General features: G+C 69.9%; 110 protein-coding genes, 2 tRNA genes and 1 riboswitch (1 of these 113 running past the window's edge). Of the genes, 56 read left to right on the top strand and 56 right to left on the bottom strand.

Going from position 1 to position 114,464, the window contains the following annotated elements; all coding sequences use genetic code 11:
* The 4 genes in view from OJ997_RS06685 to OJ997_RS06670 are tightly spaced (at most 57 nt apart) and all read right to left on the bottom strand, a layout consistent with a single transcriptional unit that may run on beyond the window.
* Positions 1–3,875, bottom strand: partial view of a calcium-binding protein gene (locus tag OJ997_RS06685; RefSeq protein ID WP_270024287.1) — the 5' portion only. Its footprint begins 784 nt before the window's first position; the window shows 3,875 of its 4,659 coding nt (coding positions 1–3,875); its start codon is at positions 3,873–3,875; the stop codon falls past the left edge of the window.
* Between the two features lie 57 nt (positions 3,876–3,932).
* Positions 3,933–4,364: a MarR family winged helix-turn-helix transcriptional regulator gene (locus tag OJ997_RS06680; RefSeq protein WP_270024286.1), complete on the bottom strand. Its 432-nt coding sequence runs from the start codon at positions 4,362–4,364 to the stop codon at positions 3,933–3,935.
* On the bottom strand, positions 4,345–5,361 hold the full coding sequence (locus OJ997_RS06675) for an LLM class flavin-dependent oxidoreductase (RefSeq protein ID WP_270024285.1): 1,017 nt from the start codon (positions 5,359–5,361) through the stop codon (positions 4,345–4,347). The genes OJ997_RS06680 and OJ997_RS06675 overlap by 20 nt, the downstream gene beginning before the upstream one ends.
* 28 nt (positions 5,362–5,389) lie before the next feature.
* Positions 5,390–5,935, bottom strand: a complete 546-nt coding sequence (locus tag OJ997_RS06670) for a hypothetical protein (protein ID WP_270024284.1) — start codon at positions 5,933–5,935, stop codon at positions 5,390–5,392.
* Between the two features lie 25 nt (positions 5,936–5,960).
* Here OJ997_RS06670 and OJ997_RS06665 point away from each other — a divergent pair, with 25 nt between their 5' ends.
* The 3 genes from OJ997_RS06665 to pgeF are packed head-to-tail and all read left to right on the top strand — an operon-like array spanning position 5,961 to position 9,286.
* Entirely contained in the window at positions 5,961–7,292 is a 1,332-nt protein-coding gene (locus OJ997_RS06665) for a MurL-like N-terminal domain-containing (RefSeq protein WP_270024283.1), read from the top strand.
* Positions 7,273–8,577 carry a UDP-N-acetylmuramoyl-L-alanine--D-glutamate ligase gene (gene murD / locus OJ997_RS06660; RefSeq protein ID WP_270024282.1) on the top strand — a complete coding sequence of 435 codons (1,305 nt, stop codon included), beginning with the start codon at positions 7,273–7,275 and terminating at the stop codon, positions 8,575–8,577. The genes OJ997_RS06665 and murD overlap by 20 nt, the downstream gene beginning before the upstream one ends.
* A complete protein-coding gene (gene pgeF / locus OJ997_RS06655) occupies positions 8,567–9,286 on the top strand; it encodes a peptidoglycan editing factor PgeF (protein ID WP_270024281.1) in 720 nt (239 codons plus the stop codon). The genes murD and pgeF overlap by 11 nt, the downstream gene beginning before the upstream one ends.
* Here the strand turns inward: pgeF and OJ997_RS06650 are convergent, their stop codons facing one another.
* Entirely contained in the window at positions 9,287–10,264 is a 978-nt protein-coding gene (locus OJ997_RS06650; protein ID WP_270024280.1) for an aldo/keto reductase, read from the bottom strand.
* A gap of 9 nt (positions 10,265–10,273) precedes the next feature.
* On the bottom strand, positions 10,274–11,191 hold the full coding sequence (locus OJ997_RS06645; protein ID WP_270024279.1) for a methyltransferase domain-containing protein: 918 nt from the start codon (positions 11,189–11,191) through the stop codon (positions 10,274–10,276).
* Positions 11,192–11,321: 130 nt separating this feature from the next.
* Between OJ997_RS06645 and OJ997_RS06640 the strand changes: the two genes are divergently transcribed.
* Positions 11,322–14,228 (top strand): amidase, encoded by a 2,907-nt coding sequence (locus OJ997_RS06640; protein ID WP_270024277.1) that lies wholly within the window; start codon positions 11,322–11,324, stop codon positions 14,226–14,228.
* 58 nt (positions 14,229–14,286) lie between these two features.
* On the opposite strand, the gene OJ997_RS06635 is transcribed toward OJ997_RS06640, so the two are convergent.
* From OJ997_RS06635 to OJ997_RS06620, 4 genes are all read right to left on the bottom strand, one after another.
* The gene (locus OJ997_RS06635; protein ID WP_270024276.1) at positions 14,287–14,709 is read right to left on the bottom strand and encodes a hypothetical protein; all 423 of its coding nucleotides are present in this window, start codon (positions 14,707–14,709) and stop codon (positions 14,287–14,289) included.
* Positions 14,706–17,819: an AAA family ATPase gene (locus tag OJ997_RS06630; RefSeq protein ID WP_270024275.1), complete on the bottom strand. Its 3,114-nt coding sequence runs from the start codon at positions 17,817–17,819 to the stop codon at positions 14,706–14,708. Before OJ997_RS06630 ends, OJ997_RS06635 begins: the two co-directional genes overlap by 4 nt.
* Before the next feature lie 9 nt (positions 17,820–17,828).
* On the bottom strand, positions 17,829–18,560 hold the full coding sequence (locus tag OJ997_RS06625; RefSeq protein WP_270024274.1) for a DedA family protein: 732 nt from the start codon (positions 18,558–18,560) through the stop codon (positions 17,829–17,831).
* Positions 18,561–18,658: 98 nt separating this feature from the next.
* A complete protein-coding gene (locus OJ997_RS06620; RefSeq protein ID WP_270024273.1) occupies positions 18,659–18,973 on the bottom strand; it encodes an SRPBCC family protein in 315 nt (104 codons plus the stop codon).
* Between the two features lie 52 nt (positions 18,974–19,025).
* Between OJ997_RS06620 and OJ997_RS06615 the strand changes: the two genes are divergently transcribed.
* From OJ997_RS06615 to OJ997_RS06605, 3 genes are all read left to right on the top strand, one after another.
* Positions 19,026–19,430, top strand: coding sequence for a MarR family winged helix-turn-helix transcriptional regulator (locus OJ997_RS06615; RefSeq protein ID WP_270024272.1), 405 nt, complete (start codon positions 19,026–19,028; stop codon positions 19,428–19,430).
* A gap of 44 nt (positions 19,431–19,474) precedes the next feature.
* Positions 19,475–20,488 (top strand): hypothetical protein, encoded by a 1,014-nt coding sequence (locus tag OJ997_RS06610; RefSeq protein ID WP_270024271.1) that lies wholly within the window; start codon positions 19,475–19,477, stop codon positions 20,486–20,488.
* 79 nt (positions 20,489–20,567) lie between these two features.
* Positions 20,568–21,542: an ABC transporter permease gene (locus OJ997_RS06605; protein ID WP_270024270.1), complete on the top strand. Its 975-nt coding sequence runs from the start codon at positions 20,568–20,570 to the stop codon at positions 21,540–21,542.
* A gap of 7 nt (positions 21,543–21,549) precedes the next feature.
* Here the strand turns inward: OJ997_RS06605 and OJ997_RS06600 are convergent, their stop codons facing one another.
* The 8 genes from OJ997_RS06600 to OJ997_RS06565 all read right to left on the bottom strand — a co-directional run bounded on the left by OJ997_RS06600 (position 21,550) and on the right by OJ997_RS06565 (position 28,435).
* A complete protein-coding gene (locus OJ997_RS06600; protein WP_270024269.1) occupies positions 21,550–22,176 on the bottom strand; it encodes an MBL fold metallo-hydrolase in 627 nt (208 codons plus the stop codon).
* Positions 22,173–22,745: a dihydrofolate reductase family protein gene (locus OJ997_RS06595; protein ID WP_270024268.1), complete on the bottom strand. Its 573-nt coding sequence runs from the start codon at positions 22,743–22,745 to the stop codon at positions 22,173–22,175. The genes OJ997_RS06600 and OJ997_RS06595 overlap by 4 nt, the downstream gene beginning before the upstream one ends.
* A 57-nt stretch (positions 22,746–22,802) precedes the next feature.
* A complete protein-coding gene (locus OJ997_RS06590) occupies positions 22,803–23,351 on the bottom strand; it encodes a hypothetical protein (protein ID WP_270024267.1) in 549 nt (182 codons plus the stop codon).
* Between the two features lie 84 nt (positions 23,352–23,435).
* Positions 23,436–23,711, bottom strand: a complete 276-nt coding sequence (locus OJ997_RS06585; protein WP_270024266.1) for a hypothetical protein — start codon at positions 23,709–23,711, stop codon at positions 23,436–23,438.
* A 122-nt stretch (positions 23,712–23,833) separates the two neighbouring features.
* Positions 23,834–24,868, bottom strand: a complete 1,035-nt coding sequence (locus OJ997_RS06580) for a beta propeller repeat protein (RefSeq protein ID WP_270024265.1) — start codon at positions 24,866–24,868, stop codon at positions 23,834–23,836.
* 13 nt (positions 24,869–24,881) lie between these two features.
* Positions 24,882–26,435 carry an FAD-binding protein gene (locus OJ997_RS06575; RefSeq protein WP_270024264.1) on the bottom strand — a complete coding sequence of 518 codons (1,554 nt, stop codon included), beginning with the start codon at positions 26,433–26,435 and terminating at the stop codon, positions 24,882–24,884.
* A gap of 100 nt (positions 26,436–26,535) precedes the next feature.
* On the bottom strand, positions 26,536–27,864 hold the full coding sequence (locus OJ997_RS06570) for a phosphoheptose isomerase family protein (protein ID WP_270024263.1): 1,329 nt from the start codon (positions 27,862–27,864) through the stop codon (positions 26,536–26,538).
* Positions 27,865–28,249: 385 nt separating this feature from the next.
* The gene (locus tag OJ997_RS06565) at positions 28,250–28,435 is read right to left on the bottom strand and encodes a hypothetical protein (RefSeq protein WP_270024262.1); all 186 of its coding nucleotides are present in this window, start codon (positions 28,433–28,435) and stop codon (positions 28,250–28,252) included.
* Positions 28,436–28,604: 169 nt separating this feature from the next.
* Between OJ997_RS06565 and OJ997_RS38080 the strand changes: the two genes are divergently transcribed.
* Positions 28,605–29,057, top strand: coding sequence for a GmrSD restriction endonuclease domain-containing protein (locus OJ997_RS38080; RefSeq protein WP_372517874.1), 453 nt, complete (start codon positions 28,605–28,607; stop codon positions 29,055–29,057).
* A gap of 111 nt (positions 29,058–29,168) precedes the next feature.
* On the opposite strand, the gene OJ997_RS06560 is transcribed toward OJ997_RS38080, so the two are convergent.
* The 4 genes from OJ997_RS06560 to OJ997_RS06545 all read right to left on the bottom strand — a co-directional run bounded on the left by OJ997_RS06560 (position 29,169) and on the right by OJ997_RS06545 (position 32,518).
* Positions 29,169–29,636, bottom strand: coding sequence for a DUF3800 domain-containing protein (locus OJ997_RS06560; RefSeq protein WP_270024261.1), 468 nt, complete (start codon positions 29,634–29,636; stop codon positions 29,169–29,171).
* A gap of 19 nt (positions 29,637–29,655) precedes the next feature.
* Positions 29,656–30,195, bottom strand: coding sequence for a hypothetical protein (locus tag OJ997_RS06555; RefSeq protein ID WP_270024260.1), 540 nt, complete (start codon positions 30,193–30,195; stop codon positions 29,656–29,658).
* On the bottom strand, positions 30,176–31,297 hold the full coding sequence (locus OJ997_RS06550; RefSeq protein ID WP_270024259.1) for a PIN domain-containing protein: 1,122 nt from the start codon (positions 31,295–31,297) through the stop codon (positions 30,176–30,178). The genes OJ997_RS06555 and OJ997_RS06550 overlap by 20 nt, the downstream gene beginning before the upstream one ends.
* A gap of 63 nt (positions 31,298–31,360) precedes the next feature.
* The gene (locus tag OJ997_RS06545; RefSeq protein WP_270024258.1) at positions 31,361–32,518 is read right to left on the bottom strand and encodes a pentapeptide repeat-containing protein; all 1,158 of its coding nucleotides are present in this window, start codon (positions 32,516–32,518) and stop codon (positions 31,361–31,363) included.
* A gap of 1,005 nt (positions 32,519–33,523) precedes the next feature.
* Here OJ997_RS06545 and OJ997_RS06540 point away from each other — a divergent pair.
* The 9 genes from OJ997_RS06540 to OJ997_RS06500 all read left to right on the top strand — a co-directional run bounded on the left by OJ997_RS06540 (position 33,524) and on the right by OJ997_RS06500 (position 42,227).
* The gene (locus OJ997_RS06540; RefSeq protein ID WP_270024257.1) at positions 33,524–34,333 is read left to right on the top strand and encodes a hypothetical protein; all 810 of its coding nucleotides are present in this window, start codon (positions 33,524–33,526) and stop codon (positions 34,331–34,333) included.
* A 599-nt stretch (positions 34,334–34,932) separates the two neighbouring features.
* Entirely contained in the window at positions 34,933–35,721 is a 789-nt protein-coding gene (locus OJ997_RS06535) for a hypothetical protein (protein WP_270024256.1), read from the top strand.
* Positions 35,722–36,092: 371 nt separating this feature from the next.
* The gene (locus OJ997_RS06530) at positions 36,093–36,803 is read left to right on the top strand and encodes a hypothetical protein (RefSeq protein ID WP_270024255.1); all 711 of its coding nucleotides are present in this window, start codon (positions 36,093–36,095) and stop codon (positions 36,801–36,803) included.
* A 31-nt stretch (positions 36,804–36,834) separates the two neighbouring features.
* A complete protein-coding gene (locus tag OJ997_RS06525; RefSeq protein WP_270024254.1) occupies positions 36,835–37,599 on the top strand; it encodes a hypothetical protein in 765 nt (254 codons plus the stop codon).
* Between the two features lie 105 nt (positions 37,600–37,704).
* Positions 37,705–38,415, top strand: a complete 711-nt coding sequence (locus OJ997_RS06520) for a hypothetical protein (RefSeq protein ID WP_270024253.1) — start codon at positions 37,705–37,707, stop codon at positions 38,413–38,415.
* A gap of 30 nt (positions 38,416–38,445) precedes the next feature.
* The gene (locus tag OJ997_RS06515; RefSeq protein WP_270024252.1) at positions 38,446–38,763 is read left to right on the top strand and encodes a hypothetical protein; all 318 of its coding nucleotides are present in this window, start codon (positions 38,446–38,448) and stop codon (positions 38,761–38,763) included.
* Positions 38,764–39,352: 589 nt separating this feature from the next.
* Positions 39,353–40,240, top strand: a complete 888-nt coding sequence (locus OJ997_RS06510; protein WP_270024251.1) for an ABC-three component system protein — start codon at positions 39,353–39,355, stop codon at positions 40,238–40,240.
* Positions 40,237–40,464, top strand: coding sequence for an ABC-three component system middle component 6 (locus OJ997_RS06505; protein WP_270024250.1), 228 nt, complete (start codon positions 40,237–40,239; stop codon positions 40,462–40,464). The genes OJ997_RS06510 and OJ997_RS06505 overlap by 4 nt, the downstream gene beginning before the upstream one ends.
* The gene (locus tag OJ997_RS06500; protein WP_270024249.1) at positions 40,461–42,227 is read left to right on the top strand and encodes an ABC-three component system protein; all 1,767 of its coding nucleotides are present in this window, start codon (positions 40,461–40,463) and stop codon (positions 42,225–42,227) included. Before OJ997_RS06505 ends, OJ997_RS06500 begins: the two co-directional genes overlap by 4 nt.
* 240 nt (positions 42,228–42,467) lie before the next feature.
* On the opposite strand, the gene OJ997_RS06495 is transcribed toward OJ997_RS06500, so the two are convergent.
* Both OJ997_RS06495 and OJ997_RS06490 read right to left on the bottom strand, forming a co-directional pair.
* Positions 42,468–43,568: a DUF262 domain-containing protein gene (locus OJ997_RS06495; RefSeq protein ID WP_270024248.1), complete on the bottom strand. Its 1,101-nt coding sequence runs from the start codon at positions 43,566–43,568 to the stop codon at positions 42,468–42,470.
* Positions 43,568–44,380 carry an FRG domain-containing protein gene (locus OJ997_RS06490; protein WP_270024247.1) on the bottom strand — a complete coding sequence of 271 codons (813 nt, stop codon included), beginning with the start codon at positions 44,378–44,380 and terminating at the stop codon, positions 43,568–43,570. The genes OJ997_RS06495 and OJ997_RS06490 overlap by 1 nt, the downstream gene beginning before the upstream one ends.
* Before the next feature lie 608 nt (positions 44,381–44,988).
* Between OJ997_RS06490 and OJ997_RS06485 the strand changes: the two genes are divergently transcribed.
* The gene (locus OJ997_RS06485; RefSeq protein WP_270024246.1) at positions 44,989–49,095 is read left to right on the top strand and encodes a protein NO VEIN domain-containing protein; all 4,107 of its coding nucleotides are present in this window, start codon (positions 44,989–44,991) and stop codon (positions 49,093–49,095) included.
* A gap of 53 nt (positions 49,096–49,148) precedes the next feature.
* On the opposite strand, the gene OJ997_RS06480 is transcribed toward OJ997_RS06485, so the two are convergent.
* The 9 genes from OJ997_RS06480 to OJ997_RS06440 form a co-directional block, all read right to left on the bottom strand.
* Positions 49,149–50,147, bottom strand: a complete 999-nt coding sequence (locus OJ997_RS06480) for a hypothetical protein (protein WP_270024245.1) — start codon at positions 50,145–50,147, stop codon at positions 49,149–49,151.
* Between the two features lie 740 nt (positions 50,148–50,887).
* Positions 50,888–52,054 carry a tyrosine-type recombinase/integrase gene (locus OJ997_RS06475; protein ID WP_270024244.1) on the bottom strand — a complete coding sequence of 389 codons (1,167 nt, stop codon included), beginning with the start codon at positions 52,052–52,054 and terminating at the stop codon, positions 50,888–50,890.
* A gap of 101 nt (positions 52,055–52,155) precedes the next feature.
* Positions 52,156–52,229 (bottom strand) — tRNA-Arg (locus tag OJ997_RS06470).
* Positions 52,230–52,270: 41 nt separating this feature from the next.
* Positions 52,271–53,911 carry an Ig-like domain-containing protein gene (locus OJ997_RS06465; protein WP_270024243.1) on the bottom strand — a complete coding sequence of 547 codons (1,641 nt, stop codon included), beginning with the start codon at positions 53,909–53,911 and terminating at the stop codon, positions 52,271–52,273.
* A gap of 84 nt (positions 53,912–53,995) precedes the next feature.
* Positions 53,996–54,655: an NUDIX hydrolase gene (locus OJ997_RS06460; RefSeq protein ID WP_270024242.1), complete on the bottom strand. Its 660-nt coding sequence runs from the start codon at positions 54,653–54,655 to the stop codon at positions 53,996–53,998.
* Positions 54,652–55,677 (bottom strand): threonine aldolase family protein, encoded by a 1,026-nt coding sequence (locus OJ997_RS38075; protein WP_272599445.1) that lies wholly within the window; start codon positions 55,675–55,677, stop codon positions 54,652–54,654. The genes OJ997_RS06460 and OJ997_RS38075 overlap by 4 nt, the downstream gene beginning before the upstream one ends.
* Positions 55,678–56,237: 560 nt before the next feature.
* Complete coding sequence (locus tag OJ997_RS06450; RefSeq protein WP_270024240.1) at positions 56,238–56,594, bottom strand: hypothetical protein; 357 nt, start codon at positions 56,592–56,594, stop codon at positions 56,238–56,240.
* A complete protein-coding gene (locus OJ997_RS06445; protein WP_270024239.1) occupies positions 56,591–57,544 on the bottom strand; it encodes a methyltransferase in 954 nt (317 codons plus the stop codon). The genes OJ997_RS06450 and OJ997_RS06445 overlap by 4 nt, the downstream gene beginning before the upstream one ends.
* Positions 57,512–57,586: transfer RNA gene (locus OJ997_RS06440), tRNA-Pro, on the bottom strand. Before OJ997_RS06440 ends, OJ997_RS06445 begins: the two co-directional genes overlap by 33 nt.
* A gap of 77 nt (positions 57,587–57,663) precedes the next feature.
* Positions 57,664–57,738: riboswitch (cyclic di-GMP riboswitch) on the top strand.
* A 71-nt stretch (positions 57,739–57,809) separates the two neighbouring features.
* On the opposite strand from OJ997_RS06440, the gene OJ997_RS37395 reads away from it, so the two are divergent.
* Genes OJ997_RS37395 through OJ997_RS06420 form a run of 4 tightly spaced genes read left to right on the top strand, consistent with a single transcriptional unit; the run spans position 57,810 to position 60,754 of the window.
* Positions 57,810–58,496: a CAP domain-containing protein gene (locus tag OJ997_RS37395; RefSeq protein ID WP_270024238.1), complete on the top strand. Its 687-nt coding sequence runs from the start codon at positions 57,810–57,812 to the stop codon at positions 58,494–58,496.
* Between the two features lie 27 nt (positions 58,497–58,523).
* Entirely contained in the window at positions 58,524–59,726 is a 1,203-nt protein-coding gene (locus OJ997_RS06430; protein ID WP_270024237.1) for a DUF1015 domain-containing protein, read from the top strand.
* A complete protein-coding gene (locus tag OJ997_RS06425) occupies positions 59,727–60,161 on the top strand; it encodes an OsmC family protein (protein WP_270024236.1) in 435 nt (144 codons plus the stop codon).
* Between the two features lie 53 nt (positions 60,162–60,214).
* Positions 60,215–60,754 (top strand): NUDIX hydrolase, encoded by a 540-nt coding sequence (locus OJ997_RS06420; protein WP_270024235.1) that lies wholly within the window; start codon positions 60,215–60,217, stop codon positions 60,752–60,754.
* Here the strand turns inward: OJ997_RS06420 and OJ997_RS06415 are convergent.
* Both OJ997_RS06415 and OJ997_RS06410 read right to left on the bottom strand, forming a co-directional pair.
* Positions 60,702–61,112: an SDR family oxidoreductase gene (locus tag OJ997_RS06415; protein ID WP_270024234.1), complete on the bottom strand. Its 411-nt coding sequence runs from the start codon at positions 61,110–61,112 to the stop codon at positions 60,702–60,704. The genes OJ997_RS06420 and OJ997_RS06415 overlap by 53 nt on opposite strands.
* Positions 61,097–61,303, bottom strand: coding sequence for a hypothetical protein (locus OJ997_RS06410; protein ID WP_270024233.1), 207 nt, complete (start codon positions 61,301–61,303; stop codon positions 61,097–61,099). Before OJ997_RS06410 ends, OJ997_RS06415 begins: the two co-directional genes overlap by 16 nt.
* A gap of 103 nt (positions 61,304–61,406) precedes the next feature.
* On the opposite strand from OJ997_RS06410, the gene OJ997_RS06405 reads away from it, so the two are divergent.
* A complete protein-coding gene (locus OJ997_RS06405; protein WP_270024232.1) occupies positions 61,407–63,047 on the top strand; it encodes a S8 family peptidase in 1,641 nt (546 codons plus the stop codon).
* Positions 63,048–63,069: 22 nt separating this feature from the next.
* Positions 63,070–64,524 (top strand): PLL family lectin, encoded by a 1,455-nt coding sequence (locus OJ997_RS06400; RefSeq protein WP_270024231.1) that lies wholly within the window; start codon positions 63,070–63,072, stop codon positions 64,522–64,524.
* Here OJ997_RS06400 and OJ997_RS06395 read toward each other — a convergent pair whose 3' ends face one another.
* The 5 genes from OJ997_RS06395 to OJ997_RS06375 form a co-directional block, all read right to left on the bottom strand.
* Positions 64,525–65,004, bottom strand: a complete 480-nt coding sequence (locus OJ997_RS06395) for a YbhB/YbcL family Raf kinase inhibitor-like protein (protein WP_270024230.1) — start codon at positions 65,002–65,004, stop codon at positions 64,525–64,527.
* A gap of 56 nt (positions 65,005–65,060) precedes the next feature.
* Positions 65,061–66,074 carry a thioredoxin-disulfide reductase gene (gene trxB, locus OJ997_RS06390; protein ID WP_270024229.1) on the bottom strand — a complete coding sequence of 338 codons (1,014 nt, stop codon included), beginning with the start codon at positions 66,072–66,074 and terminating at the stop codon, positions 65,061–65,063.
* Between the two features lie 16 nt (positions 66,075–66,090).
* Entirely contained in the window at positions 66,091–67,203 is a 1,113-nt protein-coding gene (locus OJ997_RS06385) for a lysylphosphatidylglycerol synthase transmembrane domain-containing protein (RefSeq protein ID WP_270024228.1), read from the bottom strand.
* Complete coding sequence (locus OJ997_RS06380; protein ID WP_270024227.1) at positions 67,200–68,132, bottom strand: phosphatase PAP2 family protein; 933 nt, start codon at positions 68,130–68,132, stop codon at positions 67,200–67,202. Before OJ997_RS06380 ends, OJ997_RS06385 begins: the two co-directional genes overlap by 4 nt.
* A 596-nt stretch (positions 68,133–68,728) precedes the next feature.
* Positions 68,729–69,463, bottom strand: a complete 735-nt coding sequence (locus OJ997_RS06375; protein WP_270024226.1) for a gamma-glutamyl-gamma-aminobutyrate hydrolase family protein — start codon at positions 69,461–69,463, stop codon at positions 68,729–68,731.
* 40 nt (positions 69,464–69,503) lie between these two features.
* Between OJ997_RS06375 and OJ997_RS06370 the strand changes: the two genes are divergently transcribed.
* From OJ997_RS06370 to nhaA, 16 genes are all read left to right on the top strand, one after another.
* Positions 69,504–70,286: an enoyl-CoA hydratase-related protein gene (locus tag OJ997_RS06370; protein ID WP_270024225.1), complete on the top strand. Its 783-nt coding sequence runs from the start codon at positions 69,504–69,506 to the stop codon at positions 70,284–70,286.
* Positions 70,287–70,400: 114 nt separating this feature from the next.
* Positions 70,401–71,252, top strand: a complete 852-nt coding sequence (coxB, locus tag OJ997_RS06365) for a cytochrome c oxidase subunit II (protein WP_270024224.1) — start codon at positions 70,401–70,403, stop codon at positions 71,250–71,252.
* Positions 71,249–72,937, top strand: a complete 1,689-nt coding sequence (gene ctaD / locus OJ997_RS06360) for a cytochrome c oxidase subunit I (protein ID WP_270024223.1) — start codon at positions 71,249–71,251, stop codon at positions 72,935–72,937. Before coxB (OJ997_RS06365) ends, ctaD (OJ997_RS06360) begins: the two co-directional genes overlap by 4 nt.
* Positions 72,938–73,834: a heme o synthase gene (locus tag OJ997_RS06355; RefSeq protein ID WP_270024222.1), complete on the top strand. Its 897-nt coding sequence runs from the start codon at positions 72,938–72,940 to the stop codon at positions 73,832–73,834.
* Positions 73,835–73,956: 122 nt separating this feature from the next.
* Entirely contained in the window at positions 73,957–74,217 is a 261-nt protein-coding gene (locus tag OJ997_RS06350; protein WP_270024221.1) for a hypothetical protein, read from the top strand.
* A gap of 51 nt (positions 74,218–74,268) precedes the next feature.
* Positions 74,269–75,699: a PP2C family protein-serine/threonine phosphatase gene (locus OJ997_RS06345; RefSeq protein ID WP_270024220.1), complete on the top strand. Its 1,431-nt coding sequence runs from the start codon at positions 74,269–74,271 to the stop codon at positions 75,697–75,699.
* Positions 75,692–76,591, top strand: coding sequence for an STAS domain-containing protein (locus OJ997_RS06340; RefSeq protein ID WP_270024219.1), 900 nt, complete (start codon positions 75,692–75,694; stop codon positions 76,589–76,591). Before OJ997_RS06345 ends, OJ997_RS06340 begins: the two co-directional genes overlap by 8 nt.
* Complete coding sequence (locus OJ997_RS06335; protein ID WP_270024218.1) at positions 76,591–76,950, top strand: STAS domain-containing protein; 360 nt, start codon at positions 76,591–76,593, stop codon at positions 76,948–76,950. Before OJ997_RS06340 ends, OJ997_RS06335 begins: the two co-directional genes overlap by 1 nt.
* Entirely contained in the window at positions 76,940–77,356 is a 417-nt protein-coding gene (locus OJ997_RS06330; protein WP_270024217.1) for an ATP-binding protein, read from the top strand. The genes OJ997_RS06335 and OJ997_RS06330 overlap by 11 nt, the downstream gene beginning before the upstream one ends.
* Positions 77,349–77,957: a SpoIIE family protein phosphatase gene (locus OJ997_RS06325; protein ID WP_270024216.1), complete on the top strand. Its 609-nt coding sequence runs from the start codon at positions 77,349–77,351 to the stop codon at positions 77,955–77,957. Before OJ997_RS06330 ends, OJ997_RS06325 begins: the two co-directional genes overlap by 8 nt.
* Positions 77,958–78,078: 121 nt before the next feature.
* Positions 78,079–78,468 carry a helix-turn-helix transcriptional regulator gene (locus OJ997_RS06320; RefSeq protein ID WP_270024215.1) on the top strand — a complete coding sequence of 130 codons (390 nt, stop codon included), beginning with the start codon at positions 78,079–78,081 and terminating at the stop codon, positions 78,466–78,468.
* A gap of 166 nt (positions 78,469–78,634) precedes the next feature.
* Entirely contained in the window at positions 78,635–79,627 is a 993-nt protein-coding gene (gene coxB / locus OJ997_RS06315) for a cytochrome c oxidase subunit II (RefSeq protein ID WP_270024214.1), read from the top strand.
* Positions 79,627–81,549 carry a cytochrome c oxidase subunit I gene (gene ctaD / locus OJ997_RS06310; protein ID WP_270024213.1) on the top strand — a complete coding sequence of 641 codons (1,923 nt, stop codon included), beginning with the start codon at positions 79,627–79,629 and terminating at the stop codon, positions 81,547–81,549. The genes coxB (OJ997_RS06315) and ctaD (OJ997_RS06310) overlap by 1 nt, the downstream gene beginning before the upstream one ends.
* A gap of 2 nt (positions 81,550–81,551) precedes the next feature.
* On the top strand, positions 81,552–82,382 hold the full coding sequence (locus OJ997_RS06305; RefSeq protein WP_270024212.1) for a hypothetical protein: 831 nt from the start codon (positions 81,552–81,554) through the stop codon (positions 82,380–82,382).
* Positions 82,383–83,000: a cytochrome c oxidase subunit 3 gene (locus tag OJ997_RS06300; protein WP_270024211.1), complete on the top strand. Its 618-nt coding sequence runs from the start codon at positions 82,383–82,385 to the stop codon at positions 82,998–83,000.
* A gap of 188 nt (positions 83,001–83,188) precedes the next feature.
* Positions 83,189–85,561 carry a Na+/H+ antiporter NhaA gene (nhaA, locus tag OJ997_RS06295; protein ID WP_270024210.1) on the top strand — a complete coding sequence of 791 codons (2,373 nt, stop codon included), beginning with the start codon at positions 83,189–83,191 and terminating at the stop codon, positions 85,559–85,561.
* Here nhaA and OJ997_RS06290 read toward each other — a convergent pair.
* Positions 85,554–86,291 (bottom strand): c-type cytochrome, encoded by a 738-nt coding sequence (locus OJ997_RS06290; protein WP_270024209.1) that lies wholly within the window; start codon positions 86,289–86,291, stop codon positions 85,554–85,556. The two genes, nhaA and OJ997_RS06290, sit on opposite strands and share 8 nt — an antisense overlap.
* Positions 86,292–86,348: 57 nt before the next feature.
* Here OJ997_RS06290 and OJ997_RS06285 point away from each other — a divergent pair, with 57 nt between their 5' ends.
* Positions 86,349–87,617 carry an MFS transporter gene (locus tag OJ997_RS06285; RefSeq protein ID WP_270024208.1) on the top strand — a complete coding sequence of 423 codons (1,269 nt, stop codon included), beginning with the start codon at positions 86,349–86,351 and terminating at the stop codon, positions 87,615–87,617.
* Here OJ997_RS06285 and OJ997_RS06280 read toward each other — a convergent pair.
* Positions 87,568–89,133, bottom strand: a complete 1,566-nt coding sequence (locus OJ997_RS06280; RefSeq protein ID WP_270024207.1) for a glycosyltransferase — start codon at positions 89,131–89,133, stop codon at positions 87,568–87,570. The two genes, OJ997_RS06285 and OJ997_RS06280, sit on opposite strands and share 50 nt — an antisense overlap.
* A gap of 54 nt (positions 89,134–89,187) precedes the next feature.
* Here OJ997_RS06280 and OJ997_RS06275 point away from each other — a divergent pair, with 54 nt between their 5' ends.
* The 3 genes from OJ997_RS06275 (at position 89,188) to OJ997_RS06265 (ending at position 92,108) form a co-directional block, all read left to right on the top strand.
* On the top strand, positions 89,188–89,457 hold the full coding sequence (locus OJ997_RS06275) for a hypothetical protein (protein ID WP_270024206.1): 270 nt from the start codon (positions 89,188–89,190) through the stop codon (positions 89,455–89,457).
* Between the two features lie 14 nt (positions 89,458–89,471).
* The gene (locus OJ997_RS06270) at positions 89,472–89,861 is read left to right on the top strand and encodes a hypothetical protein (RefSeq protein WP_270024205.1); all 390 of its coding nucleotides are present in this window, start codon (positions 89,472–89,474) and stop codon (positions 89,859–89,861) included.
* A gap of 210 nt (positions 89,862–90,071) precedes the next feature.
* Complete coding sequence (locus OJ997_RS06265; protein WP_505011399.1) at positions 90,072–92,108, top strand: diguanylate cyclase; 2,037 nt, start codon at positions 90,072–90,074, stop codon at positions 92,106–92,108.
* On the opposite strand, the gene OJ997_RS06260 is transcribed toward OJ997_RS06265, so the two are convergent.
* The 12 genes from OJ997_RS06260 to OJ997_RS06205 form a co-directional block, all read right to left on the bottom strand.
* Entirely contained in the window at positions 92,059–92,742 is a 684-nt protein-coding gene (locus OJ997_RS06260) for a hypothetical protein (RefSeq protein ID WP_270024203.1), read from the bottom strand. The genes OJ997_RS06265 and OJ997_RS06260 overlap by 50 nt on opposite strands.
* A gap of 82 nt (positions 92,743–92,824) precedes the next feature.
* Positions 92,825–93,028, bottom strand: coding sequence for a cold-shock protein (locus OJ997_RS06255; protein ID WP_202958008.1), 204 nt, complete (start codon positions 93,026–93,028; stop codon positions 92,825–92,827).
* 147 nt (positions 93,029–93,175) lie between these two features.
* Positions 93,176–93,589 (bottom strand): HIT family protein, encoded by a 414-nt coding sequence (locus OJ997_RS06250; RefSeq protein ID WP_270024201.1) that lies wholly within the window; start codon positions 93,587–93,589, stop codon positions 93,176–93,178.
* A 13-nt stretch (positions 93,590–93,602) separates the two neighbouring features.
* Positions 93,603–95,282, bottom strand: a complete 1,680-nt coding sequence (locus tag OJ997_RS06245) for a DEAD/DEAH box helicase (RefSeq protein WP_270024200.1) — start codon at positions 95,280–95,282, stop codon at positions 93,603–93,605.
* Between the two features lie 172 nt (positions 95,283–95,454).
* A complete protein-coding gene (locus tag OJ997_RS06240) occupies positions 95,455–96,345 on the bottom strand; it encodes an aminoglycoside phosphotransferase family protein (RefSeq protein ID WP_270024199.1) in 891 nt (296 codons plus the stop codon).
* 30 nt (positions 96,346–96,375) lie between these two features.
* Complete coding sequence (locus tag OJ997_RS06235; RefSeq protein ID WP_270024198.1) at positions 96,376–96,744, bottom strand: DUF2934 domain-containing protein; 369 nt, start codon at positions 96,742–96,744, stop codon at positions 96,376–96,378.
* 74 nt (positions 96,745–96,818) lie between these two features.
* Positions 96,819–96,989: a hypothetical protein gene (locus OJ997_RS06230; RefSeq protein ID WP_270024197.1), complete on the bottom strand. Its 171-nt coding sequence runs from the start codon at positions 96,987–96,989 to the stop codon at positions 96,819–96,821.
* A gap of 18 nt (positions 96,990–97,007) precedes the next feature.
* The gene (locus OJ997_RS06225; protein WP_270024196.1) at positions 97,008–97,709 is read right to left on the bottom strand and encodes a hypothetical protein; all 702 of its coding nucleotides are present in this window, start codon (positions 97,707–97,709) and stop codon (positions 97,008–97,010) included.
* Positions 97,706–98,239 carry an RNA polymerase sigma factor gene (locus OJ997_RS06220; protein WP_270024195.1) on the bottom strand — a complete coding sequence of 178 codons (534 nt, stop codon included), beginning with the start codon at positions 98,237–98,239 and terminating at the stop codon, positions 97,706–97,708. Before OJ997_RS06220 ends, OJ997_RS06225 begins: the two co-directional genes overlap by 4 nt.
* A gap of 46 nt (positions 98,240–98,285) precedes the next feature.
* Entirely contained in the window at positions 98,286–98,663 is a 378-nt protein-coding gene (locus OJ997_RS06215) for an SRPBCC family protein (RefSeq protein ID WP_270024194.1), read from the bottom strand.
* Positions 98,660–99,340 (bottom strand): type 1 glutamine amidotransferase, encoded by a 681-nt coding sequence (locus OJ997_RS06210; RefSeq protein WP_270024192.1) that lies wholly within the window; start codon positions 99,338–99,340, stop codon positions 98,660–98,662. Before OJ997_RS06210 ends, OJ997_RS06215 begins: the two co-directional genes overlap by 4 nt.
* Positions 99,337–100,611, bottom strand: coding sequence for a sulfatase family protein (locus tag OJ997_RS06205; protein WP_270024191.1), 1,275 nt, complete (start codon positions 100,609–100,611; stop codon positions 99,337–99,339). Before OJ997_RS06205 ends, OJ997_RS06210 begins: the two co-directional genes overlap by 4 nt.
* Positions 100,612–100,632: 21 nt before the next feature.
* Here OJ997_RS06205 and OJ997_RS06200 point away from each other — a divergent pair, with 21 nt between their 5' ends.
* From OJ997_RS06200 to OJ997_RS06185, 4 genes are read left to right on the top strand one after another with little or no spacing between them, the layout of a single operon-like run.
* The gene (locus tag OJ997_RS06200) at positions 100,633–101,343 is read left to right on the top strand and encodes a Stf0 family sulfotransferase (protein ID WP_270024190.1); all 711 of its coding nucleotides are present in this window, start codon (positions 100,633–100,635) and stop codon (positions 101,341–101,343) included.
* Positions 101,340–102,230 (top strand): sulfate adenylyltransferase subunit CysD, encoded by an 891-nt coding sequence (gene cysD / locus OJ997_RS06195; protein ID WP_270024189.1) that lies wholly within the window; start codon positions 101,340–101,342, stop codon positions 102,228–102,230. The genes OJ997_RS06200 and cysD overlap by 4 nt, the downstream gene beginning before the upstream one ends.
* Positions 102,231–104,042, top strand: a complete 1,812-nt coding sequence (gene cysC, locus OJ997_RS06190; protein ID WP_270024188.1) for an adenylyl-sulfate kinase — start codon at positions 102,231–102,233, stop codon at positions 104,040–104,042.
* 9 nt (positions 104,043–104,051) lie between these two features.
* On the top strand, positions 104,052–104,999 hold the full coding sequence (locus OJ997_RS06185; RefSeq protein WP_270024187.1) for an aldo/keto reductase family protein: 948 nt from the start codon (positions 104,052–104,054) through the stop codon (positions 104,997–104,999).
* Here OJ997_RS06185 and OJ997_RS06180 read toward each other — a convergent pair.
* Entirely contained in the window at positions 104,977–105,426 is a 450-nt protein-coding gene (locus tag OJ997_RS06180) for an AAA family ATPase (RefSeq protein WP_270024186.1), read from the bottom strand. The two genes, OJ997_RS06185 and OJ997_RS06180, sit on opposite strands and share 23 nt — an antisense overlap.
* 24 nt (positions 105,427–105,450) lie before the next feature.
* Here OJ997_RS06180 and OJ997_RS06175 point away from each other — a divergent pair, with 24 nt between their 5' ends.
* Together OJ997_RS06175 and OJ997_RS06170 are read left to right on the top strand one after the other, a co-directional pair.
* Entirely contained in the window at positions 105,451–106,350 is a 900-nt protein-coding gene (locus OJ997_RS06175; protein ID WP_270024185.1) for a hypothetical protein, read from the top strand.
* Entirely contained in the window at positions 106,350–108,248 is a 1,899-nt protein-coding gene (locus tag OJ997_RS06170; protein ID WP_270024184.1) for an alpha-amylase family protein, read from the top strand. Before OJ997_RS06175 ends, OJ997_RS06170 begins: the two co-directional genes overlap by 1 nt.
* On the opposite strand, the gene OJ997_RS06165 is transcribed toward OJ997_RS06170, so the two are convergent.
* Positions 108,238–110,499, bottom strand: coding sequence for a S8 family serine peptidase (locus tag OJ997_RS06165; RefSeq protein WP_270024183.1), 2,262 nt, complete (start codon positions 110,497–110,499; stop codon positions 108,238–108,240). The two genes, OJ997_RS06170 and OJ997_RS06165, sit on opposite strands and share 11 nt — an antisense overlap.
* An 85-nt stretch (positions 110,500–110,584) precedes the next feature.
* Between OJ997_RS06165 and OJ997_RS06160 the strand changes: the two genes are divergently transcribed.
* The 6 genes from OJ997_RS06160 to OJ997_RS06135 form a co-directional block, all read left to right on the top strand.
* The gene (locus OJ997_RS06160) at positions 110,585–111,352 is read left to right on the top strand and encodes an ABC transporter ATP-binding protein (RefSeq protein ID WP_270024182.1); all 768 of its coding nucleotides are present in this window, start codon (positions 110,585–110,587) and stop codon (positions 111,350–111,352) included.
* Entirely contained in the window at positions 111,349–112,173 is an 825-nt protein-coding gene (locus tag OJ997_RS06155; protein ID WP_270024181.1) for an ABC transporter permease, read from the top strand. Before OJ997_RS06160 ends, OJ997_RS06155 begins: the two co-directional genes overlap by 4 nt.
* The gene (locus OJ997_RS06150; protein WP_270024180.1) at positions 112,173–113,180 is read left to right on the top strand and encodes a nucleotidyltransferase family protein; all 1,008 of its coding nucleotides are present in this window, start codon (positions 112,173–112,175) and stop codon (positions 113,178–113,180) included. The genes OJ997_RS06155 and OJ997_RS06150 overlap by 1 nt, the downstream gene beginning before the upstream one ends.
* Positions 113,177–113,437: a PqqD family protein gene (locus tag OJ997_RS06145; RefSeq protein WP_270024179.1), complete on the top strand. Its 261-nt coding sequence runs from the start codon at positions 113,177–113,179 to the stop codon at positions 113,435–113,437. Before OJ997_RS06150 ends, OJ997_RS06145 begins: the two co-directional genes overlap by 4 nt.
* Complete coding sequence (locus tag OJ997_RS06140; protein WP_270024178.1) at positions 113,437–113,796, top strand: lasso peptide biosynthesis B2 protein; 360 nt, start codon at positions 113,437–113,439, stop codon at positions 113,794–113,796. The genes OJ997_RS06145 and OJ997_RS06140 overlap by 1 nt, the downstream gene beginning before the upstream one ends.
* Positions 113,793–114,464, top strand: a 672-nt coding sequence (locus OJ997_RS06135; protein ID WP_270024177.1) for an asparagine synthase-related protein, incomplete at its 3' end; no start/stop codon positions are given. The genes OJ997_RS06140 and OJ997_RS06135, both read left to right, overlap by 4 nt.

Below are 114,464 nucleotides of genomic sequence, written 5' to 3'. Positions count from 1 at the left end.
TCCTCACCGCCGGGCGTGATGTACGGCCGCTCGACGACCGTCTCGGGCGCCGGGATCACCGGCACCTGGCCCGCCACGACCTTCGTCGCCTCCATCACCATGTCGGTGCCGACGAGCGTCATCAGCCCCTCGGCGAGGCGGCTCTTGCGCGAGTCGAAGTACGCCGCGCGGCGCGTGCCGTCGGGCCCATAGGCGAGCAGCGCGCGGCCCTTGCCGTTCGCGAGGTCGAAGTCGAAGAGGTACTTCGCGCGCTCGGCGGCGTTGTCCCAGGTCAGCGACTCCGGGTGCTGGAAGCCCATCGTCGCCAGGTCCTTGTAGACCTCCAGGCGCCGCTCCAGCGAGAGGATCTGACCGTTCTCGTCGAGCACCGCGATCGGGTCCATGTCGCCCGTCATCGCGCGGTAGCGACCGTTCTCCTTCACGCGCGGCTGGAAGGCGGGCAGGCCGTCCGTCGTCATGTCCAGGTCGCCCTTGCCGACGACCGTGAGCTCGAACTCGGCGTCCGTCCACACGCCGTCGGCCGCGGGCAGCCCGTTCTCCGTCGGGTTGACGCCGTACTTGGTCGACGGCTTCGGGATCTTCCCCGACTGGCCGTAGCCGAGCATCGCCTCGAGGTCCTTGCCCTCCCACTCCTTCTTGCGCTGCTTCCAGCGCTCCTCGACCATCCGCCGCACGTCGGCACTCTTGCCCGCGAGCTTGGCCTCGACCACGGACCACTCCGGCATCTGCTTGAGCATCGCCGTGTCCAGGTGGTTCGGGTGAAAGCCGAGGAAGTCGACGTCGAGCGAGGAGACGTTCTTGGCCTTGACCTTCTCCCACTTGGGGAGCATGCCCTCGGCCAGGCGGCGGATCGAGCCGGGCGAGCGCTCGCGCACCGCGATCACGACCTTCTTGGCCTTGGCGTACGCGATCAGCTGCGAGTCGATGATGCCGTCGATCCCCCACAGCTTGCGGGCCAGCAGCGAGGAGATCTCGTCCCCCGGGACGAGGCCTTCCAACCCCTTCGCGAGCAGGCGGCCGGCCCGCGTCTCGCCGAGCTTGGCCGCCTTGCGCAGCATCGCCGGCTTGCCGCCGTACTTGAGCAGCTTGCACGCGGCGAGCGCGGGCATCGCGGCTTCGAGCGCGATGTCGGGAGCGAGCGTGCCGAGCAGCGTGCCGGTGGTGCGCGACATGTCCTGCCAGGTGGCGTTGTCCCACGCCTCGCTGGTCTTGATCATGCCGGTCGTGAGCGCCTGGTCGGAGACCCGCAGCGCCTCCTCGGCGCTCAGGCCGGCCATCTCCTGCAGCGTGTAGGCGATCTCGCTGCGCGTGCGCGCGACGGCCTCCGGGACCTCCTCGTGGATGAACGCGATGACCCGCTGCAGGTACAGCGACTTCGGCGTCTCCGCGAACGTCTGGGCCGAGGCCAGCGCCGCCGCCGCGCTCTCGTACGCCCCGGTCACCCGCGCGCCGAACGCGCGCGCCGCGCTGTCGGTCATCAGCCAGCCCGCCTCGCTGAGCGAGAACGGGTCGTTGACGGGCTGGGTGAGGTCGATGCTCGCCGTGCGCTGGTCGGCGCCGGGCGCGATGACGATGTCGCCCGTCGCGAGCTTGCGGTTGCCCGCGGACTCGTGGACCTCGCCGACGATCCCGATCTCGATGCTGCCGCGCGTGCCGCCGTCGGCGGTGGAGCCCATTGAGGCCTGCACGTCGATCCGCTCGCCCGGCTCCAGGCGCTTGTACACGCCGCACGTGCACTGGCCGGGCTCGAGCAGCGACGACAGCTGGCCGTCGACGACGTTCTCCTTGCGCTTGGCGAACACGAAGACGGTGACGTCGGTGTCCGGGCTGAGGTTCTCGACGTGGCCGGTGTAGCTCCAACGCTGGCCGGCCTTGATCGACACGTGGGACACGTCCTCGGCGGTGAGCGCGACCAGCTTGGGCTGGTCGATCCGGACGGCACCCGCGCCGTTGCCGGAGATCTCGCGTCGCGGGAGCGAGCCGGCCTCGACGGCCACGCCGCGGGCGACGGCCGTGACGTCGACGATGGCCTTGTTCGCCGCGTCGGCCATGAAGGTGAGGTCGGTGGCCTCGCCGGCAGCCAGGTTGCGCACCGGCAGGTCGTGCGCCGTGGCGTTGGTGAGCGGCGTCTCGGGCGGGCCGACGGCCTTGGTGAGCTGCAGCGGGAACGGCGCGGACGGGTTGTAGCCCGTGGCGGTGCGCAGCGCGGGCGACAGGTTGAGCTTGAGCGACTCGGCCGCCTGGCCGGAGACGTTGCGCACGCGCACGGTCAGCGTGACGGGCTGCTTGATCGGCTTGCCCTTGCTGTCGACCTCGAGCTTGAGCTCGGCCGGCGCGGCGGTGACCGTGACCTGCAGGTCCTGGCCCGTGCGGACCAGGTAGGAGCCGGTGTCCGCGGCGGCGCCCCCGGCCGCGTCCTTGCCGGTGACCGCCGACGTGAGCGCCAGCTCCCCGCGCGTGCGGGCCCTCACGCGCACGTCGAAGTCGACGTGCTTGCCGGGCGCGAGCGTGAACGCCGTCGGGTTCGCGGGCAGCTCGAGATCGACCTGCGCGTCACCGCCCGCCTTCAGGAGCTGCCCGCCCGTGAAGGTGATGCTCGACAGGTCGCCGACGCCCTCGTCGCCGGTCGAGGAGACGCGCACCTTGGCGTTGACCCAGGTGTCGAGCGGCATCCGCCCGCCGGACAGCGCGCCTTCGTCGATCGAGACGCCGACGTCGAGCGCCGGCGCCGGGATCTCCAGCGTCTTCGTCTTGCGGTACGGCGTGTTGTTGATGTCGAGCGCGCGGTGGACGACGGAGTACGTGCCGGGCTTTTCGTAGGTCGTGCGGCCGATCGTGAAGTCGCCGTCGGTCTTGCCGTTGCCGTAGTCCCAGCTCAGCCGCAGCGGCTGGACGGCGGGCTCGGCCACGATCCGCGAGTGGAACGTGTACTCGCCGCGGCCGACGCGGGTGATGTCGAACTCGGCCGGGAGCACCTGCTCGCAGTCGGCGGTGATCGTGTCGCCCTCGGTGGGGGTGAAGTCGGTGACGAGATCGACACCCTCGCGGCAGTTGAACTTGTCCGCGCCGGGGCCGCCCGTGAGGACGTCGTCCAGCTGACCGCCGGAAATCTGGTCGTTCCCGCTCCCGCCGTCGATGACGGCCTTGTCGAAGACGCCCGCCACGAGGTAGTCGTCGCCGCCGCGGCCGAAGATCGTCTGCACTCCGCCCCGGCCGCCGTAGACCGTGTTCGGGCCCTCCGTGCCGTAGACCGTGTGCGTGCCGCCCGGCGCCCCGAGGCTGGTGTCAAGCTCGACCCATTCGAAGTTCTTGGCCGAGTACGAGGTGCCGGGCGCGCCGTTGGCGGTGACCGTGCCCGCGGCGAGGTCGATCGTCCAGCCGCCACCGCTCGCGAGGTACGTGAAGTGCGGGGCGATCATGTCGGTGCCCTCGCCGCCGTCGATCGGCCCGCGCGAGCCGTACCCGCCGACCCGCACGTTGTCGTTGCCGCCGCCCGTGTTGATCGAGGTGACGTTGACGCCCCCCGACGCCGGCGAGCCGATGTAGATCGTGTCGGGGCCGGTCCCGCCGCTGAACGTCACCGAGGACGGCGGCGTGAGGCACGACACCCGCCCCGTGCCGCCGGACTCGCACGGATCGCCGTCCAGGATCGACCCGATCACGCTGGACGGACCGAAGTTCGGCGCGCGCGTGAAGGTGTAGAAGGACGGGCCGTTGTAGTAGCCGCCGCCCGTCACGCTCACACCGCCGCCGTTGGGGCCCGAAGAGGCGGTCAGCGCTGCCCCGACCCCCGACATCGAGAGCGTGGTCTGCGCCTCGGCGCTGGCAGGCACGGCGAGGAGCAGGGCCGCGAGCGCGGCGACCAGGGAGCGCATGGGCGCGAGCCTAAATGGACCTCGCGGTCCGGCCCTCCCCCCAAAGGATGAGGTTCCTCACTCTTTAGTCAGAAATCTGAGCGCGTCGCGCACGGTCTCCAGCTCTTCGGGCGCAAGCGCGTCGAGCTTGGCGCCCAGCCACGCGCGGTCCTCGCAGCAGCGCAGCGCGAGCGCCTTGCCGGCCTCGGTCGCGGCGATCAGCTTCACGCGCCCGTCACTCGGGTCCGGGCGCCGCTCCACCAGCTCGCGCTCGACGAGCCGGTCCACGAGCACCGAGATGTTGGACGGGTCGCAGCCGAAGCGGGCGGCGAGCTGGCGCTGCGACAGCGGCTCGCACGCCGCGAATCCGAGCACGCGGGCCTGCGTGAGCGTCAGCCCGTGCGCGGCGGCGGCGCGGTCGTAGTCCGCGAGGAAACGCCCGACGAGCTCGTGCAGCGCCCCGCGGATCTCGGCGTGCTCGGCCGCCGGCTCAAGCGCGTACGGCGGCATCCGTCAGGGTGGCGAGCGCCTCGAGCGAGTCCAGGCGCGCCTGCTGGTCGAAGGTCGACGTGGCCACGATCAGCTCGTCCGGGGCGTGCTCGCCCACGAAGTCGGCGATCTGCTGGTGCACGGTCTCGGACGAGCCGACGAACGAGCAGCTCAGCATGCCTTCCAGCTGCGCCTTCTCCTGCGGCGTCCAGTAGTCGTCGATCGAGTCGATCGGCGGCTGCAGCAGCGTGCGCTGGCGGCGGAACGCGCCGTCGATGAACGACTTCTGCTGGGACGTCGCGAGGCGCGTGGCGGTCGCGTCGTCGTCGGCGATGATCACGTTCGCGGCGAGCATCGCGTACGGGCGATCCAGCTGAGCGGACGGCTGGAAGCGCTCGCGGTAGACCTGCAACGCGGGCACGAGCGCGGCGGGCGCGAAGTGCGAGGCGAACGCGTACGGGAGGCCGAGCGCCGCGGCGAGCTGGGCGCCGAACAGGCTCGAGCCGAGGATCCACAGCGGGATGTGCGAGCCCTGGCCGGGGACGGCCTGGATGTGCTGGCCGGGCGCGGGGTCGCCGAGCAGCGCCTGCAGCTCCTGGACGTCCTGCGGGAACGTGTCCGCGCTCGTGAAGTCCCGGCGCAGCGCGCGCATCGTCGGCTGGTCGGTGCCGGGCGCACGGCCGAGGCCGAGGTCGATCCGGCCCGGGTAGAGCGCGTCCAGCGTGCCGAACTGCTCCGCGATGACCAGCGGCGCGTGGTTGGGCAGCATGACCCCGCCGGCGCCGACGCGGATCGTGCTCGTGCCCTCGGCGACGAAGCCGATCGCCACCGACGTCGCCGCGCTCGCGATCCCCGCCATGTTGTGGTGCTCGGCCAGCCAGAAGCGGTTGTAGCCGAGGCGCTCGGCGTGCTGGGCGAGCTCACGCGAGCGGTGGAGGGCGGTCTGCGCGTTCCCACCCTCGGGGATCTGCGCGAGATCGAGGATCGAGAGCGGCACCGAGATCGGTGAAGAAGTCATCGAATTCGATGATAGCTTCACGTATCTGTCAGCAGTTGTCCCCGCGCCGGATGTGGATCGGCGTGACCAGCGGCAGCGTCTGCCGACGGTTGAACACGAAGGCTTTGAAGCGCACGTCGAAGTGGTCGAGGACGAGCGACGAGTTCGGCGCGAGGTTGCCGCACGTCGGCATCTTCAGGTCGATCACGTAGATCGCCTCCTCGCCGGGCTCGAGCTTCAGCGGCGCGAACGGCTTGTACTGGACGTCCGGGACGCCCACGTTGAACATCCGGCGCACGCGCACCTGCTCCAGCAGGCCGGGGAGGTTCGGCTCGTCGGACCCGATGCCGGTGATCTCGACCGTCCGCCCGCCGTCGTTGCGGACGGTGACGGTGTAGTCGGTGGTCCGGCCCGGTCGCAGGGGCTTCTCGGCGATCTCGCCGTCGAGGTCGTCCCCGATGAGCTCGGCGTCCGACCCGACGCCGGACGTGGAGCCGTGCGCGAGGTCGTCGTAGGTCCAGGCGCCGATCACCCACCACAGGCCGACGCCGATGGCGAGCACCGCCACACCGATCGGGATCCACTTCGCGCGCACGAGGGGCGGATACCCTACCGGCGGTTTGTTCGACCCCTCGAAGTACCGCACGTTCCGCTTCACGGAGCGCTCGCTCTCCCCCGAAGGCGCGGTGCGCCTGGTGTACGCGCTCGACGACGAGCACGAGTTCGTCGAGGAGTTCGACGTGCCCGTGCCCGAGGGTGCGGATCTGGCCGCCGTAGAGCCGATCCTGGACCTGCTGCACTGGGTCGCGGGCGTCAGCTACTACAAGACCGCGGCGCCGCCGAAGGTCGCCTGCGAGACGGGCACGCCCGGCCCGGCGACCGCGGCGTTCCTGGAGGCCCTGTACTCGGAGGGCCTCGGCGAGTTCGCGGTCGTCAACCAGCTCGGCGCGTTGCCGCGGCCGCGCTTCCCGCGGGGCCCGGCGCGCGACGTCGCGGTGGAGCGGCGCGCCCCGCAGCGTGTGCTCGTGCCGGTCGGCGGCGGCAAGGACTCGGTCGTGGCGCTGGAGATCGTGCGCCACTCGGGCCTGGACTTCACGCTGTTCTCCGTCCGCGACGACCCGGCCATGCAGCGCACCGCCGCGGTCGCGGGCGTGGAGCGGCTGATCGCCCAGCGGCGGCTGCCGCTGAAGCAACTCGGCGAGCTGAATCGCTCCGGCGCGCTCAACGGCCACGTGCCGATCACGGCGATCGTCTCCTGCGTGGCGCTGCTGACCGCGGCGCTGAACGGCTACGACACGGTGACGCTGGCCAACGAGCGTTCCGCGTCCGCCGGCAACGTCGTCTACGACGGCGTCGAGGTCAACCACCAGTTCTCCAAGAGCGCGCGCGCCGAGGCGCTGCTGCGCGGCGCGATCGGTGAGACGGGCGCGCCCGTGGACCTGTTCTCGCTCCTGCGGCCGGCGTCGGAGCTCGGCATCGCGCGCACCTTCGCCGGGCTGCCGCAGTACCACGCGGCGTTCACGAGCTGCAACGCGATCTTCCGCCTGGATCCGGAGCTGCGGCTGGCGTCCTGGTGCGGGAACTGCCCCAAGTGCCGGTTCGTGTTCCTCGTGCTCGCCCCGTTCATGGAGCCGGACGCGCTGCGCGACATCTTCGGCAAGGCGATGCTCGACGACCTCGACCAGTACGAGGGCTTCGCGCTGCTGACCGCGACCGGCGGGCACAAGCCGTTCGAGTGCGTCGGCGAGGAGGAGGAGTCGCTCGCCGCGATCTCGCTGCTGGCCGCCGACCCGCGCTGGAAGCACCGCCCGGTGGTCGCCAAGCTCGTGGCCGAGGTGCTGTCGGTGCGCGGGGACGATCCCGCGCGCGTGTCGTCGGCGCTCGCGCTCAGCGCGGCGCACAACGTGCCCGACGAGCTGATCGACCACGTGGATGCGCTTCTCCGCGCTTGACGGGCTGACGATCGGCGTCTGGGGCGCCGGCCTCGAGACGCGCTCGTTCGCGCGCCACGTGGCGGAGCGGCTGCCGCGGGCGCGGGTCGCGGTCGTCGTGCTGGAGGAGCCGGCGGACGCGCCCGAGCTGACGGACGGCGCGCTCGTGGTCGACGCCGCGGGGGCGCCGGACGCGTTGCGCTCCTGCGACGTCGTGGTGCGCTCACCCGGCGTCTCGATCTACCGGCCCGAGCTGCGCGGGCTGCGCACGACCACGCCGACCGCGCTGTGGATGGCCGAGCGCGAGGGCCGCGACGTGATCGGCGTGACCGCGACCAAGGGCAAGTCGACGACGTCGAAGCTGATCGCGCACCTGGTCGCGGCGGCCGGCGTGCCGGTGGAGCTGGGAGGCAACATCGGGGCGCCCGCGCTGGACCTGCTGGACTCCGAGGCGCTGGCGGTGATCGAGCTCTCGAGCTACCAGATCGCCGATCTGGCGACCGGGCCCGAGACCGCCGTGGTGAGCAACGTCTACGCCGAGCACGTGAACTGGCACGGGAGCGTCGAGGCCTACCGGGCCGACAAGCTGCGGCTGCTGACGCTGCCGGGCGTACGGCGGTGCGTGCTCAACGCGACCGCGCCGCTGGTGATGGCCGCGCCGCGGGTGGCTGACGCGGACGTGCTCACGTTCGGCGCCGAGCCTGGCTGGCACGTGCGCGAGGACGGCGCCGTCGCCCGCGGGCATCAAGCGATCGCCGCGCTGCCGCTGATCGGTCGTCACAACGCGCTGAACGTCTGCGGGGCTTTGACGGCCTTGGAGGCCGTGGGCGTGTCGCTGGAAGACCCGGCGGCCGCGCTGGCGGACTTCGTCGGCCTCGACCACCGGCTCCAGATCGTCCACGAGGCCGGCGGCGTGCGCTGGGTCGACGACAGCATCTCCACCGAGCCGGAGGCCGCGAAGTTCGCGATCGAGAGCTTCCCGGACGCCGACATCGTGCTGATCGGCGGCGGCTTCGACCGCGCGCAGGACTACGCGGCGCTCGGCGTGACGCTGGCCGCGCGCGGCGCCCGCGTGCTCGCGCTGCCCGACACCGGCGCGCGACTGGTCGACGCGGCGTGGGCGGCGGGCGTCCCGCACGACCGGGCGACGCTCGTCAGCGATCTGGAAGCCGCCGTGGCCGCGGCGCGTGCCGTCGCGCGGCCCGGCACCGTCGTCCTGCTCTCCCCCGCCGCTCCGAGCTTCAACACGCACAAGAACTTCGCCGTGCGCGGCGACCACTTCGCGGAGCTCGCCCGTGCGTCCTGACGAGCGCGACGGGCTGCGCGTCTACCGCTTCGAGTCGCTGCCGTCAGGGGTGGACGCGCTGGTCACGACCCGCGTCGGCGGCATCGACCTGAGCCGCGCCGCCCGCGCCGAGCACGCGCCGCGGTTGTTCGCCGCCTACGACCTGCCCGAGGCGGCCGTCTGGTGCGTCCAGGTCCACAGCGACGTCGTCGCCGCGGTCGACGCGCCCCAGGTCGTCGAAGGCGCCGACGCCCTGATCACCGACACGCCCGGCCTCCCGCTGTGCGTGATCATGGCCGACTGCGTGCCCGTGCTCGTGTACGACCCCGAGCAGCACGCGCTCGGGCTCGCTCACGCGGGCTGGCAGGGCACGGTCGCGCGCATCGCGTCCGCCACCGTGCACGCCATGGTCGACCGCTTCGGCTCGGACCCGGCGTCGCTCGTCGCCGCGATCGGCCCGTCGATCGGCCCCGACGAGTACGAGGTCGGCCCCGACGTGATCGAGGCGGCGCGTGCCGCGTACGACGACGCGCCGATCCTGCGCGACGCGGGCGTCGACGGCAAAGCCCTGTTCGACCTGTGGGCCGCGAACGCGTACGACCTGCGCTCCGCCGGCGTCACCCGGATCGAGGTCGCGGGCGTCTCCACCGCCCGCCACCTCGACGAGTTCTACTCCTGGCGCGTCGCGAAGGACACGGGCCGCTTCGCGACGATCGCGATGCTGCGCTGACTACCAGCGCTGGTGCACGTACGGCGCGATCTGCTCGTCGTACACCGCGCGCACCCGGTCCATCGTCTCCGCGTCGAGCGCCGGCAGCTCCGCGGCCGCCGCGTTGCCCGTCGCCTGCTCGGGTGAGCGCGCGCCGGGGATGACCGTCGACACGGCGTCGTGCATGAGGATCCAGCGCAGCGCGAACTGCGCGAGGGTCGCGTCGCCGCCCACGAGCGGCCGCAGCGCCTCGACGGCGTCCAGGCCGGCCTCGAACGGAACGCCGGCGAACGTCTCCCCCACGTCGAACGCCTCGCCCTGGCGGTTGTACGTGCGGTGGTCGTCGGCCGCGAACGTCGTGTCGCGCGTGTACTTGCCGGTCAGTAGACCCGACGCGAGCGGCACGCGCACGATCACGCCGACGCCACGGCGGGCCGCCTCCGCGAAGAACAGACCGGCCGGCCGCTGGCGGAACGGGTTGAAGATGATCTGGACCGTCGCGACGCCCGGGTACTCGATCGCCTTCAGCGCCTCCTCGACGCGCTCGACGCTCACGCCGTAGGCGGCGATCCGGCCCTCCTCCACCATCCGGTCGAGGTCCTCGAACACCTCCGGGTGGTAGTACAGGTCGGTCGGCGGGCAGTGGAGCTGGACGAGGTCGAGCGTCTCCACGCCGAGGTTCTCGCGCGAGCGATCGTTCCAGGCGCGGAAGTGCTCGGGCGAGTAGTTCTCGACGGTCTGGTCGAGCCGCCGGCCCATCTTCGTCGCGACGACGAGCCCTTCACGTTCCCGCGCCAGCCGGCCGACGAGCCGCTCCGAGCGGCCGTCGCCGTACACGTCGGCGGTGTCGAAGAAGGTCACGCCGGCGTCCGCCGCTGCGTGCAGCGTGCGGAGCGCCGTCTCCTCGTCAACGTCGCCCCAGTCCGCGCCGACCTGCCAGGCGCCGAACCCGATCTCCGAGATCTCGTGTCCGGTCGGCCCCAGTGTCCGTGTCTGCATCCGGAGGCTCTACCCAGCCGTGAGATCCTCGGCGAACGAGCTCGCGACGATGCCGTTCTGCGGCGAGAGCACCGGGATGCCGTCGACGAGCGGGTAGACGAGGCCGTCGGCCGCGCAGAACAGCGCGCCCTTGAGCGCCTGCAGCTCGCCGCGGCAGCGCGGGCACGCGTGCCAGTCGGCGGACGAGGCCGCGGGCGCGTGCGGCTTGCGCAGGACGAGCACCTGGGTCTCGTTGACCGGGCTCGCGGTCTCCGGCAGCAGCTCGTGGCGGACGACCTCCAGGCCGAGCGCCTCCGCCGTCGCCGGGAGGCCGCGCACGTAGCCGTGCTCCTCGATGTGCTCGCGCGTGCCGGCGCTGCCGAGCTCGTAGCTGGGCTCGAACAGGACGATCCACTCACGCGCTACCCGGGCGAGCTCGGTCAGCGCCTCCCGTTCACGGCCGCCGTTGGGCTCGAGCGCGTGCGAGGTCCAGACGAGGTCGAAAGCGCCGTCGCGAACCGGCATCGCGAACAGGTCGCCGACGAACAGCTCGGGCGTCGGCACGTCGAACTCGTGGGCGTGGGCGCGGGCGTGGGCGATCCGGGACCAGGCGAGGTCGAAGGCCGCGACCCGCGCGGGCGGCGCGTCCAGGCGTGACAGGACCGGGAGCAGCGTGGTCGCCTCGCCACAGCCGGCCTCGAGCATCGAGTCGGTCGCGTAGTCGTTCAGGACGCGGGCGACGCCACCCCAGTAGCGCTCCACGCGCTCGCGGTGCTCGGGATCCTCGAGCGCCTGCCGATAGCTCCCGCTCTGCAGGTCATACGAGATCAGGACCGCGTCCGAGCTGTTGCGGGCGGCCGGGTCACGGTCGCGGAACAGGCGCATCACGTTGCGGCCCTCCGCGTAGGCGGAGCGCGCCTCGCGCAGCGCGTCGAGCTCTTCGGTCATGCGCGGCATTGTGCCCAATCGCCTACGCGGTCGACCCGCGGTCGAATCTCTTTCACCCGCCGGTCGGATTCCGTTCACGTCCCGTTCACGGAGACTCGGGGGTGGTCATTTCCACGGATAGGAAGTTCTCTTGTCAAGTCGTACCTCGCTGAGCGCGCTCGCGCTGCTGACGGTCGCCGCTGCGGCGACCGTCGCCGCGCCCGCCCAAGCGATCAACTACATCCCGTCCGCGAACGGGATCACCTGGGACGTCAACGACGCGGCGATGCCGGGCCTGGACACGGGCAGCATCCGCGCGACGACCGACAACTCGGTGCTGAGCGTCGCGGGCCTGCGCGTGAACGTCGACGGCGTTCCGAAGCACCGCATGGACGGCGAGCTGCTGCGCGGGTTCGGGCTCACGTTCGACGGCGTCGACGAGTTCACGACCACCAAGGCGGTGAACCTGAGCGGGATCGAGATCAGCCGGCACCTGAAGTTCGCCCGCACCGCGAACTGGGGCCGCTGGGTCGACTCGTTCAAGAACACGACGACGAGCCCGAAGTACGTCCGGATCAGCTTCGGCGGCATCTTCGGCCAGAACAACGGCGAGAACCAGTCCGAGGTCGTCGACTCCTCCAGCGGTGACACCGGCGTGACGCCCGCGGACAGCTGGGTCGAGCACGCCACGCCCAACGCGTCCGCCACGACGCCCACGTCCGGCCCGACGCAGAACGGCCCGTCGGCGGTCGTGCTCGGCACGCCGGGCACGCGCGGCGCGCTCGCCTGGACCGGCATCTTCAACTCGCGCAACCCGTTCGGCTCGTCGATCCCCACCGAGGGGATGGAGGCCAACCTGCGCGGCTACGTCCGCACGCTCACGATCAAGCCGGGCGAGACCGTCTCGCTCGTGCACTTCGTCGTGATCGGCCGCAACGAGACGGGTGGCGGACGCGCCGCGGGCACGCAGATCGCGGCCGTGCGGACCGCCGCCGCCTCGCTCGCCTCCACCCCGGTCCTGGACGACCTGAGCGTCGGCCAGAAGTGCACGATCGTCAACTTCACGATCGCCGGGCTCGACTGCTCGACGGTCGCCACGCCGCAGCCGGAGCACGACTCGCCCACCGTCAGTGACGAGCCCGTCACGACGTCCGAGTACGACGTCGTCGGCAAGACGCTCACGCAGCTCCAGGACGACATGACGGCCGGCAAGACGACCTCGCAGGAGATCGTCCGCGCCTACCTGGACCGGATCGCCGCCTACGACACGGGCCAGTTCGGCCTGCACTCGTTCATCAAGGTCGCCGACGACGCGATGGCGCAGGCCAAGGCCGCTGACGAGGCCCGTGCGGCCGGCAAGAAGAGCGACCTGCTCGGCATCCCGGTCGCCGTCAAGGACCTCTACGACACCAAGGACATGCCGATGACGCATGGCTCGCTGGTGTTCGAGGGCTTCCGCCCGGAGAAGGACGCGTTCCAGGTCGCGAAGATGCGGGCCGCGGGCGCGATCGTCATCGGCAAGACGAACATGTCCGAGTTCGCGAACTCGGGCCGCCACAGCGAGTCGCCGTGGGGCCAGGTGTGGAACGCGATCCAGCCGTCCTCCACCGCCCAGGGCTCGTCCGGCGGCTCCGGCGCCTCGGTCGCCGCGTCGTTCGCGACGTTCTCCATGGGCTCCCAGACGGGCGTCTCGCTGTACGCGCCGAGCGCGGCCGGCGGCCTCGTCTCCCTGCGCGGCACGGACGGCCTGAGCTCCGGCGCGGGCGTCGCGCCGCTGACGTTCCTCCAGGACTACGCGGGCCCGCTCGCGCGCACGGTCACCGACCTGGCGAAGATCCTCAACGTCACCACCGGCACCGACCCCGAGGACATCGGGACCGTGCAGGCCGACGCCGACAGCAAGCGCCCGGCCGACTGGACGACCGTGCTCAAGGCCGACGCGCTCAAGGGCGCGAAGATCGGCCTCGTCCCGGGCCAGTTCACCACGCCGAGCTACGGCACGCAGGGCTCGATCGACCGCTACAACGCGATCCTCGACCAGCTGCGCGCGGCGGGCGTCGAGTTCGTCGACATGACCGGCAGCGTCGCGGCGCCGCCGAACGTGCCCGGCAACCTCGGCAACGAGGGCTGGTTCGAGTGGATCCGCACGCACCCGAACTCGCCGTACGCGCATCCGAACGAGATCATCGCGTCGCCCAAGAAGCTGCCGTACAACCGGAGCACCTCGGCGAACGCGACCGACATGACCGACGCGCAGGTGCAGGCCGCGCGTGACCGGCGCACGGCGTACAAGGCCAACTGGAAGACCTACCTGGACGCCAACGGCGTCGACGCGGTCCTCTACCCGGGCAACACGTCGGACTTCGCCGACAACGACACGGCGGCGCTCGGCGCGTCCTTCGGCTCGCCGCCTACGTCGAACATCGGCATCCCGGGCATGGTCGTCCCGGTCGGCATCAACGACCACGGCCACCCGCTCTCGATGCAGTTCGTCGGGCGCGCGTGGGACGACGCGAAGATGGTCGGCTTCGGCTACGCGCTCGAGCAGCTCGCCTCGACGCCGATCACGGCCACCGAGCTCCCGAAGCTCCGCTACGACGCGACGGCCACCCCGGTGGACGTCGAGATCGAGAAGGTCCCGGAGCCCCAGACGGAGGCGCCGACCACCGCGCCGTCGACCAACGGCACCCAGCCGACGGTCCCGCCGACCGTCTCCGGCGCGACCGCCAAGGCACCGTCGCTGGCCCGTCGCTTCAGCACCCGCACGACGCGGATCGGCAAGCGGACGCTGCGCACCACCGGCACCGTCCTGCTGCCCACCGGCACGACCCGCGCGGTCGCCTGCAGCGGCAAGGTCCAGGTCGTGGTGAAGGCGGGCAAGCGCACGCTCTCCACCAAGCAGTCGGCGCTCGGCGCGAAGTGCACGTTCGCGTCGCGGGTGACGCTGCGGGCCGCGTCGCTGCGCGGCGCCGCCACGGTCACCGTGCAGGTGCGCTTCCTCGGCAACGCGGCGCTCAAGCCCGAGTCGGCTTCGAGCGTGCGCATGACGGTGCGCTGAGCAACTGAGCAAGGCCGCGCCGGGGTTGGTCGCCCCGGCGCGGCACCGACGTCCGCGTCTACGACGCCGACTGGGCTGGAGGTGGCTCGACGCTCAGGTCGACGACCTCCCACCACCAGACCTCGAGCACCATGCCCGGGATCTCGCCGTCCGGCTTGTCCCGCATGATGATCGTGGCCTCGGCGCGGGCCTTGTCCGTCTTGAACTCGCCCGCGGCGCAGACGACGTCGGCGGTCCACTCGGTCACGCGTTCCGAGCCTCCCTGGCGGGCGGCGTCGGGCGCGGGAGCCAGGTCCTTCGTGCCCTGCCCGAACGCGACCACGCCCTTGGCGTGGGCCGACTTGTCCCACGGCTGGACGATCTTGACCCACACGTCCACCATCTCCTCGTCCCCCGAGAGGTCGATCGCGCCCTTCGCCTCCACGACCTGCATGCCGTCGTGCGTGACGACGTCCAGCACCTTCGCGAACTGCGGTTTCATCGCCGACACTGCGGAACACCTCCTGTTGGTTGGGGTGCTGCCGGCACGAGCCGCGCACGTGCGCGCTCGGCCATGACCACATCGCCCTTGCGCTCGAAGTGGTCGAGCGAAGCCCTGGTCGCCGTCTCGGCCGCGTCGGCGTCCGAGCACACGCGCAGCACGTCCGCGCGGACGAGCAGCGCGTCGGCCAGGTCGTGCAACCAGTCCGTGTCGCCGAGGATGGCGACGGCCTCCGCGGACAGGCGGTCGGCGTCCTCGAGCTCGCCGCGGTGCGCGAGCACGGGCGCGCGGGCGACACGCCACGCGATCTGCGCCGACCGGTCGTCGCCGGCCGCGCCGAGCTCGGCGTCGCGGGTGAGCGCGAGCGCCTCGTCCGGCCGGCCCTGCTCGAACACGGCGCGGCTGAGCGCCGCCGCCGTGTCGGCACGCAGCGCGGTTTCGCCCATCGCGTCCAGCCGGTCGTGGCCGGCGCGCAGGGTCGCCTCCGCACGATCGGGCTCGCCCGCGAGCATGTCGATGAACGCCTCGTGGTAGGCGACCGCGGTCTGCAGGTTCGGGGTCAGGTCGGCGAGCATCGCGTGGCTCGCGCCGATCAGCTCGCGCGCCGCGCCGAGCTCCCCGCGCATCGCGTGCAGCGCGGCCAGTGGCTGGAGCACGAACGCCCGCGCGCGCCGGAGGTCGCCGAGCGCCTGCTGGATGAGCTCGCAGCGCACGATCCCCTCCTCGGCGGGCGCCGGCCCCGCGAACGTCGAGGAGGCCAGCCAGCAGAAGGCGTCGGCGTACCCCTGCGTGTCGCCGGCGCGGCGGGCGTGATCGACCGCGAGCTCCCACGCCTCGTCGGCCTCGGCGGAGTGCGCGTCGATCCAGTGCATGAGCGCGCGCAGGCGCCAGAGCCGGGCGAGGCCGAGCTCGTCGCCGGCCGCCTCGAAGATCGTCCGCAGCGCCGGGAAGCGGCGACGGATCTCCGGTGCCGCGGACCCCGTCTGCAGGTAGACGCCGAGCAGCGCCACGCGCGCGTGCGCCTCGTCGACGGCGCTGCCACGCGCCGCCGCCCGGCGCGCGGCGTCGCGAAGCACCGCCTTCGCGCGCGGCAGCTGCCCGCCGTGCGTGAGCGCGACGCCGAGCTCGGGCGCGAGCACGCCGAGCGCGGGATCGTCGTAGCGCTCCAGCAGGCCGACCGCGCGCTCGAGCAGCCCGGCCGCCGCCGACAGCTCGTCGCGCCCGAGCGCCGCGCGCCCCGCCGCGCCGAGGTGCGTCGCGGCGGCGTTCGCGATCCGCGCCTGCCCCGGGTCGCCGCGCGGGTGCAGCCCCGTGCCGAACGCGTGCGCCTGCTCGTAGTGGTAGCCGACGATGTCGTCGTGCGCGGCCTCCGCGACGAGCGCGTCGGCGACCCGGTGGTGCAGCTCGGCACGGCGCGTCTTGGCGACGAGCTCGTACACCTCGTCGCGCAGCAGGATGTGCGAGAAGCGGAACGCGTCGCCGTCGGGGCGGAGCATGTCACGGGCGATCAGCGCGTGGAGCGAGGCGTCGACGCGGTCGCGGTGGCGGGGCGTCAGGAGCGAGGCGACGAGCGCGCGGTCGAAGGTCCGGCCGACGACCGCCGCGCAGTCGACGACCTCGCGCTCGGCGGGCGTGAGCGCGTCGACGCGCTCGCCGAGCACGGCCTGGACCGTCGCCGGCAGGGCCGTGGACGCGGCGCCGGTCTCCGCCGCGAGCGCGACGAGCTGCTCCAGGAACAGCGGGTTGCCCTCGGCCGCGTGCAGGACGCCCGTTCGCTGCTCGGCCGTCAGCGCGTCCTCGGGCGCCAGCAGTCGCTCGGCCTCGTGCGCGGACAGCGGACCGAGCGGGAGCGTGACCTCGCCGGTGATGCGGTCGGCGCGCTCGCGCCACTCCGGGCGCGCGAGGCCGACGATCAGCAGCGGCACCTCGCGCGCGGTCGCGGCCACGTGGTCCAGCAGCTCGACCAGCGTCGGCGCCGCCCAGTGGACATCCTCGACGACGACCACCAGCGGCCGCTCGCGGGCGGCGGCCTCGAGCAGGCGCCGCGCCGCCCACACGATCTCGTCGAACGGCACCGGACCCTCCGTGAACCCGACGCCGAGTGAGATCCGGGCAGCGACGCGCCGCGCGTCCTCGTCGTCGCCCAGCACGGCGGCGATCGTCCGCCGGTCCGTGCCGCCCGCGAGCCGCTCGACGATCTCCGCCAGCGGCCGCAGCGTCACGCCCTCTCCGTACGGCAGGCAGCGGCCGAAGACCGCCCGGCCGCGCGGCTCCACCTCGTCCATGAAGCGCCGCACGAGGCTCGACTTGCCGATCCCCGCCGGGCCGACCACGGTCCGCACCGTCGCGCGCCGCCGCTCGCACGCGTGGTCGAGGGCGGCATGGAGCGCCGCGAGCTCGGTCGCGCGGCCGACGAGCGCGCGCGGCGCGGCCTCGTGCGCGTCGTCGTCGTGATCGATGAGTCCGCGCAGCCGGCACGCGAGCACCGGCGCCGACTTGCCCTTGAGCCGCAGCGGCTCCGCGGGGCCGAGGACGGCGTGCCCGTCGAGCAGGCTCGCGGTGCGCGCGTCGACGAGCACCTGATCCAGCGGCGCCGCGGTCTCCAGTCGGCTGGCCACGTTGACGGGGTCGCCGAGCGCGAAGAACCGCTGCCCGTCGACCGACCCGACCGCGACCTCACCCGTCGCGATCCCGTACCGGGCGCGCAGCGTCACGCCCCACTGCGCGCCGAGCTCGACGTTGAGCTTCGTCAAGGCCTCCCGCATCGCGAGCGCGCAGCGGGCGGCCCGCAGCGCGTCGTCCTCGTGCAGCTGCGGCACGCCGAACAGCGCCTGGATCGCGTCCCCGATGTACTTCTGCGGCCGCCCTCCGTGCGCCTGGATGACGGGCCGCAGCGCGTCGTAGTAGCGGCCGATGACCTGCAGCTGCGTCTCCGGGTCGAAGCGCTCGCCGAAGCTCGTGAACCCTTCGAGGTCGCAGAACAGGATCGTGATCGTCTTGCGACCGGGCGCGGCCGCGTCCGGCGCGAGCGCGGTCCCACAGCGCGGGCAGAACCGGTGGTCCGGCTCGATCGCTCGGTCACACGTCAAGCACGCCTGGCGGCCCGACATGAACCGACACTACTGCGGATGTGCATCTCGCTGGTGAAACGTTTCCTGAAGCACCGGCGTCGGCTGCGCGCGCGTGAGCTTCGACCGGAGCGTGAGCACCGCCACCACGAGCAGGATCGCCGCGGCGCCGGCGCGCATGGCGATCGCGCCCGCGTCCGCGAACTCCCCCGCGAGCGCGTAGCCGATGACGGTGAAGGTCGCGGTCCACACGAGGCCGCTCGCGACGCTGAACGGGAGCAGCCGGCGGAGGGTGACGCCGCCCGAGCTGCCCACCACGAACGGCATCGTCGAGCGCAGGAACCCGGTGAAGCGGCCGAGGAACAGGGCCTTGGCGCCGTGGCGGGCGAAGAACCCGTCGATGCGGGCGAGACGCTCCGGGCCGAGCTTCAGGCGCGCGCCGCGGCGCTCGATGAACGGTCGGCCCAGGGTGCGCCCGAGCTGCAGGCTGGCCATGTCGCCGGCGACCGCCGCGAGCCACGCGACGGCGATCATCACGACGAGCGACGCGTCACCCCGTGCCGCGGCCGCGCCGCCCAGCATCAGCAGCAGCTCCCCGTGGATCAGGAACCCGAGCAGCACCGTGGTCTCGAGGAACACGAACGCGCCGACGCCCAGGTACACCCAAGCGCCCAGCGGGGTCGTGGCGTCCTCGACGAGCGCGGCGATGTTCGGCACCTCGATCGCCCCGAAGGCGATGGCCACGGCCAGCCCCGCCGCGATCAACGCCAGAGCGCCACGCATCGGAGAACCTTCTCACACGGCGGGCGCCTCGGTGAGCCGCCGGACGGTCTCCAGCTCCCCCTCGACCACCTCGACCTGACGGCGCACGTCCTCCTCGCTCACCGAGTCGGGAAGAACTGCGTGAACAGGTACTCGCAGCCGTCGCCGTTCGCGAGCACCCGCGTGAACACGCCGCGCCCGGGCTGCTCCGCGGACACGATGTCGACGGTGCCGCGCTCCCGCGAGACGCGCAGGTCGATCAGCGCCTCGCCCGCGCCCGTGTCGACGAGCCAGTGCGCTCCCGCCTCGCGCACCCCGCGCGCGAACCCGGGCGCCCAGCGCGGCAGCGCGTGCGCGTCACCGACGAGATCCAGCACCGCCTCCGGCTTCGCCTGGATCGAGATCGACCGTGTGACGGACAAATTCGTAGGCATACGTAGATCATAAGCAGACGCATACGATTTGTCTACGCGTACCATCCGGGCGGTGGACCGTCCGGATCTGGGAGAGCTGCTCGCACGTGCCGCCCGCCGCGTCATCGACGCCGAGCGCCCGCTGCTCGAAGCGCACGGCGTGAGCATGTGGGCGTACGTGGCGCTGAGCTTGCTGGCGCGCGGGTCCACCCCGACCCAGCTCGCGCTCGCCGAGTCCATGGGCTACGACAAGACGCGCCTGATCAAGATCCTCGACGGCCTCGAGGCCGACGGGCTCGTCGCGCGTGAGCCCGACCCGTCGGATCGCCGCGCGCGGGTCGTCTCCCTCACGGCGGCGGGCCGCGCGAAGCACGCGGCGATCCAGGCGGACATCCACGCGATGGAGGACGAGGTCCTCGCGAGCCTGAGCGCCACCGAGCGCGCGACGCTCTACGCGGTGCTGCCGCGGCTCGCCTGATCACGTCCTGTATCTCCCGGCGCGCGGACCGGGTCACAGGGAGCATGGCCGCTCCATCCGAACCCCGCCCACCCCGCCGCAGCACGTTCCAGACGACGGTGATGTTCATCGGCGCCGTCTCGGCGCTGCTCGCCATCGGCGGCTTCGTCGCCAACGCGTGCCGGGGCGGCGTGCTGGCGGAGGAGCTCAAGCCGCACCTGACGATGCTCCAGTCCGCCAACACGAGCCTCACCGGCGCGCTCAACGAGCTGGGCACCGAGGGGTGGGTGGAGATCAGCCGCTCGCGCCGCGAGCTGGCGCTCGACAAGACCCGCGAGCTGCGGACGTTCATGCAGTCGGCCGAGGTCGACGGAGAGCAGGAGCAGGAGATCGAACGCGACGTGCACGCGGTGGTGATCGCCGAGGTCAGCTACCTCCGGGCGGTGCGCGCGTTCCTGGACCGCGAACCGAGCCTGGCCCAGAAGCAGCAGCTCCGGAACCTGTCCGAGACGCTGCGCAACCAGCTGGTCGACCTCGGCGCGCGGGCCGGCGTCGTCACCCCGGAGGCGGTCGGCGGCGCGATCGTGCTCAGCGCGTGGTTCGCCGGCCAGAAGGGCGGCGACAGCGTGGCGATCAAGACGTTCGCCCCGCAGCAGCGCAGTGCCGCCCGTGACCGGGTGAAGGAGAACGCTGAGACGCCGCAGTGCGGCAACCATCGCGATGACGATGGCGACGGCAAGGTCGACTACGACCCCGACGGCACCGGCGACCCGCACTGCCAGAACGCGCGGGACGATGACGAGAGCGGACCGGAGACCGTCAAGACGCAATGCGCGAACGGCGGCGATGACGACGGCGACGGCAAGGCCGACTTCGGCTTCGATCCCGGCTGCGCCGACGCCGCCGACAACGACGAGACCGATCCGCCGGTCGAGCCCGACGAGACCGAACCGCCGATCGAGCCCGACGAGACCGTTCCGCCGATCGAACCCAACTGCACCGAGACCCCCGAGGCCGAGGGGTGCACAGGCACCCCCGACGAGCGGGAGGTGACGCCCCCGACCGAGCTGCAGCCCTGAGCTGTCCGCTCGCGAACCACCACGTGGGTCCGAGCCACCCGCGGAGACACATTCGGGCGGGACCGGACATAAGGACCACGTGTTCCAGTTCCTCGCTCGCCGGTCGGTGGCGCTCGTCCTGACCGCGTTGCTGGCCCTCGCGGCCGGCCACGTGCTGTTCAACGCGAACACCGGCGTGAAGTCGATGGGCTGGGGGGCGGCCATCGCGGACACGCCCGCGCACATGGTCGACCTCGTCACGGGCGAGCTCGGCGACACCACCGGCGAGGGCTGCAACCCCGGGCGCAAGCGCAAGCCGGACTACATCGAGCTGTGCACCGGCTGGGGCGCGGGGTCCGTCGCGGCGATGATGCGCGATCGCGTCCCGGTCGACCTGCAGCTGATCATCGGCGGGATGCTGCTCGGCACGCTGCTCGGCATCGCCGCCGGCCGCTGGTGTGCCGCGCACCCGGGCACGTGGCTCACGCGCGCGCTGCACGTCGCGATGGCGTTCCTGCTCTCCTGTCCGCCGTACTTCCTCGCGTTCGTGGTCCTCGTCTACTTCTCTTGGAGCAGCGGCGAGTACAAGCTCCCGTTCGTCTCCGGCCAGGGCGACTACCGGCCGTTCAGCGACGACCCGATGGCGTTCCTCAAGGCCATGTGGGTGCCGTGGGTGTGCTGTGCCCTCCCGCTCGCCGCCGTCGTCGCCCGGATCGCGGAGGCGAGCATGCGCGACGCCCTCGGCGAGGACTTCATCCGCACCGCCCAGGCCAAGGGCGTCCCCACGCGGCGGGTGATCAACCACCACGCCCTGCCGGTCGCCCTCCCGCCGATCACCGCGATGACCGGCGTGAACATCTCGACCATGCTGATCTCGGTCGCGGCGATCGAGTTCGGCTTCGGCATCCCCGGGATGTTCCTGACGATCCGCGGCGCGATCTACAGCCGCGACGTCCCCGTGCTGGAGGCGCTGGTCCTCGAAGCCGTCGTCCTCGTCGTGGTCGCCAACTTCCTGGTCGACGCCTACCAGGCCCACCTGGACCCGCGCGTTCGCGACGGCGGCAGCGGCTTCTGAGTCCGCCTCAGCCGTGGCCGGGTCGCCACGCCTCGCGCTCGTGCGTGAGCCAGACCCGCTCCGGCTCGAGCGCCCGCACCCGCAGCTGACCTTCGCTCTCCGGCTCGTCGAGCTCACCGAACCACACCGCCACATCGCCGCCCACGACGACCGGACGTCCGCCCGTCTCGACGACCACCACCTGCATGCCCTGCGTGTGTCCCGGCGCCGGAACGAGCCGGAGCCCGGGCAGCAGCTCATGCTCCCCGTCGACCGGGAGGTACTCCACCCCGGGCGGATCGACCCACTCGCGGATGGTGTAGTCGTCCTCGGTGCGCGCGTCCTCGAGCTCCCGTCGCTGCACGTAGATCGGCTTGCCGGCGAACAGGTGGTTCCCGCCGCAGTGGTCGAAGTGCAGGTGCGTGTTGACGACGATGTCGATGCTGTCGACGTCGAAGTCCTCCTGCGTGTGCAGCGGCTTGATGCGCGGGTCCATGTCGGCCGCCGCCGGGTGCAGCTCTGTGAGGCCCGTGTCGACGAGCACCCGTCCGTCGGGATGATCGATGACGTGCACGTAGACCGGCATCCGCGCATCCTCGGCGACCAGCAGGTCGGCCACGAAGATCGGCGTGATGCTGATGGCGATCTGAGTCATGACTGCCCCTTCTTGGTTGACGCGCGGTAGCGCAGGTACACGACGCGCGAGCTGAACGTGCGCGTCTCCACCAGCTCCAGGTCGACGCGGTGATCGCGCGGGAAGAACGGCACGCCGCCGCCGACCGCGACCGGATGCACGAACAACCGGTACTCGTCGAGCAGACCTTCTCGCGCCGCCTCGGCCGCGAGCTCGGGCCCGCCGATGGCGATGTCTCCGGTGGCCTGTTGTTGCAGCGAGGCCACCTCAGTGCGCAGAGTGTCGTGCGCGAGCGTCGTCTTGGCCCCCTCGACCGAGTCCAGCGTCCGCGAGAACACGACCTTCGGCAGCGCCTGCCAGATCAGCGCGAACTGTCGCTCGACCTCCGGGCCATGGTTGTCCGCCGTCTCCCAGTAGACCATCGTCTCGTACAGCCGCCGGCCCAGCAGATGCCCGCCGAGCCCGCGCACCTGCTCGTTGTGAAACCGGTGCAGCTCCTCGTCGGGCGCCGTCCAGTCGAACTTCCCGTCCGGCCCGACGACGTAGCCGTCGGCCGAGACCCCACCCATCGAGTAGATCACCTTCGGCACCGCGTTCCTCCTCGTCCAGGGACCGTCAGCCGGTATGACTCCGAGGGGTCGAAAAATTCATCGCGTTTCCCGTTCGTGGTCGCGCAGGGCGCCGACCACCTGGCTGCGAACGGTGAGCGACGGGCCGCCGACGAGCTCCCATGCTCGAGCGATCCCGATGAAGAAGCACACGACGACCAGCACGCAGACACCGCGAAGCGCACCCACGTCCGTGTCGTCGGCGACCAGGCGCAAGCCGTACCAGAGCTGCAGAGCGAAGACCACCGCGGTCCCGGCCAGAAAGCCGACCTCCCGCAGCCCGCGTTGCCCACGCGGCACGCGGAGCAGTGACGTGATCGAGCCGACGATGAACAGCAGACCCATCACGGCGACGATCGCCGCCGCTCCGCCCGCCCCGATCCCGGGAATGAGCGCGAACAGCGAGACCGTCAGCGCGTTGATGAACACCGTCAACGCCGTCGACGCCCGCACCCGGTGCGACTGGGGCGTGCCGCTGTCGACGAGCCGTTCCGGAGCGACGGAGATGGCCACGAACAGCAAGCCGATCAGCGCACCGGCGACGCCCGCCGACGCGAGCAGGAAGTCGTGGAACCCGTCTTCGATCACCCGCGCAGTGTCGTCCCACGTTCGGACGGCGCCCGCGCGACGTCTCGGCGCGCGGGACGCCACTCGAACTTCACTGGACGCTGCTCATCGCCTGTCCCACTTCCTGGACCCGACGGCCCAGCGGATCGCGGTGACCACGGCGATGATCCCCACGAGCGCGGCCATCACGGCAGGCTCCGGGCGAAGGAGGGCAATGACGGCGCCCACGAGCACGACGTTGACGACGGTCACGAAGGTCTCCCGTGAGCGGTTCGGCGCCGGGCCAAGACGGAGGACGTCCTGGAGCAACTCGTCGGGGCGCGCCTTGCTGAAGGTGGCAGCGCGACGCGCTGGCTGACTGCGATGCGGATCCTTTTCCATGCCTCCAGCTTCGCTCCGCGCCACCGTCGCCAGTAGTGGCGCAAGTCACTGGTTAGCGGGACTTTTCCACGGCCTGGCGATGACAAACGTCATCAAGGCAGGAGCGGGGGCGTGCGCCGCTATCAGAGCTTGACGCGGTGCCAGCGGGCGCCCGCGTCGGGGCTGCGCCAGAGGCCTTGGACGCCGAGCGCAAGGTAGCGGACCTTGCCGTCGACCTGCAGAACCGAGCCGCCACCGTCGAGCTGGACGGGCAGGCTGCGGAGCCCGCGCCACCGGCGGCCGCCGTCGCGCGTGACGGAGAATCCGTAGCCCGAGCTCATGAACGCTCGCCGATCCGAGACGGGGCTGAAGCCCTTGTAGTGGCCGCGCACGGCGAGCTGGCCGACCGACCGCCCGGTGCCCGGGAGCGGCGCGCTCGACCGCAGGGCAAAGCTGCGGCCGGCGTCGATGCTGGTGTGGACCTCGACGGCTTCGGCGCCGGCGCCACCCGGACCGGTGCAGACGAGCCACAGCGTGCCGGAGACAAGCCAGCGCACGTCAGGGGCGGCCTTGGAGTTGAACGTGCCGCAGGGTGAGCGGCGCTCAGTCCAGGTCCGGCCGCCGTTGTGCGTGACCAGCAGAAACGGCTTGTCTTTAGGGCGCAGACCGGAGATCACGCCGTCAGCAGCGTCGGCGAAGTCGATGTCCACCGCCGGGCTCTCGAACCCGCCGACCCGCAGCGAGCGCGTCGTCCAGCTCCGGCCGCCGTCGTCGCTGCGCGTGAGCCACACCCGCCGCCCCTTGGACCGCAGCGCCCACGCACTGGTCGAGGTCGCGGCGACCTTGAAGACGCCGCGCACCCCGGTTCGCCTCCACGTCCGACCACCGTCCACCGTGCGCCAGAGCCGGCCAGACCCCACCCGGGCGTACCCGAGCCCGTTGGCCAACACCGTTCCGTACACGTCCAGCTCGCCGCGGACCCGCAACCGCTCGAACGTTCGCCCACCGTCGCGCGTGATCCACTGCCGCAGCTCGGACCGGCCGGTGGAGGCGGTCACGGTGCCGAACCCGTCGACCACGTGAACGTCGCTCACGAACGGCGCGGCCCGGGACTCCGACGGCACCGTCGCCGCGGCGATGAGCACGAAGGCGATGAGGGCGAGCGGACCAATGCGCATGCGCGAGACTGTTTCACTCTACTGGAAGCGACTGCGCGTGACGGAACACGTTCGCCTGGTCCCAACGGCGCTTCACGGCCACCAGGTTCCGGGGGTTGTTACGAAAGTTGTCGAGGAAGTACAGCCACAGCGCGTCACCGACGTCGCCCGTGTCGTGTGTGCCGAGAACGCTGTCCGGATAGTTGAAGTATGCGCCCGCGACCGTTCCGCTCGGATCATTCGCCGGGTCGGGAGTCCCGCCGTACTCGGCGTAGACCTCTCGGTAAAAGTCGTTGATCCATGCCAGATGGGCGGCCGCTTGAGCGTCGTAGGGGGCCTGGCATCCCTGGCCGGGACCCGAGGCATTGAGCCAGTAGGTCTGATACTGCAACTTCATGATCGCGTCGCGCTGGGGAACAGCAGTCGCGCTGGGAGCAACTCGGTTGACGGCTCCCCCGTAACTGTCGACCTGCAAGAGACTCTGACTCATATCCGACTCGAGGACGCCCTTCGGGGTCGTGTTGAGCCAGCGATAGATCGCCGCCACTTGATCCGGCGGGAAGGCCTTGTTCATGTATGCGGACTTGTACTTGCCGAACTGGTTGGGGCCCGAACCGTTCAGCGTCTGCAGCGCTTCGAGATAGGTGACGTGTTGCACGCTCTCGTTGCCTACGGGGACCGCTGCCCAACCCGGATGGCCGCCGAGCGGGGTTCGCAACGGCGCATGGTCTGCGACCGCGGCGAAGCGCGATCGCGCGTCGGTGTACCGTCGCTCGACCTCGGTCACGTGGTCGAGGCGAGACGTGCCTGGCGGGGACACGGCTTGAACGATCATGCCGAGCTGCCCGGACGATACATGCGTGAGCTTCAGCAAGCTGAACTCGGTCTCGGGCATGTCACTCACGAACTCGGCGTATGCCGCCAGCAAGTCCGCGAAGGAACTTGAGTCGATCGAGGTCCAGTCCCAGGAGAGGGTGTAGATCGAAGCGAACTCCGGCGCCTCGGGCAGCTCATCGAAGTAGTAGCGCAGGATGACACCGAAATTGCCACATCCGGCCCCCTGCAAGGCCCAGAAGAGGTCTTGTTCGTCGCTCGAGGCGCTGGTCGCCGATACGTGGTGCAGCTCAGCGCAGTTCGACGCCGCGTTCCAGGTGACGATGTCGACCGCGCTGAGGTGGTCGACGGTCAACCCGTGCAATCGTGACAGCAGCCCGTACCCACCGCCGGTGATGTGACCCCCAGCCCCAACCGAGTAGCAGCTTCCCGCAGGCAGCGTCCTGTTGAACCCGTTGAGCAGGGATCGGTAGACGGACCAGTTCTCACAACCCGCCTCGACGAAATACCCGCCTCTTCGTTCATCCCAGCCGACACGGTTCATCGACGACATGTCGACGATGGCCTTGGTCGTGTCGTTGTAGGTGAAGTTCTCGTAGCCATGACGCCCGGACGCGACTTTGACGTCATGCCCGTAACGGGAGACGGCCTCGCCGACTTGTGTAACCGCCTCGGCGTCGTCCCGAGGGAGATACACCGCCTCGAGGCGAGAGGCAAACCAGCGTCGGTCGAATCCTTGTCGGTCGCTGAGCACAACTGGACGCGAACCGATGTTCGCTGACGGGGTAGACACGTTCAGGACTCCATGATCGAGAATGAGCGGCGTGTGGTTGGTGAGCCGAGCTGCGATCGCGCTAGTAGCCGCGCTCGAGAAAGCTCGCCTGGGCCTGATCGTCGTATTCGATCGCCCCGACTTCCCAGTAGTTCTGCCAGTAGTGAGGTGTCTGGTTGCGTTGGACCATGTGGTAGGTCCATTGAGCAGTCAGCAGCCAGAGCACCAGGTTCCCCGAAAGCCCGCTGATCGGACAGACCGGCTCGTCAAAGCCCGAGATGTCGAGCACGCCCGCACCGTCGCGGCTATGCGTATCAATGGCGACATCCACGTAGTCGCTGAGTGTGCCGGCACCCGTGTTCCCTTCGAAGGGACCGAAGGCCACAACCATCGCGCCGATCTGCTTGGCGTACTGAGCGACCTGGATCTCGTCGCTGTTGTCGGCGCTGATCGCGCCGATGAGCACCATGTCGCTGGCCTTGAGCTGCGTCCTGTACAAGTCGAAGGGCTGCATGATCATGCTGCCGGCAGCCGTCTCATATGCGTCATTGACAAACATGTTCTGAGTGCCCTCGTAAGGCGCTCCGGCCTGTGCGTGCCCATACACGAGCAGGCGAGGGGGATCTGCCGACCCCGCGAACAGCAGCACACGGTCGGTCCAGGCCCGCGCAACGCGATCGATCAGCTCGAATTCGTGCTCGCGGATGCGCTCAAAGCTGCTCAAGGCAATGTCGAGGTACTCGCGGGCCGCGCCGGCGCCGTCGTCTGACCCCTCGGTGCTGACCTGCGTGGACAGAGCGGCGGTGCAGGCCCAATAGACCAGGAACTGCGAGAGCCCACTGGACGAGATGATCTTGAACTCGGGGATCTCCGGTGTCGAGATCACGCCACAACTCCACGTGCACCCGCTGTCGAGCACGCGGTCGCAGATCTGCTCGAGCGAGGTGCCCATCTTGACCGGCAGCAACGCCCCGATCGGCGTCTTGTAGAAGCGGACATAGCTGCAGGTGATGCCGACGGTGTACGCGCCTCGGGCGCGAGCTTCGTCCGGCCCTACATCGGGAATGGTCCCCTTGTCGGGGTTGACGAGCGACGCGCCATTCGTGAGCAGAAAGTCACCCGGCTTCATCTGGCCGTAATCTGCCGAGATGTCCCGGTCGGCACGCTGTGGCAACACCGAGGGCTGTCCAGGAATGCCAGGGCTTGCCGCGAACATGGCGAAGTGTCCCACCAGGACATGCGAGAAGATCCGGCCGCCGGAGGCCTGACACTCGTAGGCGACCCTCATCGCTTCGCAGATCCCCGTGACCTGTGTCTCGCGAATGTGCCGACCGATCCGCTCGATCTCCCTGTAGAAGAGCTCCATGTACGACGTGCCGGCGAGAGGGGGCCCAACGGAAAGGTCGGTCATGCGTCGCTCCTTTCAGCCTTCGCGGATGACCTCGTGGCCGGATACTGCTTGCACCGGTATCTAGTCATCGAGCACTTGACATGGTTCGAACGCTTCAAAGAACTCGCTCACCGCGTGAGCATCGCACGATTCGAGGCGAGGGCGCAAGACCCCGAGCGCATGGGAAGTCGGACATGGAAAGCAGCAGTCGAGGCCGCGGTGGTCTCGCGATCGATTCCAGGCGGAAGCAGCGCTGGCGGTACGGTCGCCTCGCCGTCGGCCGACGCTCAACATCTCGGCGAGCGTGGCCGAGGTCGGCGCCTCAGCCGGGCCGTCGCGTCTGCCGACGGGGGCCCGGCCGCTCGCCCACATCGTCGGAGTTGGCGATTTCCTGGTGGACGCGGTGTCAGGGGAGGAGCGCGCGGGGGTCAGTCTGACCGCGTGACACCACCCGGATGCCGTGGACGATCTGCCCATCCGCACCCTCGTCTCGCTCCTTGCGCGCGAAGTCCTCGGCGTCGGCGGGGCTCTCGAATACGGCGATCTCCGCTTCGCGGCGCGCGACGGTGAGCACTGCAACGCTGACTTCCATCTACTACCTCCAACGTGACTGTGGTTCAGTGCGGCCGACCCCAGATCACCTCGTCGGGGCCGTCCTGCGCCGGCAGGCAGGTTCCCGCCGCGCCGTGATCGCAACTTAACCGGTCCTCCGACGAGGCCGCCGTCCCCCGCGTGGTAACTCGGCGAGGCCTAACACGGGTATAGCTGCTGGTAGGTCACACTCGCCCAGCCGCGGCTCTGACGCTCAGCGCGCACCGGCTAGCGTTCGCGTCGAGATTGAGAACGATGGTGCGCCCACGGGACCACCAGCGGTCCGCGAGCTGGCTTTCGGCGGGTCCGAGGGCCCGCCCTCGGCAAGGGACCCCACGGAGCGTGAGAACGACTGGTACTCGTGGGGCGGCCTGCGGTATCTGTTCTACGAGTACGAGCGATACCGGACCGGCAACGAGGACCTCGCAGTTGCTTGGGCCGAACTGCAGGCCGCAGATCGACCAAAGACCATCGAACACATCCTGCCGCAGACTCCGACCGCCATTCGGGAGGACGCCTTTGACGACGAGGAACGCGCGCGTCTGACGCACGATCTCGCGTCTCGCGATGGTCGCGATGACTCTAATGCACCTGGCACGGTGGCCCCTACCCTCGTCGCCTAAATCTGGGTGCCGGACCGATGAGCTCCACCGGTCGTACGTGGCCACACGGCGCGGTTGCCCGCGGCCGGTCGTCCGATGACTCGCTCGCAACGGTGGAGATCCTCTTGCTCGCTAGCGCTGCGGCAGCAGCAGTCGTTCCGGCCACACCCACCAGTCGATCAGCTGAAGCGTGCCCGCACCCTCAATGGCATCGAGCAACTCGGGGCGCTCGCCATGACCGCCGCGCGCGTTCAACCACGCACGGCACGCTCCGGCGACGACGTCGGCGATCTGCACGGCGGGTGACTCCCGCGAATCGACGGGCACCAGATCATCAAGTTTGATCCGCCGCATCTGAGCGCTCGGCGTGATGGCCAGCTCACGTACCCGCTTCGGGTCCGCGAGCGCGAGCAGCTGGTCCCTCCACAGTTCGAGGATGTCCGAGCGGTCGTGTTCTATCACGTGCCAGCCGAGACGCTGCGACCAGTGCATTGACTGCTCATAGACGGCGGAGAGCATGAGGTCCAGCAGCGGCGGGGTTCCGTCCGCGGGCGCGAGGCGCCGCAACGCCTCGTCGCGATCGGGTAACACCCGCAGCACCTGCCCGAGCGCATTTTCGTCACAGCGGTAGCGACAGCGCGCGAGGGCGCGGCGGTAGTGCGCGAAGGAATCGGGCCCGCCTTTTCCACAGGAGCTCCATCGCCGCGAGCATGAACGAGTCCCACGCGTCCGCACCGCACGCTTTTGGCCCGTGCGCCAAGACGAATTCAGTGAGGTTGACATTCGCCTGCTCCGCGTAGAGGTCGTGACCGAGGGCGGCGAGGATCGGCTCGAGTAGCCAGTCGACTGTCTTGGCGGCGAGCGCAGTCGGCTTGTGACAGACGCTCACACGGCACGCCGCGGTGGTCAGGCGCTGGTCCCCCAGCAGCCGAGCGATGTCGGCGCGCCCCGCGGGGCTCTGGCGCAGCGAGACGAAATGCAGCTCACGCCGGCCGTCGCGGAGATACGGTGCAATTATTTCGTGCGCGACCTCGGCCTCAAGGTGGACGGCGCAAAGCGCAAACGTGGGCTGGTCAGCGTCGAGCAAGCGCTCGCCGGTACTCCCGGTCTCGTCAATCGAGACGACCGGCAGCGGCCGGTCAGAACGGCGGTACTTCATCGTCCGATTGGTCGTTCGGCCGGTCGAGTAGCTCGGTCAGCTCAGGCTCCTCAAGCGTCCGGTGCTCGGGGTCGAAAACCGCGGCGAGCCGTACAGCAACCTCGTTGTCGGTCGTACCGGCCCAGTAGCTCTCGGACTGATCGTAGAAATCGACGTTGGAGCCGCGCTCCACCAGCCATTCGCCTGCGGTGGGGGTGAAGACGTGACTAAAGCGGACCTCGGCCTCCGCCGTGAACTCAACCACAACTTGGCCTTCGTCATCGAGCTCCCACGCGTGGTCGGCCTCTGGCGTCGTCAGAAAGACGAAGTCGTCGACGTCGGTGGAGTCGGACGATTCCTCGCCCATCATCGACGGACCCTCGGCCTCGACCAGCGTTAGACCGACGTGGTACGGCCACTGTGACGTGTCGCTCACTGCTCTCGAGATCGTAGTCTCGACCTCGTCTCGGAACGTCGCGTCGTTTTCGATCAGTCGCTTGACCTGGGCTAGGACCCGCTCGCTAGTCGGGACGTGGGCGTCGACGAACGCCTCCAATGAAGTGAACAGCGCAACGGCGCCGGCTCGGTCCATCCGGGACAGGTCCTCACAAAGATGTGGGTGTAGCCCCGCATGCGCGGCGTCGGCGAAGTCCTGGAGGTCGTTCGTGACCAGTACGACCCTCTCGCTGCGGGCCGCTTCGAGCATCTCGAACCAGAAGAGCGTGTCGCGGTAGCCCTTATCGCTGGCACGAAAAGGCTTGCGGGCGGCGATCGATCGTTCTACAAGCACTGCGTGGTCGACTTGTCGGAGTCCGGGCAGATCCACTCGGTGACCGAGCAAGCGGCGGCGAAGCGCGCGCTCGAACTCGCCAACGAGCACGTCTGCGGACGGCGCAGAACTGCCGGCGAGCCCGAGACGGCCGAGCCCCGTGTTGCCCGCGGTGATCCGACTCACGTCTCGTTCGATGCGCTGGCGGGCGTGATTGCGCACCTCGGCAAGAATGACTTCCGGGATGCTGACGTCGAAACTGCCCGCGCGGCACTGGCCGAGGATCAGCTGCGAGCGCGCTCCGAGCATCGCGAGGTCGGCGAACAGGACCGAGGTATCGAGGAAGACGCGCACCGGTATACGGTAGCGGTGAGAGCGCTCACAACCGCTACTCTGACGCGGGGGTGTCCCGGCGTCCTAGTGGGGTCGGGCCCCCTTTTTCTTCGCAGCACTGCTTAGTTGCTCGAGCTTCTCGCGGACAGTAGCGTCAAAACGCGCCTCGCGCCAGTGCACTGCGCCGCCCGCGATGCTGGCAAGCGCCGAGTCGTCGAACGTCGCTCCCTCGAAGTATGCGTTATTGAGGTTGGCCTGCTCGAAGCGCGCACCTCGCAGGTCGGCGTCCTCGAAGTGCGCCTCCTGCAGCTGGGCTTGTAGGAAATGCGCACCGCGCGCATCGGCGCGCTTGAGCTTGGCGGACACGAGGTTGGCGCCGCCAGTGAGTCGCGCGCGCACCAACTTCGCCTCCAACAATCGCGCCTCGAGCAGATCGGCACCCGTCAACGTTGCACCGGAGAGGTCCACGCCATATCCCGCGACCCGCCGAAGGTTAGTCTTGACTAGGCGCGCGCCGTGCATGTCGGCGAAGCCGATGTCCGCGCCCCGCAGGTCGAGCCCCGATAGGTCCACACGTCCAATCGAGCAGTGCGAGAAGTCGAGCTGCAGGTCCGAGGTCTCTCCCCGCAGCACCGGGATCTGGGCGTGCGCCGCGCGCTGGAAGGTGCGCGCGACGATCTTGTCGCCGACATCTCCGCGCGGGTAGCGCAGCGCGGTTATCAACAACAGAAATACCTGCTCGTGGAACTCCTGCTGGTCGGGCTTGAGGAAAGATGCTACGCGCGTCGTCGCTGCAGCGCGGATCGCGGGATCCGTCGAGCCCAGCTGCGTGACCATCTGGTCGAACTGCTCATCGAAGCGCTGAAGCCGGTCCTTCTTGCGCTGCTCAACCTCATCGGCCTTAGCCCGCCCCGTTTCCTCAATCTGCTTCCAAAGGGTGCCGAACAGCGCGCACAGTCCAACAATCGCGGTCACGAACGGCGCAATGCGGGCGATGTCCGCCAGCGTGCCGTGGTCGTCGCTGAGCTTTTCCTTCTCTTCCGCGAGTTTCGCAATCTCGGCCTCAAGCTTCTTGCGATCAAGATCCTCGCCGCCTGCCGCGGCCGTCGAGGTCGGCGGGGCCGTGACGGCGGGCGAGGCTGTGGAACTTGGCGCCGGCGTCTGCCCAAGAGCGCCCCCGACTGCGAGGAACGGGCCGGCAGCGGCGGCCACCACTAAGGAAATCATCAAATGGACGCGCACAGCCGAACCGTACCGAGGACTCGACCCCCTCGTGCCGTTGCCGCTCAGGAGACGTCGCGCGGAGCGTCGGCCTGGCTCGAGTTCGGTTCGCACTAGTGAAAGGGAGATCACTTCGTTCTCCAAGGGGGCCACGAGGCACACGCGCCCCGCGGGGCACCCGAGCGGGTGTCACGATCACCTCAGCTCGGTCCAACGATGCCTGGTGCCGAGTACCGCTGGCTAAGAAGACCCGGCCGACGGCATGCACGTGTGCGATGCCTGCACGGGCGGCGTGCACTTCGGCGAGGGAGACGGCAAGATCATCGCGCAATGACACACCGGTCTCGCGTGTCCTAACGGCACGAGATGCCGGCGCGTTCGACGGGCCTGTGATCTATCGGATAACTGGGATGCTGACCGACGGTAGCCGCGAGCGCGAACTCAGGACTTCTGGAACAGCGACCACGGCTACGACTTCCACGAGGACGGACAGGCCCACCCGTACTGCGCCGAACGTCGCGCGGGATCGCATCCGAGGCTAACCTCGCAGGCAAGTTTTCACTGCTCCTCGCCAATCACGCCCGCCAGCGCGCTGGCTGTTGCTTCGGACGAAGACCAGCGGTCACCGGCGCCGGCGGCCCGACTGCTGCTTTGCGCGGCGTCCGACGACGCCTCGACAGTGTCAGCGCGTGTGTACCGGAACTATGGGCGCCCGTCGGGCGTGGAAAGTGTCGATGTTTTCGGCGTCGTCGAGGCCTTGAAGGTAGATCGCGGTGATGCCGGGGTTGCTGTGGCCGAGTCTGACCCGCGAGCGGATGTGCGACGCGCTGTCTGGCGGCCGAGAGCACGAGCAACGGGTTCGTCGACAAACAGCACCTCGCTGGACGCCAGAAGCGGACTGGAGAATTCACTGGCGGAGCCCGCGTGCCTGAACGGCGCCGTGGCAACCCTCCGCTCGACGTCCGCAACGCGGTCGATACTTGACGAGTGCCTAGAGCATCGCCATCGTCGGGCAACTCCCCCCGTGTGTTCGAGTTCATTGCTCTTATCCCGGCGTTCGCTGCACTGTCAGTCGGCGGGATGTATGTCTTCGGTGCGGGCTTGAAGACCGCACAGCTCGCTGCCGCGGGGCTCACGGTGTCCGACACCCTGCCGCTAATCCCACTTGAGCAACTGCTCGCTGCTGGCATCCAAGCAGGCCTCCGTGCGCTCATCGTCGTCGCGATCCTCGCGACTGTGGCGGTGGCCGTGGGAGCTTTCTGGACCCGACGAACACGCCAACTGGAGGGGTTCTGGTTGCCGCCCGGAACCCCATCGCGTCCTGCCCCCGCTCGGTTGAAGAAGGCACTAACGCTGCTCCTCGCCGTGGTGGCCATCGTCGCTTGGACAGCTCCGCCAGCTGAAGCAGTCGTTGCCATATTGACCGCAGTCGCAGTGTTTACGGTGATTCAGCGATTCGACGATTGGACCTATCACGAGACGGTCCGGTTGACGCGTCGCCTCATTTTCGGGCTGCTCGGTTGCACTTTCGCCCTGGTCCTCGGCGCCGACCTGGTTGACCAAGTCATCGAGCCTGATCGTCTAGCGACCGTCCAGATTCGTCCACGTGTCGGCGAGCCGGTCGAAGGTCAACTGATCACCACGTCTGGCGGAATGATCTTCGCAGGCGTGCGTGGTCGCGGCGTCGTAGGCATCCCGCAAACCCAGACCAGGTCGGTCCGATTTGTTTCGGCCCCTTCGCGTGAGAAGACGAGCTTGTTCGAGCACGTCTTCGGCTTGGCTCCCGGCGCTGCCGCCAAGAAGCTGGCACGGTTGAAGGGAGCGGCAGTGCGGTGACGGGAGCTCCTCGGGCGAACTCCGCCGACGCGTCGCTTGCTCGCCTTCGACCTGCTTGAGAGCGTCGTGCGTTGTTCGCGGCTCGGACATGTCGGCCGGCGCTCGAGCCCGGGCGTTACCCCAAGGTCTCCGACTGAACATGCGCAGAGCCGCACCGCACCGAGGAAAGCGGACCTCTCCGGCCCTCTTACTCGAACCCCCGGCCGTGCTCCCGACACGAAACGCCCGGCGACCATGGTTTGACGGCAATCGAAGTGGTGCTTCTGTGGCGATTTCCGATGTCTTGATAGCGGTCGAACCACGTGACTCGGCGGATCTGGCGACTCTCGCTTTGCGCGAGTTCCGGCTTTGGTCGGATCGCGTGGTCTCAGGGCGCGAGGTCGGCCAAGATCTTTCTCTATCCACACAGGACGCGCGGCGACGCAGACGCGGACGGCGGCCGCGTTGTTCTTCACCCGGGCTCGACATCGTGTCCGAGTTGCCGCTACGGACGACGAGGGCACGTCCGCCGTGATCGTCTCGATGAGACGCCGGCCGCGGATAGCGCTTCACGCTTGCGAGCCGTCGAGCGTTTCGATCGCCGTGCCTACAGTGGGGCCATGACGTTGAGCGATGACGACCGTGGCTACGTCGAGGTCGATGCCGTCGTTCGGATGCCCGCGGGCGAGCGCCTCGCGGATTCGAGAAAGACGGAGGGCTGGAGTCGGGGCTTCACGCCGAATTCCACCGATAAGGGCCCTGAGCACGTCGAGATCCGCCTGAAGGCGGAAGGTGAGGACGATCAGTCCGAACCCGAACCTCTGGTCGTGTACTTCCACGAGTCCAGCCAGCCTCCGCAACCGACCGTGGGGGAGATGCTCGCTGCCGCGTTCGTTAATCGGGTCCTCGAAGAGCTCGTCGAAGTGGCGAGACCCCACGTTGTCCAGTGGCGAGACACGAAACTCATCCCTGCACTCAAGGCGAAGCGCGACGACCTCATTCAGAAGCGCGAAGCCCGCAAGGCCAGGAAGGCGAGCCGAGCGGAGGCGAAGCCCGCCACGCTCGTGGTTCAAGACGTGGGCACGGATGATGCTCCGGGGCAGGACGTGGCGACCACACTCCACGACGTCAAGCTCACGATGAGCACCGAGCAATACGAGCAACTCGTCGTGGCTCTGCTCGCTACTGAAGAGTTTCGTTCCAGGCTGTTGCACGTGCTGGCGAACGCACACGTCGCCGGCGGTGATCCTGCTGCTCTCGCGCAGCTCAGAGAGCTGGCGCCTCAGGAGCTGGCTGCGGGGGTCACGGAGCTTGTCCTCGAGAACCCCGCGATCCTCAAGGACCTCGGACGGCATCTCATGGATCGTGGCCCCGTCGAACTAGTTGAGCCAGCTCGCCCGAAGGGCTAGGGAGTTGCCGCGTCGAAACGGTCAGCTTGCGCGTGGCCGGCGGGATCGCTCCGCAACTATCGGACCGCGAGTTGGATTGGGGTGACCGCTGCGGCATCCGCCCCTCGCGATCGCGCTGCTCCTGCCCACAACCGCCGACGCCCACATCAAGGTGCGAGTTCCGGCTGGACCGTCACTGTCGCTTTGCGCGAGTTGCGGCCGTCCCGCGCCCACCCCGGCACGGCCGCTTAGAAGCCGCTTTGCCTGCTTCGGACTGAAACCGCGAGCGCATCCGTAGACGATGATACGATTTTGCGGAAATCAACTACGTTTCCGCAGATCCATCCCGCAGTCCCGACGGCGTCCCTCTGGACGTACGGATCTTGTCTGCTGTGCGCGAGCGGGGCGGCACCGCGCGTCGTGCCACGCTCGTGCGGGAAGTCGACGCGTCGTCGGCCACCGTGGCCCGGCATCTCGCTCGCATGGTCGACGAAGGGCGACTCGTGCACGCAGGCCACGGCGAATACGCGCTTCCGGGCGCTGAGGCGTTCCTGCCTGAGGAGATTCAAGAGCTCGTGGCCGCGCTCCGCGAGTCGGGAGCCGAGGCGCATCTCACTGGGTTGGACGTGATCGGCTCGCACAGCCATCAGTTCCTGCGCTCATATCCGCATCTCGTCTACGCGGATCCGGATGCGCTTGCCGAGGTGGCGTTCGCTCTCAGCGAAGCTGGATTCTGGTCGCTACCCGCCGGCGCGGCGTCGAAGCGTCTGCAGACACCGACACCCGAGAGCTTCGTGCTGCTCCGAGGGCAGCCGCCAGCCAGGATGGAGCGCTTCGGGGTTCGAGGCCCCATCGCACCGATGGAGAAGGCGTGGCTGGACCTCCTCCGGGAAGTTCGCGCAGGGACCTTCCCGGCATCGCTGGCGGATCTCGGCGCCGTTCTGGCAGCGATGGTGCGCGCGAAAGCAGATGTTCCGCGACTCCGGAGCTGGGCACGTGAGATGGGTCTTCGCGATCACGTCGACGCTGTCCTTGAACCGGACACCATCGCCTCGGACACGCGCCTCGAGCTACGGGAGCTTGCCGCGGGGGCACGCCGGTGACTGGTCAGGGGATCTCGCTCCGTTCGTCGACTTGTTCGTGCTCGACTTCGTTCGCGAGCCCTCGATCATCGTCGAGCAGGGCAAGCGCAACGGGATCACCCAGAACTACATCAGCGAGATCAGCGCGTGGTGCGCTGAGCTGAACGAGCAGCTCAAGCGGCTCGCGGCCGAGCACGGCATCGAGCTGCAGGTCATGGGCGGCAACGCGACATCGTTGCGTCTCGACGCCGCCGCGCAGCGCGGCAGCAGCGACAACGACTACCTCACGTCTGCTAGCGAGGCCGAGGTCGAAGCGCTGATGGCCGCCCTGCGTGAGCGATTTGCCGATCTAGGCGACGAGCGCATGTCATCCGCCGGCAAGACGGCGCTTCCGCTGGTCTCGTACACACTCTCGGTGCCGTCGCTGACGATCGGCAACCGCGAAACGATCGAGGCGAAGGTCGAGTTCATCTCGAGGACGAGCTTCCACCCGCCCGATCCCCCGGGGCGGGAAGAACGCTCCGGACCCGGCGATGTCCGCCGCCCGGGCAACGATCTCGACCGACACGTCCCGCGTCCGACCAGGACCGACGCGAAACTTGACAACCCCAGATCGGGTAAGGAACACGACCGCCGCATATCGGAGCGTCGTCCGACCTCGGTTTGGCGAACTCCACGCACAACGATGCCCCTCGCGCGAGCCCAGTACCTCGCTGTCTCAAGACTCCGAGACTGTGACGCACATGCGTCGCGAACTGGCCGCGTGAGAACCGCTGATCGCCGCGCTGCCTTCGCAGCCTGGACCAACGTATGGTAAGGAGTTCTTGCGCGCGAGCGTAAGCTAGCGCGCACTGAGGTCGGAATAAGGTCGACCTAAGCGATCCTCACGGAGGGGAACATGCGCAACGTTAGGCGTCCGGGCGTGTGGCTCGGCACGGCGGCGATCGTTCTTGCGATGGGCGGCACGGCCACGGCCGCGTCGATGGTCACCAGCGCTCAGATCAAGGACGGCACGATCACTGCCAAGGACATCAAGCGGGGCGCGATCGGTCTGACGCAGCTCAGTTCGACCGCAAGGGACGGTATCCAGGGCGAGCCAGGCCTCACAGGCCCGTCCGGTCCGGCGGGTCCCGCTGGTCCCGCTGGTCCGAGCGCGGTGGGTCAGATCAACTACGTGCGCTCCCAGCGTGTGTACTGGAACGGCACCTACGTGCAGAGCGCAATGGCGACGTGCCCGGCAGGACAGCGCGCGATCTCCGGCGGCGGCGTCTCAGTCGGTGACGCCGGCATGGCCGCGTCGGACACGGTGGCCAGCCGCAGCGGCTGGTACGTGATCGGCGGTATGTCCTACCAGGGCAACACAACCGCGTACGTCGAGGCCTTCGCCATCTGCGCGCCGACGGCCTACGCCGTCGCTGCGTCGACCGATAAGACGGTCGCGGCCGACAAGGCTGCGATTGCCCGCCTCGTCAAGCGATACGAAGCAAGCATCTCCTGCACGTCGGCGAAGATCGGCGGCGCGAAGAAGTGCATCGCGCGCGGGCAGTTCTGCGCCATCCGCAACCAGAAGGATTACAAACGCCACGGCTTCACCTGCAGGCAGGACAAAGCCGGACGCTACCGGCTCTCGTAACCGATGGTACGCGCATGTGGGAGTCTGGCCGTGCTCGCTCTGCTCACCGGCTGCGGCGCCGGCTCGCCAAGCGGCAATGATCTGACGAAGGAACTGCAACAGGGAGACTGGTCAGGCGCAAGGGTCTCCAACGTCTCATGCGTTCAGAAAGAAGCCCGCGTCTTCACCTGCATGGGCGACTACCGGGCCACCAGAGAATCGCTCGAGGCAAACAACAGCACAGCGGCGGTGGACTCCACCGAGTGGACAGATGAGGACTGGGAAGCGATCGCTGCCGGGCAGAGCGGGCGCGTCTCGTGGGAGGTCACCGTCGACGAATCCGGAAAGTGGATCGCCCGTCAGACGTAGTTACGTCCGCAGAGCAATCACGCCAGAGACCGTGCATGCAGCGCGATTGCCATGCAGGCCGAAACGCACCCTACAGCCGCCGGTCAATGCCTCCTGACAAGAGACCTGCTCTGACCTGAGCAGCCGCGAGCGCTACCGACGACTCTTGCACCCCGACCTGGGACTTGACTACGTCTGCCCCGACACCGCCGACTGCACGAAGGCCCGTTTCCAGGCGTTTCTCAGCGCCCCCGGTTGGATTCGAACCAACGACCTGCGGATTAGAAGATTGCTATTTGCAGGTACTTTGCCTGATTTAGAGCCAAACTTGCTCGGGTACGGTCAGCTTCTCCGAGGTCATATTTGCCGAGTCGGAGGCACGGTTCGAGGCACGAGACTCGAACGCCGCGGCGACCTGCGGAGCTCCAATGTCTCGGTCCCGGCACTACGGCTGGATCCGCTCTCAGCGCCTCCGACAGAACGCACCCGCCATCCGCTCCCACGTTGAAGCGATAACGCCGCTCTCGTTGCGGCGACGACCGGCCCGCCCGCCATACTCCCGCGGATGCCCTCAGCCCCCGGCACCAGCGCCACGGGACACACTGCAACTGTGCTCCAGTGGCACTACGCCTGGTTCAAGGTCGCGTGGACGACTCTGAGCGAGAAGGCCTTCCAGCAGTTCTTCGAGGACATCATGGTCCGATCGGACCCGACGTTCTGTCCCGTCGCGCCTGCGGGCCCCCAGGGTGATCGCAAGAGCGACGGCTACCAGACGTCGAATCACACCAACTATCAGGTGTACGCGCCCGAAACACCGCTGACAACTGCCCCGACCTGCAAGAAGATCCGCGAGGACTTCGAAGGCGCCAAGACGCAGTGGCCCAGCATGAAGCGTTGGATCTTCGTGTGGAGCACGCCCAGAAGGGGCCTGCCGCCCGACGCGGTCAAACTCATCGCGACGCTGAACTCACAACACGCCGGCATCGAGATCCTCCAGTGGGGCGAGGAGGCGCTATGGCAGATTGTCCGGGAGCTACCCGAGGCTGACCGCAACGACCTTCTCCGACCTTACCCCGGCTCGGTCGCAGCGACCGGTGCGGACGTGGCCGCCGATGTCGCGAGCCTACTGAACAGTGTCGCGTCGCTGGGAGCATCGGCAGCATCCGAAGACCTCACTTTGACGGCACCCCGCGAGAAGCTGGATCGCAACGATCTGACAGCGGTGACGGAGCGGATCGTACAAGGTGCGCTCGGGCTGGTCCCGACCGTCCGCCGGCTCGCAGACGAGCACCCAGACCCCGAGTTCGCGCCACGTGTCGCTGCTGCGCTCAAGGCGCTGTACATCCAGAAGCGCCAGGACATCGACGATTCGGACGCGCTGTTCTTCTCCTTGGTCGAAACGGTCGGCGCGACGTCCTCGGCTTCCGACGAGCGCTTCTGGGCGGCGGCCGCGATCGTGACTCGCGCGTTCGAGATCTGCGACGTGTTCGAACCGTGATCGCACCAACCAAACACGTGCGGGTCGATCGCTCCTTGCTCGCGACGGGAGCGGTGCTGCTCGAGCAGCTGGAGCGTCCTATCTCCGCGAATGCACTGTGGGAGCGGGTGCGCGGCACCAAGGAGGTCGCTGGCTTCGACGTGTTCGTATTGACGCTCTCGATGCTCTATGCGATTGGCGCGCTCGAGGCCGGCGAGCACGGGCTCAGGAGAGCGCGGGGATGATCCACTCGGTCACCGCCAACCGCGCGTCGTTCAAGCCGGTCCGTCTGCACAGCGGGCTCAACGTCGTGCTCGCCGAACGAACTACCAGCGCATCCGACCGAGATTCCCGTAACGGCTCAGGCAAGACCTCTGTCGTACGAATCATCCAGTGGTGTCTCGGGTCCGGCGCCAAGGCCGATCATCCCTTCCGAGTGGCCCCGGAGCTCGCCTCCTGGAGCTTCACGCTGACGCTCGATCTCAGGGGGCAGCGCGTCTCGGTCACGCGCTCCGTAGAGGATTCGTCGCGCGTGGAGTTTCGTGGCGGCGATCTCGAGCAACTGATCCCGGCCGCTCGGCACTCGGACGAGGTCACCTGGCTCCCGGTCGATGAGTGGCGTCTCGAGCTTGGGCGGCTGTTGTTCGGTCTCCGCGCGCGGGAAGGCGCATCGGGCGCGACCATGCCCTGGCCGCGCGCCTTGCTGAACTACCTCGCTCGCACCGAGCGAGAGGCCTACATCAGCCCTTTCAAGTACTTCGGGTCCCAAAGCGCCGCCGAGCAACAGGTCCAGCACGCCTTCCTGCTCGGTCTCGACTGGAACCATCCCGCGAAGGCCAAGCAGCTCGTCGACGAGGGCAAAGACCTACGCAAGGGCCACGTCGCGATCACGCGCAGCGTGGCTCGAGAGCACCGAATTCGCCCTGACAGCGTCGAAGCCGAACTCGAGGCACGGATCGTTAACCTGCGCCAAGAGGTCGAGCGGCGCGCCAAGCAGCTTCGCGGGTTTCACGTCGTGGAGCAGTACCGCGACATTGAGGTTGAGGCGTCGGAACTGACCCAGCAGCTGCACGAACTTGCCGCGGCCAACGTAGCCGACCAGCAACGGATCGAGTTCTATGTGGCCGCCATCGAGGAGGAGAAGCCGGCCGACTTGGAGCGCCTGCGACGGACCTACGAGGAGGCGGGGATCGTGTTCGGCGATCAGCTCACAAAGCGCCTCGAGGACGTGCAGGGCTTCCATCAGCAGCTCATCCTCAACCGCCGCGAGTACCTCGATTCGGAGATCGTGCGCCTCGAGATCGAGATTGCCCGCCGTGACAAGACCAAAGAGCGTCTCGACGACCGGCGCGCACAGCTGATGAAGGTCCTGGAGGAGAGCGGGGCACTCGATGAGTACCAGGAACTGCAGAGCCAGCACGCCGAGCGGGTCACCAGGGTCGAGCGCCTCCAGGTGGAGCTCGACAACCTCCGCCGGTTCGAGACGCGCCTTGCCGAGATCCGCATCGAGAAGCAGCAGCTCGTCCTTGACGCCCGCCGCGATTTCGACGCTCGCCGTGGCGCCATCGAGGAAGCCATCCGCATCTTCGGCGAGAACACAGACGCCCTCTACCCCGAGCCCGGCTCCCTCCTGATCGGGGTCAATCGCGACGGCGGCTACCGACTCGACTACGACATCGCGAAGGGCGAGAGCCAGGGCGTCCAGGAGATGGTCGTGTTCGCCTACGACCTCATGGTCGCCGAGCTACTCAGCCGTCACGCTACGAAGCCAGGTTTCCTCGTCCACGACAGCGCCATCTTCGACGGCGTTGACGAGCGCCAGCGCGCCCGGGCCCTCGTCCTGGCCGAGCGCAAGGCCCGCGAGTGCGGGTTCCAGTACCTCAGTCTCCTGAACTCCGACAGCATCCCAACAACGGATCTCCCGCGCGATTTCAAGCTCGCCGACCACACGGTCCTGACCCTCTCGGATCAGGGCGAAGACGGTGGACTCTTCGGCATCCGATTCTGAGCGCAGGCCGGGTCACCGATCCGCCGACCACGCCTAGAGACGGGACAGACCCTGGGCATCGCGGGTCACTGCAGCTGTTCAGCAGAGTGTTCTCACGTACAGACGGGGCGCTATCGCGTTGCATGGAAGGCAGTAGCGCGGACGGCTAGTCCCCGGGCCGGCCAAGGCGCTCTGTACAGCGGTCTCACGAGGCCAGTAAGAGCTGTGTCGACAAATCGATCGGATGCTCCGTACCGGGTGTCAGCCGAAGCGTGGACTCGGCCGCGGCTGAAGGTGCCCTTCCTCCAACCACTCATTCAGGAAGGCCATGAGGATGGCGAAGCGTCCCTCGATGCTGCCCTGGTCGTTGATGCTGCGATTCAGCGCGTCATAGCGCAGAAGATCTGGATCAACGATGCCGCCGACGCGTGGGTCGGCCGCAACTCTGCGGTTGCGATGGCGGAGTTCTTCGAAGTCCAAGAGGAAAGCTCGAATGCGTGGTCCATGCACGCCGCCTACAGTCCGCGCGAGCCAGTAGTAGGGCACCATCGAGCCTTGTGAGCTCAGGAGGCGATCGGAGGGCTCGAAGATCGACGCCATCCGATCGCACACCTCTAGAACCCGGTCCGCAGCTCGGCGTAGATTCTCCGGATCGGCATCGGCGCGCGTTCCTTCGCGCACGAGACGGTCAAGGCCGGCTCGTTTGGTCTCAACGAGGTTGCCTCGGAACTCGCACAAGAGGTACTTCGCTGCAACTTCCCGATCCTGATAGCGGTTCCGCGAGAACCGGACCAAGCTTGTGAAAAGCTCATGGTCGGCGATCTCACGAATGAGTCCCGGAACCACACCCTTCATTGCGTTTCGAACCTCGGCACCGCTCAGCGCGCGGCTGCTGTTCAGTCGTGTGAACAGCTCGTTGATACGCCCTTCCTCATTGGTCCGGATGGCGTACATAGTTAAGCGGTACTCGTCGAACCTTGACGCCGTGCGAGGATCACGCTGGCGGAGCTGACTGTAGGTGAGGCCCGCGAGCTCGAGCGCCGGCTCGTCGGCGAGAACGAACTCCTCCTCCAGCGTGAGCTCATCGTCAGCGAACCGGAAAATCGCTTCGAGTCGCTGCCGCCCGTCGACGACCGCGAATCGGCGGCCGGCCGTGTTCAGGTCCGGTGGCCCGGACGCGAAGTCCGCGAGGTAGAACTTCGGGAGGTCATAGCCGTTGATAATCGAATCGATGAGCTTCTGACGCATCGGGACGCTCCACAATCCGCCCCGCCGCTGGTACGGGGGGGCGAGATCGAGAAGACCGCGGTTGTCGACCCACCAGCGCAGCGGTCGGGCCTTGAGTTCCTCGACGACGAACATCAGACGAACTTGAAGTAGCGCTTCAGTTCAAGGGCGAGGCCACCGAGATCTGGATAGATCACGGAGTCGGTGATGCCGATCGCGGTCAGCGCTCGCTGCATCATCATGACGTGGTCCGCAGGAATCACGAAGCGGCGAAGGTTCTCCGCTGGGTGATCCTTGTCGTCGAACGTCTGATCCATGGGCGTCGTGTACTTACTGAAGATCGTGAAAGCGCCCCGCTGAGCGACGATCCTGGGGCTGTTGTGGATGCCGTGCAGCGCCAACGGCGTCGCCCGAACGTGGTCGTCGTTCACCCCGGGCGCCAGCGCCTTAAGAAAGTCGTCGTCTTCGGTGCCGATCGACAGGATGCCGCCGGTGAAGTTCACGTCTTGGAGAGCGTGCCGGTTCCAGGCGATGGGCTTAAGCGCCCATACCACGGCGTCCTTGACGACCTCTTTCGTGTTGGGGTCGACCACCGGGTTCGCCAAGGCGAAGTACAGACCGACGAAGGGATTCTCGCTCCAGTCGAGGAGCCGCGTCGGGACGCCGAAGTGCTGCATCACAAAGAGTTGGCCCCAGTCGCCCACCGGGGCCAGCACGTCGCGGAACGGGATGCTCCGCTCCTCGTAGCGGCGCTGCAGGTCGCGCTCAAGCTTGATCAGCTCGTTCGGTTGCGTGATCGTCGGATGGCGGAAAAGGGATGGGACGAGGGGGTGCTCGGCGTTGGTCACGCCCCGGTACCAGACCGGCGCTTCGTCGCCCATCGCGATTTCCACGGCGTGCGTGAACTCGCCCAGCGACTTAATTGTGGTCTCCTCGGGTGCCCCCATTCGGAGCCGGATCCTACGAGTAATCTTCGCTGCGTGACGAAGGCGCGGCCGCCCAGCGGCCTCGCACGTCTGACCATACGCTGTCGCTTTGGACGAGGACGAGCAGCACGCCCACGGCTCGCGCGCTATCCGTGTTCGGCGAACTGCGACACAATCACGCTCGACGTCAGGGCGCGGTGTCGCGGCCTCAGAGGACAGTACGCTGAACGATCAGCGCTTTGCGTTCGTTATATGGTCCTTTCATGGCCCGCCACGACGTACGACTCAAGATGATCTGGGGCCTTCCGCGCAGCTCCTCTCCGACCCGCACCGGAATCTCGATGTCGACGTTCCCGACTGGGAACTCCGTCAGTACAAGGACAGTTGATCGGCGGCCCCGGCACGACAGAAGTCCGTTCAGACGACCTAGTCTTGGCTTGCCGACCTGCTCGACGAACACGGAACTGCGAAGCGCTAGGCCAGGCCACGACTGAGGCTCTACGTCACGCGCATGCACCTGCTAGCGACACCTCCGGCCGTCGGACCCCAGTCCGACCGGAGCCAATCATCGCGCGATGGCACGATCGTCGTCCGCGCCACTTCCGGAGCGCTTCGATGAGAGCAAAGAGATGAGCGCCTGGGAACCGCCGGAGCTGCAGCCGTCGGAGTTGGAGTATCGAGTCGGCAGCAGCTTCGTGGAGGAGTTCGCGGCGGGTCATTCTGCCGTCGACGTGCTCCGCGAGCTTGTCCAGAACGAGTACGACGCTCAGGGACGGGCGCTAACCGTCACTTTCGGCGCCGACGGGCTCGCCATCTCGGGGACGGGACGGGTGATCGACAATGCCGGCTGGCGGCGACTGAGCGTCATGCTCGGGACCGGGACGATCGCCGGCGAGGAAGAGAAGGTGCCTCAGAAAATCAACGGGATTGGCTCGAAGAATTTCGGATTGCGCTCGCTCTTCATCTTCGGCGATCAAATCTACATACGGTCGGGTGGCCGGCAAACCGTGCTCGACCATCGCCGCGGGGCTTGGCCGTCCCCGCGTACAGACCCGAGTTCGAGGGGCGTTCCCGGCGCGCACGTGTTCGTCCCATGGCGCATTGCACAGGTCGGAAAGCTGGAGGCCTACAGCCCGGAGCGTGAGGAGCGTGACATCGTCGCGCTCGCCAGCGAGCTCGCTCCGACGGTGATGAAGCTCGCGGCGCCGAGCGGACCGAGGAGCCTGCGGGCTGTGACCGTTGCATCGGCGCGGCTCGAACGGACCTTGCAGTGGGAGCAACGGGTGCGAATGCTCGGCCGACATCGCGCTGGCGGCGTCACGCTCGAGCGGTCGATCACCCGCTCGGACTCCAGCGCCGAGCGCAATGAGCGCATCGTCGAGCTTGAGTACCAGCGCACCGTCGAGATCCCACCGAGGCATCGGACACACGCTTTTCCGACGTACTTCCGAGTTCCTGGCCAGCGAATACGCATTGGGGTCTCCTTGCGGATGCGCCGCAAACGGCCTGACATGACCCACGCCGGTCATCTCTTCCATCCCATCGGCGCGGTGAACGCGTTGACCGGGTGCGCTCTCAGCGTGAGCGCACCCTTCGAGATGAACTCGGATCGCAAGGACGTGATCGATCCCGGCCACAACGAGTGGAACGCCTGGCTCCTTGAGATCACAGCTGACTTCGTCCTCCAGCTCGTCACGACCAAGTGGCTCGACGAATTCGGCGCCGACGCGTACCTTGCCCTCCCGCGTCAAACCGACCATGGGGACTTCGCGGCGCAGGTGATTCAGCGTCTCCAGACGCGGGAGTGCTGGGCGACCCGCGAGCGCGCCGGAGGACGCCGTCCAGCGTTTAGGGCAGCGTCCCATGTGATGATCGGAATCACGCCGGAACTCGACGAACTCGTCGGAGACGTCCGCAGGCTGGACCCGCGCCTGTGGGAACCCTCGGTCATCGCCATGGCCCGCGATGCGGGTGCTCGCAGCTTCACGGTTGCGTCCGCGGTGCGGCTGCGGTGTGCCGGCAAGGACGCGACGCGACTTTCGACCAAGCTCGGCGACGCAGTTGGAGATCTGCACTACCCGACTTTCCCCGCCCCATGGCGAAACCTCGAACTCCAGAGACGTTTCGCTGAGGCGCTCGGCCGCCACCCCCTTTCAGCTAACCAGCGCAACGACCTGCGCACCTCGCCCACGACCTTGACCGCTGCCGGTACGCTCGCGTCTCCGTCAGACCCGTTGTGGCTGATCGATCCTGCGCTGGCCGCGGTTTCGCCGGTCGCTCCCGGGCAGCAACTGCACGCGGAACTTCACAAGTACCGCGCCCTCGCCCGCCTCTGCGAGCCCTTCGAAACGTCCAGGTGGGCCCGCGGCGTCGCCGAACGAGCCTTGACCGGTGACGCCGACGATGACGAGCGCGAGGCGTTGTACCACCAGATGCTGAGCGCGCCAGAGACGATCGGGCGCACGACGTGGCCCGTCGTCAAACGCTCGCCCGTTGTCCGTGACCATCGCGGCGAGTGGGCCGCCCCGAACGATCTGGTCCTATCCCGAGTCGGTAGACGAATCGAGCCTGCACTCCGCTTCCCCGGTGACGCCGTCGCCGGCAACACGAGGCTGATGAAGCGATTGGCGATTCGATCGAAGTTAACTGGAGCCGACCTGGTCGCCTACGCGAACGTTGTCGTTGAGCGTCCGGATCTCGCGCCCGGGTTCGAGCAGCTGCTCATGCGCCATCGGCCGCTGCTGACGCGCCTGACGGTCAAACGGCTGGAATCGATCGCTTTCCTGCTCTCCTCGAACGGCCAACTCATCCCACCGGCAAAGGCACTGATCCGGACGCCGTACCTCCTCAAGTGCGTCGGCCCGAACGCCGCGTTCGTCGAAGGGACCCACCCTGCGCTGTACGACCGACTGGGCTGTTCCAGCGAGCCGCGGAGCGACGACATCCTGCGCCATCTCGAAGAACTCCGCGAGGCCGGCAGCGGCCCTTCGCATCCCAACGTGCTGTATCCAGCCTTAGTCGCGTCGCTGCGCGTCGAGAAAGCGATCGAGAGCCTGGTCGACGAGCCGGTGATCTTCGAAGGAGGCGATTGGCACACACCCGCCAGAGTCCTGCTCGGACGTCGAAACCGTTTCATCTTTGGACCTGTGTTGCCCGTCATCCAGGGCGGGCTCGAGCGCGTCTATCAGGCGCTTGGCGCCGACGTTACGGCGCAGCAGCGTCACTGGCGTCGCTTTCTCGAGTGGCTGGATCAACAAAGCGAAAGCGGTCGCCGCCAGCTCCCGGGAGCACAACGCGCCGTGATCCGGGCCGCCTACGTCCAGCTCGGCCGCGTCCCTGACAGCCTGCCGCCGACCTGGCATGTGCTTCTGGACACCGAAGGACGTCTGCACCCCACGACGGACGCCCCGGGGCGCCGGCTGCTGATCGATGACGACCCCGCCACCGCGCGCGTGGTTCGAGAGCAGGGTCTGCCAATTGCGTTCGCCGATCTGGTCGACCCTGTAACGCGGCGGTTCTACGAGAGTGCGGGCACAATCCCGCTCACCATCGCCCGCCGATCGCTCGGATTCACGGTGGGCCAAGACCGCCCCGGGCCGCCCGGATTCATCGAATCCACGACGCTGGCCCGCCTGCAGCAGCGAGCGTTCTCGTCGGCGGTGTACGCCGTCGCGGCCGCAGACCGATCACAATCCCTGGCACCGAGTCGGACCTTCAGCCGCCGGTTGCGGCACCTGACCGGCGTCAGCTTCGTCACCTCGCTAATGGAGCGCTATAGGCTCGGCCGGCACGAGTTGCAGGTCTCGCGCGACGTCGCCGTCATCGATCGGCGCATCGTCCTCAGCTTCATGCGCAGCAAGTCCGAGGTCAACGGAGCGATCGCGCGCGCTGTCGCGAGCCTGGTCGACGATGCCACGGCGACACAGCGCCCCCTGGCCGACGCAATCTTCCGCATCTTGAGCTGCGACTCAACGGACGAGGTCCAGCGATATCTCGCGGAGCGTGGCGTCTCGTGGAATCCAGACGCCGGCGACACTTCCTTCGATGACCTGATAGCCGAGGAGGAAAGCGCCACCGACAATCTCGTGGCACAGGTCGGCGAGGCTCTGCAGAAGCAACTTGGCCAAATCAAGGACGGGCTACCGGCAACTGGACCCGTGCCGCCCCCCAAACCTTCGCCGAATCCACCGAAGCCGGGACCGCCGCGACCGTTGCCTGCACTGGACGAAGTCAAGCTCTCGACTGCTCCGCCTGCGGCGTGGACGCCGCCAGTGCGCAACGTCGGCCATGGAGGTGGAGGTGGCGGTAACGGCCGCTTACGCACGCCCGCCGAAGAAGCACGCGACCGCGAAGTCGGCCGGCGCGGCGAGGAACTCGTGCTTGAGGACGAGCGGAAGCGTGTCCAGGGCCTCGGTTTCTTGCCTGAGCGTGTCATCTGGACAGCGGCGCACAATCCAGCGGCGAATCACGACATCCGTTCCGTCGATGCCGACGGAGCTGACATCTGGCTGGAGGTGAAGGCGACGACCGGCCGTCACGGACGGTTCGACTGGCCCTTGGCGGAGTTCGAACTCGCGCTACGTGCGCGGGACCGATACGTACTGTGCCGCGTCTACGAAGCCGACTCGAAGAGTCCCGTGCTGGTGCGAGAGCCAGACCCTATCGCGAAGCTTTCAAACGGCTCCATGCGGCTCGACATCTCGGGCCTATCGGCAGAGATTGCGCCCCTCGGCTGACAGTCGCGCTGCTTCGCCGGCTGTCACTACGGCTTTGGACGAATACGCACAGCCTATGGCCGGCGAGCGGCAAGCCCAACGACGTCCCGCCACCGGCTAGGGACAGGCCATCGTTCGTCGACGGTCGCGGTCGTAGCGAAAATTCCAGCGAAGGCATCGTCATAGATCGCGCGCCGAAGTAGCCCGCGAAGCACCGCCTGTAAACGAACGAGGTCATCTCTTTCAGGCCCGGATGCGTTCATCGCCACGAACGCGCCATGCGTGATCTCCGAGCGTGCGGTGTAGGAGCGGTCCAGTAGTTCGGCGTCGATGTTCAGGTTCGCCTCCTCCAGTTCTTCCGCCGCGGCCAACGCTCGCACGACGAACTCCGCGCGCTGCCCAGCAGTGTTCGTGCTTACGAGCGCCTCAAACGCAGAGACGGTGTTCACGAACGCCGGCTGCATGTATCCCGTTCGGGCTGTCCACTCGCTCCACCACATGGCGTTCTTCACCCTCTGCGGTAGCTGCTCGCGGACTGCCAGCCATCGCCTGAGGAGGCGCCCCAGTTCGTCGGCGTCGGCCTCGGTGAGCCACCCGCGCGATGCCGTGTCGACCCGGAAAGCAAACTCGCGATGCTCGGGATGCAGAGGTGCGATCGTGAGCCCTTCCTCGCGCTTGAACGGGAACACTTCATGAGCGAGTACGCGAGCCGCATAGTCGGTCGAGTGGGCGTTCGGCACGATCAACCGGGAGAGCTGCAGTGCGTTGCGAATCAGTGCGTCCGGGTCGAACGTGAAATAGCGATCGTCGAGTGGCCCCCGCCGGACAAACGAATAGAGCTGGCCGAACTGACGCGCGGGGTCGTAGTTCTCGCCGCGCGGCGTTGCAGCGTGAATCACCCGCTCCGCCAGGTCGCGAGGGAGCAACTCGAGCGTCAATCCGGTGGTCAGCTCTGCGGCGAGCGACCCAGCCGGCGGACTTGTTTCGAGTTCCTCGTGCGTGTGATCATCGGTGATGACGAGAATGTCCGTGTAGGACACCGTTCCGCCGAGGTGGGCATTGAAACGAGTCATCACGCAGTATTGAAGCCGACCCGGCGGAGACCACGATGCAAGTTTGACGCTGCTACTCGCGAGTGGCGACACCGTCGCTTTGGACGATGAGCGGAAGTGGGGATCGCGCTGCCCCGGTGCGGATAAGCCACAGCGCACCGTCAGGCACGCAGATACGAGCCTAGGGTTGGTCTGAGCACAATCGTCCAGACCAGAGCGATTCTCACCGCGCAGCCGGACACCCGATCGCGCCTGCCGACGCGTGACGAACCAGAACGAATTGTTCTGTTTCGTCCCTCCCACCTGTGTTTCTACTCGTTCCCCAACTCGTTCGGCGGCCGAACGAGTAGGACTGCCTCGATCCGCCTGCCAGAGCCAGATGCGCCTCGATCGAAAATCCGACCACCCGCACCCACCGGAGGGTCTGAGGGTGGTCGGATTTTCGATCGAGGCTATGGGTGGGCAGGCGGATCGAGGCGGGTGGTTGCGAGGGACCGAGAGGACAAGGACTGGACAGGAGCTGGGGTGGTTCGAGGCAGAGGGAGAGATGCGAGGAGAGAAGAGATCGGGGGGTTGGCAACCGGGACAGCGAAGAGCGACGAGAAGAGGTGAGTTCGCGAGGGTAGGTATGGCGAACACGTGTTTGTCACCGGATTCGGTGCTGGTGCCGGAGCTGAATCCGGTGACGGTGTCGGTGCTGAAGCTGGTGCTGGAGCCGGTGTCGGTGCTGATGCCGGAGTCGGAGATGGTGCTGACGACGGCTATGGCTCGGGCGAGGGCACAGGCGACGGTTCGACCTCGTCGAGGGCGAAGGCCTGGGCAACCAGGAGGGCGTCGTCCGGCCGCGGAGCGAAGTGCAGGTACTTGCGCGTCGTCTCGATGTCGGCGTGGCCCATCCACTCCTGGACGCGCACGATGTCAGCCTTGGCGATCATGCGCGTCCCGAAGGTGTGGCGCAGGTCGTGGAAACGCAAGGGACGCAGACCAGCCTTGGTCAGCGCTCGCTTGTAGCGCTTGAGCAGTGCCGAGGCATCGAGGTGCTGACCCAGCAAGCCGACGAAGACGAGGTCGTCAACGCCGGCGAACTCGTCTCGCGTGCCAAGGCGAGCCAATGCGGTGGCCACAGCCGGCGCCATCGGGACGGCTCGAACCTTGCCGCTCTTCGGCGTTGAGAGGACCTGGTTGGTGTAGCTGGCGCGGACGCGGATGTGCTGGCCGCGGAAGTCGACGTCACGCCAGCGCAGAGCGATGAGCTCGCCCTGGCGCAGACCGGTGAAGGCGGCGGTCAGGAAGATCGCGGCGTCCTGCTCGTCTTCGGCAGCGCGCGAGAGGGCATGGACTTCTTCAGCCGAGAAGACGTCGATGCCTGCAGCTGGAGCCTGACGCGGCTTCTCCAAGTCGCGCACCGGGTTCGACGGCAACTTCCAGACTCTCCGCGCTCGCTCCATGAGGCCATGGAAGATCGTGATGATCTTCGCCTTCTGACGATTGGAGATCGGGCTCTCCGAGCCGAGCTGGCGCTGCCAGCGCTCGAGCTTCTCGATCGTGAGGTCCTCGATCGCCAGCTTGCCGAGTGTCGGGAGGATGTGGTTGTCGACCACGCTCTTGTAGTCGCGGATCGTGCTCGCTTTGCGCTGGCGATCGACTTCGACGAAGCGCAGATACTCAGCCGCGGCGTCGGCAATCGTCGCGCCCGTCCGGTTGAGACCCGCGAGCGTGCCGCGGCGTGCCTCGTCAAGCACGTCTCGCAACCAGGCTTCCGCCGTTCGCTTCGTGTACGTGCCCGCTGCCGGCCTCCCCCGCTCGGTCCAGGCCGGGCCGATCGTGCGATGCGCCTGGCGACCATCCGGAAGCCGGTACTTGGCTCGCCAGACCGGACCTTTGCGGCCCTCGTGGCGGTACACGTGACCCGAAATCGGCACTTCCATGCCGCCAAAGTAGCGCAGATTTCGAGGCACGATTGCGGCACGGTATGCCGGTCGTGCTAAAGCGCACTTTCAAAATCAGGCGCTTTGCAGGCACTTCCTAGCGCCCCCGGTTGGATTCGAACCAACGACCTGCGGATTAGAAGTCCGCTGCTCTATCCAGCTGAGCTACAGGGGCGTGGCGGCGCAGCTTAGATGCTGCGCCGCCGGAAATCCCGGTCAGCAGGGCTTGGGCTTGCTGCCGGGCGGCTGGCACTGGGTCGTGACGACCGGGGACTTGCGCGGGAGGATCTTCAAGGTCTTGATCGCGCTGGACATGGCCGGGTGGGAGACCGTCACCGTGATCGTCGAGCCGGCCTTCAGCGGCTTCTTGGTCAGAGACTTGAGGGACACGATGCCGGCGGCGTTGGTCTTCTTGAAGCCCTTGGCCGAGACGGTTGAGCCGGCCGGGACGCCCTTGACGACGAGGGAGGTGAGCTTGGTCTGCTTCTTGGTGGAGCTGGAGAAGCTGAAGGCGAGCGTGACGACGATCTGAGGTGCGGCGGTGCTGGACTTCGCTCCGCTGAGCACGCTGCCGGTGCCGGTGCCGGTGTGGCTCGGGGTCGGCTGCGGCGTCACGGGATCGACGACCGTGGCTGGGGGCGGCGGCGGCGCGGGCGCGACGGTGAAGGTGCGCTTGATCGGGGTCGACTCGGCGTTGCCGACCGCGTCGGTCGCGCGGACCTCGAACGCGTACACGCCCGGCGCGAAGCCCGCGGCCACGTGGCCGGCGGCCGACGAGCACGGACCGAAGGGGCCCGGGGTGAGGGCCGCGGGGTGGACGCGGCACGCGTAGGACACGCCGGGCTCGTTCGCGCTGAACGACCAGCCGATTGAGGTCGACGTGGTGGTGGCGCCGTCCTCCACGTCGGAGATGACGGTCGTGACCGGGGCGACGGTGTCGATCGAGAAGCTTCGGGTGACGTCGGCGACGTTGCCTGCCGCGTCCGTGGCGCGGACGGAGAACACGTAGGCGCCGTGTGGCTTGCCGGACACCGAGTGCGCGCCGGCGCCGCCCGAGCAGGCGCCGAACGCGGCGGGAGTGCCGAGCGGCACGACGCTGCACTTGACGGACGTCGCGGTGGTGTCGGTCACGGCAAGCGTCCAGGTCTGGGTCGTGCCGCCCGTGAAGGCGGCGCCGCTCGCAGGACCGTTCACGCCGACCGACGGCGCCGTGTTGTCCACGGTCACCGGGACGCTGCTCGTCGACGACAGGCCCGCGGCGTCGAAGGCCTTCGCGCTCGCGTCGTAGTTGCCGTCCTTCATCCCGGCGATCGGGATCGTCGCGGCGTAGGGCGGCTGCTCGTCGACGATCGTCGTGCCGCCGACCGCGAAGATCACGCGCGTGACGCCGGCGTTGTCGCTCGCCGAGGCGCTCAGCGGCACGTTGCCGCGCACGACCGCCCCCGAGGCCACGCCGCCCAAGGACACCGACGGCGCGACTGCGTCACGGAAGTGCGCGGTCACGCCCAGGTCGTCGCTCAACGCGACGTCGCAGGTGCGGCCGGAGCAGTCGCCCGTCCAGCCGTCGAAGACGAACCCGCTCACGCCGACCGTGGCCTTCAGGGCGGTGCCCTGGGCGACCATCTCGCACTCGGGCTTGCCGTGCTCGTCGAGGACGCAGACCTTTTTGTCGACGAAGGCCTCGACGCAGTCGCCGGTCGCGGCGCCGGACAGCCCACGCGCGCAGTTGATGCCGGTCCCGGTCACGGAACCGGGGCCGCTCATGCTCACGCGCAGGGTGCCGTCGGCCAGCGCCGGTGAGGCGATGACGGCAAAGAACGCAAGACACAGCAGGACAAGACGGCGGGCAGACGACACGGGAGACTTCCTTGGCTCGGGCTCGGTGCCCGGCGAAGGAAACGGGAGCCGCCTTGCCGCGACCTTGAAGGAACCTTGGCGGGCCTAGACGCGGCGGTAGAGCCGGCCGGGGCGGCCCGGGCCCTCCGAGCGCTGCGAGCCCGTGTCCTCCAGCAACCCGGTGCCTCGCATGTCACGGCGGAAGTTGGCCGCGTCGACGACCTCGCCGCGCAGCGCCTCGTACAGCTGCTGCGCCTGGCGCAACGTGAACGGCTCGGGCAGCAGCGCCAGCGCCTTGCGCACGAACCAGACCTTGTCCCCCACGCGCGCGTGCAATCTCCAGATGCCGTCGTCGACGATCGTGGCGTGGTCCAAAGCCAGTTCCGGGAGCCGATCGACCGGATGCCAGGACGCCTCGCGCTCCGCGGGCGTCACCTCGGGCAGCGTCTCCGGACGGACCAAAGCCATGTACGCGATGGTCGGCAGCCATCCACGGGGATCACGCAACGGGTCGGCGTAGGTGCGCAACTGCTCGAGGTGCACCGACCCGACACCGGTCTTCTCACGCAGCTTGCGCTCGGCGGTCTCGCTCGGCGCCTCCGACGCACCCACGAAGCCGCCGGGCAGCGAGAACATCCCGCGCTGTGGCTCCTCCAGCCGCCGCGCGAGCAACACGCACAGCCGCCCATCCAAAAGCGTGAACACCACGGGATCGGCGGTCAGGCCGATCGGCGCCTCATACCCCGCGGTGTTGGTCGCCTTCACTGCACCGCGGCGGCGACGACGTCACGCACGGCGGCGACGAACGCGTCGACGTCCTCCTCCGTCGTGTCCCAGGAGCACATCCAGCGCACCTCGCCCGTGGCCTCGTTCCAGTCGTAGAACTTGAACGAGCGCCGGAGCTCGTCGGCGGCGCCCGGGGGCAGCACGGCGAACACGCCGTTCGCCTGCACCGGCTGCGTGATCGTCACCAGCTCGCGCACGCCCTCGGCCAGCCGCGCCGCCATCGCGTTCGCGTTCCCCGCCGACCGCCGCCACAGGTCGCCCTCCAGCAGCGCGAGCAGCTGCGCGCTGACGAAGCGCATCTTCGACGCGAGCTGCATCGACTGCTTCCTCAGGTACAAGAGGGACGGCGCCAGCTCGGCGTTCAGGACCAGCACCGCCTCGGCGGCCAGCAGCCCGATCTTGGTGCCGCCCAGCGACACGACGTCCGCGCCCACGTCCGTCGTGATCGCGCGCAGGTCCACATCCAAGGACGCCGCCGCGTTCGCGAGCCGCGAGCCGTCGATGTGGAAGAGCATCCCGTGCGCGTGCGCGTGATCCGCCAGCGCGCGCAGCTCATCAACCGAATACAAGGTCCCCAGCTCCGTCGACTGCGTCACCGAGACCACGCCCGGCTGGACCGCGTGCTCGTCGCCGATCCGAACGACGCGCGTATCCACGAGCGAAGGCGTCAGCTTGCCGTCCGGCGTCGGGACGGTCAGCAGCTTGATGCCGCCCATCACCTCGGGCGCGCCGCCCTCGTCCACGTTCAGGTGCGCGGTCTCGGCGCAGATGACGCCCTGCCACGGCCGCAGCATCGACCGCAGGCCGACGACGTTCGCGCCCGTGCCGTTGAACACGGGGAAGATGTCCCGCGTCCCGAACAGCTCGAGCGCGCGGTCGCGCAGCTGGCCGGTCCACTCGTCGTCCCCGTAGGACGTGGCGTGGCCGACGTTGGCGGCCGCGATCGCCTCGAGCGCTTCGGGGACGATCGGGGCGTAGTTATCGGAGGCAAAGGCGCGCATCGGCTCAGACACTAGGACACGCACGGTGACGGTTCCGGGAGGAACTTCGGTCAGGCCCGCGTCGCGCACCTCCGCGACGCACCCGTCCAACCGATCCCACGCGCGCGGGACGATCACCCGCGCGGCGCTGACGTCCAACCCCAAGGCATCCGCCATCACCGCCGCGTGGGCGATCTGCGCGAGCGTCTTGCCCGTGCTCATCTTCACCAACGGGTTGACCGCGTAGACGACCGGCGCGGACGCGAAGGAACCGGGCGCGAGCAGCTCCGTCGACATCGCCTGGATCTTCAGCAGCGTCTCGCTCCGCTCCGACCGCCTTCGTGGCGGCAGCGCGATCACGCCCTCCCCGCCGACCGCGTGCGGCTCTTCCAGCAAGCGGGCGAACTGCGACGGCTGGCGCGCGCGCAGCACGACCTTGCCCGCACGGGCGAGCCATTCGGCCGGCAGGTCGAACTCCCGCACCGCCCGCACGGCCGCGAGGCCGACCATGCGTCCACCCTCGCTCAGAGTTGTGAACGCTCCGCGCCGGATGACGATGTACATCCGGTAGGGATCGTCGGTCACAGGTTCACGCCAAGCCAGACGATCACGAGAGAGACGAGGAGGATCGCCCCCTGGAGCCAATGCGCAGCGCCGTTGCGGAGATGCACGAGGATCAATCCGCCGGCCAGCGCGAACAGCCCGAGTTTGAGGTGCAACGTGCCGTCGGACCACAGTGACCGGTCCGTCGCCATCCACGCACCCGTCGCCAGCAACACGGCCAGCGCCCCGAGGGACGCCCAGCCGAACCGCCGCGCCACCGCGCGCAGGCCTTCGCGGTCACGTCCGCGAAGTCCGGGCACCACAGCGATGCCCAGGACGAGTTGCCCGCCTACGAACATCGCCATGGCAAGGAGATGCAGATATAGGGGAATCACGTCGGGACACACTCCAGCATTCGGAGGTCATGCCAGTACTCGTAGCCCTCGCGACCCGGGACCAGACCCCGCTCGCGTAGGTACTCGAGCCACGAACGCGACTCGGGCGTCACACCGCTCGTCACCGCGTTGACCTTCAACGGCACGGTAAGCCGGTCCAGCTCGCGCACGGCCCAGCCATTCTCGGCCAGCCAGCGCTCGGGCTCCGCCCCGCTCAGCGACGAGATGTTCAGCAAGAGCACGCCCCCGTCAGCGAGCATGGACCGGCCTTGCCGCGCCAGCTTGGCGATCAGATCGAGGCCCTCGTACGGGTTGTCGTTGCGCATACCCGGCCGTGGGATGTAGGGCGGGTTGCAGAAGATGACGTCGAAGCTCCCCGCGAAGCCGATCGTCGGATCGTCCGGCTGGGGACACACGAGCGACACCGAGGCGGAGTGCGAGAGCCCCGCCAGCGCATCCCGCGCACACGCGAGCGCGTCCAGGTTGATGTCCGACGCCACCGCACGCGTGATCGACGTGCCGTGCGTGAGCGCGTACTTGGTCAGGAAGCCCGAGCCGCAGCCGATCTCGGCGACGCTCGAGGCCGCCGCGGCGTACGGCTTCAAGGCGCGCGCGAAGAACACCGTGTCGATGCTCGGGCACCACACGCGCGGGTACACGTTGGGCGACCACGACACCTCGACGCCGTCGAAGCGCACGGTCCGCGGGTACGTGCTGTACAGCGCGTGGACGGCGTCGCGCAGCCCGGGCGCCAACGCTCCGATTCGCGCCGTGTCGGTCATCAGCACCGGGTCCGGACAGGTCCAGACCGGCCAGGGCTCAAGTGAGCCGCGCGCCGCGCCGAGGATGGTCTCCTGCTCACCACTTTCAGCAAGCACCGTCAACCCCGAGAGGTCGGCCTTCACATCGATGATCAATCGGGGCGCCGGGATTCGAACCCGGGACCTCATGCTCCCAAAGCATGCGCGCTAACCAGGCTGCGCTACGCCCCGCTGTCCAGGCAGTATCGCAGCGGATTGAAGTTTTCCGGCGAGGTGCCGATGAAGTAGGCAACAAAGAAAGTTCTGCCTCCCGATAAAGGCAAACCGTCTGCGAGGACGGGGCGCAAAGCCACGGGGCTCTCTGAGCCAGCCGGGCTACCGAAGGATTCGTGCCAGCACGGCACGTCGGGTCGACGGAACGAACTGACCCGACAAGTGCGAAGAGGTCGCCGCCGTGCTCAAGAAGATCGTCACCCGCTTCATCCCCGTCGCCGCCGTTGCCACCGGCCTCGTGTTCGCCGCTCCGGTGAGCGCCGACGCCGCCCCGACGAAGACCAAGGGCACGACGAAGTCCAAGACCGTCAAGGCCAAGATCGCCCTCGGCGACAAGCGCCAGGTCAAGGCCAAGGCGAAGGCGTCCAAGACGAAGACCAAGGTCCAGGCCAAGGCTTCCGTCGCTCCTTGCGCCAACACGACGATCACGCCGGACGCGACCAACCTCGACGCCGTCCGCGCCGCGCTGCTGTGCCTGCACAACCAGATCCGCGCGCAGGCCAACCTGCCGGTCCTCAAGGACAACGCGAAGCTGCGCAAGGCCGCGGTCGGGCACTCGAACGACATGGTCAACGACGGCTTCTTCGACCACACCAGCCCGAACGGCGACACGTTCGTGGACCGCATCATCGGCGCCGGCTACGCCAAGCGCAACGACGGCTGGACGATCGGCGAGAACCTCGCCTGGGGCACGGGCGAGCTGAGCACCCCGCAGGCGATCATGAACGCCTGGATGAACTCCTCCGGCCACAAGGCCAACATCCTCAAGAAGTCGTACAAGGAAGTCGGCATCGCGGTGCGCATCGGCGTCCCGACCGACGGCACCGTCGGCGCGACCGTCACCGCCGACTTCGGCGCCAAGGTCTGAGCGGCTGAGCGCCTAACATCGACGTCGATGGCCGACGTCGAGCCCCTTCTCGCACTTCACTACGACCTCGCGAAGGTCGGCGGGCTCCAGCCCGTTGCCGCACCCCCTTATGACGTGATCGACGCGGCCCAGCGAGCGGAGCTCCTGGGCCAGTCGCCGTTCAACGTGGTCGAGATCGACCTGCCGCAGAGCGACGGCGATCCGTACGCGCACGCGGCCGAGGTGCTCGATACCTGGGCGAAGGACGGCGTCGTCGTCCGCGACGAGTCCCCCGCCCTGTGGGCGCTCGCGCAGGACTACACGGGCCCGGACGGCCGGCCGCGCACCCGCCACGGCGTCTTCGCGCGCGTGAAGGTCGAGGACTACGGCCCCGGCCGGATCCGCCCGCACGAGCGCACGCACCCGGGGCCGAAGGAGGACCGGCTACGGCTCACGCGCGCGACGCGCACGAACCTCTCCCCCATCTTCTCCCTGTTCGACGATCCCGAGAACGCCGCCTGGAAGGCCGTCGAGCCGTTCACTGCCGGCGCGCCGTGGGGCGAGGTCACGGACGACGAGGGCACGACGCACAAGCTCTGGCGCGTGGACGACGAGCAGGCGACCGCGGCCTTCAAGGCCACGCTGAACGCGACCGAGCTGCTGATCGCCGACGGCCACCACCGCTACGAGACGGCCCGCGTCTATCAGCAGGAGAACGCCGCCGCCGATCATGTCCTCATGTGCCTGGTCGCACTGCAGGACGAGGGCCTGACCGTCTTCCCGACGCACCGCCTGGCCACGAACGCCGACATGGACGCGCTCGCGACGGCCCTGGAGCGCGACTGGACCACGGAGCCGCGTGACACGCTGAGCATCGGGTACTACGCGAACGGTGAAGAGCAGACGCTGTACCTCAAGGACTGGGCGATCGCCGACGCCGCCCTCGAGGGCAAGCCGGAGCCGTACCGGCGCCTGGACACCGCCGTGCTCGAGAAGCTCATCCTGATGAACGCGCTCGGGCTCACCGAGGACGACATCTCGCACCTGCACGGCCTGGACTACGCGCGCACGCCCGAGCTGGCGCGCGCCAAGGTCGACGCGGGCGAGGCGAACGCGGCGTTCCTGATGAACGCGAGCCCCGTCGAGCGCGTGCGCGACGTGGCCGCCGCGGGCGAGAACATGCCGCCGAAGTCGACCTACTTCTACCCCAAGGTGCTGACGGGGATGGTCTTCAATCCCCTGGAGGACTAGATGGCGCTGATCAACCGATCAGACAAGACGGCCTCGGGCGCGATGCGGGCGGTCGCGCGCAAGCGTGAGCGCTACACGCACGACGTCAAGGCGGGACGGCACACGATCACCGCCGACGAGCCCGAGTCCGCGGGCGGGCAGGACCTCGGCCCGAGCCCGCAGGAGTTGCTCGCCGCCGCGCTCGCGGCCTGCACGGCCGTGACGATGGAGATGTACGCGGAGCGCAAGGGCTGGAACGTGGACGGCCTGGAGGTCGACTGCCGCTACTCGCCCGCCGAGCGTGGCTGCCCGACCCGCTTCGAGATGATCATGCGGATGCCCGCCCACCTCAGCGAGGAGCAGGTCGAGCGCCTGCAGGTGATCGCGGCCAAGTGCCCGGTCCACCGCACCCTCGAGGGCGAAGTGGCGTTCGACGAGCGGGTCGAGCTCACCTGACCCTGAAGGAGCAGCTGAGCGCCGCCCTCCTCACGCCGGAGGAGGCGCTCGGCATGGACGTCCGCGGCGGGAATACGCACTCCGCCGTGCTCGTCCCGCTGTTCTGCGACCCGGACGACCGCCTGCACGCGGTCTTCACCAAGCGCCGCGAGGACCTCAGCCGCCACGCCGGCGAGATCTCGTTCCCCGGCGGGCGCCGCGACGACGGCGAGACGCTGCAGGAGACCGCGTTGCGGGAGGCGTGGGAGGAGGTCGGGCTCCCGGCGCAGGCCGTGGAGCTCGTCGGCGCGCTCGTGCCCGTCGGGACCGTCGCCACCGACTACGCGATCTATCCGTTCGTCGGCCTGATCGAGCACGGCTTCGAGTGGGTGATGCAGGAGACCGAGGTCGCGGAGGTGCTCGAGTTCGCGCTGGAGGACCTCGTCGCCGGGCACTCGCTCAAGCGGATGGAGCGCCGCGGGATCGCGTTCCGGACGGACGTCTACGAGGTCGGCGACCACCTGGTCTGGGGCGCGACGGCCCGCATCCTGAACGACCTGCTCAGACGCCTAGGAGTCGGTCCACGGCAGCCTTGGCGTCTGCTCCCGGAGTGAGCACCTCGAGCGGGATCTGCCAGGTCTCGCTCGCCCGCCGCGCCGTGTCCGCGTGCGCGCCCTCGTAGACCACGCCGCGCACGCCGGTGTCGACGAGCTTCTCGAGGAACATCCGCAGCCGGCCTTCGGGGATCTCGAGCCCGCCGGCCAGCCAGCACGCGATCGTGACGCCGTGCAGCGCGTCCATCAGTGTCGCGATCCGGTCCGGGTCGCCGACGTAGGCCTCCGCGCCGGAGGTTCGAATGTCCTCGACGTGCGCACCGCGGGTCGTGCCGCGTACGGCGTGACCGTCGGCGCGCAGCGCGGCCGCCAGCTCACGCCCGCGGCACCCGCAGGGCACGATCAGGACTCGCGCCACTCGGACTCGATGTCCTCGAGCGAGCGCTCGGGCTTGCCACGGCGGCGCCGAAGCTCGTTCTGGGCCGCGACCATCTGCTCGATGTCGTCGACCTCGTTCTCCGCCTCGACCTCCGCCGAGCGCGTCGGCTTCCAGTCGAGGATCTCCAGTGCGGAGCGCTTGCTGAACACACCGAGCAAGATCACCGTCACAAAAAGGGCTCCAACGATCACAGTAGAGACCAAAGTGAACGTGTCCACGCCGCGAGTGTAGGCTCGCCGCTCCGATCGCCCTCCCCAGGTGTTGAACTTTCCCGTGACCCGAGCCGTCCTTGCCGCAACCCTCGTCCTGCTCCTGAGCGCGCCCGCCGCGCACGCCGCCGTGCCTGAGTTCCCTCAGGATCTGCCCGGCGAAGCGACCGCGTCCGCGGTCCGGTCGGACCCTGACACCTGGCTGGTGGGCGCCGAGCCCGGCGCGGAGGCCAAGGCCGTCGCCGCCCGCTTCGGCGCGCGCCACTCCGGCCTGGGCAACTACGTGGTCGAGCGCGACCAGGCGCGTGGCTTCGCCCACGCCCTCGAGGCGCGCGGGCTGCTCCTGTACTCGCAGGCGAACACGGTGCTCAAGAGCAAGCAGGCCGTGCCGGACGACCCGCTCTCGGTCGCGCCGAACAACTGGCGCGCCCGGCTCGTCTCGCCGGCCACCGTCCCGCCGCCGGTCACGCCCGAGAGCCCGCTGATCGCGCTCGTGGACGCGGCCGCCGACCCGGCGCACCCGGAGTGGGTGGGCTCGGCGTTCGCGACGATCCCCGGCACGCCGGTCACGAACTCGCACGGCACGGCCACGGCGTCGGTCGCCGCGGCGCCACAGAACGGCGTCGGCATCCTCGGCGTCTGGCCGGGTGCGCGGGCGCTCAACGTCCCGCTCGCGACCACCCCGGGCGTGCCCGAGGGCGGCATCACCTGCGCGGCCTCCGGTGAGGCGATCGGCAAGGCGGTCGCCGCCGGCGCCGCCGTGATCAACATGAGCTACGGCTCGCCGTCGCGCTGCGCGGCCGAATGGGTGCAGCTGTACTTCGCGCTGGCCAAGGGCGTCATCCCCGTCGCCGCGGCGGGCAACGAGTTCCAGGACGGCAACCCGCTCGAGTTCCCGGCCTCGCTCCCGCACGTCGTGACGGTCGCCGCGACCACGCCGGACGACCGCAGCGCGTCGTTCTCCAACGCCAACGCCGCCGTCGACCTCAGCGCCCCGGGCGTGGGGATCATGACCGCGGTCCCGCCGGCGCTGGACACGGACGGCGTCCAGGACGGCTACCAGATCATGGACGGCACGAGCTTCTCGGCGCCGATGGTCTCCGCCGCGCTGGCCTGGGTCCGCGCGGCCCGCCCGGACCTCACGCCGGACCGCGTCGTGCAGGCCGTGCGCCTGACCGCGCGCGACATCGTCTCCCCCGACGGCCAGGACCGGCCGGGCTGGGACCCGCTGACCGGCTTCGGCGTGCTCAACATCGACGCCGCGCTGACGGTCGCCGCCGACAAGCTGCCGATCCAGGACCCGTACGAGCCCAACGACAACCTCGTGTGGGTGGACGGCACCGCGTTCGGCAAGCCGTCGACGCCGATCTGGCAGGGCGGCAAGAGCGTGCAGGTCGACGCGCTCCTGGACAAGCAGGAAGACCCGGTGGACGTATATCGGATCGTCATCGGAGGCAAGAAGTCGGCGACGGTCAAGGTCATCCCGCGCTTCGGGGATCCGTCGCTCGAGGTCTTCACCACCGAGGCGGTCTCGGTCAACGATCTCGACGGCAGAGTCGCGAAATCGCGCAAGTCGGGCTCGAAGAAGACCGAGCAGGTGACCGTCCGCAACAACGGCTCCAAGAAGCGCTCGTACTTCCTCGTGGTCAAGCCGCAGGGGAGCTCGCGCTACCAGGAACGCCAGTATTCGTTGCGCGTGCGCTGAATCTCTGCTTACAGTCCTTCGGATGCGTCGAGCCGTCGTCTTCACCCTCGCCGCGCTCGCGCTCGTCTGCGCCGCGCCCGCGTACGCCACCCGCACCGTGGCCGTGGACGCCGCGAACGCGGTCCACAGCTTCGTCGTGGGGACCGACGGCGCGCTCTACCACGCGCCTCCGGGCGGAGTGCTGGAGCGCGTGGGCGGCGCCGGGCTCGTGCAGGAGCCGGTCGCCGCGGTCCGTGACGCGGCCGGCACGATCGTCGTCGCCGCGCGCGGTGAGGACGGCACGGTGTACGTCCTGCCGGACGGCGACTGGTCCGCGCGCGAACCCGTCGCCACCGGCGCGGCCGGCGCGCCAGATCTGCTCCTGAACGCCGACAACCGGCTCGAGCTCTACTTCCGCGGCGTGGACGGCAAGCTGTGGTGGACGGCGCAGACCCTCACGGGCTGGGCCGATCCCGAGGCGCTCGGTGGCTCACCCGCGGGCGAGCCGGCGGCGATCCTCGACAGCCGCCCCCGCTCGATCGTGTTCGTGCGCGAGACCGACAGCGAGCTGCGCGTCTGGGTCAACGACGGCGGCTGGGCGAACGCGCCCCTGGGCGGCCCCTTCCCGGGCGACCCGGCGGTCGCCCGCGACGCCGGCGGTCGGCTCACGCTGTTCGCGCGCGGGCAGGACGGCACGCCGTGGTTCACCCGCCAGCCGGACGCGTCCGCGTTCACCTTCTCGTTCTTCACGTCCCACAGCCCGGTGCAGATCGTCGGTGACCCGAGCGTCGTGACCAGCGGCGACGGCGCGCTGCACGTGTTCGCGCGCGGCGCCGACGGCGCGCTGTGGTGGACCCACAACGAGCCGGCCAACAACATCTGGAGCCTGTGGGAGTCGCTCGGGGGCACGCTCGCCGGCGATCCCGTCGCGATCCGCAACCGCTTCGGGCTCGTCGAGGTGGTCGCGCCCGCCGCCGGCGGGGCCTGGACCAGCCGGGCGCAGACCGCGCCGGCCACGTGGGAGCCGGGCTTCCGCTCGCTCGGCGAGCCCAAGCCGCCCGCCGACCCGCCGCCGGTGGTCGTCGTTCCCGCGCCGGCCCCGCCGCCGGTGATCGTCTCGCCGACCTACGTGCCCAAGCGCCTCCTCGTCGACCTGGTCGCGGGCGCCAAGGCCGGCAAGACGAGCACGGTCTTCAAGACCCTGACGGTCAAGGGTGTGCCCGCGGGCGCGACGGTCACCGTCACGTGCGCGAAGGGCTGCAAGCGCACGTCGCTGACCTTCCGCAACGTCAACGGCACGGTGTCGCTGAAGGCGCTGTTCGCCAAGCGCGCCAAGCAGGGCACGCTGAAGGCGGGCACGAAGATCCGCGTGGCCGTCTCGGCGCCGAACATGATCGGCGCCGTCAAGACGCTCACGGTGCGGCCGAAGCGAGCGCCGACGGTCGCGACCCGGTGCCTCGCACCGGGCGCAACGACCGAGACGCTCTGCGCGGCCTAGCTACTTGCGCTCGTACGTGCCGGTGAAGGAACCGACGGCGACTGCGCCCTCGAGCTTCGCCAGCACGTCCTCGGGCGAGGCGCCGGCTTCCAGCGCGCTCGCGTCCTTGATCGCGTAGAAGCTGAAGATGTAGCGGTGCTTCTCGCCCTCGGGCGGGCACGGCGGCGTCCAGCCGTCCTTGCCGGCGGAGTTCTTGCCTTCCTTCGTGCCGGCCGGGAACTGGCCCTGGGGCGCGAGGCCCGCACCGGTCGCGGCCGTCATGCCGTACGCCGTCCAGTGGTAGAAGGCGCCGTCCTTCGCGTCCGGGTCCTCGACCACGACGATCGTCTCGACGGCCTGGCCCGCGGGCACCGCGCGCCAGACGAGCGTCGGCGGCGTGCCCTCGCCGTCGCAGGTCAGCTTGGCGGGGATCGCCGCGCCGTCCTTGAAGTCGGGCGAGGAGAAGTCGATCGTGTCCGGAGCCGCGGGGAGCGTGCTCACCGCGGGCTCGTCATCGCCGCCGCATCCCGTGAGGAGTGCGGCGGCGGCGAACACCGCTAGGAGCGGGCGACCGGCGCCCACTGCTCTTCGGCGAGGTTGCCGGTGCCCTCGAGGGCCTTCGGGGTCGGGACTGAGGGGTTGTCGCGCAGGTACCATTCGGCGTCGAGCGCAGCCTGACAGCCGGAGCCCGAAGCGGTGATCGCCTGGCGATAGGTGTGGTCGACCAGGTCACCCGCGGCGAAGACGCCGGGGATGTTCGTGCGGGTGGAGCGGCCGTCGACCTTGACGTAGCCCTCGTCGTCGACGTCGATCAGGCCGTCGACGATCTCCGACTGCGGCTCGTGGCCGATCGCGATGAAGGCGCCGGCCATCGGCAGGACCAGCTCCTCGCCGGTCTCGGTGTTGATCAGGTCGGCACGGTCCAGCGCGCCCTTCTCGCCGGGCAGGAACGCCTTGACCGTGTACGGCGTCAGGAACTCGATGTTCTCGGCGGCCTTCGCGCGCTCGAGCATGATCTTCGAGGCGCGGAACTCGTCCCGGCGGTGCACGATCGTGACCTTCGAGGAGAACTTCGCGAGGAAGATCGCCTCCTCCATCGCGGAGTCGCCGCCGCCGACGATGATCGTCGTGCGGTCCTTGTAGAAGGCGGCGTCACAGGTCGCGCAGTAGGACACGCCGCGGCCGCCGAGCTCTTCCTCGCCGGGCACGCCGAGCTTCTTGTGCTCCGCGCCCATCGCGAGGATCACGGTCCGCGCCTTGTACGCCTCGTCGTCGACCCACACGGTGTGCGGCTCGCCGTCGGCGCCCGGCTCGAACTTCGTCACGTTGTCGGTGATGAACCGCGTGCCGAAGCGCTCCGCCTGGTCGCGGAACTTCTGCATCATCTCCGGGCCCATGATCCCCTCGGGGAAGCCCGGGTAGTTCTCGACATCGGTGGTCTGCTGGAGCAGGCCGCCCCACATGAAGCCCTCGATGCACAGCGGGTTCAGATTCGCCCGGGAGGTGTACAGCGACGCCGTGTAACCGGCTGGCCCGCTGCCGATGATGATCACGTTCTCGACGTCTGCCATTCGAACCTTTCCACGCTCACGCTTTACTTTGTATAGTAGCGCCGCGTTCCCGTCGCCAAAGCTCCACGCGTGCGCGAAGCTTGAAGAAGGCGATCACCCCTGGAAGTAGGGGTAGCCAGAACGTCAGAGCGCGGAACACCAGAACGGCGACGACCGCGAGCCCGGCGTCGACGCCGAAGGCGGCGAACGAGCCGATCATGCCACCTTCGACGCCGCCGACGCCACCCGGGATCGGCAGCAGGTTGCCCAGCATCCCGACGAAGAACGCCTGCACGAGCACCGCGAGCGGCGGCGGGTCGCCGAAGGCGTGGAACGCGGCCCACAGCACCGCGATCTGGAACGCCCAGAACGCGATCGCGCCCAGCAGCGCGGGGTCGCGGCTGCGCAGGTGGGCGATCGCGTCGTGCAGGCCGGCGGAGGAGGCGGCGGGGATCGAGGCGAGCTTCTGCGCGACGCGGCCGATGTGGCCGGTGCGGCGGGCGAAGCCGTCGAGGCGGCGCTGCAGGTCGGTCGGGACGAGCAGGATGAGCGCCGCGACGCCCATCATGATCAGCGCGATGATCGCCGGGACGAGCGTCATCGCCACCGGCGCCTCGCCCGGGAACAGGCCGATCCGCAGGCCGAGGCCGCAGATCAGGACCGCCGCCGCGTACGGGAAGTAGGTCAGGACGAGGAAGCTGATCGTCTTGTCGGCGACGACGCGGCGGCCGAGGCCCGCCTGGCGCAGCGCCCAGGCCTGCAGCACGAGCCCGCCGGCGCCGCCGGCCGCGAACAGCCGGCTCGCCGCGAGGCCGGCCATCGTGATCAGGTAGCTCTCCGTGCGGCCGATGACGCCGGCGCCGACCTTCGAGAACACCCCGCGGAACATCTCGATGTAGCCCCAGAACATGCCGAGCGCGAAGGCCAGCGCGACCAGGATCCAGAACGGCGAGCCGTCCCGCATCCGCTCCCACGTGTCCTCCAGGCCCGCGAGCTGCGGCAGCAGCAGGTAGAGCGCGAGGATCATCGCGGCGAGGAAGCCGGCCAGCGTCAGGACGCTCCGCGTCGTGAACTCGAGGCCGCGATCGTCGTCGTCGTGCTCGTCGCCGGGCGGGCGGGGCTCCACCTCTCGCTCCGGCGCCCTGGTCATGCCCGGGCCTTCGCCTCGAGCTGCTGCAGCGTGCGGCTGATCCGCCGGGCTACCGGCGATACCTTCGGCGTCGCGGCCTGGATGCTCTCCGCGAGCGCCAGGCCCGCCATCAGGTCGGTGACGTAGTGCTCGCCCAGGTAGACGAGCGCGAGGCCGAGCGTGGCCACGTAGCTCCAGCCGAGCAGGCCCGCGCCACGGCCGGTGTCGCTCAGGACGTGCGCGGCCGTCACGGAGGTGGCGAAGTGCAGCGACGGCATGGCGGCCAGGGGATTGCCTCCCAAGACACCGTACAGAGGCGCCCAGCCCGCCTTCCAGAACTGCTCGCCGTACTCGACCATCATCCGCCGCAGCTCCGGCGTCCGGCCGTCCTCCATCAGGCCCTGCTGCGCCGCGTACCACGGCGGAGCGGTCGGCACCGCCCAGTAGCCGATCACGCCGATGTCGAACGTCGCGTAGATCCGCGCCGCCGCCGTCGGGAACTGCTTCGGGTGCTTGAACAGCACGTACGCGACCGTGCCGTGCGGGACGGCGAACCACACCCAGTGCGAGAACACCAGGAGCTTCTCCCACGCGCGGAACCGCCCTTCGGCGCCGAACGCCCGCTGCAGGCGCATGGTCGGCGTGGTCCCGAGGCCGATGACCCGGTCGATCCTCACCGGGTACTTGACCTTGACCCGCGCCTCGAGCTTCTCCGGATCGTCGTTGGGCATCTGGTACGTCGCCAGATACGCGTACATCTGCAGCACGCACATCCCGACGTCGCGCGTCCGGCTGCGCGGCATGAGCGTTCCTAGGGCGAACGGCGTAGCCGCCGCAGCGGCGATCACCACGGGCGGCTTCAGGCGGAGCCGACGGCGGAGCAACGGCGCCGCGAGGCCGACGGCGAGCACCGTGCAGGCGGCCGCGCGGATGGCGGTCGAGCGGGGCACGGAGACAGGAACTTATCGAGTCGGGCGGATGGGCCTGGTACGGCCAGCCCCATTTCTCATCTTGGGGCGGGCTGCAGGGACCCAACTTCTGATCACACCGTCGGGCGCCGCGTCAAGAAATTCATGCCCGCGACGCTCGTGCATCGCGCGGCCGGATCAGGAATTTCTTGACCCGGCGCGGCCGGCGTGATCTGGGCGGGTGAGGAGGGTTCCCCTCACTGAGTGAACGCTCAGGCGTTCACCTCAGATCGATCACGAAGGACCACCCGTGACCGTTCGGCGAGGGGGTGTGTCCCCAAACTCCCGCATAGCGGGAGTTTCCGGGCACACCCCTCCTTCCCGGCCTGATCGTGGGGTGTGTCCCGAAACCGTCCTTACGGGAAGGTTTCGGGACACACCCTCCGCGAAACCGGCCCTCGCCATACGAGACGGGGGAACGCACGGCGTTCCCACAGCGAGGGGAACCCTCCTGACCAGCCCATCAGCGCGCCGGCCGCGGCGGGTCAAGCAATTCCTGACGCCCGCAACGCTCTCCGCCCACGCTTGGGCATGAATTGCTTGACGCGACGCCCGACGGTGTGCTCAGCCGTTGACGTTCACGCGGCGACCAGCGCCGCTTCGTGCACGAACGAGCGCACGACCCGTGACCGCGGGTCCACTTCCGGGTGCCACTGCACGCCCAAGGCCCACGCGGTCTCGGGCAGCTCGATCGCCTCGACGAGGTCGTCCAGCACGCTCCAGCCCGAGGCCACGATGCCCTCCCCCAGGTCGGAGACGGCCTGGTGGTGGTGCGACTTGGTCGCGTGCAGCGTCTCTCCACACGCCCGGGCGGCCAAAGATCCCGGCTCCAGGCGCACGTCGTGATCCGCATTGTCGAACGAGCCGAGCGCACGCCGGTGGTCCGTGTGCCCCACGTCCTCGGGCAGGTGCTGGATCAGCGTCCCGCCGCGGGCGACGTTCATCAGCTGCATCCCGCGGCAGATTCCCAGCACGGGCAGGTCGCGCTCCAGCGCCCGCGTGAACAGGGCGATCTCGGCACGGTCACGGTCCACCCGGGTGTTGGTGACCTTGGGGTGCCGCGGGCCGCCGTAGGAGGACGGGTCGATGTCGGCGCCGCCGGCGAGCATGAGGCCGTCCAACCCCTCGAGCACGTCGTCGGGATGGTCGGCGACCCACTCGTCGGGCGGAAGCATCATCGCGATCGCGCCCGCGCCCTGGAGCGCGTCGACGTACGCCCGCGAGAGCAGGAAGGCCTCGCGGTCCCAGACGGTCCAGCGCGCCCGCTCGAGCGCGGTGCAGAGACCGATCCGGGGGCGTCGCGCAAACGGCATAGGCCAATGGACTACCCCGACTTGCAGCACAATCACACCCATGACCGTCCAAGTGGAGCGCAACGGCGCCGTGTGCACGATCACGCTGAACCGGCCCGAGGCGATGAACGCCGCGAACACGGAGCTGCGTGACGAGCTCCGCCAGGCCGTCGAAGAGAGCGCCGCGGATCCTCACATCCGGGCCGTGATCCTCACGGGCGCGGGGAAGGCGTTCTGCTCCGGCGCGGACCTCAAATCGGGCTTCGACCCGGCCGAGGACGGACGGCCGGACGTGCAGGCGGCGCTGCGCGACCACTTCCACCCGATCATCGAAGGCCTGCGGACGATGGACAAGCCCGTGATCACCGCGGTCAACGGGCCGGCGGTGGGGATCGGGATCTCGTTCGCGCTCGCCGGGGACCTCGTCCTCGCGGCCGAATCGGCGTATTTCATGCTCGCGTTCGTGAACATCGGTCTCGTGCCCGACGGTGGTTCGAGCTTCCTCATCCCGGAGCGGATCGGGTTCGCCCGCGCGTCGGAGATGGCGCTGCTGGGCGAGAAGGTGCCGGCGCGCCAGGCCTTGGAGTGGGGCCTGATCAACCGCGTCATCGAGGACTACGCGCTGCTGGCGAACACCGAGGAGCTCGCGCAGCGCATGGCCAGCGGCCCGACGCGCTCGTACGCGGGCTCCAAGCGCCAGCTGAACGCCTGGTCCTTCAACCGGTTCAAGGAGCAGCTCGAGCTCGAGGCCGAGATCCAGCACGGGGCGGCGCGCACGGCCGACTTCCTCGAAGGAGTCACGGCGTTCGTCGAGAAACGAGCCCCGCGATTCACCGGAGCCTGAGCGTCAGTGACCCGACCGCGCCGCGAAGGCATCCGCTCGCTCCTTATACTCCCGGCCCTCGTGTCCGAAGGTCGTAATCGTCGACGCCTGCTGCTTGCGCTGCCCCTAGCGCTCGTGGCCGCGCTCCTTGCCGCACCGGCCGCGCGTGCCGGTTTGCTGTTCCCCGAATCCGGCGGCTCGCCGAACGCGGACAGCATCCACACCCTCTACGTGATGGTGTTCATCCTCGCGTTGTTCATCTTCGTGGGGGTCGAGGGAGCGCTGCTGTGGGCTCTCTTCCGCTTCAAGGCCAAGAAGGGCGCCACCGCGGCCCAGATCCACGGCAACACCAAGCTCGAGGTCGGCTGGACCGTCGGCGCGTTCTTGATCCTCATCTTCATCACGGCGTTCACGTTCATCCAGCTGCCGTCGATCAAGAACCCGAAGCCGTCGCTCATCGACGCGGACGGCAATCAGGTCTCCCAGGTCGAAGGCGCGCAGTTCGCCGCGACCAACCAGTCCGTCCCCAAGGGCGACACGATGACCATCGAGGTCAACGGCCAGCAGTACGTGTGGCGCTACCTCTACCCGGGGCAGGACCAGCTGCTGACCTACACGGACATGGTCGTGCCGGTCGGCATGACCGTCCTCCTCGACATCACGGCCGACGACGTCGTCCACTCGTGGTGGATCCCCAAGCTCGGCGGCAAGATGGACGCCGTCCCGGGCTATACGAACAAGCTTTGGTTCCGGATCCCCCCGGACGCCATCCCGGAGGGGCAGAAGCAAGTTGTTTACACCGGTCAGTGCGCCGAGCTGTGCGGGCGCAACCACGCGAACATGTACGGCCGCGTGATCGGCATGAAGATGGAGGACTACAAGGCGTGGTACGCCGAGAAGGTCCAGCAGGTCAAGACGGCTGAGACCGACGTGTCCGAGCAGCAGAAAGAGCTCACCGAGCAGCAGAGCCAGGGTGATGGCGAGTGAGCGACCACAGCCTGGGTCGCCCCCAGATCATCGCGTCGGCGGTCGACAACCCCGACCGCACGCGTGGCTGGACCTCGTGGATCACCACGACCGATCACAAGAAGATCGGGATCATGTACCTGGCCACCGTCCTGGTGTTCTTCATCCTGGGCGGGGTCGAGGCGCTGCTGATCCGCACGCAGCTCGCGGTGCCGGACAACACGCTGCTCACGCCTGAGCGGTACAACCAGATCCTCACCATGCACGGGACGACCATGGTCTTCCTGGTCGTCGTGCCGGTGTGGGCGGGCTTCGCGAACTACCTGCTGCCGCTGATGCTCGGCGCGCGCGACGTCGCCTTCCCGCGCCTGAACGCGTGGTCGTACTGGATGTACCTGTTCGGCGGCATCGCGCTCTACGCGTCGATGCTCTACTCCCCGCCGGAGGCCGGCTGGTTCTCGTACGTCCCGCTCAGCCTCAAGCAGTACTCGGGCACCAACGGCCAAGAGGCGTGGATCTACATGGTCCACCTCACCGGCCTGAGCTCGATCATCGGCGCGATCAACTTCATCGCCACGATCCACAACATGCGCGCGCCCGGCATGGGCTGGGGCCGCATGCCCTTGTTCGTGTGGACGATCCTGATCTACGCGTACCTGGTGATCGTGGCCCTCACGTCGCTCGCCGCGACCGTGACGATGCTGCTGCTGGACCGCAACTTCGGCACCGGCTTCTTCGACCCGGCGCAGGGAGGCTCGGCGCTGCTCTGGCAGCACCTGTTCTGGTTCTTCGGGCACCCCGAGGTCTACATCCTCGTGCTGCCGGCGTTCGGCGTCTTCTCGGAGATCCTCCCGGTGTTCGCCCGCAAGCCGATCTTCGGCTACAAGGCGATCGCGGCCGCCACGGTCGGCATCGCCTTCCTGGGCATGCTCGTGTGGGCGCACCACATGTTCGCGACGCCGATGAGCACCACCGTGCTCGCGTTCTTCATGCTCATGTCGTTCGTGATCGCGGTCCCGACCGGCGTGAAGATCTTCAACTGGATCGCCACGCTCTGGCGCGGCACGGTCGAGTGGACCACGGCGCTCCTGTACTGCGTCGGCGGCATCGCGACCTTCACGATGGGCGGCATCACCGGCATCTTCCTGGCGGTCTTCCCGATCGACTGGCAGCTGACGGACACCTACTTCGTCGTCGCCCACTTCCACTACACGGCGTTCGGCGCGTCCGCCTTCGCGATGTTCGGCGCGCTGTACTTCTGGTGGCCGAAGATGACCGGCCGGATGCTCAGCGAGAAGACCGGCAAGCTCGGCTTCGCCCTGCTGTTCATCGGCTTCCACACGACGTTCCTCATCCAGCACTCCGCTGGTCTGTCCGGCATGCCGCGACGGATCTACGAGTACTCGGAGTCCAGCTGGACGGTCTACAACTTCATCTCCACGATCGGCGCGTTCATGATCGCGCTGGCCGCGGCCGTGACCGTGTTCAGCGTCGTCTGGTCGCTCAAGCGCGGCGCGATCGCCGGCCCGGACCCGTGGAAGGCGAACACGCTCGAGTGGTTCACGCCCTCGCCGCCGCCGGAGAACAACTTCGACGTCGTCCCGCGCGTGCGCTCGGTCGAGCCGATGAAGGACATCCGGCGCGAGATCGAGCAGCGCACCAACTCCGAGCAGCGCTACCGCTCCGGCCAGCCGCTGATGCGTTAGATGGAAGCCTCCCGCGCAGCCCTCCCCGTCTCGGGCGTCCGGCAGATCGCCGGCGACTACTTCGAGCTGACCAAGCCGAAGGTGCAGCTCCTGCTGCTCCTGACGACGATCACCACGATGTACGTCGCCGGGGACCCGTCGATCGCGCTCGTCGCGGCGACCGTCCTCGGTGGCTTCCTGAGCGCGGGCGGCGCGGGCGCCTTCAACCACTGGTACGACCGGGACATCGACGAGGCCATGCCCCGCACGGCCAACCGTCCCATCCCGGCCGGCCGCATCTCGTCGCGCGCGGCCCTGATCTACGCGTTCGGGCTGCAGGTGGCGAGCTTCGTCATCCTCGCCGCCGCCGCGAACGTGCTGGCCGCGTTCCTGGCCCTGGCCGGGTTCGTCTGGTACACGCTGGTCTACACGGTCTGGCTCAAGCGCCGCTCGCCGCAGAACATCGTGATCGGCGGCGCCGCGGGCGCCGTCCCGCCGCTCGTCGGCTGGGCCGCGGTCACCGGCAGCGTCGCGCCGACCGCGCTGTACCTGTTCGCGATCATCTTCTACTGGACGCCCCCGCACTTCTGGGCGCTCAGCCTGCTGATGAAGTCCGAGTACGAGCGCGTCGGCGTGCCGATGATGCCGGTCGTGCACGGCGAGAAGGAGACGCGCCGGCAGATCGTGCTCTACACGCTGCTGCTGACGCTCCTGACGCTGCTGCCGTTCGTCTTCGGGTTCTTCGGCCCGCTCTACGCGGTCGTCGCCGTCGGCCTGAACGCCGCCTTCATCACGCTGGCGATCCGCCTGCAGCGCAACGCCGACCGGGCGAGCGCGCTGCGCACGTACCTGTTTTCCCTGAGCTACCTCGCGGTCTTGTTCGTCGCGATGGTGGTCGACGCCCAACTCTTCTCGTAGACTGGCCGCCCGATGGATCGCAAGCTTGCCCGCAGAAACCTCAGGACGGCGTTCTACGTCTCGATCGTGGGGCTCCTGTTCTTCTGCCTGACCTTCGTCGCCGCCTGGGTGTACATCCAATAATGAGCGAGCACGCCGAGAACACCGAAGTCGCCGAGACCGTCGCCACGGTCCCTCCCGTCGGGGAGGAGATCCACATGCCGGCGCACAGCATCCTGCCGCTGCTCAACGCCGCGGCGCTGGCCGGCGCGATCGTCTGCATCACCCTGTCCTGGGTGCTGGTGGCCTTCTTCGGCGTCGCCTTCCTGGCGACCACCATCCGCTGGGTCGCGGACGTCCGGCGAGACATCGCCGAGCTCCCGCTCGACCATTCGCATCACTAGCCGCGTCGTTTCGCGACGCGGTCGCGTAGGGTCCTCTTGAACGTGGGGACGATGGACGGAGCCAACGGCGCACCCGTACTGGCCGCTCGCTATTCCGCGGCCTTCACGGCCTACCTCGCGGATCGGGGCGAGTCGGCGCTGGGTGCCGCCTACGACCTCGGCCGTGAGGCCGTCGCGGCGCAGCTGAGCGTGATGGACCTCGCCGAGGCGCACCACGCCGCGCTCCGGGCCGCGAAGGTCCACGACGACGCGACGCTCGCGCTCGCGGCCGACTTCCTGCGCGAGAGCCTCTCGACGTTCGAGACCGTGCACCGCGGCTACCTCGAGGTGCAGGAGGCCGCGCGGCTCGAGCACGAGTACGTGGAGCAGCTGCGCGCGCTCGCGGACGCGTCCGTCGCGATCAACCTGTCGCTGACCGTCGAGGCGATCCTGCAGCTGACCGCGGACGCGGCGCGGGAGATCCTGCACTCCGCGCGGGCGACGGTCGCCGTGCTCGCCCCGGACCCGCGCCTGCGTCCGCTCACGGCCACCTCTCCCCCGCGCCTGGGCGGCGGCGACCCGCAGCCCGCGCGCCTGCAGGCCCAGCTCACCGGCCGCGGGAAGGAGCTCGGGATGGTCGAGGTGATCGACGCGCCCGACCGCACGTTCACCCTGCGCGACGAGGCGGTGCTCACGCAGCTCGCCCAGCTCGCGTCGGTGGCGATCTCCAACGCCCAGCTCTACGACCGCGAGCGGACGATCGCGCGCACGCTGCAGCGCTCGCTGCGCCCCGGCGGGCTGCCGCCCGTGCACGGGCTCAGCGCCGCGGTGCGCTTCCGCCCCGCCGGCGAGGGGATCGAGCTCGGCGGCGACTTCTACGACCTCTTCCCGGCCGGCGACGGCGCCTGGACGGCCCTCATCGGCGACGTCCAGGGCAAGGGGCCGGACGCGGCCGCCGTGACCGCCCTCGCGCGCCACACGATGCGCGCCGCGGCCGCCTACGAGTCGCGCCCGAGCGGCGTGCTCGCACTCCTGCACCGGGCGCTGCGCGAGCAGACCGGTGACGAGGGCCGGTTCTGCACCGTGTGTTACGCCCACCTGCGCACGGCGCCCAACCGCGTGACGCTCGACCTCGCGTGCGGCGGGCACGCGCTCCCACTCGTCGTCGCCCCGGACGGGAGCGTGACGCCGGTCGGCCAGCTCGGCACGCTGCTGGGCTCGGACATCGACCCGCTGCTCACCGACGTCTCGGTCGAGCTCGGCCCGGGTGAGGTGCTCGTGTTCTACACCGACGGCGTGACCGAGGTCCGGCGCCGCCGGCAAGAGGTGTTCGGCCACAACGAGCTCGTGGCCCTGCTCAAGACCTGCGCCGGGCTGCCGCCGGACGCGGTGGCCGAGCGCGTGGAGGCGGCGGTCATGGCCGCCTCGGAAGGCCGGCTGCGCGACGACATGGCGATCCTGGCCTTCGGCCCCACACCCCAACCCAAGGAGACTGATGGCTGATCCGACCGACCCCACGGCGGTGAACGGCCAGCAAGACGCACGCGACGACCTTCTGAGCGAGTTGGTCTCCCACCTCAGCAACAACCGCACGGAGCTACGCCAGGAGTGGGCGCGGCGGATCGGCGAGGCGCGGCTGCTCACCGCCCTCACGGAGGAGGAGATCTTCTCCGAGGCGACCTCGGTCTACGACAACTACGTCGAGGTGCTCGAGACGGGCTCCGTCGAGGCGCTCCAGGACTACGCCCGCAACCTCTCCGAGCGCATCATCCCCCGCGGCGTCGAGACCGACGAGGTGCTCGGCATCGTGCTCCTGCTGCGCGACGTGCTCGCGCGCTCGCTGTTCGAGAAGTACCAGGCCGACTTCCAGGTCCTCAACGAGGTCCTCGACGCGTACGAGCCGGCCGCGAACCGCATCGCCAACACGGTGGGCGTGAACTTCGTGCAGGAGCGCGAGCGCATCATCCGCCAGCAGCAGGAGGCGATCCGCGAGCTCTCCACCCCGGTCCTCCAGGTCCGCGAGCGGCTGCTGATCCTCCCGATCATCGGCGTGCTCGACGGCCAGCGCGCCCGCCAGCTCACCGAGCAGCTGCTGCGCGGCATCCGCACCAACCGCGCCCGCGTGGTCGTGATCGACATCACCGGCGTGCCCGCGATCGACTCGACCGTGGCCAACCACCTCGTGCAGACCGTCGACGCGTCCCGGCTGATGGGCGCTTCGGTCATCATCACCGGTCTCTCCTCCGAGATCGCGCAGACGCTCGTCACGCTGGGCGTGGACCTGTCGAAGGTCAACGCAGTTGGCGATCTGCAGGGCGGCATCGAAGAGGCGGAGCGCCTGCTGGGCTACACGGTGATCTCCGGCGCCGTCGACAAGGCCGACGACCGCGTCTGATGGCGGTCCCGATCCTCAAGCAGGGGCCGTTCCTGATTGCCTCGATCCAGTCCGCGCTGACCGACACCGACGTGCTCCAGCTGCGTGACGACGTGATGGCCCAGGTCACCCGCCACCGCTCGAAGGGGATCATCGTCGACGTCACCTCGCTCGACGTGATGGACTCGTTCGTGTCGCGCTCGCTGCGCGGGATCGCGATGATGACCCGGCTCCGCGGCGCGGAGACCGTGATCGTCGGGATCCAGCCCGAGGTCGCGTTCGCGATGGTGCAGCTCGGCATGAGCTTCGAGGACGTGCAGACGGCGCTGGACCTGGAGGAAGGGCTCGCACTCCTCGAGGCGGGGTTCCTTGGCACCTGACGCGGCCGAACGGATCGCGATCGACTCCGACGCCGACGTGGTGACCGCGCGCCAGCGCGCGCGGGCCCTGGCCGTGACGCTGGAGATGCCGAGCACCGACCAGACGCTGCTCGCCACCGCGATCTCCGAGATCGCCCGCAACATCACGACCTACGCGGTGCGCGGCGAGGTGTTCATCGAGCTCGTCCGCGACGCCAAGGGCCGCCGCGGGGTCAAGGTCGTGGCGCGCGACCAGGGCCCGGGCATCGCCGACCTCGAGCGTGCGCTGACCGACGGCTACACGACCGGCGGCGGGCTCGGGCTCGGCCTCCCCGGCGCGCGGCGGCTCGTCGACGAGTTCGACATCCAGACCGCCCCCGGGGAGGGGACGACGGTCACCTTGGTGAAGTGGAGCCGCAGTGCCTGATCTGGTCGAGGAGTGGCCGGCGTCCCTGGACCGGGGCGTCGCGGGAGCGCCGCATGCGGGCGAGGAGCGCTCGGGCGACCTGGCGGTCTTCGTTCCGACCCCGACGGGCGCGCTGATCGCACTGATCGACGGCCTCGGGCACGGCCCCGAGGCGGCGGACGCGTCGGAGCGGTGCGCCGAGGTCGTGCGCGCGAACGCGGACGCCGAGGCGCAAGATCTCTTGCAGGCGTGCCATGAGGCGCTGGTTGAGACGCGCGGCGTCGTGATGACCGTCGCGTGGCTGGACCTGGAGGCCGCCGAGCTGCGCTGGGCAGGGGTCGGGAACGTCGACGCCCGGCTCGTCCGGCAGGGCCCGGAGCTGCGCGAGGAGGTCGCGCTCGTGTTCGGCGGAGTGCTCGGATATCGGATGCCGAATGTCCGTCAGGCAACGATGTCCCTGGACCGGGGCGATTTGCTCGTGATGATCACCGACGGCATCGACGCCGCGATCTCCCCGGCGCTCGCGAGCGGCGGCGCAGCGCAGAAAATGGCAGACAGAATCTTCGAGATGCACGGCAAAGGCACGGATGACGCCCTCGCCGTCGTCGTCAGATATCGATAACTCAGAGAAGCCTGGGAGCGGCGACGTGCCAGAAGTGGCACGTTGACGACACGGGGTCATCCGTTACAGGGTTAACTGCGTATCTAGATACGTGCCCATGCAACGTTCTTCAACAATTCGCTTGCGCACCTCGCTGTTCCAGGAGGCCGCTGAGATCGTCGACCGAGAGTACGCCTCCGATCTGTCTCTCGACGACATCGCCCGCCGCGTCGCATCGTCCCGCCGCCAGTTGCAGCGGGCGTACGCCGAGATCGGGGAGACAACGTTTCGCGACCACCTGACGCGTGTCCGCATGCAGAAGGCGGCCGAGATGCTCTCGACCCGTGCCCTGACCGTTCGCGAGGTCGCCCACCGTGTGGGCTACCGCCAACCCGCCCAGTTCGCGAAGGCCTTCCGCCGCTACCAGGGCGTAGCGCCGTCGGACTTCCGCGCCGGTGGGCGCCCCGACGGCCCCGTACGCGCGGCCCAGACGCCCCGCTTCGAGACGCGCCCCGCCTACCGCGCGGCGTAGCCCGAACCTCCTCCGAAGCGCCAAAATGTCTGCCGGGGGACGCCCCGGCTCCGCGTCCGACGTCGCGCTCCCTTAGGATGCCGCGACGATGGGGCTTGAGGAGAGAAGTCTCGCGCAGACCGGTCCTCGACCGGAGCGCCCGCACGCACGTGCAGACTGGAAGCAGATGCTCGGCATCGGGGTCGTTGCATCGATCCTCGGTATTGCCGCTGGCCTGCTCATCGACTGGTTTCCGGTCGCCGCCTCGGAAGAGGCGAAGCCGATCGACACTCTGTGGGACGTCCTGATCATCGCGTCGGTCCCCGTGTTCGTCGGGGTCTCGGTCGTGGTGCTCTTCAGCGTCGTCAAGTTCCGGATGCGTCCGGGGGAGGAAGAGCTCGACGGGCCGCCGATCCACGGCAACACGAAGCTGGAGGTCGTCTGGACGGCGATCCCGGCGATCCTGCTGGTCGGCCTGTGCACCTACGCCTTCATCGTCCTCACGGACGTCGAGAAGGCGCAGGCGAACACGATGGAGGTCCGCGTCGTCGGCGAGCAGTTCGCCTGGACGTTCTTCTATCCGGGTGAGGACGGCAAGGAGATCTCCGCGACGGAGCTGCACCTGCCGATCGACCGCCCGGTGAAGTTCACGCTGCAGGCCAAGGACGTGCTCCACGACTTCTGGATTCCGGCCTTCCGCATGAAGAAGGACGCGGTGCCCGGGATCAACGTGACCTACCGCGTCACGCCCAACCGGCTCGGCGAGTACCCGATCGTCTGCGCCGAGCTGTGCGGGCTCGGGCACGCGACGATGCGCGCCACGGCCGTCGTGCAGACCGAGGCGGACTTCGCGAGCTGGCTCGAAGAGGCCGCCAAGCCGCCCGCGCCGCCCGCCGGTGGCGGCGGCGGTGACAACGGCAAGGGCCTGTTCACGTCCAACGGCTGTGGCGGCTGCCACACGCTCGCGGACGCGGGCACGAACGCCACCGTCGGCCCGAACCTCGACGAGGTCCTGGCCGGCAAGGACGAGGCGTTCATCAAGACGTCGATCGAGGACCCGAGTGCGGAGATCGCCAACGGGTACTCCGACACCATGCCCAAGGACTACGGCCAGCGCCTGGGTGCCGACGGTGTCGACGCGCTGGCGAAGTACCTTTCGGAAGTGACCAAGGAGGGGTGATGACGGCTCGACTCCGCGCACCTGGACTTCCGCGGGCGGGGTTCTTCCTCGTTCTCGGCACGCTGTTCTGCGCCGCGATCATCATCGCCGCGCGTGAGGCCTACGGGTTCCCCGTCTTCGCGGACGGCGGAATCACGACGAAGGCCCAGAACGCGATCCTCCTGCTGTCGCTGCTGATCGCCCCGCTGTGGTTCCTGATCGGGCTCGGCGCGTTCGACTACTGGTTCTACTGGGCGGCCGGCAAGAAGGAGCGCGCCGAGGATCACTCCGGTCACGGCGCGACCTCCTGGACCGACTACTTCCGGGTCAACACCGATCACAAGGTGATCGGGATCCAGTACGTCGTCACGTCGTTCTTCTTCATGATGATCGGCGGCCTGCTGGCGATGCTCGTGCGCGCAGAGCTCGCCGCGCCCGGCTCGCAGTTCGTGGACGCCAACGCGTTCAACGGCCTGTTCAGCGTCCACGCGTCGCTGATGATCTTCCTGTTCATCATCCCGGTGTTCGCCGGGCTGGCGAACTACGTGCTGCCGCTGATGATCGGCGCGCCGGACATGGCGTTCCCGCGCCTGAACGCGCTGTCGTTCTGGATGCTGCCGATCGCCGGCATCATGATGACGGCGTCGTTCGTGGCGCCGGGCGGGTCGTTCTCCACCGGCTGGACGGCGTACGCGCCGCTCTCGACCTCCGCCCCACTCGGGCAGATGTTCTTCACGATCGGCGTGCAGTTCGCGGGCGTGTCGTCGATCGCGACCGCCCTGAACTTCCTGGTGACCATCATCACCATGCGCGCGCCGGGCATGTCGTTCTGGCGGATGCCGCTGCTGGTGTGGGCGAACTTCTCGACGTCGCTGCTCGTCGTGATCGCCACGCCGTTCGTCGCCGCGTCGCAGTTCTTCGTGCTCTTCGACTACGCGCTGGGCTTCAACTTCTTCCGGCCCGAGAAGGACGGCGACGTGCTGATGTACCAGCACGTCTTCTGGTTCTACTCGCACCCGGCGGTCTACATCATGATGCTGCCGGGCTTCGGGATCATCTCCGAGATCCTGTCGGTGAAGTCGCGAAAACCGATCTTCGGCTACCGGATGATGGCGTTCTCGCTGCTGGCCATCGTGCTGCTCGGGTTCACCGTCTGGGCGCACCACATGTTCGTCTCGGGCATGCAGGACTGGATCCGCATCCCGATGATGGTCACGACCGCGATCATCGCGGTGCCCACCGGCATCAAGATCTTCAGCTGGCTCGCGACCCTGTGGAAGGGCGTCCTGCACCTGGACACCCCGATGCTGTGGGCGCTCGGCTTCCTGACGATGTTCACGCTGGGCGGCATCTCGGGCGTGATCCTCGCGATGGTGCCGATGGACATCTACGTCTCGGACACCTACTTCATCGTCGCCCACATCCACTACGTGCTCTACGGCGGCTCGCTGTTCACGATCTACGCCGGCGTCTACTACTGGTTCCCGAAGATGACGGGCCGGATGTTCGACGAGCGGCTCGGCAAGGCGCACTTCTGGCTGACGTTCGTGTCCTTCAACGCGACGTTCGGCCCGATGCACCTCGTGGGCGTGAAGGGCATGCCGCGGCGCGTGGCGGACTACGCCGAGGAGTTCGCGGCGTGGAACCTGTTCATCTCGCTGAGCTCGTTCGTGCTCGGGCTCTCGACGCTGATCTTCCTCTACAACATGGTCTCGTCGTGGCGCGGTGGTCCGCGCGCGTCGGCCAACCCGTGGCGGGCGTTCACGCTCGAGTGGCAGGTCTCGTCGCCGCCGCCGATCTTCAACTTCGACCGCATCCCGACCGTCGTCGGTGGCCCGTACGAGTACGGGGTGCCCGGCCATGTGCACGGGATCATGGAGCCCGCCGAAGAGGCGCGGCCAAAGCAAGCGGCCGGCGCTTCGTCGGCTGAGGAAGGGGTCTAGCCGTGCCGACCGTGCTCATCCTCGCCAACGAGACCATCGCCGGTGGGGCGCTCCTGAACCGGATCAAGGAGCGGGCCGAGGAAGGATCGCGCTTCTTCGTCGTCGTGCCGCAGACCCGTCCCCGCCACGGCAACGTCATCTATGACGACGTCGTGCGCGACAGCGCCCAGGTGCGGATGGAGCTCGCGGTCGAGTACATCCGGGACCTCGGCGCCGTCGGCGACGGCGAGGTCGGCGACGCCGACCCGTTCAACGCGGCCATGGACGCGTTCCGGGCGCAGCCGATCGACGAGATCATCGTCGGCACCAAGCCCGTCAACACGTCCTCGTGGACCAAGCGCGACATCATCGAGCGCCTCGAGGACGAGACGGGCGTCCCGGTCGAGCACGTCATCGTCGATATCGACAAGGACGGCCTGCCGTTCGACGTCACGCTCGTGGTCGCCAACCTCACCTCGGCCGCGCCGGAGCTCGTGGAGCGCCTGAAGGCGATGGCGGAAGAGGGCTCCAAGCCCAAGCGCTACGTGCTCATCGTCCCGCAGGACGTCACCTCGGGCGAGGGCGTGCGTGAGGCCCGCCAGCGCGGCCGGCGCCTGCTCGCCTCCCTGGACGACTCGGGGATCATCGCCGCCGGCATGATCGGCGACCCCGATCCGTACACGGCGATCATGAACGCCGTCCAGTACTTCTACGTGCACGACATCCTCATCTCGACGCTCCCCGAGGGCTCGTCCCAGTGGGTCGCGGACAAGCTCGTGGACCGCGTCCGCGACAGCGCGCACCTGCCGGTCGAGCACATCGAGGCGCACGTGAACGAGACCGCGGGGGCCTAGGTGGCAGCAGCCGCTCACCTCGGGTCAGCCGAGCACGACGATCACCATCACGGGCCGCCGCCGGCCAACCGCTCCTCGCGGGTGGACCCGGCCACGCTCGGGATGCTGCTTTTCATCATCTCGGAGATCATGGTCTTCGGGGCCTTCTTCACGGCCTACTTCTTCATCCGGGTCGTGGGCGGCGCCGAATGGCCGGCCGAGGGCGACCACCTGCCCAAGCTGATCGCCGGCTTCAACACCGCGATCCTCGTGTCCTCCTCGTTCACGCTGCACTACGCGCAGGAGGCGATCCGCAAGGACAACCGCCTGGGCCTGCAGCTCGGCATGGTCGCGACCTTCCTGCTCGGCCTGACGTTCCTGTTCATCCAGATCAACGAGTACGTCCACATCGGCTTCTCGCCCCAGGACCACGCGCAGGGGACGATCTTCTACGGCCTGACCGGCCTCCACGGCGCGCACGTGTCGATCGGCCTGATGCTGCTGGCCTTCGTCACGATCCGCTCCTTCCGCGGCCACTACTCGTCCGGCCACCACCTCGGCTTCGAAGTGCCGGGCATCTACTGGCACTTCGTCGACGTCATGTGGATCGTCGTGTACCTGACCGTCTACATCATTTGAGCGAGCGCGGCTTCAACCCGCTCAAGCACGAGCGGGACGCCTTCCGCGTCCTGCTCTACGTGCTCGCCGTCGCGGCGGTCGTGCTCGTCGCGGCGCTGGTCATCCAGGCGCTGTAGCCGACGGCGAGCGTGGATGGGTGCTCGCACCCATCCACGTGACGCGGACGGATCCGTCATTCTCCCGCGTCGATGACGCGGTCCTCCACGCGGGAGCTCGTCGGCCAGTTCGCCGCGCCGCTCCGTAGCTATCTCCACACCGAGACCGGCGGCGCGGCGCTGCTGCTCGCTGCGACGATCCTCGCGCTCGTCTGGGCCAACTCTCCCCTCTCGGGGCTGTATGAGGACCTGTGGGGCATGGACGTCGCGCTGAAGATCGGCGACTTCTTCACCTACGACCACGATCTGCGGCACTGGGTCAACGACGGGCTGATGGTGCTGTTCTTCTTCGTCATCGGGCTGGAGCTGCGGCGCCAGCTGTCGATGGGCGAGCTGACCGACCGCACGCGGTTCACGATCCCGGCCCTGGGTGCGGTCGCCGGGCTCGTGGTGCCCGCGCTCGTCTACCTGGCGTTCAACCCGAGCGGTGAGGCGGCGCGTGGCTGGGGGATCGCGATGGCCACGGACACGGCGTTCGTGCTCGGGGCGCTGGCGGTGGTCGGCCCGCGGTTCCCGGCACACCTGCGGGTCTTCATGCTGTCGCTGTCGGTGGTCGACGACATCGGCGCGCTGCTCGCGATCGCCGTCTTCTACTCCGAGGACGTGACCTTCACGCCGATCTTCGTCGCCGCCCTGTGCGTGTTGGCGCTGGTCCTGGTCAGCCGCGTGCGGGTGTTCCGCGGCCCCGTCTACCTCGTGGTCGGCCTCGTGCTGTGGGTGGCGATGGTCGAGTCCGGCATCCACCCCACGCTCGCGGGCGTCGTGCTCGGCCTGTGCGTCTCGGCGTACGCACCCCGCGCCGAGGACGTGCGCGAGGCGGGCGCGCTGGCGCGGGCGTTCGGCCAGTCGCCGCTGCCGGCGCTCGCCCGGTCGGCGAAGCTCTCGGTCGAGCGCGCGGTGTCGCCGAACGAGCGGCTGACGGAGCTCCTACACCCGTGGTCGAGCTTCTTCATCATCCCGGTCTTCGCGCTGGCCAACGCCGGCGTTGCGATCGACGGCGAGCTGCTCGAGCAGGCGTTCTCGTCACCGGTCACCTGGGGCGTGATCGTCGGCCTCGCGGGCGGCAAGCTGCTCGGCATCGGCGCGATGAGCCTGGCGGGCGTGCGGCTCGGCCTCGGCCAGCTGCCCGGCCGGATCCGCCCGGGTGAGCTGCTCGGCGGCGCGGCGCTCGGCGGGATCGGGTTCACGATCTCGCTGTTCGTCGCCGACCTGGCGTTCGACTCGCAGGAGCTGGCCGACGAGGCGCGCGTGGGCATCCTCGCCGCCTCGCTGATCGCGCTGACGCTCGGCTGGGCGATCTTCGCGATCGACAAGCGGCTCGCCGACGAGGACGACGACGCGCCGCCGATGACGCTCGACCGCCCGGTCGACCCGGCGACCGACCACATCCGCGGTCCGGCCGACGCGCCGCTGACGCTCGTCGAGTACGGCGACTTCGAGTGTCCGTTCTGCGGGCGGGCCACCGGCGCCGTCGAGGAGGTGCGGGCGCGCTTCGGCGACCAGCTGCGGTACGTGTTCCGCCACCTCCCGCTCCCGGACGTGCACCCGCACGCCGAGCTCGCGGCGGAAGCGGCCGAGGCCGCCGGCGAGCAGGGCTTCTTCTGGGAGATGCACGACTGCCTCTTCGCCCACCAGGACCGGCTCACGGCGACCGACCTCGTCGACCACGCCACCGCCCTCGGCCTCGACGTGGAGCGCTTCACCCGCGCCCTGGGCTCCGGCGAGCACGCGGCGCGCGTGCGGGCCGACGTCGCCAGCGCGGAGGCGAGCGGCGCGGACGGGACGCCGACGTTCTTCATCAACGGCACCCGCCTGCTCGGGCGCTACGACGCCGACGCGCTCGCCGCCGCCCTGGTCGGCGACGCGCCGCCTCCGGGGGCCCCGGCGCCCCTCCCTGCCGCGGACCCCTCGCTCCCCGCGATCGGCCGTCTGCGTGGCCCGGACGGCCAGGGCGTGGACCTCGCGCTGATCGACCGGATGGTCGCCGAGCGGACCAGCGACGACTACCCGCGTCTCACCGAGGCGCAGATCACGACGCTCGAACGCTTCGGCGAGCGCCGGCCGATCCTGCAGGGCCAGCCGCTGTTCGGCACGGGTGACCCGGCCGCGGACTTCGTGGTCGTGGTCTCCGGCGCCGTCGCGATGGTCGACGGCTACGGCACGCTCAACCGCGTCGGGCGCGTGCACGGCCCGGGCAGCTTCATCGGCGAGCTGGCGTTGCTCCGCGGCGACGTGACCCTCACGACCGCCGTGGGCGCCCGCGACGGCGAGGTCGTCGTCGTGCCCGCCGCCCGGTTGGCCGACGCGCTGGGCGCCGACGGCGAGCTGCGGGACATCGTGTCGCGCGCGTACCTGCTGCGGCGCGCGCGACTGCTCGCGCTCGCCGCGCAGCGCGACGCTACTTGACGGTGAGCTTGCCTTCCATGCCGCCCTCACGGTGGCCGGGCACGGAGCAGAAGAACACGTACTCGCCGGGCTGCAGGTCGGCGCTGAACTCGGAGACGCCGCCGTTGGTGACGATCTCGCCCTTGGCGTCCACGCCGTTGCCGGTGACCGCGATGTCGTGGTCCACGGGCTGCGGGTTCTCCGACGTGAACTTGACGTTGCCCGCCTCGGCCTCGGCGTCCGCGAACTTGTAGGCGAGGCCGGAGGCGGCGACCGGGATGTCCAGGACACCGTTCTCGGCCGTGGCGGTGCCCTCGGCCTTGGAGGCGCCGACGCCGGCGAGCTTGCCCTCGTCCTCGCCGCTCTTGCTGGCGGCGAAGGCGACGTAGGCCGCGACGTCCTTCGCGTCCTGGCCCGTCACGAGGTTCGCGGGCATCTGCGGCGTCGTCTCGCCCTTCTTCTGCGTGTTGAGCTGCGGGTTCTTGTTCGGGTGCAGGATCTGGCCGTAGATCACGCCCTCGATCGTGCTCTCCCCCAGGCCGTCCTTCTTGGACTGCGCGAACGCCGCATCCAGGTTCGGCCCAGAGACGCCCGTCGCGCCCGCGCGCTGCAGCGTGTGACAAGCAGCGCACTCCTGGACGAACAGCTGCTTGCCGTTGACCATGTTCGCGTTGCTGTCCTTCAGCTGGCAGCCCGCGAGGACGCTCGACGCCGACACGACCCCGACGATCCACGCCAGCTCTCTCCTCATCTGCGGCATCCTAACCAGACACGGGGACGAGGGAGCCGCCGCCTAGGCTGCCGTGTCATGCGCGTGCCCTTCCTCGTGGTCGCGACGGCCTGGTTCGTGGTCATGGCCGGGGCGAACCTGGCGACGCCGCTGTACGCGCTCTACGAGCGCGAGTTCGGCTTCTCGAGCGCGGTGCTGACGGTCGTGTTCGCGACCTACATGCTCGTGCTCGCGCCCGCCCTGCTCGTGTTCGGCCAGCTGTCGGACCGCTACGGCCGCCGCCGCGTGATGGCCGCGGGCTTCGCGACGGCGACGGTCGGCCTGCTCACGTTCGCGGCCGCCCAGAGCCTGCCGTGGCTGTTCGCGGCGCGAGCCCTGCAGGGCCTGGCGGTCGGGATGATCGCGGGCGCCGCGGCGGCCGCGCTGGTCGAGCTGGCCCCGGCCCCGAGCGAAGACCGCGCCGCGCTCTTCACCTCGCTCGCCCAGGCGGGCGGCAGCGGCTCGGGCCCGGTCATCGCGGGCCTGCTCGCCCAGTGGGCCCCGCACCGCCTCGTGCTCCCGTTCGCCCTCTTCGCGGCCCTGGGCATCGCCGCCACGGCCGCCGCCCTGGCGATCCCCGAACCTAAAGAGGGACAGTCCCGCTTTATGTTCGCGCGGCGCCGGCGGCGGGCCGCGAAGCCCGCCGCAGAGCCCGCGAAAGTTAAAGAGGGACAGTCCCTCTTTAGAATTGAGCGGCCGGGGGTGCCGGTGGAGATCCGGTCGCTGTTCGTGCGGGTCAGCCTGACCGGGGCCGCCGTGTGGGCGACGGCGTCGATCTTCCTGTCGGTGGTGCCGAGCTACGCCGGGGAGCTGCTGGACACGGGGAATCTCGCGCTGCTGGGCGCGATCAGCGGGACGATGCTCGCGACGTCGTGCGTGGCGCAGATCGCCGTACGCGGGCGCGCGCGGGCTCCTGAGCGCGACCAGGCGCTCGGGCTGGTGCTCGTCGCCGCCGGGCTCGGTGCGCTCGCCCTCGCGTTCCCGGCCGAGAGCCTGGCGGCGCTGCTCGTCGCCGCGCTGCTGACCGGGACGGGCCACGGGCTCGCGTTCCTGGCCGCGCAGGCGCAGCTCAACCACGCCGCCCCGCCCGACCGTCGCGGCGCGGTCAACGCCGCCTCGTACACGCTCATCTACCTGGGCGTGGCGACCGCGGTGATCTCGATCGGGCTCCTGACCCTCGTCGTCTCACTCGGCGCCGCAGTGGCCGGCTACGCGGGCTTCATCGCGGCCGTCGCGCTCGCGACCGCGGCCTGGCACGTCAGAGCGGATCGGGCAGACCGTCGAGCTCCCCACGCCCCGCGGCGATGACCGTCCGGGCCACGCCCTCCCACGAGTAGCGGGCTCGGGTCGTCTCGACGATCGCCGCGCGCGTGCGCTCGCGCAGGTCGTCGGGCGCCGCCAGCCAGCCGCTGAGCGCATCCGCGAGCTCCACCACGGACGAGTCGCCCAGCTCGAACGACAGCCAGCCGCGCGCCTCCTCGGGCACGGCGCCGCGGAGCGTCCGCGCGACCTCGCCCAGCCCGGAGTGGTTCGCCACCACGGGCAGCGCCCCGCAGGCCGCCGCCTCGGCCGCGACCATCCCGAACGCCTCCGGGAACGTCGACGTGACCGCCATCGCCTCGCAGGCGGGCAGCAGGTCCGCGACCTCGTCGTGATCGAGGCGCCCCGCGAAGCCGACGCGCCCGGCCGCCGCGGCGGCCGCTTCAAAGTACGCGGCCGCGCTGAGCGGGAGCGACGTCGGCCGGCCGGCGCCGGCGGGGCCGGCCGACGCGGCAGACTCGTCGAGCGCGGCGAGGAACGCCGCCAGCTCCGGCAGCTCACGCCCGTCCTCCCCGCGCACCTCGCGCACGGTGCCGGACGCCAGCTCGTCGACGAACGCCTCCAGGCGCTCGCGGAACGCGCCGAACCCGACCACCAGCAGCCGCGCCCGCGGCTCACGCGCCAGCACGAGCGGGAACGCCGCCAGCAGCAGCTCCGCGCCCTTGGACGCGATCAGCTTGCCGACGAAGACGATCAACCGGTCCCCCGGCTCCACGGCGTCCAGCGCCGCGACCGCCTCGCCGGTGTCGCGGTCGAAGGACGAGCCCGTCGCCGCGGCCGGCGCGATCGCCGCCAGCCGCTCCCGCAGCACGCCGAGATCCACCGCGCGCGGCGTGAAGCGCTCCACGTCCACGCCGGGCGGACCCAGCTTGGTGCGTGGCGGCACGGAAGGATCGTCCAGCTCGTCCCACAGCGTCTGCCCGGTGTGGCGGGAGCCGACGAGGAAGGCCTTGGCCCGTGCCGCGCCCTCGACGGCGTGCGGCCGGAAGCGCGGGTGCGGCTTGACGACGTACTCGAGGTCGGAGCCGTGGACCTTGATCGCGTACGGGACGTCCTCGAGCGCGCGCGCGAAGATCAGCGGCGCCATCACCAGGTGGTTCGCGAGCGCGACGTCCGGCCGCGCACGCTCGACCACCTCACGCACCGCGGCCACGTTGCTCGCGATGTAGTGGTCGAGCTCCGCGTCGCTCAGCTGCGGGAACGGCTTCGCGTCGAAGCCCTCGTAGCGGTCGGCGACGTACAGCGGCAGCACGCCGCCGATGTCCGGCCGGTAGACCGTGGCCCGCACCGCCGCCACGCCCTCGCGCTCCCGCACCCGCACCCGCAGGGCGCCGGCGTCCCAGTCCCCCGCGGCGTCCACCCACGGCAGCGAGAACGGATCGCGCTCCTGGCTCAGCAGGTGCAGCTCGTGCCCACCCCGCACGAGCGCCGCCCCGAGCTCCGCGTTGTAGACGTTGGACCCGGTCCCGTGGAGCAGGTAGCCGTGGAAGATGAGAACGCGCACTGACCACCAGGCTACGCGGCGTGACCGCCGACACCGCTGCTACGCTCACGCTCGATGTCAGAGGGCCAGCTTTATCGTCTCCGCGCGCCGTCCACGGGCCGTGAGCTCCTTGTCCCGGCAGAGTTCGGCAAGGTCTACACGGACGACGAGACGGGCGAGGAGCTCGAGGTCGTCGGGAAGGTGCTCCCGCTGCCGCCGTCGAAGTCCAGCCTGCCATGGGCCGTGGAGACACTTCGCTTCTGCAACTGGTGCGATCAGCCCGCCCAGAAGGATCTGAACGACTGCCCCACGTGCGGCCGCCGCATGGCCGCGCTGCCCAGCTGAGAGGAGGTCGCCGTATGCGCCTCGCGCCGCGGCTCGCCGCGTCAATCACTGCGCTCGCACTCATCGCCGCCGGCTGCGGCGGAAGCAGCGTCGCCTACCGCGAAGTGCCCGGAGGCCCGCCCGAGCTGAAGGTCCCCGGCAGCGGCGCCGGCTTCTCGTCGGCCGCCACGCCGACGCCGACCGTCGATCCGGACGCGACCGAGACCCCGGACGCCGATGCGGAGGAGACGCCGACGCCCGAAGCCGGAACCGGCGAGGAGGCGACCGGCGCCACCGGGACGACCGAGGGCGGCACCGAGGCGCCCCCGACCGAGGAGGCCCCGCCCACGAACACGACGCCGGAGACGGGCACGCCGCCCGACGGCCTCGAGGACTACTGCGCCGAGAACCCCGGCGCCTGCTAGGCGTCTCCGAGCGCCGCAAGGCGGGTAGGACGCGGGTCAAGTCCGAGTCAGGTCGACCGATTACTTCGGTGTAGAAGAGGCATTCCACTGCGCATTGCGACGGACACCAGCGCCGGCGCCGGCTGCCCGCTCAGTCTGGTCGCCCACCACGCCGCCTCGGCCACCAACCCGGGTCCGTTGTTCGCTGCCCTGGAAGGTGCGCTGCGCACCATGATCGGCGCCGACCGCGCACGCCTGCTGGCGATCAGCCAGGACCACCGCGGCGCGTTCGGGCCGGCGACCGAGGCCGACGACTACCTGCGCTTCAACGAGGGCCCCTCGGGCACCGCCACCGTCCTGCGCACCGGCCGCGCGTTCGCCGTCTCGGACGCGCTGACGAGCGACGCGATCGTCCCGGGCCGCGCGCAGCAGCACGGCATCGCCTCCGCCCTGTTCGTGCCGCTCGCCTGGAACGGCGAGATCCGTGACGTGTTGCTGATCGCCTGGGACGAGCGCCGGGAGATCAGCGAGGAGGACGTCCGCGACGCGCAGCTGCTCGCCGACCAGGCCGCCGCGGGGTACGCGCGCCTGGAGGCCGAGGAGCGCCGCGCCACCGGCTCGCTCCAGGACCGCGCCGTGGTGCGGGCAGCCCGCGCGCTGGGCCAGTCGCTGGACCTCCAGGAGGTGCTGCAGACGCTCGTCGACGAGGCCGCGCTCGCCCTCGACGGAGACGAGTCCGGCGTCTACCTCGCCGACCTCGAGCACGGTGACGCCGTCGCCACCGCGGGCTACCGCGTGCCCGCCAGCTGGGTCGGCCTGCGCGTCGAGCCCGGCGAGGGCGCGGCCGGCCGCGTGTTCGAGACCGGCAAGCCGTTCATCACCCAGGACTACCAGCAGCTCGGCGGCATGCGCAACCACCCGGCGCGGTCGGAGCTGATGACCGCCGTCTCGGTCCCGATGTACTGGGACGACGAGCTGCGCGGCGCGCTGTCGGTGGCGTGGAAGAGCCGGCGCTTCGTGCACGACGAGGACGTGCGCACGCTGGAGGCGATCGCGGGCCTCGCGACCGTCGCCTGCCGCAACGCGGAGGCGTTCGAGCACGTCCAGCACGTCGCCCGCACGGACGCGCTGACCGGCGTCCTCAACCACGGCGCGATGCAGCTGCGGATCCGCGAGGAGATCGCCCGCGCGCGCCGCGACGGGCATCCGCTCGGCGCCGTGATCCTCGACCTCGACGACTTCAAGGGCGTCAACGACACCCAGGGCCACGCCGCCGGCGACGAGCTGCTGCGGACCGTCGCCCGCGCGCTGCAGGGCGAGCTGCGCCCGTACGACCAGGTCGCCCGCTACGGCGGCGACGAGTTCGTGCTGCTGCTCCCCGGCTCCGACGAGGAGATGACCGCGCAGGTCGCCGAGCGCTGCCGCGACGCGATCGGCGGCAAGTGCTCGATCGGCGTCGCCGCCTGGCACGACGGCCTGGACTCGGACGGGCTGCTCGAGCAGGCCGACCGCGCGCTGATGCTCGCCAAGCGCACCGGCAAGGGCCGTGTCGCGGTCGCGAACCCCGAGGTGGAGCGCGAGCTCGCCCTGCTGCAGTCGCGCTCGGGCTCGCCCGCCGCCGTGCAGGCGCTGGCCGCGGCGATCGAGGAGCGCGACAACTACACGCACGAGCACACGCAGGAGCTCGTCCGGCTCGCGCGCGGCGTCGCGATGATGCTCGGCCTGGACTCAGGGCACGTGGAGCGGATCGCGCACGCGGCGCTCCTGCACGACGTCGGCAAGCTCGGCATGCCCGAGGAGCTGCTCGAGAAGGACGGCCCGCTCACCCGCGAGGAGTGGGAGGTCATGTCCGAGCACCCGATCGTCGGCGAGCGGATCCTCGCCCGCACGAAGGAGCTCGCGGCGCTCGCGCCGATCGTCCGCCACGAGCACGAGCACTGGAACGGCACGGGCTATCCCGACGGGCTCGAGCGCGCGCGCATCCCGGTCGGGTCGCGCGTGATCCTCGCCTGCCACGCCTACGTCGCGATGACCACCGAGCGGCCGTACCGTCCCGCGCTGACGCCCGCCCAGACCGTCTACGAGCTGCGCGCCGGCGCGGGCTCCAAGTACGACCCGGACGTCATCGACGCGCTGCTGGACCTGCTCGGGCACGACAAGCCGCAGGTCCCGGATCGCGCGGCGGGTGTGAAGCTCGCCGCCGCGCCCCCGAAGGAACCTACGTCCCGTCGCTCGGCGGGTCCGCCGGGGTGGGCGCCGGGCGGGTGACGAGCGTCGCGCTGTAGGTGAGGCGCGCCTTGTAGAGGCAGCGGTACTGGGTGACCGTGTTCAGCGACTGCTGGGCGGTCTGCATGCCGGTGTCGTTGCACTTGCCCTTGGCCCGCGAGGCGCGCCACGAGCTGTGGTCCGTGAGCAGCGGCGTGAGCGCCGGAGCCCAGGTCGGAACTGTCAGTGCAATGACATAACCCTTCTTGACGTTGAGCGAGCGCCCCAGCGGGAACTGCACCGTCTGACCGAAGTAGGGCTTCAGCAACTGGACCGGGCTCTGCGTCACGGTGCGCGAGTAGAGCGTCTTGCCCAGGCGCAGGACGGTCAGCCGGGCGGACGCCGGACCGCCGAGGTTCTTGTCGAAGAACGCGATCTGCTCGGCCGTGGGCTTTCCGAGGTTGATCGACCAGGCAACGATCTTCCCGTCCTCGGGAACGGTGAACGAGCTGCGCTCGTCGCCGACTTTGATCTGGTAGCCGGTGGTGCGCGAGACCGCGAGGCAAGGGGCGGCCGGACACGCCGGCGCGGCGTCCGTGCGGCCGACCTCGATGACTTTCGCGGAGGCGGGCGCAGACGCAACGGCCAGCGCCGCGACTGAGGTCGCCGCGGCGAATTTGAGCGTGCGATGGACCATCACACACGCATTGAACACGACGAGGCTCCGGGGGATGCGGTTCCCCCCGGGTCCATCGCTCTCTCCATCGCGCTCAGGCGACCTACAGCTTCTGAACGTTGATCGCCTTGGGGCCCTTGTCCCCGTTCTCTTCTTCGAAGGTGACCTTCGCGCCCTCGCTCAGCGATCGATACCCGTCGCCGGTGATACCGGAGAAATGGACGAAGAGGTCACGCCCACCCCCGTCGGGCGTGATGAAGCCGAAGCCCTTCTCGTCCGAGAACCACTTGACCGTGCCGGTGCCCACAGATGACCCCACTTGACTACTGCTCGACGTCTAACCACGCCGCACTTATTTCGACCGGTCGGTGCGTCCGGCCCCAACGTGGGAGACGCTATACATGTGCGCAGTGCGCGCGCAACCGCGTTCGTCACCTGCTGGGTGTGGAGATGTCTACGCGCTCAGGAGCTCTGCCGCTTGCGCGATCGCGTCGCGGTCGCCCGGAGCGGGCGTCCACGGAAGCCGCAGCGGGTCGCCGTCGTAGCGCGGGATCACGTGCACGTGGAAGTGGAAGACGGTCTGCCAGGCCTTCTGCCCGCAGCTGTTGATCAGGTTGATCCCGTCGGCATTCAGGGCTTCCTTCGCGCGCTGGGCCATCACCTGCGCGGTGCGTGCGCAGGCGGCCAGATCCTCCGGGTCGATCTCCAGCAGGTCCTTCGCGTGCTCGCGCGGGATCACGAGCAGATGCCCGCGCGTGCCGGGGTTGATGTCCATGAAGGCGATCGTCCGCTCGTCTTCGTAGACGCGCGTCGACGGGATGTCACCGGCGACGATCTTGCAGAACAGGCAATCGGGGTCAGCAGCCATCCCCCCAGCCTATTTAGCGCCTGGGACTTTGGAAGCGCTCGCGGCGGATCGTCGCCTTCTTGCCCTTGATGGTCGTGCCGCGCAGCGCGGTGATCACGCCGTCGACGGAGCCCTCGGGCACCTCGACGAGCGAGAAGCGGTCGCCGATCTCGATCCCGCCGATGTCCCGGCCGACGAGGCCGGCCTCGTTGGTGATCGCGCCGACGAGGTCCTTCGGGCGGATGCCGGCGACGCGGCCGGCGCCGATGAAGATGCGGGTCATGCCCGCGCTCTCGCGCTTGCCGGCGGGGCGCTTGGTGCGGTCGTCGCGGCCCCGGGGCGCGCCGCGATCGCTCGCCGGCTGGACGTCCGGGATCTCCTCCTCGTCGGGAGCCGGGCCACCGCTCGCCTCGTGGGCGAGCTTGACCGCGGCCGCGGCGACGTCCATCACGTCGTAGGACTCGGCCAGCGTCTCCACGACGACGCGGAAGTGGTCCAGGTCACCGTCCTCGAGCAGCGACTCCTCGAGGCCCGCGCGGGTGAGCTCCAGGCGACGGGCGCGCAGGTCGGCGACCGTCGGGATCTTCTCGATCTTGATCTTCTGCTTGGTGATGTGCTCGATCGTCCGCAGCATGCGGTGCTCGCGCGGCTGGGCGAGCGTGATCGCGACGCCTTCACGCCCGGCGCGGCCGACGCGGCCGATCCGGTGCACGTAGGCCTCGGGCGAGGCCGGCACGTCGTAGTTGACGACGTGCGTGAGCAGGTCGATGTCGAGGCCGCGGGCGGCGACGTCGGTGGCGAGCAGCAGGTCGGCGTTGCCGGAGCGCAGCCGGTTCATCACGCGGTCGCGCTGCTGCTGGGACATGCCGCCGTGCAGCGCCTCGGCGCGGTAGCCGCGGCCGTTGAGCGTCTCGGTCAGCGTGTCGACCTCGTCGCGGGTGCGGCAGAAGACGAGCGCGGCCGTCGGCTGCTCGACGTCGAGCAGGCGGCCGAGCGCGGCGGGCTTGCTCGCGCGCGGGACGATGTACGCGGTCTGACGGACGCGCTTGGCTTCGCTCTCGACGTCGGCGCGGCCGATCTCGATCGTCACCGGCTCACGCAGGTGGCGCTTGACCATGCCGTTCAGGCGCGGTGGCATCGTCGCCGAGAAGAGGACGGTCTGGCGCGTCTCGGGCGCGGCCTCCAGCAGCGCCTCCAGGTCCTCGGCGAAGCCCATGTCGAGCATCTCGTCGGCCTCGTCGAGCACGACGGTCTCGATCTTGTCCAGGCGCAGCGTCCCGCGGTTGAGGTGGTCGATGGCGCGACCCGGCGTCGCCACCACCACGTCCACCCCGCGCTCGAGCGCGCGCAGCTGCATGCGGATCGGCTGGCCGCCGTAGACCGGCAGCACGCGCGTGCGCAGCCCGCGCCCGTACTTGTGCATCGCCTCGGAGACCTGCATCGCGAGCTCGCGCGTGGGCACGAGCACCAGCGCGGCGGGCGACCGCTCGGACGCGTCACGGTCCAGGCGCTGGAGGATCGGGAGCGCGAAGGCGGCGGTCTTGCCGGTGCCGGTGGCGGCCTGCCCGAGCAGATCACGCCCTTCCACGACGGGCGGGATCGCCTCGCGCTGGATCGGCGTCGGCTCTTCGTAGCCGAGCTGGGTGAGGGCGGTGAGCAGCTCCTCCCGGAGCGCTAGGTCCGCAAAGGTGATTGCTGCGTCATCGTCGGCCACGTCGTGCCCTTACGCTAGCGGGCGCGACGTGGCTTGGAGACTAAGAGTGATGTTGCCCGGCCCAGGCCATCATCGCGAAGAACGCGCTGGCACCGGACAGGATGAGAACGGCGGCGATCTGGGTCATGCACCCACAATCGGCACCGGAGCCGAAGGCTTGATCAAGTTCGTCTCAAAGGTTCCATAATTTCGCGATCCGGTCCGCGGCGGCGAGCATCTGGGCGCCGACGGGCTGCAGCTCGATGCGGGTCGCGAGCAGGCCGGTGGAGACGCGCTCGGCGACGCCCCACTCCCAGATCGCGGTGGCGTCCAGGCCGGTGCGGGCGGCGAGCGAGTCGGCCCGGGCGAACGGGTCGCCGGTCGCCATAAGGTCCTCCGGGTCCTCGCGCATGAGCACGCCGAGGTCGTACTCGGGCTCGGCCAGCAGGCCGTCGGGGTCGACGAGCTTCCAGCCGCCGTCGCCGGCCTCGAGCACGTTCCACTCGTGCACGTCGCCGTGGACGAGCACGGCCTTCGCGGGGTCGTAGGCCGCCTCGCGCCGGGCCGCGCAGGCGAGTGCGTGCTCGACCGCCCGCTCGCTGCACGGGCGGCCCGTCTGCTCCCACGTGGCCGGGATGAAGGCCGCGAGCGTCCGCGCCTTCTCGGCCCCGGTCGGCAGCCCGGCGTCCGGTGCGGGCCGCCAGACGCGGCGCGCGGTGTCGACGAGGATCGCGTGCCGGCGCTCGATCGGCAGGCCCACCTCGTGCAGGCTGCGGCCGAGCCGCTCCAGCAGCATCGCACCCGAGGCGTCGTCGGCGGCGAGGAGCTTGACGCAGCCGTGCCCGTCCGCGAGGCGCAGGACGGTGAGCTCCGAGGCGCGTTCGGCGGTCGGCAGGCCCACTTTGAGCACGGCCTCGGGGCCGGCCTGAATCACGACCGCCTCGGTGCCGTCGGGGAAGACGCGGCCGAGGGTCAGCGACCAGCGGTCGGCGAGCTCGGCGACCAGCGCGGGCAGCGCCGCGAGCCAGTCTTCGGCGCCGAGGGCGAGCGCCTTGTTGCGAACCACGGGTGGGACGTCCAACACGCGCCCCACCCTACGTACGGGTGCGGCGGGCTACGCAGCGGCGCCGGCGAGCTGACGCTCGGCCGTGAGCCAGTGGTCGACGGGGTCGCCGCCCTGGTTCTCGAGCGCGATGTAGTACGCGCGCTCGGCGATGACCTCGTACGGCAGCTCGACGACCTCGACGACTTCGACGACCTCCACGGCGGCCGGAGCCTCCACGGCGGCCGGAGCGGCGGGGGCGGCCTCGGCGAAGCGCGCGCGCCACTCGGCTACACCGCCGAGCTTGCCCATGGCCGTGCTCAGACCAGAGAGGCCACGAGCGGAGAGCTCCTCGCGCTTCGGGAAGCGACCGAGCTCGGCGACGATCGGCTCGAGGGTGGCGTGGATGGTTTCAGCGTCCCAGCGACGGCGGGTAGTCATGCCCGCAGTAAAGCCCGCCTCCGCGCGTTCGTCGCGCCAAGCGCTTGCGAAACCCCCTGAACCGGGGGAAAAGGTCAGCGCTGAGACCCCGGACTGGCCTCGTCGTCGAGGTCCAGCAGCGTGTCGATGGCCGCGACCAGGGACGAGGACTCGCGCGTGCCGATGCGCAGGAGCACCTCACGGCACGCCATCAGGAGCTCGTCGCGCTGCTCGAGCGCCTCAGCTAGATCATCCGCCGCCACCACCCGCGCACGGTAGAGCGCTCAGCGGATGGCGGCGGTGTACGGCGACGGGATCGCCGTGCAGTTGGCCACCGCGTACTGGCGCACCGGCGCCACATCGCCGGCCGCCGCGGCCTTCGCGTTGAGCGGCCAGCCGACCGTGCGCTCGTACGGGTCTTCGAGCGAGCCGCGCAGCGCCGGCCAGTGCGGGATGTCCTGCAGGACCGCGGTCGCGCCCGCGAGCGCCGCCGTGTTTCCTTCCTGCTGCGCCCACAGCCAGAACGCCGCCCACGTGCAGGCCGCGCGGTACTCGACCAGGAACTGCACGGCGACGCGGCTGCCGATGCTGCTCATGTCGGTCGGGCTCTTGGGCGTGCCGGCCCAGTCCATCGACTCGCGGGCGCCCGGCGCGTATGGCACGCGCGCCGCGATCTCCGCCGCCACGCCCGGCAGCTCGGCGTGCGCGAGGCGATCGTCGACGTCGCGCCAGTCGGGGGTGGGAGCGTCCACGAGCGCGCGGGACTGCGCGAGCGTCTCCGGGGCGACCGTGACCGGCGGCGGCGGGGCGGCGGCTTCCGGGTGCGTGGCACGCTCCTCGGGCATCACCGCGACGACGAGCGCGACCGCGCAGACGGCCAGCGCCGGCGCGGCCACCCAGCGCGCCCACGACCGCGGCCGCCGCCGCGGGTAGCGGCGCACGGCCGCCTCGTCGAGCGCCGCTTCGAGCCCCGGGAAGAGCGTCATAGGAGTCCTTTCAGCGTCAGCAGCCCGCGGCTGACGCGCTTGCGCACGACCGCCTCGGAGACCTGGACCGAAGCCGCGATGTCCTTGTAGGAGCGCTCGTCGAGCACGTGCGCGCGCACCGCCTCGGCTTGCGCGGCCGGGAGCCGCTCGAGCAGTTCGAACGCGCGCTCCTCCCCCGCGAGCCGCTCGATCCGCTCGACGAGCTCGTCGTCGACCTCCAGGCGCGGCATCGCGAGCTTGCGCCGCGCCCGGTCCTCCACCCGCCCGCGCTCGAGCGAGCGCATCAGCCGGTGACGGGCGATCCCGTACAGCCAGGCGATGCCCGCGCCGCGCTCCGGCCGGTAGTCGCCGACGCCGAGCAGCGCCGCGGCGAACGTCTCCGCGGCGAGGTCCGCCGCGAGCTCGGCGTTGCGGACCCGGCGCATGAAGTAGCCGAGCACGGACGCCTCGTGACGGCGATAGAACACGCCGAACGCGGCCGGATCAGCCGGCGTCGCGGTCAGCAGCTGCTCATCGCTCCACGCGTCCACACCCCTCAATACCGCGAGGGGTGCGGATTTGTGACGAGATCAGTGGTTAGACGTCGGCTTCAACCAGGCGGCGGATCGCGTCGAGCGTGCCCATGACCTCGGGGTCGGGCGCGTCGCCGTGCACCGTCGCGACGAAGAGCGTCAGCCGCGAGCCGTCCTCGTCCGGGTCCACCTGGAGCCAGCCGTGGTAGTCGCTGCCTTCGGCGCCCCACTCGATCCGGCGCTTGTCGTCGTCGGTCTTGAACCACCCCTCGCCGTGCTGGGTGTGGCCCTGATAGCGCGCCTCGACGGTCACCTTGTCCCCGTCGTGGGGCTCCGCCTTGGTCATCTGCGGCACGTAGTGCGGCAGGTTGCGGATGTCGGCGAGCGCGGCGTACACCTTGTCGGCGTCCGCGGCCACGTGATGGGTGTGCTCGTGCTTCACGCGCCGGAGGCTACAGCCACAAGCCCTGCGCGAGCAGCGAATCCGTCAAAGAGGACTTCAGCCGCGCGTGCGGCCTCCGCGGCGTGCGGCTGCGGATCGAGGTCGGCGGCGGTGACGCCGGCCCGCGCGAGGTCCTCGTGGTCGGCGCGCGTCCAGCCCGCGACGATGCCCGCGGTGACCTCCGGGTGGAACTGCACGCCGAGGTGGCGGGTGAGGCAGAAGGCCTGACAGCCGAACGCGTTCGCGGCCAGCTCGTAGCCCAGCGGCGGCAGCGTGAAGCCGTCCTCGTGCCAGGCCAGCCACGGGCCGGACGGGATCCGGTCGGCGTCGTTGCTCGTCACCGTGACCCAGCCGACCTCGGGCGTGGCCAGCTTGTGGACCGAGCCGCCCAGCGCGGCGGCCAGCGCCTGCGCGCCGAAGCAGATGCCGAGCACGGGGACGTCGGCGGCGTCGGCCGCGCGCAGGAAGTCGATCGTGCGCGCCACCCAGCCGGGCCCGCCGCCGGCGACGCTCGCGCTGGAGCCCAGGGTGGCCACGAAGTCGTACGCGCGGGGCTCCGGCCAGGCGGCCTCACCGTCCACCCGCAGCGTGTCCAGCGCGAATCCGCGGCGCTGCGCCCAGCCCTCGAGCAGACCGGCGGGTGCGTCCTCCTGCGTCTGCAGCACGAGCCCCGTCACGAGCGCTCCACGACGATGGTGGGTTCATCGGGAGAGCGCTGGCTCGGCAGGTTGATCTCCACGCCCTCCTCCGGCTCGACCGGCCCGTGCAGGAGCGGGTCGTCGGTGGCGTCCATCCACTCGAGCAGGCGACCGCGCAGCTCGTTGAGCACCTCCTCGTGCGCGGGGTCGCCGGCGAGGTTGGCCGCCTCCCCCGGGTCGAACACGAGGTCGTAGAGCTCCTCAGCGGCGAGCACGCGCTCGGCGAGGCCGTGGGCGAGCAGGTAGTCCTTGGTCGGGCTGTCGTCGATGTTGGCGAGCACGGGGCCTTCGTGACCGTTCTCGAACCGGCGGATGTACTTGTACCGCTTCGTGCGCACCGCACGCTGGGGCTCGTAGGCGGCGTGGAAGGTGATCTCCGCGAACACCGCCTCGTTGCGCTCGGCGTCCAGCAGGCTGCGGCCGCGCACCCACTCCGGGCGCTCGATCCCGACGAGCTCGCAGATCGTCGGGAACAGGTCGATCTGGGAGACCAGCTCGTCGGACACCTTGCCGCCGATGAAGCCCGGGCCGCGGATGATCAGCATCACGCCGATGCCGCGGTCGGTCAGCGTGGCCTTCGCGCCCGGGAACGCGAGCCCGTGGTCGGTCGTGAGGATCACGAGTGTGTCGTCCGGGACCGCGTCGAGCACAGTGCCGACGCCCTGGTCGAGCGAACGCGCGCTGGCCTTGTAGGCGGCGATGTCGCGCCGCGTCTCCGGGGTGTCCGGCAGGTGCGCGGGCGGCAGCGAGTACAGGGCGTCACGCACCGACGTGGGCTCGAAGTAGTCGCGGTGGGTCTCGAAGAAGCCGACGCTGAGGAAGAACGGCGCCTCATGCTCCTCGCGCAGGAAGCTCGCCGCCGCCGGGGCGACGTGGGCCGCGTGCGTGGAGTCGATCTCGACGATCCGGTCGTAGCCGATGTCCTGCGGGTCCGAGGACAGGTGCTGCTCGCCGATCAACGTCGACCGGTAGCCCGCCGCGCGGAGCGTGTGCACGAGGTGGTGGTCGTAGTCGGCGAGCCGGTACCCGCGGTGCGCCAGGCCGAGCATCCCGTTCGTGTGGCTGTACTCGCCCGTCAGCAGCGCGGCGCGCGAGGCCGAGCAGACCGGCGCCGCCGAGAACGCCTGCCGGAACAGCACGCCCTGGTCCGCGAGCCGCTGGATGTTCGGCGTCGGGACCTGGTGGCCGTAGGGCTGGATGTGCCGCCCCGTGTCGTGCGAATGCAGATACACGATGTTGGGTTTCCGCAAAGTCATGTAATCCTATCGAGAATGTCTGGATTGATCGTCTGCGCCACCCAGCGGAGCGGGAGCACGTTGCTGTGCGAGCTCCTGAAAGCCACGGGCGTGGCCGGTGTGCCCAACGAGTGGTTCCAGCACTTCAAGGACACCGGCCTCGCCGACCAGCCCCGCCAGTACCTGGCCGGGCTCGACGACCCGTACGTGCGCTCGCTGCTGCCCCCACTGGATCCGGGTACCCCCGAATCGGACTTCGACTTCGAGAAGGTCCGCGAAGCGGGTACGACCCCCAACGGAGTGTTCGCCGCGAAGATCATGTGGAGCCACACCGACGACCTGTGGGCGCGCCTGCGGGGCCGCACGCTCGAGGACGTCTTCGGCGAGCTGCGGTACGTGCAGGTGATCCGCCGCGACAAGGTCGCCCAGGCCGTCTCGCTGTGGACCGCGATCCAGACGCAGGCCTGGCGCGACGGCGACGAGCCCCGAGCCGAGCCGGTCTACTCGTTCGCCGCGATCCGCCACCTTGTCGAGTGGCTGACCGTGGGCGAGCAGGCGTGGACGGCGTGGCTGGCGCCTCGCGATCCTGACGTCGTGGTCTACGAGGACTTCGCGCGTGACCCGTCGCCGACGATCGAGGCGCTCACCGGCGTGCCCGCCTCGCCGCCGCCGCTCAAACGCCAGGCGAACGGGCGCTCGGCGGCCTGGGTCGCCCGCTACCACGGCGAGAACGCGGAAGCCGCTTGAAGACCCTGACGCAGCTCGAGGCGCTCGAGGCCGAGGCCGTCTACGTCATGCGCGAGGTCGCGGCGGAGCTCGAACGGCCCGTCCTGCTGTTCAGCGGCGGCAAGGACTCGATCGTGCTCCTGCGCCTGGCCGAGAAGGCGTTCCGGCCGGCGCCGTTCCCGTGCCCGATCCTGCACGTGGACACGGGCCACAACTTCCCGGAGGTGATCGAGTTCCGCGACCGGCGGGTGGCGGAGCTCGGCGAGCAGCTGATCGTCGCGTCCGTGCAGGAGTCGATCGATCGCGGGCGTGTGGTCGAGGACGGGCCGTCGCGCAACCGCCTGCAGACGGTGACGCTGCTCGACGCGCTGTCCGCGGGACGCTTCGACGCGGCGTTCGGCGGCGCCCGGCGCGACGAGGAGCGAGCGCGGGCGAAGGAGCGGATCCTGTCGTTCCGGGACGAGCTGGGGCAGTGGGAGCCGCGCAACCAGCGGCCCGAGGTCTGGGACCTGTTCAACACCGTCGTCCGGCGCGGCGAGAGCGTGCGCGCGTTCCCGATCTCGAACTGGACCGAGCTGGACGTGTGGCGCTACATCGCGCACGAGGGGCTCGAGGTGCCGTCGATCTACTTCGCCCACGAGCGCGAGGTGTTCGAGCGTGACGGGATGCTGTTCGCGGTCTCCGAGCACCTGGACATGAACGGCGCCGAGACCTTCGTGGAGCAGGTCCGGTACCGCACGGTGGGCGACCTGACGGTGACCGGCGCGGTGCGTTCAGACGCGGCCGACTTCGAGGCGATCCTGGTCGAGACGGCGGCGGCGACGGAGTCCGAGCGCGGCGCGACCCGCGCCGACGACCGGACCTCGTCCGCGGCCATGGAAGACCGCAAACGAGAGGGCTACTTCTAGATGAGTGGCGACCTGCTGCGCATCGCGACCGCCGGGTCCGTGGACGACGGCAAGTCGACGCTGATCGGGCGGCTGCTGCTGGACTCGAAGTCGCTGCTGGACGACCACGGCGAGGAGGACCTCGCGCACGTCACGGACGGGCTGCGGGCCGAGCGTGAGCAGGGCATCACGATCGACGTGGCGTACCGGTTCTTCGCCACCGAGCGGCGCTCGTTCATCCTCGCCGACACACCCGGCCACGTCCGCTACACGCGCAACATGGTCACGGGGGCGTCGACGGCGGACCTCGCCCTGGTGCTCGTCGACGCGCGCAAGGGGCTGCTCGAGCAGTCGAGGCGGCACGCGTACCTCGCCGCGCTGCTCGGCATCCGGCACCTCGTGGCGTGCGTGAACAAGATGGACCTCGTCGACTTCGACGAGCCCGGGTTCCGCGCGATCGAAACCGCGTTCGACGAGCTGGGCGCGTCGCTCGGGATCGAGGACGTGCAGGCCGTGCCGATCTCCGCGCTGCTCGGCGACAACGTGGTCGACACGTCGGAGCACACGGGTTGGTACGACGGCCCGCCGCTGCTCGAGCTGCTCGAGTCGGTCGAGGTGGCGCGCGACCGTGACCTGGAGGGCATGCGCTTCCCCGTCCAGTGGACCGTGCGCGGCGAGGACTACCGCGGCTACGCGGGGCGGGTCGCCGGCGGCGTGCTGCGCACGGGCGACGAGGTGGTGGTGCTGCCGCACGGGTCCCGCTCGCGGATTGCGCGGATCGATACGCCGGCGGGCACGGTCGACGAAGCCGTGCCGCCGATGGTCGCGACCGTCGTGCTCGAGGACGAGCTGGACGTCGGTCGCGGTGACCTGATCGCCACCCCCGGGGCCACGCCCGAGGTGGCACGCGAGCTGGAGGCGACCGTGTGCTGGATGGTCGAGGCGCCCGCCCGGGTCGGCGCGCGCTACCTGCTCAAGCACACGACCAAGCGCGTGCGGGCGGACATCGCCGACATCGCGGCGCGCGTGGACATCGACACCTTCGAGGCGCAGCCCGCGGACGAGCTGGGCCTGAACGACATCGGCCGGATCACCCTGCGCACCGCGGCGCCCGTCTTCGGTGACGCGTACGCCGCCAACCGCACGACGGGCGCGTTCATCCTCATCGACGAGCGCACCCACGACACCGCCGCGGCCGGCATGATCGAGGCCGCGCGGCCGGGCCGCGCGCCGGAGCTCCAGCGCTCGCCCGACATCCGCTGGCATCCGAGCGCGCTCGATCGGAGCAAGCGCTGGTCGTCGCTGGATCAGCGCGGCGCGACGGTGTGGCTCACCGGGCTGCCGGCGTCGGGCAAGTCGTCGATCGCGGTGGCCGTGGAGGAGGCGCTCGTCGAGGCGGGGCGCTTCGCCTACCTGCTCGACGGTGACAACCTCCGCCACGGGCTCTCCGGCGACCTCGGGTTCGATCCCGCCTCGCGGTCGGAGAACATCCGCCGCGTCGCCCACGTCGCGCGCCTGTTCGCCGACGCGGGCGCCGTGGCGCTCGTCTCGCTCGTCTCCCCGTTCCGCGACAGCCGCGACGACGCGCGAAGGTTGCACGAGGCCGCGGGCCTGGACTTCATCGAGGTCTTCGTCGACACGCCGCTGGAGGAGTGCGCGCGCCGCGACCCGAAGGGCCTGTACGCGAAGGCCCGCGCGGGCCGGCTCCCGGGCCTGACGGGCGAGTCCGCGCCCTACGAGCCGCCCGAGCACGCCGAGCTCGTGATCCGCGACCTGAGCGTGGAAGAGGCGGCGCGGCGGGTCGTAGCGAAGTTAAAGCCCCAGGGCCTTTAGCTTTCGCTTATGGAACAGAGGGAGCTGGGCGACAGTGGCGTCAGCGTGTCGACCGTGGCGCTCGGGTCGTGGCTGACCTACTCGGGCGGGGTCGGGCGCGAGCAGACCGAGGCGTGCACGCGGGCGGCGTTCGACGCCGGCATCACGCTGTTCGACACCGCGAACGTGTACGGGACGGGCGCGGCGGAGACCGCGTGGGGCGAGATCCTGCGCGACTACGAGCGCTCCTCGTACGTGCTCGCGACCAAGGTCTTCTTCCCGATGGGGCCGCGTGACCGCGGGCTCTCGCGCAAGCAGATCCTCAAGCAGATCGACGGGTCGCTCGCGCGGCTGCAGACCGACTACGTCGACCTGTACCAGTGCCACCGCTACGACGACAGCGTGCCGCTCGAGGAGACGATGGGCGCGCTGACCGAGGTCGTCGAGGCGGGCAAGGCGCGCCAGATCGGGTTCTCGGAGTGGCCGGCGGACAGGATCGAGGCGGCGCTGGCGCTGCCCGGCGTGGCCAAGTTCGTCTCCAGCCAACCGCAGTACAGCGCGCTGTGGCGCAAGCCGGAGGCGTCGGTGATCCCCGTCTGCGAGGCGCACGGCATCAGCCAGATCGTGTGGTCGCCGCTCGCCCAGGGCGTGCTGACCGGCAAGTACCTGCCGGGCCACAAGGTCCCCGCCGACTCGCGCGCGGCGAGCAAGACGATGAGCCGCTTCATCAAGCAGTGGCTGACCGACGAGACGCTCGTCGCGGTGCAGGCGCTGCGGCCGATCGCCGATCAGGCCGGCGTCAAGCTCTCCCAGCTCGCGCTCGCCTGGGTGCTGCACCAGCGCAACGTGACGTCGGTGATCGTCGGCGCGTCGCGGCCCGAGCAGGTGCACGAGAACGCGGCGGCGGCGGACGTGCGGTTGTCCTCGGACACGGTGGACGCCATCGACGCCACGCTCAGAACAGCGGCGGTGTCGTGAGCAGCGGCTCGATCCGCCAGCCGTCCGGGCCGGCGGTGGCGTGCCAGAGCTCGTCGAAGCCCTCGTCGGGGGCCGGGCGCACGAACCGGCGGGCCGCGTCGCGCAGGCCCGCTGCCGGGACCGTGCGCGTACGCGCCAGGTTGCGCGAGGCCGCGACCGCGTAGTCGGCCTCGACCAGGTAGCCGATCACGCGGAACCCGGCCTCGCGCGCCGGCTTGAGATAACGGGCGCGATCGGCTGCCGTCGGGTTGGTGTTGTCGACCACGAACGGCGTCCGGGTCTCAAAGCAGACGCGCATCAGCGCGGCCTCGCGGGCCCGTGTGCGCAGCAGATCCATCGCGATCCGGGCGTGGGTCTCCAGGAAACGGTCGCGGTACAGCGTCGTCTTGCCCGCGGCCTGCAACCCGCTGAAGATGACGGCTTCCATGGCGTGAGGCATGATGTCCGAAGCGTGAGCACGGGACTGCCCCGAGAAGACGCGAAGATCGCCTTCGATCGCGAGCGGCGGAGGCGGGTACTCGCGCGGCTCGCGGCCCGCATGCGCTTCGAGCCCGACGACGTCAGCCACATGCTGCCGTTCGACGAGGTCGTCGCCGCGCTCGGCGCGACCTCACGCACGGACCTCGGGGAGCAGGTGATCGACCTGGACTCGATCGTCGGCACCGTGGACCGTCGCCGCGGCGAGTTCGACCGCGACTTCCGGCCCTCCCCCGGCACCCGCGGGCGCTGGGAGCGGATCGCCGAGGCCCGCAAGCGCGGCGAGGCGATGCCGCCGATCGACGTCTTCCGGATCGGCGACCTGCACTTCGTGCGCGACGGCCACCACCGCGTGTCGGTCGCCCGGGCGCTGAAGGAGAAGGACATCAACGCGCGCGTCATCGACGTGCGGACCAAGCTCGGCGCCGGCCGCGAGCTCCAGATGGCGGACCTGCCGCTCAAGCGCCACGAGCGCGTCTTCCACGAGCGGGTCCCGCTTCCGCCCGCGCTGCGCGCGCGGATCGAGCTCTCCGACGAGTGGCGCTACGCGCAGCTCGCCACGCTCGTGGAGGGCTGGGGCTACCGCGTGAGCCTCGAGCGCGAGCGCGTGATCCCGCGCCGCGAGCTCGGGGTTCTCTGGTACACGGAGGAGTACGAGCCGATCGTCAACATGCTGCGCGAGGCCGGCCTCGGCGGCGGCGGCACCGAGACCGAGCGCTACCTGCGCATCGCGATGCTGCGCTTCCTGCTCCTCCAGACCCACGACTGGTCGGACGAGATCGCCGAGAAGCTGGCGGGCGAGGTGGCCTCTCCGAGCAGCGCGTCCGAGAAGGACACGATGACGCACCAGATCATCAAAGAGCTCCGCGACTAGTGCAGAACCGCCACGCGATGCGCCCCGAGGTGCGCGCGGACTTCGAGACGACGCGGGTGGAGGGCGACGACGCGTTCGCGGTGCGCCTGGAGCGGTTCTTCACCGAGCTGCGGGATCCGCTGTTCGCCCTGTACGGGAACGACGCGCGGTTCCCCGCGGCATGGGAGCGGCTGCTGGAGGCGATCGCGAGCACGGCCGCCGGGCGCTCGCGCGAGCTGCGGATGCTCGACCACGAGCGCGAGGTGACGCCGGACTGGCTCCAGCGCGAGCAGGCGGTGGGGTACGTGACGTACGTCGATCGGTTCGCGGGCACCCTCACCGGCGTGCGCGAGCGGCTGCCGTACCTGCGTGAGCTCGGCGTCACCTACCTGCACCTGATGCCGCTGCTGGCGGCCCGGCCCGCGCCGAACGACGGCGGCTACGCGGTGGTCGACTACGGCGCCGTGGAGCCGGCGCTGGGGACGATGGACGACCTGAGCGCGCTGGCCGACGACCTGCGCGGCGAGGGCATGGCGCTGTGCGTGGATCTGGTGCTCAACCACGTCGCCGCCGAGCACCCGTGGGCGCGCGACCCGGCGTTCCTGCGCACGTTCGAGGACCGCTCGGAGCCGGACGCGTACGAGCGCACGCTGCCCGACGTGTTCCCGGACACCGCCCCCGGCTCGTTCACCTGGTCGGACGAGCATGAGCGCTGGGTCTGGACGACGTTCAACGCCTACCAGTGGGACCTCGACTACACGAACCCGGACGTGTTCGTGGCCATGGCGGAGGCGATGCTGGGCCTCGCGCGCGCGGGAGTGGACGTGCTGCGCCTGGACGCCGCGCCGTTCCTGTGGAAGCGGCTCGGGACCAACTGCCAGAACCAGCCCGAGGTCCACGAGCTGCTCCAGGCCTTCCGCGCCGCGATGCGGATCGCGGCCCCCGCGGTGGCGTTCAAGGCCGAGGCGATCGTCGCGCCGCAGGACCTCGTGCCGTACCTCGGGACGGGCAAGCACGAGGGCAAGGAGTGCGACCTCGCCTACCACAACGTGCTCATGGTCCTGCTCTGGAGCGCGCTCGCGAGCGGGCGCGTGGGGCTGATGACGTCGACGCTGCTGGCGATGCCGCCCGTGCCGCCCGGCGCGGGCTGGCTGACCTACGTGCGCTGCCACGACGACATCGGCTGGGCGATCACGCCCGAGGACGCCGCGCGGGTCCACGAGGACGCGTACCTGCACCGGCGCTTCCTGGCCGACTGGTACGCGGGCGAGTTCCCGGGCTCGTTCGCGCGCGGCGCCCGCTTCCAGCCCGACCCGCGGACGGGTGAGGCGCGGACGTCGGGCTCCTGCGCGTCCTTGGCCGGGCTCGAGAGCGCGCCCGACGCGGTGGCGGCGGAGCTCGCGATCCGGCGTGTCCTGCTGCTGTACGCGATCGCCTTCGCCCACGGCGGGCTGCCGCTCATCTACATGGGCGACGAGTTGGGGCTCCCGAACGACGCGTCCTACCTGCAGGACCCGCACAAGGCCGACGACAACCGCTGGATGCATCGCCCCGCGATGGACTGGTCGGCGGCGGAGCGCCGCCACGACCCCGGGACCGTCGAGGGGCAGCTGTGGGCGGGCCTGCGGCGGCTGATCGAGGCGCGCCGGGCCACGCGCGCGATCCACGTCCAGGGTGCGGTCGAGCCGATCTGGACGGGCAACGACCACGTCTTCGGCCTCTGCCGCGCGCAGGCGGGCGAGCGGCTGCTCGTGCTCGGCAACTTCACCGCCGAGCCGCAGGCGGTCGGGCTCGGCGTGGTGCACGAGCACGGCTTCGAGCTGACCGAGGACGCCGGCACGGTCGACGGCCGCCCGGTCGAGCCGTACCACGACTTCGTCGTGCTGGCGCCCTACCAGCACCTCTGGCTCAGCGGCTGAGCACGACCGTCTTCGTGACGGGCCTGGCGCCGGGGGCGGAGACGGTCACGCCGAGCGTCACCCTCTTCGCCTTCGCGAGCGCCTTGCGGGCGGAGGCGGTCAGCTTGAGCGTCGGACCGGCGCCGCGCGCGAGGACCTTCTTGCCCTGGGTGACGACGACGCTCATGCGGCACCCGGACGAGCAGGTCGCGCGGACGGCGAGCCCGCGCTTGAGCACGGTCGCGAACTTCTGCTTGGCGACGATGAGCGAGAGACCGGGGGCCGAGACGACGACGCGCGCGGGTGGGAAGACGGGCGCGGCGAAGGGCACGGGCGTCGCAGTCGGGACGGCAGCGGGCGCGGTTGCGGTCGGCGTGGGCGTCGGGGTCGGCGTGGTCGTCGCCGTGGCGGTGGTCGTCGCGGTCGCGGTAGCCGTCGCGGTCGCGGTGGCCGTCGCGGTGGCGGTGGCGATGGGCGTCGCGGTCGGCGTGACCACCGGCTTCGTGTCCACGATCAACGTGCGCGCCTGCGTGCGCGTGACGTGGTCGCTGCAGTCGCGCTGCTCGGCCTCCACGCTGTACGTGCCGTCGGCCAGCGTCAGCGGGAGCGCCCAGCGGCCGTCCACGGGCTCGACGACGGCGCTGCGGACGAGCGTCCCGGCCTGGCGCACCGTCACCGTGACGGCGCGGTCGCCACGCGTGCTGCCGGCGGCGCCGCCGACCGCCGGGGTGCGGGTCGTGCCGGGGTCGTCGAGCGTGAGCGTGGGCGGCGTGGTGTCCAGGGCGCCCGAGACGTCGGTGACGTACTCCCCCGCCCCCGCGCGGGCGATGACGCGGACCGTGTAGCACCCGGGCGCCGGCGCGACGAGGCTCAGGTCCTCCTGTCGGGAAGCGCCGAAGGGCTGGTCGACGCTCTTGCCGGTCGGCTTGCCGTCCGGGTCGAGCAGCACGAGGTCGAAGCCCGCGCTCGGCCCTTCGAGCGTGACCGCGAGGGGGAAGCGCGCGTCGGTGACCTCGACGCCCCGCACAGCGCGCTCACCCTCGGCCAGCGTCCCGACCGACGAGCGCTGCTGCGGCATGGCGGGCGGCGCGGACAGCGACGCGCCGACCGACCGCAGGGCCGCGTAGACGTCGAGTCGCCCGGCGCCGTACGCGGTGTCGCGGCCCGGCCGGCCGAAGTCCACGGCCGTGTTCTCCATCGCCGCCTTGACCTCCGCGGGGGTGAGGTTCGGGGCGGCCTGGAGCAGCAGGAGCGCCGCGCCGGAGACGAACGGCGCGGCGGCGCTCGTGCCGACCTGCGGCTCGTGCGTGCCCCACGGCGTCGCCATCACGACGTGCACGCCCGGGGCGGAGATGTCGGGCTTGATGCGCCCGTCGAGCGTCGGGCCGCGGCTGGAGAACCAGCCGTTCGCGAAACCGCCGGCGCCGAGGTCGGACATCGCGCCGACCGTGATCGCCCCGGCCGCCGCGGCCGGCGACTTGATCGTGCACGGCTCCGGGCCCGCGTTGCCCGCGGCGGCGACGACGACGATCCCCGCGGCGACGGCGGCGTCGACGGCCTGGGACGCGACGTCGGTCCCGGCGCCGCAGCCGACCGGGTCGCCGATCGAGAGGTTGATGACGTCGATGCCGTACTGCGCGCGGTGCTCGACCGCCCACTGCACGCCCTCGGCGATCTTGCCGAGGCTGCTCTGCGCGTTGCCGTCGATGACCTTGACGCTCACGAGCTTGGCGTCGGGCGCGGCGCCGCGCCCCTCCGCCCCGCTCGCGCCGGTCCCGGCCAGCACGCCGGCGACGAGGCTGCCGTGGCCGAGGTCGTCGTAGGGCACCTCGCGACCGTTGACGAGGTCCTTGAAGGCGACGACCTTGCTCGCGGGCAGGTCCGGCATCGTCGTGTCGAGGCCCGAGTCGATGATCGCGGCCACGAGCCCTTCGCCGGTCAGCCCCGGGATGTCCTCGCGCGCCTTCGTCAGGCCGAACGACGCCTGCGCGGTGACGCCGAACGGCACGACGCGCGCGTCCTCCTCCACGTGCGCGACGTCCGGCCGGGCGGCCAGCGCGCGGATCTGGGCCGCCGTCGCGTCGGCGGTGAACGCGTCGACGAGCCGGAGCCGCCGCACGGGTGCGAGTGTGCCGACGTCGGCCTCGATGGCGTCGACGCGCGCCGCGGTCGCGGGGTCGTGCAGCGCCACGATCACGGGCCGCGCGTCCGCCACGGAAGCCGACGCAACGAAAACCGAGAGGACGAGCAACAGCGAGCGGACGAGGTGCACAACCGGGAGGGTCGCGGCTGCCGGCTCCGGTGTACCTGGACCTTCGTAGGGCGTCGAACGGCCGGTGGCGACGCATCATCCCCTCATGACGAGTCCCCCGGCGATCGACGTGCGCGCGCTCCAGCGCCGTTTCGGCGACCGCACGGCCATCGCCGGAATCGACCTGACCGTCCGGGCAGGCCAGATCCACGCGCTGCTCGGGCCCAACGGCGCCGGCAAGACCACGCTGCTGCGGACGCTCGCCGGCCTGGTCGAGCCGACCGCGGGCCACGCGCGCGTCGTCGGCATCGACACGACCAAGGGCCCGCGCGGGCTGCGCGGCCAGGTCGGGTTCGTGCCCTCCAGCGACCGCTCCGCCTACCAGCGCATCTCCGGCCTGGAGAACCTCGCGTTCTTCGCCCGCCTGCACGGCATGCGCAAGAAGGCCGCGTTCATCCGCGCGCAGGAGGTGCTCGAGCAGGTCGGCCTCGGCGACCGCGCGAAGGACCCCGTCAACGCCTGGTCGCACGGCATGCAGCAGCGGCTGTCCGTCGCCCGTGCGCTGCTCACCGACCCGCCCGTGCTGCTGATCGACGAGGCCACGCACGACCTGGACCCGGTCGCCGCCGCGACCGTGCGCGAGCTGATCGCCGCGCGCGCCGAGCACGGCGCCGCGGTGCTGTGGGCGACGCAGCGGCTCGAAGAGCTGCGCGGGTTCGCGGGTGCCGTGACGCTGATGGCCAACGGCTCCGCCGCCTTCGAGGGCTCGGTCGAGGCGCTGGCCGCGCGCGCGGTGCCGAGTTGGACCACGTCGCGGCACGCGTCCGCGCTCGAGCAGGGCTACATGTCGGTGATCCGGGACGTGGCCGCATGAGCGCCCTCGTGGCCGAGATGGCCAAGCTCCCCGCGTTCGTCCGCCGCGACTGGAAGATCGCGCTCTCCTACCGCGCGGTCTTCGTCGGGGACATCGTCGGCCTGGCGATGCAGATCCTCGTCTTCTTCTTCGTCGCCAAGCTCGTGGACCCGGGCAAGCTGCCGACCTACGGCGGCACGGTCCCGACGTACCTCGCGTTCGTCGTGATCGGGCTCGTGATCAACCTCACGGCGGGCGTGCTGCTCTACCAGGTGTCGGCGGCGCTGCGCCAGGAGCAGCTCACGGGCACGTTCGAGGCGCTGCTCGCCACGCCGACCGCCGGCGCCACGCTGCAGCTCGGCTCGATCGCGTACACGCTGATCTTCGTCCCGATCCGCGCGGCGGTGCTGCTCACCGCGATCGCGATCGGCTTCGGGCTGGACCTGCAGCTCAGCGGGATCCTGCCCGCCTTCGTGCTCCTGGTCGCCTTCCTGCCGTTCACCTGGGGCCTCGGCCTGGTCGCCGCCGCCGCGGTCGTGACCTTCCGCCGTGGCAGCAACGTCACCGGCGTGGCCGTCACGCTGCTCGGGCTCATCTCCGGCGCGGTGTTCCCGATCGCGCTCCTGCCCGGCGCGCTGCAGACGATGGCCGAGTGGAACCCGTTCGCGATCGCCATCGACGGCATCCGCGAAGCGCTGATCGGCGGCACGGGCTGGAGCGCCGCGGGCTCGGACCTGCTGCACCTGCTGCCGCTCTCCATGGCCGGCCTCGCGCTCGGCGTCCTGTGCTTCCGCTGGGCGATCGCCCGCGAGCGCCGGCGCGGCACCCTGGGGCAGTACTGATGGACGAGCTCTGGAATCGCGTCGACGAGCTCGCTGACCGCGCGCCGCGCCTGTCGGACCTGCGCCACCACAAGCTGCACCTGGTCGCCGCGTCGCGCCGGCGCGCGGCGGGCGAGGCCATCCCGGCCGACCTCCAGCACGACGAGCGGCTGGCCGCGGCGATCCTGCTCGGCGCCGGTCTCTTGATGCGGCGGGTGCGCGCCGCCGTGCCGGACGCGCAGATCATCGTGATGAAGGGCCCGGAGGCCGCGGCGTACTGGCCGCAGCCGCGGATGCGACCGTGGAAGGATCTCGACCTGCTCGTCGAGGACGCCGAAGCGGTGCAGACCGCGCTGCTCGCCGCCGGCTTCGTCGAGGTCGGCGATCCGGAGCTCTACGAGGACATCCACCACCTGCGGCCGCTGGCGCTCCCGGAGCTGCCGCTGTCGATCGAGGTGCACATGCGGCCCAAGTGGCCGACCGCCACGCCGCCGTCGTTCGCGACGCTCGCGGCCGCGGCCCGGCCCAGCACGTTCGGGCTGGAAGGCGTCCTCGCGCCGTCACCCGCGCACCACGCCGTCCTGCTGGCCGCGCACGCGTGGGAGCACGATCCGCTGAGCCGCCTGAGCGCGCTCGTGGACGTCGCCGCGGTCACGCACGCCGCGGGTGAGGAGGCTGCGGCAGCGGTCGCGCGCGAGTGGGGCGTCAGCCGGCTGTGGGCGGCGACGTGGCGCGCCGTCGAGGACGTGTTCGGCTCCGGCGCGCCACGCAGCGCCCCGATCTGGCGCCGGCACCTGCTCGAGGCGCGCGAGCGCACCGTCTTCGAGGGCCACGTCGAGCGCCTGGTCGGGCCGGTGGCGGCCGCGCCGCTGCCGACGGTCCCGGGCGCCGCGGCGAAGGCGATCGTCAATACCCTGCGTCCCGGACCCGACGAAGGCTGGGGTGAGAAGCTCACGCGCTCGCGCAGCGCGCTGCGCAACGCCTCGCTCCGCCGCTCCGACCATCTGGAGACGAGAAGACCGACATGACCCTCAAGCTGCGCCAAGAGGGCGTCGCCTGGACCGACGTCGACGGCGAGATCGTCGCGCTCGACGAGGCGACCGCCGAGTACCTCGCCGCCAACGAGGCCGGCGGGCTGCTGTGGCGCGCGCTGGCCAAGGGCGCCACGCGCGACGACCTCGCCGCCCGCCTCGCGGCCGAGTTCGGGATCGACCACGAGCGGGCGGGCGCGGACACTGACGCCTTCCTCGCGGAGCTGCGCGCGCGGGACCTGCTCGAGGGTTGATGCGTCGCCGGCCGGAGATCGCCGACGCCCGCGCGGCCTGGTGGACCTGGCGCGCGGTGCGCGACGTGCGCGCGCAGCTGCGGGCCGGCGCCGTGCGTGACGTCCGCGTTCCCGCGCCCCCGGCGGTCCCCGAGCGGGCCGGCCGCGCGGTGCGCCTGATCCTGCGGCGCGAGTCTCCCTCCTGCTTCGAGCGCTCGCTCGTGCTGCAGCGCTGGCTCGCCGCGCAGGGACAGCCGGTCGACCTGATCGTCGGCACCGAGGGCGGCGCGCGCGGCAACTTCACCGCGCACGCGTGGCTCGACGGCGAGAGCCAGCCCGATGGCCATCGCTACGTCGAGATGCTTCGGCTCGCGCCGTGAGCCGCCCGGCGGGGCCGATGCGAGCCGACGGCCGCTCGCGGGCCGGCCGCGGCGGAAGCGAGCTGGCGCCGGTCGAGCTCGCGACCGGCATCGTCTTCGGCTTCGACCCTCCCACGCCGCTGCCGGCCGGCGGCGTGCCGGCCACCGCGCTCGAGGCGGCCGTGCGCGTCGACGGGCCGTGCTTCGTCTCCTTCTCGGGCGGCAAGGACTCCTCCGCGGTGCTCGCCGCGGCCACGCACGTCGCTCGGCGTGAAGGCCTGCCCGATCCGGTCCCGCTCACGCTGCGCGCGGCCCACGAGCCCCACTCGCACGAGTCCGACTGGCAGGAGCGCGTGGTCGCGCACCTCGGCCTGGGCGACTGGGTGAAGATCGAGGTCGGCGACGAGCTCGACGCCGTCGGGCCGTACGCGCGGCGGGTGCTCGAGCGGCACGGCCTGCTGTGGCCGTTCAACACCCACTTCCACCTGCCGCTGCTCGAGCGGGCGGCCGGCGGCACGCTGCTGACCGGCGTCGGCGGCGACGAGCTGTGGTCGTCCTCACGCGCTCAGGTGCTGCGGCGTCGCCGGCGCGCGCTGGCCTACGCCCCGTTCGCCCTGCGCCGCGCGGTGCTCGCGCGGCGCGAGCCGATCGCCTACCCGTGGCTGCGCGCCGCGGGCGTGGCCACGGCG

The sequence above is a fragment of the Solirubrobacter phytolaccae genome, from assembly GCF_027587195.1.
Taxonomy (GTDB): Bacteria; Actinomycetota; Thermoleophilia; order Solirubrobacterales; family Solirubrobacteraceae; genus Solirubrobacter; species Solirubrobacter phytolaccae.
Note: the sequence above shows the minus strand (reverse complement) of the source record. Positions and strands in the feature narration are given on the sequence as shown.

Coding starts and splice junctions, on each gene's coding strand:
- OJ997_RS06200 (WP_270024190.1), top strand. CDS start 100,633: ATGTCTGGATTGATCGTCTGCGCCACCCAGCGGAGCGGGAGCACGTTG.
- OJ997_RS06570 (WP_270024263.1), bottom strand. CDS start 27,864: ATGACCGACCTTTCCGTTGGGCCCCCTCTCGCCGGCACGTCGTACATG.
- OJ997_RS06350 (WP_270024221.1), top strand. CDS start 73,957: ATGAGCGAGCACGCCGAGAACACCGAAGTCGCCGAGACCGTCGCCACG.
- OJ997_RS06345 (WP_270024220.1), top strand. CDS start 74,269: ATGGACGGAGCCAACGGCGCACCCGTACTGGCCGCTCGCTATTCCGCG.
- OJ997_RS06250 (WP_270024201.1), bottom strand. CDS start 93,589: ATGGCTGCTGACCCCGATTGCCTGTTCTGCAAGATCGTCGCCGGTGAC.
- OJ997_RS06370 (WP_270024225.1), top strand. CDS start 69,504: ATGACCGTCCAAGTGGAGCGCAACGGCGCCGTGTGCACGATCACGCTG.
- OJ997_RS06535 (WP_270024256.1), top strand. CDS start 34,933: ATGACGTTGAGCGATGACGACCGTGGCTACGTCGAGGTCGATGCCGTC.
- ctaD (WP_270024213.1), top strand. CDS start 79,627: ATGACGGCTCGACTCCGCGCACCTGGACTTCCGCGGGCGGGGTTCTTC.
- OJ997_RS06430 (WP_270024237.1), top strand. CDS start 58,524: ATGGCCGACGTCGAGCCCCTTCTCGCACTTCACTACGACCTCGCGAAG.
- OJ997_RS06425 (WP_270024236.1), top strand. CDS start 59,727: ATGGCGCTGATCAACCGATCAGACAAGACGGCCTCGGGCGCGATGCGG.
- OJ997_RS06600 (WP_270024269.1), bottom strand. CDS start 22,176: ATGACTCAGATCGCCATCAGCATCACGCCGATCTTCGTGGCCGACCTG.
- OJ997_RS06260 (WP_270024203.1), bottom strand. CDS start 92,742: ATGGTCCATCGCACGCTCAAATTCGCCGCGGCGACCTCAGTCGCGGCG.
- OJ997_RS06635 (WP_270024276.1), bottom strand. CDS start 14,709: ATGAAACCGCAGTTCGCGAAGGTGCTGGACGTCGTCACGCACGACGGC.
- OJ997_RS06485 (WP_270024246.1), top strand. CDS start 44,989: ATGAGCGCCTGGGAACCGCCGGAGCTGCAGCCGTCGGAGTTGGAGTAT.
- nhaA (WP_270024210.1), top strand. CDS start 83,189: ATGACGCGGTCCTCCACGCGGGAGCTCGTCGGCCAGTTCGCCGCGCCG.
- OJ997_RS06445 (WP_270024239.1), bottom strand. CDS start 57,544: ATGAGGTCCCGGGTTCGAATCCCGGCGCCCCGATTGATCATCGATGTG.
- OJ997_RS06355 (WP_270024222.1), top strand. CDS start 72,938: ATGGAAGCCTCCCGCGCAGCCCTCCCCGTCTCGGGCGTCCGGCAGATC.
- OJ997_RS06565 (WP_270024262.1), bottom strand. CDS start 28,435: ATGGAAGTCAGCGTTGCAGTGCTCACCGTCGCGCGCCGCGAAGCGGAG.
- trxB (WP_270024229.1), bottom strand. CDS start 66,074: ATGGCAGACGTCGAGAACGTGATCATCATCGGCAGCGGGCCAGCCGGT.
- OJ997_RS06400 (WP_270024231.1), top strand. CDS start 63,070: ATGCGTCGAGCCGTCGTCTTCACCCTCGCCGCGCTCGCGCTCGTCTGC.
- cysC (WP_270024188.1), top strand. CDS start 102,231: ATGAGTGGCGACCTGCTGCGCATCGCGACCGCCGGGTCCGTGGACGAC.
- OJ997_RS06630 (WP_270024275.1), bottom strand. CDS start 17,819: ATGTCGGGCCGCCAGGCGTGCTTGACGTGTGACCGAGCGATCGAGCCG.
- OJ997_RS06500 (WP_270024249.1), top strand. CDS start 40,461: ATGATCCACTCGGTCACCGCCAACCGCGCGTCGTTCAAGCCGGTCCGT.
- OJ997_RS06235 (WP_270024198.1), bottom strand. CDS start 96,744: ATGACTACCCGCCGTCGCTGGGACGCTGAAACCATCCACGCCACCCTC.
- OJ997_RS06495 (WP_270024248.1), bottom strand. CDS start 43,568: ATGTTCGTCGTCGAGGAACTCAAGGCCCGACCGCTGCGCTGGTGGGTC.
- OJ997_RS06335 (WP_270024218.1), top strand. CDS start 76,591: ATGGCGGTCCCGATCCTCAAGCAGGGGCCGTTCCTGATTGCCTCGATC.
- OJ997_RS06180 (WP_270024186.1), bottom strand. CDS start 105,426: ATGGAAGCCGTCATCTTCAGCGGGTTGCAGGCCGCGGGCAAGACGACG.
- OJ997_RS06265 (WP_505011399.1), top strand. CDS start 90,072: ATGATCGGCGCCGACCGCGCACGCCTGCTGGCGATCAGCCAGGACCAC.
- OJ997_RS06610 (WP_270024271.1), top strand. CDS start 19,475: ATGGCCGCTCCATCCGAACCCCGCCCACCCCGCCGCAGCACGTTCCAG.
- OJ997_RS06290 (WP_270024209.1), bottom strand. CDS start 86,291: ATGAGGAGAGAGCTGGCGTGGATCGTCGGGGTCGTGTCGGCGTCGAGC.
- OJ997_RS06480 (WP_270024245.1), bottom strand. CDS start 50,147: ATGACTCGTTTCAATGCCCACCTCGGCGGAACGGTGTCCTACACGGAC.
- OJ997_RS06555 (WP_270024260.1), bottom strand. CDS start 30,195: ATGAAGTACCGCCGTTCTGACCGGCCGCTGCCGGTCGTCTCGATTGAC.
- OJ997_RS06150 (WP_270024180.1), top strand. CDS start 112,173: ATGGACGAGCTCTGGAATCGCGTCGACGAGCTCGCTGACCGCGCGCCG.
- OJ997_RS06580 (WP_270024265.1), bottom strand. CDS start 24,868: ATGCGCATTGGTCCGCTCGCCCTCATCGCCTTCGTGCTCATCGCCGCG.
- OJ997_RS06620 (WP_270024273.1), bottom strand. CDS start 18,973: ATGCCTACGAATTTGTCCGTCACACGGTCGATCTCGATCCAGGCGAAG.
- OJ997_RS06475 (WP_270024244.1), bottom strand. CDS start 52,054: ATGGAAGTGCCGATTTCGGGTCACGTGTACCGCCACGAGGGCCGCAAA.
- OJ997_RS06680 (WP_270024286.1), bottom strand. CDS start 4,364: ATGCCGCCGTACGCGCTTGAGCCGGCGGCCGAGCACGCCGAGATCCGC.
- OJ997_RS06375 (WP_270024226.1), bottom strand. CDS start 69,463: ATGCCGTTTGCGCGACGCCCCCGGATCGGTCTCTGCACCGCGCTCGAG.
- OJ997_RS06155 (WP_270024181.1), top strand. CDS start 111,349: ATGAGCGCCCTCGTGGCCGAGATGGCCAAGCTCCCCGCGTTCGTCCGC.
- OJ997_RS06625 (WP_270024274.1), bottom strand. CDS start 18,560: ATGCGTGGCGCTCTGGCGTTGATCGCGGCGGGGCTGGCCGTGGCCATC.
- OJ997_RS06140 (WP_270024178.1), top strand. CDS start 113,437: ATGCGTCGCCGGCCGGAGATCGCCGACGCCCGCGCGGCCTGGTGGACC.
- OJ997_RS06585 (WP_270024266.1), bottom strand. CDS start 23,711: ATGGAAAAGGATCCGCATCGCAGTCAGCCAGCGCGTCGCGCTGCCACC.
- OJ997_RS06490 (WP_270024247.1), bottom strand. CDS start 44,380: ATGGGGGCACCCGAGGAGACCACAATTAAGTCGCTGGGCGAGTTCACG.
- murD (WP_270024282.1), top strand. CDS start 7,273: ATGCGCTTCTCCGCGCTTGACGGGCTGACGATCGGCGTCTGGGGCGCC.
- OJ997_RS06275 (WP_270024206.1), top strand. CDS start 89,188: ATGTCAGAGGGCCAGCTTTATCGTCTCCGCGCGCCGTCCACGGGCCGT.
- OJ997_RS06270 (WP_270024205.1), top strand. CDS start 89,472: ATGCGCCTCGCGCCGCGGCTCGCCGCGTCAATCACTGCGCTCGCACTC.
- OJ997_RS06160 (WP_270024182.1), top strand. CDS start 110,585: ATGACGAGTCCCCCGGCGATCGACGTGCGCGCGCTCCAGCGCCGTTTC.
- OJ997_RS06645 (WP_270024279.1), bottom strand. CDS start 11,191: ATGACCGAAGAGCTCGACGCGCTGCGCGAGGCGCGCTCCGCCTACGCG.
- OJ997_RS06285 (WP_270024208.1), top strand. CDS start 86,349: ATGCGCGTGCCCTTCCTCGTGGTCGCGACGGCCTGGTTCGTGGTCATG.
- coxB (WP_270024214.1), top strand. CDS start 78,635: ATGCTCGGCATCGGGGTCGTTGCATCGATCCTCGGTATTGCCGCTGGC.
- OJ997_RS06650 (WP_270024280.1), bottom strand. CDS start 10,264: ATGCAGACACGGACACTGGGGCCGACCGGACACGAGATCTCGGAGATC.
- OJ997_RS06185 (WP_270024187.1), top strand. CDS start 104,052: ATGGAACAGAGGGAGCTGGGCGACAGTGGCGTCAGCGTGTCGACCGTG.
- OJ997_RS06145 (WP_270024179.1), top strand. CDS start 113,177: ATGACCCTCAAGCTGCGCCAAGAGGGCGTCGCCTGGACCGACGTCGAC.
- OJ997_RS06675 (WP_270024285.1), bottom strand. CDS start 5,361: ATGACTTCTTCACCGATCTCGGTGCCGCTCTCGATCCTCGATCTCGCG.
- OJ997_RS06225 (WP_270024196.1), bottom strand. CDS start 97,709: ATGACGCTCTTCCCGGGGCTCGAAGCGGCGCTCGACGAGGCGGCCGTG.
- OJ997_RS38075 (WP_272599445.1), bottom strand. CDS start 55,677: ATGCGCGCCTTTGCCTCCGATAACTACGCCCCGATCGTCCCCGAAGCG.
- OJ997_RS06340 (WP_270024219.1), top strand. CDS start 75,692: ATGGCTGATCCGACCGACCCCACGGCGGTGAACGGCCAGCAAGACGCA.
- OJ997_RS06385 (WP_270024228.1), bottom strand. CDS start 67,203: ATGACCAGGGCGCCGGAGCGAGAGGTGGAGCCCCGCCCGCCCGGCGAC.
- OJ997_RS06420 (WP_270024235.1), top strand. CDS start 60,215: ATGGACGTCCGCGGCGGGAATACGCACTCCGCCGTGCTCGTCCCGCTG.